The organism is Streptomyces sp. G5(2025) (genome assembly GCF_049542075.1).
GTDB lineage: Bacteria > Actinomycetota > Actinomycetes > Streptomycetales > Streptomycetaceae > Streptomyces.
In genome coordinates this window covers 3,252,030-3,365,408 of record NZ_JBMUZT010000006.1, presented here as the reverse complement: position 1 = coordinate 3,365,408, position 113,379 = coordinate 3,252,030, and the positions used below count along the sequence as shown (strand labels likewise).

General features: G+C 71.3%; 98 protein-coding genes, 1 tRNA gene and 3 pseudogenes (2 of these 102 running past the window's edge). 45 read left to right on the top strand and 57 right to left on the bottom strand.

What is annotated here, in order from left to right; all coding sequences use genetic code 11:
* Positions 1-176, bottom strand: the 5' portion of a protein-coding gene (locus ACOBQB_RS25990; protein WP_423594760.1) for a lipid-transfer protein. The gene continues 976 nt to the left of window position 1, outside the view; 176 of the gene's 1,152 nt are visible here — the first part of the coding sequence; its start codon is at positions 174-176; the stop codon falls past the left edge of the window.
* A gap of 124 nt (positions 177-300) precedes the next feature.
* Here ACOBQB_RS25990 and ACOBQB_RS25985 point away from each other — a divergent pair, with 124 nt between their 5' ends.
* Positions 301-1,899, top strand: a complete 1,599-nt coding sequence (locus ACOBQB_RS25985; RefSeq protein WP_423594758.1) for a FadD3 family acyl-CoA ligase — start codon at positions 301-303, stop codon at positions 1,897-1,899.
* 39 nt (positions 1,900-1,938) lie between these two features.
* Here the strand turns inward: ACOBQB_RS25985 and ACOBQB_RS25980 are convergent.
* The 6 genes and pseudogenes from ACOBQB_RS25980 to ACOBQB_RS25955 form a co-directional block, all read right to left on the bottom strand.
* Positions 1,939-2,316, bottom strand: a pseudogene (locus ACOBQB_RS25980) (VOC family protein); the annotation flags it as partial.
* Between the two features lie 60 nt (positions 2,317-2,376).
* Positions 2,377-2,574 carry a hypothetical protein gene (locus tag ACOBQB_RS25975; RefSeq protein ID WP_423594756.1) on the bottom strand — a complete coding sequence of 66 codons (198 nt, stop codon included), beginning with the start codon at positions 2,572-2,574 and terminating at the stop codon, positions 2,377-2,379.
* A gap of 7 nt (positions 2,575-2,581) precedes the next feature.
* Positions 2,582-2,797: a hypothetical protein gene (locus tag ACOBQB_RS25970; RefSeq protein WP_423594755.1), complete on the bottom strand. Its 216-nt coding sequence runs from the start codon at positions 2,795-2,797 to the stop codon at positions 2,582-2,584.
* Positions 2,798-2,903: 106 nt separating this feature from the next.
* Positions 2,904-3,110 (bottom strand): hypothetical protein, encoded by a 207-nt coding sequence (locus ACOBQB_RS25965; RefSeq protein ID WP_423594753.1) that lies wholly within the window; start codon positions 3,108-3,110, stop codon positions 2,904-2,906.
* 194 nt (positions 3,111-3,304) lie between these two features.
* Complete coding sequence (locus ACOBQB_RS25960) at positions 3,305-3,481, bottom strand: sigma-like protein (protein ID WP_423594751.1); 177 nt, start codon at positions 3,479-3,481, stop codon at positions 3,305-3,307.
* A 205-nt stretch (positions 3,482-3,686) separates the two neighbouring features.
* Positions 3,687-6,545, bottom strand: coding sequence for a BTAD domain-containing putative transcriptional regulator (locus tag ACOBQB_RS25955; RefSeq protein WP_423594749.1), 2,859 nt, complete (start codon positions 6,543-6,545; stop codon positions 3,687-3,689).
* Positions 6,546-6,963: 418 nt separating this feature from the next.
* Between ACOBQB_RS25955 and ACOBQB_RS25950 the strand changes: the two genes are divergently transcribed.
* Both ACOBQB_RS25950 and ACOBQB_RS25945 read left to right on the top strand, forming a co-directional pair.
* The gene (locus tag ACOBQB_RS25950; RefSeq protein WP_423594747.1) at positions 6,964-8,211 is read left to right on the top strand and encodes an amidohydrolase family protein; all 1,248 of its coding nucleotides are present in this window, start codon (positions 6,964-6,966) and stop codon (positions 8,209-8,211) included.
* A 100-nt stretch (positions 8,212-8,311) separates the two neighbouring features.
* Positions 8,312-9,514: a helix-turn-helix domain-containing protein gene (locus ACOBQB_RS25945; protein WP_423594745.1), complete on the top strand. Its 1,203-nt coding sequence runs from the start codon at positions 8,312-8,314 to the stop codon at positions 9,512-9,514.
* A 261-nt stretch (positions 9,515-9,775) separates the two neighbouring features.
* On the opposite strand, the gene ACOBQB_RS25940 is transcribed toward ACOBQB_RS25945, so the two are convergent.
* Positions 9,776-10,051 (bottom strand): hypothetical protein, encoded by a 276-nt coding sequence (locus tag ACOBQB_RS25940; RefSeq protein ID WP_423594743.1) that lies wholly within the window; start codon positions 10,049-10,051, stop codon positions 9,776-9,778.
* A 53-nt stretch (positions 10,052-10,104) separates the two neighbouring features.
* Here ACOBQB_RS25940 and ACOBQB_RS25935 point away from each other — a divergent pair, with 53 nt between their 5' ends.
* From ACOBQB_RS25935 to ACOBQB_RS25910, 6 genes and pseudogenes are all read left to right on the top strand, one after another.
* Positions 10,105-10,410 carry a hypothetical protein gene (locus ACOBQB_RS25935; RefSeq protein WP_423594741.1) on the top strand — a complete coding sequence of 102 codons (306 nt, stop codon included), beginning with the start codon at positions 10,105-10,107 and terminating at the stop codon, positions 10,408-10,410.
* A 142-nt stretch (positions 10,411-10,552) separates the two neighbouring features.
* Entirely contained in the window at positions 10,553-11,461 is a 909-nt protein-coding gene (locus ACOBQB_RS25930) for an LLM class F420-dependent oxidoreductase (RefSeq protein ID WP_423594739.1), read from the top strand.
* A gap of 30 nt (positions 11,462-11,491) precedes the next feature.
* Positions 11,492-12,289 (top strand): SDR family NAD(P)-dependent oxidoreductase, encoded by a 798-nt coding sequence (locus tag ACOBQB_RS25925; protein ID WP_423594737.1) that lies wholly within the window; start codon positions 11,492-11,494, stop codon positions 12,287-12,289.
* Between the two features lie 131 nt (positions 12,290-12,420).
* On the top strand, positions 12,421-13,548 hold the full coding sequence (locus ACOBQB_RS25920; RefSeq protein WP_423594735.1) for an LLM class flavin-dependent oxidoreductase: 1,128 nt from the start codon (positions 12,421-12,423) through the stop codon (positions 13,546-13,548).
* A 230-nt stretch (positions 13,549-13,778) separates the two neighbouring features.
* Positions 13,779-15,524 (top strand): N-acyl-D-amino-acid deacylase family protein, encoded by a 1,746-nt coding sequence (locus tag ACOBQB_RS25915; RefSeq protein WP_423594733.1) that lies wholly within the window; start codon positions 13,779-13,781, stop codon positions 15,522-15,524.
* Positions 15,521-17,009 (top strand): annotated as a pseudogene (locus ACOBQB_RS25910) (aldehyde dehydrogenase family protein). The gene ACOBQB_RS25915 and the pseudogene ACOBQB_RS25910 overlap by 4 nt, the downstream one beginning before the upstream one ends.
* A gap of 82 nt (positions 17,010-17,091) precedes the next feature.
* Here ACOBQB_RS25910 and ACOBQB_RS25905 read toward each other — a convergent pair.
* Positions 17,092-18,630, bottom strand: coding sequence for a CehA/McbA family metallohydrolase (locus ACOBQB_RS25905; RefSeq protein WP_423594731.1), 1,539 nt, complete (start codon positions 18,628-18,630; stop codon positions 17,092-17,094).
* A 201-nt stretch (positions 18,631-18,831) separates the two neighbouring features.
* Positions 18,832-19,248, bottom strand: a complete 417-nt coding sequence (locus tag ACOBQB_RS25900) for an ankyrin repeat domain-containing protein (protein ID WP_423594729.1) — start codon at positions 19,246-19,248, stop codon at positions 18,832-18,834.
* A 99-nt stretch (positions 19,249-19,347) separates the two neighbouring features.
* Here ACOBQB_RS25900 and ACOBQB_RS25895 point away from each other — a divergent pair, with 99 nt between their 5' ends.
* Positions 19,348-20,211: a TIGR03619 family F420-dependent LLM class oxidoreductase gene (locus ACOBQB_RS25895; protein WP_423594727.1), complete on the top strand. Its 864-nt coding sequence runs from the start codon at positions 19,348-19,350 to the stop codon at positions 20,209-20,211.
* A 73-nt stretch (positions 20,212-20,284) separates the two neighbouring features.
* Entirely contained in the window at positions 20,285-22,885 is a 2,601-nt protein-coding gene (locus tag ACOBQB_RS25890) for a bifunctional FO biosynthesis protein CofGH (protein ID WP_423594725.1), read from the top strand.
* Positions 22,886-22,893: 8 nt separating this feature from the next.
* Here the strand turns inward: ACOBQB_RS25890 and ACOBQB_RS25885 are convergent, their stop codons facing one another.
* The 8 genes from ACOBQB_RS25885 to ACOBQB_RS25850 all read right to left on the bottom strand — a co-directional run bounded on the left by ACOBQB_RS25885 (position 22,894) and on the right by ACOBQB_RS25850 (position 33,401).
* Entirely contained in the window at positions 22,894-23,943 is a 1,050-nt protein-coding gene (locus ACOBQB_RS25885) for a hypothetical protein (RefSeq protein ID WP_423594723.1), read from the bottom strand.
* A gap of 38 nt (positions 23,944-23,981) precedes the next feature.
* The gene (locus ACOBQB_RS25880; protein WP_423594721.1) at positions 23,982-24,968 is read right to left on the bottom strand and encodes a formylglycine-generating enzyme family protein; all 987 of its coding nucleotides are present in this window, start codon (positions 24,966-24,968) and stop codon (positions 23,982-23,984) included.
* 13 nt (positions 24,969-24,981) lie between these two features.
* A complete protein-coding gene (locus ACOBQB_RS25875) occupies positions 24,982-26,664 on the bottom strand; it encodes a WD40 repeat domain-containing protein (RefSeq protein WP_423594719.1) in 1,683 nt (560 codons plus the stop codon).
* Positions 26,661-27,419 (bottom strand): GTP cyclohydrolase II, encoded by a 759-nt coding sequence (locus ACOBQB_RS25870; protein WP_423594717.1) that lies wholly within the window; start codon positions 27,417-27,419, stop codon positions 26,661-26,663. The genes ACOBQB_RS25875 and ACOBQB_RS25870 overlap by 4 nt, the downstream gene beginning before the upstream one ends.
* Complete coding sequence (locus tag ACOBQB_RS25865) at positions 27,416-28,753, bottom strand: MFS transporter (protein ID WP_423594715.1); 1,338 nt, start codon at positions 28,751-28,753, stop codon at positions 27,416-27,418. The genes ACOBQB_RS25870 and ACOBQB_RS25865 overlap by 4 nt, the downstream gene beginning before the upstream one ends.
* Positions 28,750-30,672 (bottom strand): PQQ-binding-like beta-propeller repeat protein, encoded by a 1,923-nt coding sequence (locus tag ACOBQB_RS25860; RefSeq protein ID WP_423594713.1) that lies wholly within the window; start codon positions 30,670-30,672, stop codon positions 28,750-28,752. Before ACOBQB_RS25860 ends, ACOBQB_RS25865 begins: the two co-directional genes overlap by 4 nt.
* Positions 30,673-31,080: 408 nt before the next feature.
* A complete protein-coding gene (locus ACOBQB_RS25855) occupies positions 31,081-31,656 on the bottom strand; it encodes an NADPH-dependent FMN reductase (protein WP_423594711.1) in 576 nt (191 codons plus the stop codon).
* A gap of 329 nt (positions 31,657-31,985) precedes the next feature.
* Positions 31,986-33,401: an FG-GAP-like repeat-containing protein gene (locus ACOBQB_RS25850; protein ID WP_423594709.1), complete on the bottom strand. Its 1,416-nt coding sequence runs from the start codon at positions 33,399-33,401 to the stop codon at positions 31,986-31,988.
* Between the two features lie 182 nt (positions 33,402-33,583).
* Between ACOBQB_RS25850 and ACOBQB_RS25845 the strand changes: the two genes are divergently transcribed.
* Complete coding sequence (locus ACOBQB_RS25845) at positions 33,584-35,989, top strand: tetratricopeptide repeat protein (protein WP_423594707.1); 2,406 nt, start codon at positions 33,584-33,586, stop codon at positions 35,987-35,989.
* 184 nt (positions 35,990-36,173) lie between these two features.
* The gene (locus tag ACOBQB_RS25840) at positions 36,174-37,292 is read left to right on the top strand and encodes an ADP-ribosylglycohydrolase family protein (protein ID WP_423594705.1); all 1,119 of its coding nucleotides are present in this window, start codon (positions 36,174-36,176) and stop codon (positions 37,290-37,292) included.
* Here the strand turns inward: ACOBQB_RS25840 and ACOBQB_RS25835 are convergent.
* Positions 37,277-38,857, bottom strand: a complete 1,581-nt coding sequence (locus ACOBQB_RS25835; RefSeq protein WP_423594703.1) for a sodium:solute symporter family protein — start codon at positions 38,855-38,857, stop codon at positions 37,277-37,279. The two genes, ACOBQB_RS25840 and ACOBQB_RS25835, sit on opposite strands and share 16 nt — an antisense overlap.
* 217 nt (positions 38,858-39,074) lie before the next feature.
* Positions 39,075-39,884: an SDR family oxidoreductase gene (locus ACOBQB_RS25830; RefSeq protein ID WP_423594701.1), complete on the bottom strand. Its 810-nt coding sequence runs from the start codon at positions 39,882-39,884 to the stop codon at positions 39,075-39,077.
* Positions 39,885-39,973: 89 nt separating this feature from the next.
* Between ACOBQB_RS25830 and ACOBQB_RS25825 the strand changes: the two genes are divergently transcribed.
* Positions 39,974-40,888: a hypothetical protein gene (locus ACOBQB_RS25825; RefSeq protein ID WP_423594699.1), complete on the top strand. Its 915-nt coding sequence runs from the start codon at positions 39,974-39,976 to the stop codon at positions 40,886-40,888.
* Positions 40,889-41,015: 127 nt separating this feature from the next.
* Here ACOBQB_RS25825 and ACOBQB_RS25820 read toward each other — a convergent pair whose 3' ends face one another.
* From ACOBQB_RS25820 to ACOBQB_RS25810, 3 genes are all read right to left on the bottom strand, one after another.
* Positions 41,016-41,225, bottom strand: a complete 210-nt coding sequence (locus ACOBQB_RS25820) for a DUF397 domain-containing protein (RefSeq protein ID WP_423594697.1) — start codon at positions 41,223-41,225, stop codon at positions 41,016-41,018.
* A gap of 236 nt (positions 41,226-41,461) precedes the next feature.
* Positions 41,462-42,319: a helix-turn-helix domain-containing protein gene (locus ACOBQB_RS25815; RefSeq protein WP_423594695.1), complete on the bottom strand. Its 858-nt coding sequence runs from the start codon at positions 42,317-42,319 to the stop codon at positions 41,462-41,464.
* A gap of 416 nt (positions 42,320-42,735) precedes the next feature.
* A complete protein-coding gene (locus ACOBQB_RS25810) occupies positions 42,736-43,497 on the bottom strand; it encodes a GOLPH3/VPS74 family protein (RefSeq protein WP_423594693.1) in 762 nt (253 codons plus the stop codon).
* A 218-nt stretch (positions 43,498-43,715) separates the two neighbouring features.
* Between ACOBQB_RS25810 and ACOBQB_RS25805 the strand changes: the two genes are divergently transcribed.
* Both ACOBQB_RS25805 and ACOBQB_RS25800 read left to right on the top strand, forming a co-directional pair.
* Positions 43,716-46,451, top strand: a complete 2,736-nt coding sequence (locus ACOBQB_RS25805; protein WP_423594691.1) for a D-alanyl-D-alanine carboxypeptidase — start codon at positions 43,716-43,718, stop codon at positions 46,449-46,451.
* 216 nt (positions 46,452-46,667) lie between these two features.
* Positions 46,668-48,530 carry an MFS transporter gene (locus tag ACOBQB_RS25800; protein WP_423594689.1) on the top strand — a complete coding sequence of 621 codons (1,863 nt, stop codon included), beginning with the start codon at positions 46,668-46,670 and terminating at the stop codon, positions 48,528-48,530.
* A 38-nt stretch (positions 48,531-48,568) separates the two neighbouring features.
* Here the strand turns inward: ACOBQB_RS25800 and ACOBQB_RS25795 are convergent, their stop codons facing one another.
* The 8 genes from ACOBQB_RS25795 to snpA all read right to left on the bottom strand — a co-directional run bounded on the left by ACOBQB_RS25795 (position 48,569) and on the right by snpA (position 60,911).
* Positions 48,569-49,894 carry an extracellular solute-binding protein gene (locus ACOBQB_RS25795; protein ID WP_423594687.1) on the bottom strand — a complete coding sequence of 442 codons (1,326 nt, stop codon included), beginning with the start codon at positions 49,892-49,894 and terminating at the stop codon, positions 48,569-48,571.
* The gene (locus ACOBQB_RS25790; RefSeq protein WP_423594685.1) at positions 49,891-51,057 is read right to left on the bottom strand and encodes a hypothetical protein; all 1,167 of its coding nucleotides are present in this window, start codon (positions 51,055-51,057) and stop codon (positions 49,891-49,893) included. The genes ACOBQB_RS25795 and ACOBQB_RS25790 overlap by 4 nt, the downstream gene beginning before the upstream one ends.
* A 300-nt stretch (positions 51,058-51,357) precedes the next feature.
* On the bottom strand, positions 51,358-52,818 hold the full coding sequence (locus ACOBQB_RS25785; protein WP_423594683.1) for a hypothetical protein: 1,461 nt from the start codon (positions 52,816-52,818) through the stop codon (positions 51,358-51,360).
* On the bottom strand, positions 52,815-55,280 hold the full coding sequence (locus tag ACOBQB_RS25780; protein WP_423594681.1) for a tetratricopeptide repeat protein: 2,466 nt from the start codon (positions 55,278-55,280) through the stop codon (positions 52,815-52,817). The genes ACOBQB_RS25785 and ACOBQB_RS25780 overlap by 4 nt, the downstream gene beginning before the upstream one ends.
* The gene (locus ACOBQB_RS25775; protein ID WP_423594679.1) at positions 55,277-57,082 is read right to left on the bottom strand and encodes a trypsin-like serine peptidase; all 1,806 of its coding nucleotides are present in this window, start codon (positions 57,080-57,082) and stop codon (positions 55,277-55,279) included. Before ACOBQB_RS25775 ends, ACOBQB_RS25780 begins: the two co-directional genes overlap by 4 nt.
* An 84-nt stretch (positions 57,083-57,166) precedes the next feature.
* Positions 57,167-58,033 carry a MerR family transcriptional regulator gene (locus tag ACOBQB_RS25770; RefSeq protein WP_423594677.1) on the bottom strand — a complete coding sequence of 289 codons (867 nt, stop codon included), beginning with the start codon at positions 58,031-58,033 and terminating at the stop codon, positions 57,167-57,169.
* A 108-nt stretch (positions 58,034-58,141) separates the two neighbouring features.
* The gene (locus tag ACOBQB_RS25765; RefSeq protein ID WP_423594675.1) at positions 58,142-60,067 is read right to left on the bottom strand and encodes a transglycosylase domain-containing protein; all 1,926 of its coding nucleotides are present in this window, start codon (positions 60,065-60,067) and stop codon (positions 58,142-58,144) included.
* A 118-nt stretch (positions 60,068-60,185) separates the two neighbouring features.
* On the bottom strand, positions 60,186-60,911 hold the full coding sequence (snpA, locus tag ACOBQB_RS25760) for a snapalysin (RefSeq protein ID WP_423594673.1): 726 nt from the start codon (positions 60,909-60,911) through the stop codon (positions 60,186-60,188).
* Between the two features lie 268 nt (positions 60,912-61,179).
* Between snpA and ACOBQB_RS25755 the strand changes: the two genes are divergently transcribed.
* Positions 61,180-61,533, top strand: coding sequence for an ANTAR domain-containing protein (locus ACOBQB_RS25755; protein WP_423594671.1), 354 nt, complete (start codon positions 61,180-61,182; stop codon positions 61,531-61,533).
* A gap of 154 nt (positions 61,534-61,687) precedes the next feature.
* Here the strand turns inward: ACOBQB_RS25755 and ACOBQB_RS25750 are convergent, their stop codons facing one another.
* The 3 genes from ACOBQB_RS25750 to ACOBQB_RS25740 all read right to left on the bottom strand — a co-directional run bounded on the left by ACOBQB_RS25750 (position 61,688) and on the right by ACOBQB_RS25740 (position 63,919).
* Positions 61,688-61,897 carry a DUF4287 domain-containing protein gene (locus tag ACOBQB_RS25750; protein ID WP_423594669.1) on the bottom strand — a complete coding sequence of 70 codons (210 nt, stop codon included), beginning with the start codon at positions 61,895-61,897 and terminating at the stop codon, positions 61,688-61,690.
* A 137-nt stretch (positions 61,898-62,034) separates the two neighbouring features.
* A complete protein-coding gene (locus ACOBQB_RS25745) occupies positions 62,035-63,363 on the bottom strand; it encodes a cytochrome P450 (protein WP_423594667.1) in 1,329 nt (442 codons plus the stop codon).
* Positions 63,341-63,919: an alpha/beta hydrolase fold domain-containing protein gene (locus tag ACOBQB_RS25740; protein WP_423594665.1), complete on the bottom strand. Its 579-nt coding sequence runs from the start codon at positions 63,917-63,919 to the stop codon at positions 63,341-63,343. Before ACOBQB_RS25740 ends, ACOBQB_RS25745 begins: the two co-directional genes overlap by 23 nt.
* A 9-nt stretch (positions 63,920-63,928) precedes the next feature.
* Between ACOBQB_RS25740 and ACOBQB_RS25735 the strand changes: the two genes are divergently transcribed.
* Positions 63,929-64,183, top strand: coding sequence for a hypothetical protein (locus ACOBQB_RS25735; RefSeq protein WP_423594663.1), 255 nt, complete (start codon positions 63,929-63,931; stop codon positions 64,181-64,183).
* A 99-nt stretch (positions 64,184-64,282) separates the two neighbouring features.
* On the opposite strand, the gene ACOBQB_RS25730 is transcribed toward ACOBQB_RS25735, so the two are convergent.
* Both ACOBQB_RS25730 and sigJ read right to left on the bottom strand, forming a co-directional pair.
* Entirely contained in the window at positions 64,283-64,741 is a 459-nt protein-coding gene (locus ACOBQB_RS25730) for a carboxymuconolactone decarboxylase family protein (RefSeq protein WP_423594661.1), read from the bottom strand.
* Positions 64,742-64,811: 70 nt separating this feature from the next.
* A complete protein-coding gene (sigJ, locus tag ACOBQB_RS25725) occupies positions 64,812-65,702 on the bottom strand; it encodes an RNA polymerase sigma factor SigJ (protein ID WP_423598762.1) in 891 nt (296 codons plus the stop codon).
* 570 nt (positions 65,703-66,272) lie between these two features.
* On the opposite strand from sigJ, the gene ACOBQB_RS25720 reads away from it, so the two are divergent.
* The 4 genes from ACOBQB_RS25720 (at position 66,273) to ACOBQB_RS25705 (ending at position 68,530) form a co-directional block, all read left to right on the top strand.
* Positions 66,273-67,523, top strand: a complete 1,251-nt coding sequence (locus tag ACOBQB_RS25720; protein ID WP_423598760.1) for a helix-turn-helix transcriptional regulator — start codon at positions 66,273-66,275, stop codon at positions 67,521-67,523.
* Positions 67,524-67,675: 152 nt separating this feature from the next.
* Positions 67,676-68,011: a hypothetical protein gene (locus ACOBQB_RS25715; protein WP_423594659.1), complete on the top strand. Its 336-nt coding sequence runs from the start codon at positions 67,676-67,678 to the stop codon at positions 68,009-68,011.
* Entirely contained in the window at positions 68,008-68,175 is a 168-nt protein-coding gene (locus ACOBQB_RS25710) for a hypothetical protein (RefSeq protein ID WP_423594657.1), read from the top strand. Before ACOBQB_RS25715 ends, ACOBQB_RS25710 begins: the two co-directional genes overlap by 4 nt.
* A 109-nt stretch (positions 68,176-68,284) precedes the next feature.
* Complete coding sequence (locus tag ACOBQB_RS25705; protein ID WP_423594655.1) at positions 68,285-68,530, top strand: hypothetical protein; 246 nt, start codon at positions 68,285-68,287, stop codon at positions 68,528-68,530.
* Positions 68,531-68,542: 12 nt separating this feature from the next.
* On the opposite strand, the gene ACOBQB_RS25700 is transcribed toward ACOBQB_RS25705, so the two are convergent.
* Positions 68,543-68,767: an XRE family transcriptional regulator gene (locus tag ACOBQB_RS25700; RefSeq protein ID WP_423594653.1), complete on the bottom strand. Its 225-nt coding sequence runs from the start codon at positions 68,765-68,767 to the stop codon at positions 68,543-68,545.
* Positions 68,768-69,751: 984 nt separating this feature from the next.
* Here ACOBQB_RS25700 and ACOBQB_RS25695 point away from each other — a divergent pair.
* Genes ACOBQB_RS25695 through ACOBQB_RS25685 form a run of 3 tightly spaced genes read left to right on the top strand, consistent with a single transcriptional unit; the run spans position 69,752 to position 73,520 of the window.
* The gene (locus tag ACOBQB_RS25695; RefSeq protein ID WP_423594651.1) at positions 69,752-71,152 is read left to right on the top strand and encodes a 3'-5' exonuclease; all 1,401 of its coding nucleotides are present in this window, start codon (positions 69,752-69,754) and stop codon (positions 71,150-71,152) included.
* Positions 71,149-71,832: a DarT ssDNA thymidine ADP-ribosyltransferase family protein gene (locus ACOBQB_RS25690; protein ID WP_423594649.1), complete on the top strand. Its 684-nt coding sequence runs from the start codon at positions 71,149-71,151 to the stop codon at positions 71,830-71,832. The genes ACOBQB_RS25695 and ACOBQB_RS25690 overlap by 4 nt, the downstream gene beginning before the upstream one ends.
* A 17-nt stretch (positions 71,833-71,849) precedes the next feature.
* Positions 71,850-73,520 (top strand): ADP-ribosylglycohydrolase family protein, encoded by a 1,671-nt coding sequence (locus ACOBQB_RS25685; protein WP_423598758.1) that lies wholly within the window; start codon positions 71,850-71,852, stop codon positions 73,518-73,520.
* A 74-nt stretch (positions 73,521-73,594) separates the two neighbouring features.
* Here ACOBQB_RS25685 and ACOBQB_RS25680 read toward each other — a convergent pair whose 3' ends face one another.
* On the bottom strand, positions 73,595-74,149 hold the full coding sequence (locus ACOBQB_RS25680) for a peptide deformylase (RefSeq protein ID WP_423594647.1): 555 nt from the start codon (positions 74,147-74,149) through the stop codon (positions 73,595-73,597).
* A gap of 5 nt (positions 74,150-74,154) precedes the next feature.
* Positions 74,155-75,129: a helix-turn-helix domain-containing protein gene (locus tag ACOBQB_RS25675; RefSeq protein ID WP_423594645.1), complete on the bottom strand. Its 975-nt coding sequence runs from the start codon at positions 75,127-75,129 to the stop codon at positions 74,155-74,157.
* 146 nt (positions 75,130-75,275) lie between these two features.
* Here ACOBQB_RS25675 and ACOBQB_RS25670 point away from each other — a divergent pair, with 146 nt between their 5' ends.
* The 5 genes from ACOBQB_RS25670 to ACOBQB_RS25650 are packed head-to-tail and all read left to right on the top strand — an operon-like array spanning position 75,276 to position 79,804.
* Positions 75,276-76,436, top strand: a complete 1,161-nt coding sequence (locus ACOBQB_RS25670; protein WP_423594643.1) for a glycosyltransferase family 1 protein — start codon at positions 75,276-75,278, stop codon at positions 76,434-76,436.
* Positions 76,433-77,137, top strand: coding sequence for a hypothetical protein (locus ACOBQB_RS25665; protein WP_423594641.1), 705 nt, complete (start codon positions 76,433-76,435; stop codon positions 77,135-77,137). The genes ACOBQB_RS25670 and ACOBQB_RS25665 overlap by 4 nt, the downstream gene beginning before the upstream one ends.
* Positions 77,134-78,372: a hypothetical protein gene (locus tag ACOBQB_RS25660; protein WP_423594639.1), complete on the top strand. Its 1,239-nt coding sequence runs from the start codon at positions 77,134-77,136 to the stop codon at positions 78,370-78,372. The genes ACOBQB_RS25665 and ACOBQB_RS25660 overlap by 4 nt, the downstream gene beginning before the upstream one ends.
* Positions 78,366-79,241 carry a glycosyltransferase family 2 protein gene (locus tag ACOBQB_RS25655; protein ID WP_423594637.1) on the top strand — a complete coding sequence of 292 codons (876 nt, stop codon included), beginning with the start codon at positions 78,366-78,368 and terminating at the stop codon, positions 79,239-79,241. Before ACOBQB_RS25660 ends, ACOBQB_RS25655 begins: the two co-directional genes overlap by 7 nt.
* A gap of 38 nt (positions 79,242-79,279) precedes the next feature.
* Positions 79,280-79,804 (top strand): AAA family ATPase, encoded by a 525-nt coding sequence (locus tag ACOBQB_RS25650; RefSeq protein WP_423594635.1) that lies wholly within the window; start codon positions 79,280-79,282, stop codon positions 79,802-79,804.
* Positions 79,805-79,823: 19 nt separating this feature from the next.
* On the opposite strand, the pseudogene ACOBQB_RS25645 reads toward ACOBQB_RS25650, so the two are convergent.
* The 4 genes and pseudogenes from ACOBQB_RS25645 to ACOBQB_RS25630 all read right to left on the bottom strand — a co-directional run bounded on the left by ACOBQB_RS25645 (position 79,824) and on the right by ACOBQB_RS25630 (position 84,510).
* Positions 79,824-81,499, bottom strand: a pseudogene (locus ACOBQB_RS25645) (relaxase/mobilization nuclease domain-containing protein).
* Positions 81,489-82,046 (bottom strand): hypothetical protein, encoded by a 558-nt coding sequence (locus ACOBQB_RS25640; protein WP_423594633.1) that lies wholly within the window; start codon positions 82,044-82,046, stop codon positions 81,489-81,491. Before ACOBQB_RS25640 ends, ACOBQB_RS25645 begins: the two are co-directional and overlap by 11 nt.
* A 369-nt stretch (positions 82,047-82,415) precedes the next feature.
* Positions 82,416-83,732: a DUF3631 domain-containing protein gene (locus tag ACOBQB_RS25635; RefSeq protein WP_423598756.1), complete on the bottom strand. Its 1,317-nt coding sequence runs from the start codon at positions 83,730-83,732 to the stop codon at positions 82,416-82,418.
* 556 nt (positions 83,733-84,288) lie between these two features.
* Positions 84,289-84,510 carry a helix-turn-helix transcriptional regulator gene (locus tag ACOBQB_RS25630; protein ID WP_384840514.1) on the bottom strand — a complete coding sequence of 74 codons (222 nt, stop codon included), beginning with the start codon at positions 84,508-84,510 and terminating at the stop codon, positions 84,289-84,291.
* A 433-nt stretch (positions 84,511-84,943) separates the two neighbouring features.
* Between ACOBQB_RS25630 and ACOBQB_RS25625 the strand changes: the two genes are divergently transcribed.
* Genes ACOBQB_RS25625 through ACOBQB_RS25615 form a run of 3 tightly spaced genes read left to right on the top strand, consistent with a single transcriptional unit; the run spans position 84,944 to position 86,482 of the window.
* Positions 84,944-85,243 carry a helix-turn-helix domain-containing protein gene (locus tag ACOBQB_RS25625; protein WP_423594631.1) on the top strand — a complete coding sequence of 100 codons (300 nt, stop codon included), beginning with the start codon at positions 84,944-84,946 and terminating at the stop codon, positions 85,241-85,243.
* The gene (locus ACOBQB_RS25620; RefSeq protein WP_423594629.1) at positions 85,243-85,365 is read left to right on the top strand and encodes a hypothetical protein; all 123 of its coding nucleotides are present in this window, start codon (positions 85,243-85,245) and stop codon (positions 85,363-85,365) included. The genes ACOBQB_RS25625 and ACOBQB_RS25620 overlap by 1 nt, the downstream gene beginning before the upstream one ends.
* 13 nt (positions 85,366-85,378) lie before the next feature.
* Positions 85,379-86,482: a tyrosine-type recombinase/integrase gene (locus tag ACOBQB_RS25615; RefSeq protein ID WP_423594627.1), complete on the top strand. Its 1,104-nt coding sequence runs from the start codon at positions 85,379-85,381 to the stop codon at positions 86,480-86,482.
* Between the two features lie 153 nt (positions 86,483-86,635).
* Here ACOBQB_RS25615 and ACOBQB_RS25610 read toward each other — a convergent pair whose 3' ends face one another.
* The 4 genes from ACOBQB_RS25610 to ACOBQB_RS25595 all read right to left on the bottom strand — a co-directional run bounded on the left by ACOBQB_RS25610 (position 86,636) and on the right by ACOBQB_RS25595 (position 89,199).
* On the bottom strand, positions 86,636-87,457 hold the full coding sequence (locus ACOBQB_RS25610) for a helix-turn-helix transcriptional regulator (protein ID WP_423594625.1): 822 nt from the start codon (positions 87,455-87,457) through the stop codon (positions 86,636-86,638).
* Between the two features lie 692 nt (positions 87,458-88,149).
* A complete protein-coding gene (locus tag ACOBQB_RS25605; RefSeq protein ID WP_423594623.1) occupies positions 88,150-88,494 on the bottom strand; it encodes a hypothetical protein in 345 nt (114 codons plus the stop codon).
* Positions 88,495-88,616: 122 nt separating this feature from the next.
* Positions 88,617-88,689 (bottom strand) — tRNA-Arg (locus ACOBQB_RS25600).
* 96 nt (positions 88,690-88,785) lie between these two features.
* On the bottom strand, positions 88,786-89,199 hold the full coding sequence (locus ACOBQB_RS25595; RefSeq protein ID WP_423594621.1) for an organic hydroperoxide resistance protein: 414 nt from the start codon (positions 89,197-89,199) through the stop codon (positions 88,786-88,788).
* Positions 89,200-89,356: 157 nt separating this feature from the next.
* On the opposite strand from ACOBQB_RS25595, the gene ACOBQB_RS25590 reads away from it, so the two are divergent.
* Positions 89,357-89,881, top strand: a complete 525-nt coding sequence (locus ACOBQB_RS25590) for a MarR family winged helix-turn-helix transcriptional regulator (protein WP_423594619.1) — start codon at positions 89,357-89,359, stop codon at positions 89,879-89,881.
* Between the two features lie 343 nt (positions 89,882-90,224).
* Positions 90,225-91,397 carry a transcription termination factor Rho gene (rho, locus tag ACOBQB_RS25585; RefSeq protein WP_423594617.1) on the top strand — a complete coding sequence of 391 codons (1,173 nt, stop codon included), beginning with the start codon at positions 90,225-90,227 and terminating at the stop codon, positions 91,395-91,397.
* On the opposite strand, the gene ACOBQB_RS25580 is transcribed toward rho, so the two are convergent.
* The gene (locus ACOBQB_RS25580; protein ID WP_423594615.1) at positions 91,384-92,676 is read right to left on the bottom strand and encodes a M6 family metalloprotease domain-containing protein; all 1,293 of its coding nucleotides are present in this window, start codon (positions 92,674-92,676) and stop codon (positions 91,384-91,386) included. The two genes, rho and ACOBQB_RS25580, sit on opposite strands and share 14 nt — an antisense overlap.
* 338 nt (positions 92,677-93,014) lie before the next feature.
* On the opposite strand from ACOBQB_RS25580, the gene ACOBQB_RS25575 reads away from it, so the two are divergent.
* Entirely contained in the window at positions 93,015-93,680 is a 666-nt protein-coding gene (locus ACOBQB_RS25575) for a TetR/AcrR family transcriptional regulator (RefSeq protein WP_423594613.1), read from the top strand.
* Positions 93,681-93,831: 151 nt separating this feature from the next.
* Complete coding sequence (locus ACOBQB_RS25570; RefSeq protein WP_423594611.1) at positions 93,832-95,331, top strand: MFS transporter; 1,500 nt, start codon at positions 93,832-93,834, stop codon at positions 95,329-95,331.
* 174 nt (positions 95,332-95,505) lie between these two features.
* On the opposite strand, the gene ACOBQB_RS25565 is transcribed toward ACOBQB_RS25570, so the two are convergent.
* Complete coding sequence (locus ACOBQB_RS25565) at positions 95,506-96,021, bottom strand: MarR family winged helix-turn-helix transcriptional regulator (protein ID WP_423594609.1); 516 nt, start codon at positions 96,019-96,021, stop codon at positions 95,506-95,508.
* 140 nt (positions 96,022-96,161) lie between these two features.
* On the opposite strand from ACOBQB_RS25565, the gene ACOBQB_RS25560 reads away from it, so the two are divergent.
* Complete coding sequence (locus tag ACOBQB_RS25560; RefSeq protein WP_423598754.1) at positions 96,162-96,923, top strand: dioxygenase; 762 nt, start codon at positions 96,162-96,164, stop codon at positions 96,921-96,923.
* A gap of 21 nt (positions 96,924-96,944) precedes the next feature.
* On the opposite strand, the gene ACOBQB_RS25555 is transcribed toward ACOBQB_RS25560, so the two are convergent.
* Positions 96,945-98,030: a questin oxidase family protein gene (locus tag ACOBQB_RS25555; RefSeq protein ID WP_423598752.1), complete on the bottom strand. Its 1,086-nt coding sequence runs from the start codon at positions 98,028-98,030 to the stop codon at positions 96,945-96,947.
* Between the two features lie 111 nt (positions 98,031-98,141).
* Entirely contained in the window at positions 98,142-98,684 is a 543-nt protein-coding gene (locus tag ACOBQB_RS25550; RefSeq protein ID WP_423594607.1) for a GNAT family N-acetyltransferase, read from the bottom strand.
* Between the two features lie 183 nt (positions 98,685-98,867).
* Between ACOBQB_RS25550 and ACOBQB_RS25545 the strand changes: the two genes are divergently transcribed.
* Positions 98,868-99,866 (top strand): sigma-70 family RNA polymerase sigma factor, encoded by a 999-nt coding sequence (locus ACOBQB_RS25545; RefSeq protein WP_423594605.1) that lies wholly within the window; start codon positions 98,868-98,870, stop codon positions 99,864-99,866.
* Positions 99,867-100,358: 492 nt separating this feature from the next.
* Here ACOBQB_RS25545 and ACOBQB_RS25540 read toward each other — a convergent pair whose 3' ends face one another.
* On the bottom strand, positions 100,359-101,360 hold the full coding sequence (locus tag ACOBQB_RS25540) for a helix-turn-helix transcriptional regulator (RefSeq protein WP_423594603.1): 1,002 nt from the start codon (positions 101,358-101,360) through the stop codon (positions 100,359-100,361).
* Between the two features lie 115 nt (positions 101,361-101,475).
* Here ACOBQB_RS25540 and ACOBQB_RS25535 point away from each other — a divergent pair, with 115 nt between their 5' ends.
* On the top strand, positions 101,476-103,002 hold the full coding sequence (locus ACOBQB_RS25535; RefSeq protein WP_423594601.1) for an MFS transporter: 1,527 nt from the start codon (positions 101,476-101,478) through the stop codon (positions 103,000-103,002).
* A 210-nt stretch (positions 103,003-103,212) separates the two neighbouring features.
* Here ACOBQB_RS25535 and ACOBQB_RS25530 read toward each other — a convergent pair whose 3' ends face one another.
* Positions 103,213-104,472 (bottom strand): extracellular solute-binding protein, encoded by a 1,260-nt coding sequence (locus ACOBQB_RS25530; protein WP_423594599.1) that lies wholly within the window; start codon positions 104,470-104,472, stop codon positions 103,213-103,215.
* A 122-nt stretch (positions 104,473-104,594) separates the two neighbouring features.
* Here ACOBQB_RS25530 and ACOBQB_RS25525 point away from each other — a divergent pair, with 122 nt between their 5' ends.
* From ACOBQB_RS25525 to ACOBQB_RS25505, 5 genes are all read left to right on the top strand, one after another.
* A complete protein-coding gene (locus ACOBQB_RS25525; protein WP_423594597.1) occupies positions 104,595-105,254 on the top strand; it encodes a TetR/AcrR family transcriptional regulator in 660 nt (219 codons plus the stop codon).
* Between the two features lie 225 nt (positions 105,255-105,479).
* Complete coding sequence (locus ACOBQB_RS25520; protein WP_423594595.1) at positions 105,480-106,241, top strand: DeoR/GlpR family DNA-binding transcription regulator; 762 nt, start codon at positions 105,480-105,482, stop codon at positions 106,239-106,241.
* Between the two features lie 77 nt (positions 106,242-106,318).
* Positions 106,319-107,266 carry a 1-phosphofructokinase gene (gene pfkB / locus ACOBQB_RS25515; protein ID WP_423598750.1) on the top strand — a complete coding sequence of 316 codons (948 nt, stop codon included), beginning with the start codon at positions 106,319-106,321 and terminating at the stop codon, positions 107,264-107,266.
* A 70-nt stretch (positions 107,267-107,336) separates the two neighbouring features.
* Positions 107,337-109,349 (top strand): PTS fructose transporter subunit IIABC, encoded by a 2,013-nt coding sequence (locus ACOBQB_RS25510; protein WP_423594593.1) that lies wholly within the window; start codon positions 107,337-107,339, stop codon positions 109,347-109,349.
* Positions 109,350-109,498: 149 nt separating this feature from the next.
* The gene (locus tag ACOBQB_RS25505; RefSeq protein ID WP_423594591.1) at positions 109,499-109,753 is read left to right on the top strand and encodes a hypothetical protein; all 255 of its coding nucleotides are present in this window, start codon (positions 109,499-109,501) and stop codon (positions 109,751-109,753) included.
* Here ACOBQB_RS25505 and ACOBQB_RS25500 read toward each other — a convergent pair.
* From ACOBQB_RS25500 to ACOBQB_RS25485, 4 genes are all read right to left on the bottom strand, one after another.
* Positions 109,750-110,547, bottom strand: a complete 798-nt coding sequence (locus ACOBQB_RS25500; RefSeq protein WP_423594589.1) for a DUF6227 family protein — start codon at positions 110,545-110,547, stop codon at positions 109,750-109,752. The genes ACOBQB_RS25505 and ACOBQB_RS25500 overlap by 4 nt on opposite strands.
* Positions 110,548-110,703: 156 nt before the next feature.
* Positions 110,704-111,921, bottom strand: a complete 1,218-nt coding sequence (locus ACOBQB_RS25495) for a L,D-transpeptidase (RefSeq protein WP_423594587.1) — start codon at positions 111,919-111,921, stop codon at positions 110,704-110,706.
* Positions 111,922-112,074: 153 nt separating this feature from the next.
* The gene (locus ACOBQB_RS25490; RefSeq protein ID WP_423594585.1) at positions 112,075-113,181 is read right to left on the bottom strand and encodes a P1 family peptidase; all 1,107 of its coding nucleotides are present in this window, start codon (positions 113,179-113,181) and stop codon (positions 112,075-112,077) included.
* A gap of 26 nt (positions 113,182-113,207) precedes the next feature.
* Positions 113,208-113,379: the final stretch of a low temperature requirement protein A gene (locus ACOBQB_RS25485; RefSeq protein WP_423594583.1), read on the bottom strand. It continues 1,079 nt past the right edge of the window; 172 of the gene's 1,251 nt are visible here — the last part of the coding sequence; the start codon falls outside the window, past its right edge — the gene reads right to left on this strand; the stop codon is at positions 113,208-113,210.

Sequence of the window (113,379 nt, the reverse complement as noted above, 5' to 3'; positions counted from 1 at the left end):
GTCTCCTCCATCGTGTACGAGGCGAAGGCGTCCACCTCGGACGGCGCGATGCCCGCGTCGTCGAGCGCGGCGAGGATCGCCCGGCACGCCAACGTCTTCTCACTGTCGGGGAGTTGTTTGGCAAAGAGGGTCTGGCCTATCCCGACGATCGCTGTAGCGTCCTTGAACGAGGGCATGGGAAACGGCACCTCCGGGAGACGGGGAACTGACCGGTGCCCGCCGGCGTCCGGGCGGCTGACAGCACGTCAGGCTACCGGTAATCTGACGGGTAGTCAGCTACTGCGGTGGGAGGGGCTTGCGATGCGCGGCGACCTGCGGTGGGGCAGTATCCCGGGGCTGGTACGGGCGGCCGCCGAGCGGTACGGCGACCGGGAAGCGGTAGTGGAGGGCCGCACCCGCCTCTCGTACGGACAGCTAGGACGGCGCGTGGAGCACGCGGCGGCCGCCTGCGTCGCGAACGGCGTCGAGCCGGGCGACCGCGTCGCCGTCTGGGCGCCCAACACCCTCGACTGGATCGTCTCCGCACTCGGCGCGGTCTCGGCGGGCGCCGTCCTCGTCCCGCTGAACACCCGCTTCAAGGGCGCGGAGGCCGCCTACGTCCTGGCCCGCAGCCGCGCGAAGCTCCTCTTCATCACCGGCACCTTCCTCGGTACCTCATACGTCGCCTCCCTGCGCCGCGCGGCGGCCGACGGCACGGGAAGCGGGCCGCTGCCCGGCCTGCCGCACCTGGAGCAGGTGGTCGTCCTCTCCGACGACGCGCCGACGGGCTTTCGCACCTGGAAGGAGTTCCTGGCGAGCGGCGACGGCGTGGACGCGGCGGCGGTCCGCGCGCGGGCGGAGTCGGTGGACGGGTCCGCCCCCTCGGACATCATCTTCACCTCCGGCACCACCGGCCGCCCCAAGGGCGCCGTGATCACCCACGCGCAGACCCTGCGCTGCTACGACGTGTGGAGCGAGCTGGCGGGGCTGCGCGAGGGCGACCGCTATCTGATCGTGAACCCCTTCTTCCACACCTTCGGCTACAAGGCGGGGATCATCGCCTGCCTGACGCGGGGCGCCACGATGGTCCCGCAGCCGGTCTTCAGCGTCGACACCGTCCTCGCCAACGTCGCCGCCGAACGCATCTCCGTCCTGCCCGGCCCGCCCACCCTGCACCAGGCGATCCTCGACCACCCCACGCGCGGCCGGCACGACCTGTCGGCGCTGCGGCTCGTGGTGACGGGCGCGGCGGTCGTCCCCCTCCGGCTGGTGGAACGGCTGCGCTGCGAGCTGCGGGTGGGCACGGTCCTGACCGCGTACGGCCTCTCGGAGGCGAGCGGCGTCGTCACGATGTGCCGGCGCGGCGACCCGCCCGAGGTCATCGCCTCGACGTCGGGCCGCGCCCTACCGGACACGGAGGTACGGGTGGTCTCCCCGGCGGGGCGGACGCTGGCGCCGGGCCATCCCGGCGAGGTCCTCGTCCGCGGCCACCACGTCATGCGGGGCTACTTCGAGGACCCGGCCGGGACGGCCCGCGTGCTCACGCCGGACGGCTGGCTGCGCACCGGGGACGTAGGTGTCCTCGACGAGGACGGCAACCTCCGCATCACCGACCGCATCAAGGACATGTTCATCGTCGGCGGCTTCAACGCCTACCCGGCCGAGATAGAGCAGCTTCTCGGCCTCCACCCCGATGTCGCGGACGTCGCGGTGATCGGCGTCCCCGACGCGCGGCTCGGCGAGGTGGGCAAGGCGTACGTGGTGCGGCGGCCCGGTTCGGTGGTGACGGCGGACGACCTCATCGCCTGGTCCCGGCGGGAGATGGCGAACTACAAGGTGCCGCGGGGCGTCGAGTTCGTGGCGGAGCTGCCGAGGAACGCGAGCGGCAAGGTGGTCAAGGGGGAGCTGCGGGGCGCGTGAGCCAGTCGTAGAACAACAGGGTCAGCCGGCCGCCTCGGCCGTGAGGGCGGCCCGCTCGGCGGCACCGCACTCCACGCAGAACTCATTGCCCTCGGGATCGGAGAGCACGGCCCAGCCGCGGCCGTTGGGCTTCCGCTGGTCGTCGACGAGCCGCGCGCCGAGGGCGATGATCCGCTCGACCTCCTCGTCGCGGGTGCGGTCCTGCGGCTGGAGGTCGATGTGCAGCCGGTTCTTGACGGTCTTGGCGTCGGGCACGGTGACGAAGAGCAGCGTGACGCCGCCGCCCTCCACCAGGGCCTCGGGGTCACCGGGGAAGTCGTCGTCGGCGAGCTTGCCGCCGAGCACCTCGGCCCAGAAGGTGCCCTGGCGGTAGGGGTCGTGGGAGTCGAACGTGAGGTGGCGCACGAGAGAGGTCATGGCGGCACTATTGGTGGTGACGGCGGGCCGTGTCCACGGCTTTACTCGCTCACCGGGCGCTCAGTGGCCCGTAGGGGGTTCGACGCAACCGGTCTCCATGAAGCGGCCGTTCGTCCTGACGCCGTAGTCGGTCTTCTGGACGAATGCGGTGACGCAGGCGCTGTCCCCGACGTAGAGCCCGATCATGGCGCCCTCGGGCGTGACGTTCCGCTCGTCCTCGTTCCGCCCGTCCTCGTTCCGCCCGTACGGCTCCCGCACGTCCGGCTCACCGGCGAGGGAGCTTGCCCTTACGGGTCGTCTTACGGGCCTCGTACCCGAGCTCGCGGGTGAGCGCGGCGCGCACGCTGTCCGGGTCCCACGTCCCGCCCTTCCACAGCCGCTTCAGGACGGGCTCCATCCGGCCGGCCTCGGCCCGCGCGGCCTCTTCGTCGGCGGCGGACATCTCGCCGGGGCGGCGGTGGGCGTTGTTCTCGTTGAGCATGACTGTGCCATTCCCCGGGCCCCGGCCCGAGGCTTCGGCGTAGGCGCAGGCGCGTGCGCGGGAACGGGGCCGAGCGCCGGCTCGGCCCCGTGGGGTGGCGCGGCGGTCAGTCTCTCGGGGACGTCGGTGTGTGGCCGTCCCCCAGGGGCGCCGCGGGCCCGTGGCTGTCCTGTGCGGTGATCGGCGCGTGGGCACCGTAGGGGGAAGCCGGGGTGTGGCCGTCGGCGAAGGCCGGGGGCGCGGCGGCGGCCCCGGCGGCTCCGGTGGCGACCACCGCGGCGCAGGCGACGAGCAACTTCTTGGCGCGACTCATTCGAACTCCTCTGTCGATCAGGCGGACTTCCGACGTCGTGGACCCTACTGACCGGGACGACTGAACGTTCGATTCCGTCCCCGGCCGGGCGTGGCATCGTGCCCGCCCCCCTCCACCCGGACATGCGTCGGCCGCGACGGCTCCCCCTCCGCGCCGCCGCGGCCGATCGATCCCCCGTCGGGATATGAAGCGGTTCAGTCCTTGGGCGGGGCGGGCGTGTGGCCCTCGCCCAGCGTCGTGACGGTGCCGTCCTTGGGCGGAGCGGGCGTGTGGCCCTCGCCCTGCGTCGTGACGGTGCCGTCCTTGGGCGGGGCCGGCGTGTGGCCCTCGCCCATGGTGGTGATGCCGAGGTTCTTGTCGATCTCGCTCATATGTGACAACTCCTTGGGTCAGACCGGGGGTCCGGTAGTGGCTACGCCCGCTCGGCGACTCCCCCGAGGACCGCCGAACGGGCGTACTGGGCCGCTCACCTTAACCACAGGGCCCTCGCGACCCGTCTGCCCCCCGACGCGACGGATCGACTCCATGAGAGTGGCAGCCGCTCATAAACGTTCGATGAACGTCGCCCGGGCGCCGTCAGGTGACGGTGGTGGGATCGAGGAGATTCCTGACCCGAGCGGCTTCCGGCGCGCGCGCTTCCTCAAGGATGGCCAGGGCCTCGCGCCAGCAGGCCTTCGCGCGGTCCAGCTGCGCCAGGTCCGCCAGCGACCGTCCCAGCAGCGTCAGGACGTTGGCCCGCATCCACTCGCCGCCGACGCAGCCGATGGCGAGCGCCTGCTCGGCGTGCTGGGCGGCGCGGGCCGCACGGCCGTCGGCGAGTTCCACCTGGGCGATGCGGTAGTGCGTCGTGCCCTCCCACAGGCGCTGACGGTTCTCCACGAAGATCTGCAGGGCGTCGGTCAGCTGGCCCAGGGCGTCCGCGTGCCGGTTCGCGTCGCTGAGCGCGAGGCCGAGGGTGTACTTGGCGTTGGCCAGGCGGAAGGTGACGCCGAGGTCGGTGTAGATGGTGATGGCCTGCCGGGCGAGGTCGATCGACTTGTGGACGCGGCCCATCGCGAGCAGCGCCCGGGACAGGTTGCACAGGGCGCTGGCCTCGCTGTGGCGGTTGCCGTCGGCACGGAAGGCGTCGATCGCCTCGCGCAGATGCGTCTCGCTGACCGCCGGCCGGTCGATGCAGTTGTTGACGATGCCTTGTTCGTTCAGGGCGTTGCCGGTGGTCCACGGGTCGCGGGAACCGGTGGCGAGCGCGGCGGCGAGCTTCAGCTCGGCGGAGGCGTCGCAGAAACGGCCGACCTTGTTGAGCACTTGGGCAAGGCTCACCCGCGCCCGCCCCTCGGCGAGCGCGTCACCGGCCGCGGTGGCGGCCGCGCAGGCAGCGCGCGTCGCTGTCTCGTACCGGTGCGAGATGGCTCCCGACTCCGCCAGGTCCTTCGCGGCGAGGAGCAGGTCGACCGCCCGCCGCAGCTCCGTACGGCCCAGCGACTGCTGGACGCACGCCAGGATGCAGGAGGCCTCCGCGTGCAGCCAGTCGAAGGCCTTGGTGCCGTCCTCGAAGTCGAGGCCGGCCCGTTCCGTGACCTCCAGGTGGTCCACCGTGCGGTCCCCGGGGCGTTCTATCGCGTAGACCCGGGCCGCCGACGCCAGGTAGAAGTCCAGGAGCCTGGACATCGCCGCGTCCCGTTCACCCGGGGGCTGTTCGTCGCGTTCGGCGCATGCACGCGCGTAGAGGCGTACGAGGTCGTGGTAGCGGTAGCGGCCCGGTGCCGCCGATTCCACCAGGGACGTGTCGACCAGGGACTCCAGCAGGTCTTCCGTGTCCTCCAGGGAGAGGTCGAGGACCGCCGCGGCCGCCGCCAGGGACAGGTCGGGGCCGTCCGCGAGGCCGAGGAGGCGGAAGGCCCTGGCCTGGGGCGGCTCCAGCTGGCCGTAGCCGAGTTCGAAGGTCGCCTTGACCGCGAGGTCGCCCGCCTGGAGCTCGTCCAGGCGGCGCCGCTCGTCCGCCAGCTTCGCGGCCAGCGTCGAGACCGTCCACGTGCGGCGCGCCGCCAGGCGGGACGCGGCGATCCGGATGGCGAGCGGCAGGAAGCCGCACGCCGCCACCACGTCGAGGGCGGCCTCCCGCTCGGAGGTGACCCGCTCCTCGCCGACGATGCGGGTGAACAGGAGCAGCGCCTCCTCGGGGGACATCACGTCCAGGTCGACCAGGTGCGCGCCCGCCAGGTCGACCATGCGCACCCGGCTGGTGACCAGGGCCGCGCAACCCTCCATGCCGGGGAGTAGCGGCCTGACCTGGGCCGCGTCGCGCGCGTTGTCCAACAGGACCAGCACCCTGCGGCCGTCCAGGATCGAGCGGTACAGCGCCGCCCGCTCCTCCAGGGAGTCCGGGATCGCCGAGTCGGCCGTGCCGAGGGCCCGCAGGAACGCGCCGAGGACCGTCTCCGGCTCCGCCGCTCTCGACCCGGCCCCCTGGAGGTCCACGTACAGCTGGCCGTCGGGGAAGTGGGTGCGCGCCACGTGGGCGACGTGGACGGCCAGCGTCGTCTTGCCGACGCCGCCGATGCCCGCCAGCGCCGAGACCGCCATCACGCGGCCCTCGGCGGCGGAGAGGATGTCGCTCAGCTCGTCCACGAACGCCGCCCGGCCCGTGAAGTCGGGGACCGTCGCCGGGAGTTGGGCGGGGCGGACGAGCTTCGCCGTGGGCTCGGGGGAAGGCGCCGAGGGCTCGGCGAGCGCGGGGTCCGCCTGGAGGATGCGCTGCTGGAGTTCCTTGAGGCCGGGGCGCGGGTCGACGCCGAGTTCGTCGGCCAGCAGGCGGTGCGTGTCCGCGTAGACCGCGAGGGCCTCGGCCTGGCGGCCGCTGCGGTAGAGCGCGAGCATGAGCAGTTCGCGCAGGCGTTCGCGCAGGGGGTGGGCGGCGGTCAGGGCGGTCAGCTCGGAGACGGCCTCCGCGTGACAGCCGACCTCCAGGTCCATGTCGAGGCGTGACTCGATCAGTTGCAGTCGCCATTCGTCGAGGCGGGCGCGCTGCGTCTCGGCGTAGGGACCGGGGACACCGGCCAGGGGCTCGCCGTCCCACAGGTCGAGGGCCTGGTTCATCAGCGTGCGCGCCTGGCCGGGGTCGCCCACGCCGCGGGCCTTCTCGGCCGCCGCCCAGAGGTCCTCCGCCCGGGCGAGGTCGAGGGCGCCGTCCGCGACCTGGATCGAATAACCGCCGGATTCGCTGACGAGAACACCGGAAGGCAGCACCTTCCGGAGCCGGGACGCGTACGTGCGTACCGCGGCCAGTGCCTGCGAGGGCGGCTCCTCGCCCCAGAGGGCGTCGATCAGCTCCGAGGCAGTGGCCGTGCGGCCGTCCCGCAGCAGGAGGGCCGCCAGCAAGGCCCGCTGCTGGGGCGAACCGGTCGGGAGCTGAGCCGTGCCGTGCCACGCGCGCACCGGGCCGAGCACGCTGAAGCGTGACGCCCGGACCTCGGGGGGTGCCCCTCGGTCCGTCCCCCGGGGGTGTTCCCCGAGGCCGGACGCCACTGCTCCGGTACTCGCGGTACATCGACCATCGCTCCCCCTGCCGCCCTGCCGTTCCCAAGTCCTGCCGGTCGCGGGCCTGCCCTGCCCGCGTCGTGCCTTCTTCGGTCATGCCTCGGACGGGCCGCGGCCCCGCTTCGGGCGGCCTCGGCCGTGCCTCGGTTCGTGCACCCCGCCAGTTTGCCTTGTCCACGCCGGATGCGTCAGCCGTGGGAGACGGCTCTCACAGGGTCCTCGCACGCCGTTCCGCGTGCCGCCGCGCTCCCGTACACCTCATGAGCCGGCGTACGCCTTGCTGACGGTCCGTCAGATCGGCGCTACCGTGCCTCATATGGAGACCATGGAGAGCGCGAAGACCACGGAGAGCTTCCCGGAGATCATCTCGGTGGACGACCACACCGTCGAACCTCCTCACGTCTGGCGGGACCGGCTTCCGTCCAAGTACCGGGACAGCGGACCCCGCGTCGTCCGCGCCCCGCTGAAGGAGATGACTTTTCTGGGCGGGAAGTTCACTCCGGTGATGGGGCGAAAGGGGGACGACGGGCCCATCGGCGACTGGTGGGTGTACGAGGACCTGCACCGGCCCCTGACCCGCCTCGACACGGCGGTGGGCTACGACCGGGACGAGATCAAGCTGGAGGTCATCACCTACGAGCAGATGCGCCCCGGCTCCTTCAGCGTGCCCGACCGCCTCGCCGACATGGACGTCAACCACGTCCAGTCGGCCCTCTGCTTCCCCACCTTCCCGCGCTTCTGCGGTCAGACCTTCACCGAGGCGAAGGACCGTGAGCTGGGGCTGCTCGGCGTACGCGCGTACAACGACTGGATGGTCGAGGAGTGGTGCGGCCCCGAGGCGCACGGCCGCCTCATCCCGCTCGCCCTCATCCCGCTGTGGGACCCCGAGCTGGCCGCCGCCGAGGTGCGGCGCAACGCCGCGCGCGGGGTGCGGGCGGTGGCCTTCTCCGAGATCCCGCCGCATCTGGGGCTGCCGTCCATCCACACCGACGCGTGGGACCCCTTCCTCGCGGCGTGCGACGAGACGGGGACGGTCGTGGCCATGCACATCGGCTCCTCCAGCAAGATGCCGTCGACCTCGGCGGACGCGCCGCCGGCGGTCGGCTCCACGATCACCTTCGCCAACTGCTGCTTCTCGATGGTGGACTGGCTGATGAGCGGCAAGTTCGAACGCTTCCCGAACCTGAGGATCATGTACGCGGAGGGGCAGATCGGCTGGATCCCGTACATCCTGGAGCGCGCGGACGTGGTGTGGGAGGAGAACCGGGGCTGGGGCGGGGTCGCGGAGAAGGTGCACCGGCCGCCGTCGGAGCTCTTCGCCGAGCACGTCTTCGGTTGCTTCTTCGACGACGCGTTCGGCCTGCGGAACCTCGACGCCATCGGGGTCGGGAACGTGCTCTACGAGACGGACTACCCGCACTCGGACTCCACTTGGCCGAAGTCGCGGGAGGTGGGGGAGGCGCAGATGGGGCATCTGGAGGCGGGGGTCGTGGAGCGGATCGTACGGGGCAACGCGATCGGGTTGCTGGGCCTGACGGAGGCGGGGCTCTGGCCGGGGGCGTGACCCCTTGGGAGGTGGTTGTACGGGCCGTTCGCCCCGGGCGGTGACTGCTCTGCGCCTACCATCGGAGCAGGGCAACCGGAGCGAACGCACTGGGGTGATCGTGAGCAGCTGGGCGGATCTGACGAACGGCAAGCGCATCAAGCATCTGCGGGGCGGCGATCTCACCCAGCAGGGGCTTGCCGAGGCGGCGGGGCTCTCGCTGGCCCTGGTGCAGAAGGCGGAGCAGGACCGGGGGGAGCTGTCGATCGGCTCGTTGCTGAAGCTGGCGCACGCGTTGAACACGGACGTGTCGGTGATTCTGGGGCAGCAGGCGCCGCGGCGGGGCATGAGTCAGGGCACGCGAGCCGCGCTGCGACGGCTCTCCGAGGCAGTGCATGACAGCGCCCTCGGCGACTGGGACGGCCTCGGCGACCCGAGCACGCTGTCCGAGCTGTCGAGCGTGCAGGAGCGGGTGAGTGCCGCCTATTGGCGGGGCGACTTCGTGGAGGTGAGTGAACTCCTCGCCAGGGTCCTGCTCGAAGGGACCGCCCGGTTCGGGCAGGCGACGGGGTATGAACGTGAACAGCTGGCTGCGGTTCTCACCAGCGCCTACCAGTTCGCCTCTTCGAGCGCGATGCTGCTCGGCCAGCGGGACCTCGCGTTCAGCGCGCTCACCTCCGCGCGGCACATCGAGGCGAGCGCGGGAGACGCCGTACTGGCCGCGATCACACAGTCCACCCTGTCCTGGCTCCACCTTCGGAGCGCCAAGGCTCCCCAAGCCGTTGCCGTCGCGGAGCGTGCCGCACTGCGCATCGAGCCGTCGTTCAGCAGGTCTCCGCGACCCCAACTCCTGGCGTACGGACGTCTGATGATCAGCGCGGCGGTGGCCGCGTCCCGACGAGGTGACGGCGTATTGGCAGACGACTTCCTGTCGCAGGCGCACGCGGCTGCGGCTCGACTCGGTCGGGACGAGACCGTGTACGGCACGCATTTCGGCCCGACCACCGCGAACACCGAGGCGGTCGGCATCGCCGTCGCGCTGGGGAACTACGGAAAGGCCCTCCAGCTGGCGGGGCGCACCGAGTTGCCACGTTTCATGCCGAAACTCGCCCGCAATCGCTACAAACTCGACGTCGCTCTCGCGCAGTGCGCGGCCGGTCTCCACGACCGGGCGGCGGAGACGCTGATCGAGGTGGGCCTCGACGCCCCGGAGTGGGTCAAGCACCAGGCACTGCCGGGCGTCATCGGCAAGCGCCTCGCCAAGGTGTCCACGGCGCGCGTGCGGCACATCAGCGAACTCATCGGCGTACCGCTGATCGCTTAGGTCCGACGGAGCGTACGAGCGGGGGCCGGGGGACCTCGGCCGCCCCTATAGACCATCTCTTCACTGTAGGTGCTCGGTTGGGCACGATGTGTGCATGGTCAGTACCGAAGACGAGCCGCGGCGGAGCGGTAACCGCACAGGGCGAACCGGCGGCGAGCTGAAACGGCGACGGGCGCTGGCGGACGCGGCGGCGGGAATGGTGCCGGACGCGTCCCATATGCCGGAGGAGCCCGGGCGGATCGGACGGTTCCGCTGCGTGATCTACGTGTGCGGCGCCCCGCAGGCGGACATCACGGGGCCCCGCACCGAATGCACGGAGTACGCCGAGGCGTTCGGGTGGGAGATCGCCGAGGTGATCGAGGAACGCGCGGGGCTGCTGCCGCCGCAGGGGAGGGACGGGCTGGGGCGCGCCCTGCGGCGGGTGCGCCGCGGGGAGGCGGGGGCGGTGCTCACGGCGTGCCGCTCGATGATCTCCTCCGTCCGGCAGGAGTACGAAGAGCTGGCGGGTGAGATCGAGAAGGCCGGGGGTTCCTCCACGTCGCGGGCGGGCCGCGCGCCGAGCGGCCGACGACGTGATCTTCGTCCCGGCCATGGCGCGTCAGTGGCGCGACGCGTGGCCGCTCGTCGCGCGGACCGACGACGGGAATGGGTGGCTGACCGGTTCCTGCTGGCTGTACTGCCGACGCCGGGACGTGCGAGTGCTGTGGATCGGCTCGGTGACCACGCCGGGCGCGACGGGCGACCTGTACGGCTGCGGCCCGTGCGTCGCGGAACTCGCCCACATGACCCGCACCCAGGCTCACGACCGGGACCGGGATCGGGGCCGACCCCCGGACTACCCCGCACGGCCCGCCATGCGTACCCGTGCGCGGCGGGCCCCTCGGGGAGGCGGGTGACGAGGCCCTTGTCTGACGGGCCGTCAGGCGACACCATGGCCAGCGGCATGCTTGTGACGTGTCGTCAGGTCCGTCGCCCCCAAGGCAGGAGTGGCCACCCATGTCCCCGCCCCCGCAACGGCATTCGTCCCTCGTGTACGGGATGCAGCTTCCCATCCAGTCCCAGAGCTCCCTCTACGCCGAGCCCTGGGAAGTCGAAGCGACCCCCGACGACCTCGTCGAGATAGCCCGCACAGCCGACCGCGCGGGCTTCGCCTACCTCGCGTGCTGCGATCACGTCGCCATCCCCCGCCGCCTCGCCGCCGCCATGGGCACCACCTGGTACGACCCCGTGGCGACCCTCGCCCACCTCGCCGCCGTCACCGAGCACGTCCGCCTGATGAGCCACGTGGCCATCGTGGGGCTGCGTCACCCGCTCCTCACCGCTAAGCAGTACGCCACCCTCGACCATCTCAGTGGCGGCCGCCTCATCCTCGGGGTCGGCGCGGGGCACGTGCCGGAGGAGTTCGAGGTGCTCGGCGTCGACTTCGCGCGGCGCGGGCCGGTCCTCGACGAGACGATCGACGCGCTGCGGGCCGCGCTCGGTCCGGACGAATACCCCGAGCACCACGGCAAGTGCCACGACTTCAGCGGCCTCGGCCAACGTCCCCGCCCCGCCCAGCGCCGCGTACCCCTCTGGGTCGGCGGCTCCTCGCCCGCCGCCGTCCGCCGCGCGGCGACCCGGGGCGACGGCTGGCTGCCGCAGGGCGACCCCCGCGACAAGCTGCCCGCGCGGATCGCGCGGCTCAGGCGGCTGCGGGAGGAGGCGGGGATCGAGGAGCCGATCGTCGTCGGCGCGATCACCGAGGCCCTGTACATCGGCGAGCCGAGCTGGCCCGTCGGCCGCCGGACGCTCCACGGCGGGCCGGACGCCATCGCCGAGTCGCTGCGCGCGTACCACGCGATCGGCGTCGACCAGATCCAGGTCCGCTTCCGCAGCCGCGGCCGGGCCGAACTCAGCGACCAGATGCAGGCGTTCGCCGCCGAGGTGGCCCCCCACCTCAACCCGTGACCATCACCCCGTCGACCGAGGAGCACCCCCATGGGCAAGCTGGACGACCGCGTAGTCATCGTGACCGGCGCGGCGCGCGGGCAGGGTGAGCAGGAGGCGCGGCTGTTCGCCGCCGAGGGCGCCAAGGTCGTCGTCGCGGACGTGCTCGACGCGCGGGGCGAGGCCCTCGTCAAGGAGATCGGCGAGGAGCGGGGGCGGGGCGTGGCGGCCTACGTCCACCTGGACGTGGGCCGGGAGGAGGACTGGCAGGTGGCCGTGGCCACCGCCAAGGACACCTTCGGCAAGGTCGACGGGCTCGTCAACAACGCCGGGATCCTCCGCTTCAACGAGCTGGTCAGCACCCCTCTGGAAGAGTTCCAGCAGATCATCCAGGTCAACCAGATCGGCTGCTTCCTCGGTATCCGCACCGTCGCCCCCGAGATAGCGGCGGCCGGCGGGGGCACCATCGTGAACACCGCCTCCTACACGGCCCTCACCGGCATGGCGTACGTCGGCGCGTACGCCGCGACCAAGCACGCCATCCTCGGCCTCACGCGCGTCGCCGCGCTGGAGCTGGCCGGGAGGAACATCCGCGTCAACGCCGTGTGCCCGGGAGCGGTCGACACCCCCATGACCAACCCCGCGCAGCTGGACCCGGCGGCCGACCCGGAGGCGGCCCGCGAGGCGGTGGCGGAGCTGTACAAGAACCTGGTGCCGTTGGGGCGGGTCGGCAGGCCCGAGGAGATCGCGGCCCTCGCGCTCTTCCTGACCGGGGACGACTCGTCGTACATCACCGGCCAGCCCTTCGTCATCGACGGCGGCTGGCTGGCCGGCGTCAGCGTTATCTGACGGCACGTCACCTATTGACGCCCCGCCCGCCCGATGGAACAGTCGACGCATCCCAAACTGACGGGCCGTCAGAAAGGACGCGCGGTGTACGAGTCCGGCCCGTCAGAACCTCACGAGGACGGTGAACCTCCTTGGAATTCGGTCTCTTTGTACAGGGATACGTGCCCGCCGCGCGGGCCCAGGTCGACCCCGAAGCGGAGCACAAGGCGCTCATCGAGGAGACCGAGTACGTCATCCAGGCGGACAAGTCCGGGTTCAAGTACGCCTGGGCCTCCGAACACCACTTCCTGGAGGAGTACTCCCACCTCTCCGCCAACGACGTCTACCTCGGCTACCTCGCCCACGCGACCGACCGCATCCACCTCGGCTCGGGCATCTTCAACCCCCTCGCGCCCGTCAACCACCCCGTGAAGGTCGCCGAGAAGGTCGCGATGCTCGACCACCTCTCCGAGGGCCGCTTCGAGTTCGGCACGGGCCGCGGCGCCGGTTCGCACGAGATCCTCGGGTTCATGCCGGGCATCACCGACATGAACCACACCAAGGAGATCTGGGAAGAGACCATCGCCGAGTTCCCCAAGATGTGGCTCCAGGAGGAGTACGCCGGTTTCCAGGGCAAGCACTGGTCCCTGCCGCCGCGCAAGATCCTGCCCAAGCCGTACGGGAAGTCGCACCCGGCCATGTGGTACGCCGCCGGGTCCCCCTCCTCGTACGCGATGGCCGGGAAGAAGGGGCTCGGGGTGCTCGGGTTCAGCGTGCAGAAGGTGTCCGACATGGAGTGGGTCGTCGAGTCGTACAAGTCGGCCGTCAAGGAGGCCGCGGCGATCGGCGACTTCGTGAACGACAACGTCATGGTGACGTCCACGGCCATCTGCGCCGAGACGCACGCCGAGGCCGTCGAGATCGCCGTCGGCGGCGGCCTCAACTACCTCCAGTCGCTGCTCTTCCGCTACCACGACACCTTCCCGCGCCCCGAGGGCATCCCCGAGTGGCCCGAGCTGCTCCCCGCGTACAGCGAGGAGATCATCGAGCTGCTCATCGCCGAGGAGCTGATGATCTGCGGCGACCCGGACGAGGTCTTCCGGCAGTGCAAGCGGTGGGAGCAGGCCGGTGCCGACCAGCTCAGCTTCGGGCTGCCGATCGGCATCACGCCCGAGGACACGATGAACACGATCAAGCTGATCGGCGAGCACGTGATCCCGAAGATCGACACGGACCCCGTCCACCGCACCACGCGCTTCCGGCAGGCCGCCGGAGCGTGACCCTGAAGCCACCCCGGCCTCCCCTCCCGGACGGAGGCCGGGGTTCCAGCACGCCCGCAAGCAGTCGGCCTCTCCGCCACAGGACCGCGCAGGCTTCTCCGCCACAGGACCGCGCAGGCCCCGCGGTCACCGCACCGCGCAGGCCCCGCGGTCACCGCACCGCACAGGCCCCGCAGCCGCAGGACCGCGCAGGCCCCGCAGCCACAGCCCGCACAGGAAGGGACCCCGCCATGCTCGACCACCTCATCCGCTCGGCGACCGTCGTGGACGGCACCGGCGCCCCCGCCCGCGTCGCCGACGTCGGCATACGGGACGGACGCATCGCCGTCCTCGCCGCACCGGGAGCCGGAGCCGTGTCCGAGGAGGCCCGGACCAGCGAGGACGCCCACGGCCTGGTGCTCGCCCCCGGGTTCGTCGACCCGCACACGCACTATGACGCGCAGCTGTTCTGGGACCCGTACGCCACTCCGTCCCTCAACCACGGCGTGACGACCGTCGCGGGCGGCAACTGCGGGTTCACGCTCGCGCCGCTGCACCCGGGCCGCCCCGAGGACGCCGACTACACGCGGCGGATGATGTCGAAGGTCGAGGGCATGTCCCTGGTGTCGCTGGAGGAGGGCGCGCCCTGGACGTGGAGTTCGTTCGGGGAGTACCTCGACGCCCTGGAGGGGCGGATCGCCGTCAACGCGGGTTTCATGGTGGGCCACTGCGCCCTGCGGCGGTACGTCATGGGCGCGGACGCCGTCGGCGGGCAGCCGACCCCCGCCCAGCTGGAGGAGATGCTGCGCCTCTTCCACGACGCGATGGACGCGGGCGCCTGGGGCCTGTCCACCACGCAGTCCTCCACCCACTCCGACGGCGACGGACAGCCGGTCGCCTCCCGCCACGCCCGCCCCGACGAACTGCTCGCCCTCTCCCGAGCCGTCGCCGAGCACGAGGGCACGCAGCTCGAAGCGATCGTCGCGGGCTGCCTCGACCAGTTCAGCGACGCCGAGATCGACCTGTTCGTCGAGATGAGCGCGGCCGCCGGGCGGCCCCTCAACTGGAACGTCCTCACCATCGACGCCGCCGTCCCCGAACGCGTCCCGCGCCAGCTCGTGCCGAGTGAACGCGCCCGCAAGGCCGGCGGCCGCGTCGTCGCCCTCACCATGCCGATCCTCACCCCGATGAACATGTCACTCGGTACCTTCTGCGCCCTCAACCTCATCCCCGGCTGGGGCGACATCCTCGGCCTGCCCGTGCCCGAGCGGATCGCGCAGCTGCGCGATCCCGCCGTGCGTGCCGAGATGCTGCGGCGCGCGGACAGCAAGGAGGCGGGCGTCTTCCGCCGCCTGGCCCGCTTCGACCGGTACGTCATCGGCGACACGTACTCCACGGCGAACGAGGGCCTCACCGGCCGCGTCGTCGCCGACATCGCCGCCGAACGCGGGCAGGACCCCTTCACCTGCCTCGTCGAGATCTGCGCCGCCGACGGGCTGCGCACCGTCCTGTGGCCGATGCCGACCGACAACGACCCCGACTCCTGGGCCCTGCGCGCCGAGACCTGGCGGCACGAGGACGTCCTGCTGGGCGGCTCCGACGCGGGCGCGCATCTGGACCGCATGTGCGGAGCGCCGTACACGACCCGTTTTCTCGGCGACTGCCTGCGCGGCCGCAAGCTGGTCGGCCTTGAGCAGGCCGTGAAGATGCTCACCGACGACCCCGCCCAGCTCTTCGGGCTGCGCGAGCGCGGCCGGATCACCGAGGGCCACCACGCCGACCTCGTCCTCTTCGACCCCGAGCGGATCGACGCGGGCAAAGCCACCCTCGTCCACGACCTCCCCGGCGACAGCCCGCGCCTGGACTCCAAGGCGATCGGCGTCAACGCGGTCTGGGTCAACGGGGTCGAGGTCATCCGCGAGGACGTCGTCACGGGTGCGGTGCCGGGCCGGGTGCTGCGCTCCGGCCGCGACACGAGGACGGTGAGCACCAAGTGACCGGGGCGCGGCGGCTGTTCATCGGCGGCGAGTGGGTCGAGCCCGACGGCGGGCACCACGAAGTGATCGACCCGGCGACCGAGGAGGTTGTCGGCCTCGCGCCCGAGGCGAGCCGCGAGCAGGTGTACGCGGCGGCCTCCGCGGCCCGCGACGCCTTCCCGGCCTGGTCCCGCACGTCCCCCGAGGAGCGGGCCGCGCTCTTGGACCGCGCGGCGGGCATCCTGCACCGCGACATCGCCGCGCACACCGAGCTCGCGCGTGCCGAGACCGGCGCGACGACCGCCACGGCGCGCGGTATGCAGGTCGCCGTGGCCGTGTCCCGCTTCCAGCGGTACGCGAAGGGCGCGCTGGAGCCGGTCGAGTCCGCCCTGCCGCCGCAGATCGCCGAGGCGGGGCCGATGGGACCGGCGGCGGTGACGGGTGCGGTAGCCGTGCGCCGGCCCGTCGGCGTCGTCACCTGCATCACCTCGTACAACAACCCGTGGGCGAACCCGGCGGGCAAGGTGGCGCCCGCCCTCGCCATGGGCAACACCGTCGTCGTGAAACCGGCGCCGCAGGACCCCTTGTCCGTGTACGCGATGGCCGCCGCGCTGGAAGAGGCGGGCGTGCCGCCCGGCGTCGTCAACGTCGCCTCCGGCACGGACACCGCCGTGGGCGAGGCCGCCGTGGACTCGCCGGACGTCGACATGGTGAGCTTCACCGGTTCGACGGCGGTCGGGCAGCGCATCGGCGAGGTCTGCGGCCGCGCCATGAAGCGGCAGCTGATGGAGCTGGGCGGCAAGGGCGCGGCGATCGTCTTCGACGACGTGGGCGAAGAAGGGGCTCGACGCGGCGGTGGCCGGCATCGGCACGACGTTCTCTTTCTACAGCGGCCAGATCTGCACGGCCCCGACCCGCGTGATTGTCCAACGGGGTGCGTACACACGCCTGGTGGAGAAGCTGGCGGAATACGCCGGGTATCTGAAGGTCGGCGATCCGGCCGAGCCGGGCACGGTGGTCGGCCCGGTGATCTCGGCGGCACACCGCGACCGCGTCGAGGCGTACGTCGAGGTCGCGCGCAAGGAGGGAGCACGCGTCGTCACGGGCGGCGAGCGCCCGGCGCTCCCGACCGGCTTCTACGTCGCCCCGACACTCCTGGCCGACTGCACCCCCGACATGCGGGTCGTCCGGGAGGAGATCTTCGGCCCGGTGGTCTCCGTCGTCCCCTTCGACGCCGCGACACCGGAGGAGGCGGAGGAAACGGCGATCACCCTCGCCAACGACAGCGACTACGGCCTCATCGACTACGTCTGGTCCGCCGACATCGCCCGCGCCTTCCGCGTGGCCCGCCGCCTCCGCACCGGCGGCGTGGGCGTGAACACGATCGGCCGCAACATGGAGGCCCCGTTCGGAGGCTTCAAGAAGAGCGGCGTGGGCCGTGACGTCGGCTCGTACGCCCTGCACGCGTACAGCGAACTCCAGTCGATCGTGTGGCCGGGCGGCTGAGCGTCCTGGTGGGGGCGCCCACCCGCCCCCACCGAGCTTGGCCTGCCGTCGCCGGCCGGCCGACGCGAGCACCCCGCCGAGGTCAGCGCCCCAGGAAAATCGGGTTCGTGAACCCCCTCAAGGCCCCCGGCAGCGCGGGCGTCGTCGTTGGGTGGCGGATTTCCGCGCGGACGTAGGCCGCGTACGACGGTGTCGTGCGCCACTCCACCGTGCCCGTGCCGGAGGCCGGGAGGGCGGGGGCCGTGTGCAGGACGCCCTGGTCGGTGACGATGCGGGCCGTGCAGCCGGGGGCGCCCTTGACGTCCAGGCGGACCGTGACCGGGGTGTCGCGGTCCACGGACAGGCGTTCGCCGATGCCCGCGTGGTGGCCCCGGCCGCCCGCCGCGGAGAAGGACAACTCCACCGACGCGGACTCGGCGATGTAGGAGCGGCCGCGCCGCAGGCCCTCCAGGATGGCGTCGCGGGTCAGGTCGTCGGCGAGGACCACCGTCTGCGGGCCGCCGATCCGGTCGGGGTCGCGGTGCGCGTCGCTGTTGCCCATCGCCGGGATCCACGGCTTCCCGCCGCGTACGGAGGCCACGAGCATGCTGTCCCAGTCGGCGAGGGACACCTCGTCGTCCGGCGTGTACGGGCCGTTCCACACCTCGACGGCGTCCGCCTCGCCGAAGCCGAACTTCCAGTTGCAGCCGACGCAGGTGGCGTGCGGGTGGGCGGGGACGACGAGGCCGCCCGCGTCGCGGATCGTGCGCGCGTATCTGCCGAAGCGGTTGTCGCGGGCGCGGTAGCGCCAGTCGACGAACGTGCCCGGGTCCGTGCCGAGCGCCACCACGTGGCCGTTACGCGTGGTGACCTCCTCGCCCAGCATGATCAGCAGGTCGTCGCCCGCGTGTTCGGCCCAGTGGGCGTGCGCGGAGTGCGTGTTGTGCTCGGAGCTGTTGATGAAGTCGAGGCCCGCGGCGCGGGCGAGCGCGGCGATCTCGGCGAGGGTGCGGCGGCCGTCGGAATAGATGGAGTGCAGGTGGCAGTCGCCGCGGTACCAGGCGCGGCCGCGGCCCTTCGCGCGCTCCGGCGGATAGGTGGGCCTCGGGGCGCTGCCGGGGGCCCCGTAGGTGAGGGTGATCGTCACCTCGTAGGGCAGGCCCTCGGGGGCGACCGTGTAGGGGCCGAGCGCGATGTGCCAGGTGCCAGGACGGACGCGGCCCGGGATGTAGCCGGGCGTCGCGTCGTCGGCGCGGAGGAAGAACTCGGTGCGGGCGCCGCCGGACCAGCCGCGGAAGCCCTTGCCGCCGAGGTCCGTGCCGCGCTCGTCGAAGATGCCGATGTCCAGGGCGTTGCCCTGCGTCCCCGCGGGCACGGGCGGCTTCTGGTAGGTGTACGCGACGCGCAGCTCGCTGACGCCCGCCGGGATCTCCAGCGGCAGGTAGACGAAGTCGGGGGCGCCCGGCGGCAGGGTCCCGTGGACGGTCCTGGTCTCCCGGGTGCCCTGCCGCGCCTGGGCCGGGACGCGCCCTTCGGCGCCGCTCGCGAAGCTCACGCCGTTCAACGTGAGGGCGGCGGCGGTTCCCGCCACGAACAGTCCGCGCCGGTTCATTCCGCCGTGCTGCGGGTGGTCCTCACACATGCTGCGGCTCCCAGGGTGTCGGTGGTGACGTGGGCGGTGCGTGCAACCCTGGTATTGAGCCGTGAACCGGGCGCCAAGGGAAGAAGATTGACGGGCTTACACCCGATGGACGGCGGCTTCTTCCCCGCCCCGGGTCAGGCGGCGGCCGATCGCCGCCCAGGTCATCGGCCGAGAGGCCCGCCGGGCTCCTGGCGCAGGGCCCTAGGCGGTGGCCCCCGCCGCCAGCAGCGCCGCCTCCGTCTCCGGATGCGGGCCGCCCCGGGCCCAGCGCAGCGGGGTCCAGCCCGTGCCGTGGTCCTCCGGGAGGGTGGGGTCCGCGCCGTGGGCGAGCAGTGCGCGCACCGCGTCGACGTGGCCCCAGCACGCCGCGCCGCACAGCGGTGTGCCCTCGGAGCCGTGGCCGCTCTCGGCGTCCGGCGGTGCGCCGGCCCGCAGCAGGAGCCGGACCGCCTCGGCGTCGCCGTGCACGGAGGCGGCGTACAGGGGAGTCGTGCCCTCGCCGTCCGGCAGGCGCGGGTCGGCCCCGGCGCGCAGCAGGGAGGCGACGGCCGCCGTCTCGCCGAGCCGCGCGGCGAACACCAGGCGGCCGGTCAGCTTCTTCTGCCGTCGTCTGTTCACCGGCGTCAGCGTAGTAATGCCCTGGCCATGGACCAACCGACTTTCCGCGGATAGGAAAGGGGCGATGGGGGCGACCGAACGCCGAGACTCGGAGGCACCGTGCGCATCTCCGCGACGCTGTACATGACCGACGGCACCATCGGGCCGATACCGCTGGCCCGAGAGTTGGAGGGCCGGGGGTTCGACGGGCTCTACCTCCCCGAGCACACCCACATCCCCGTGCCCCGCCAGACCCCCTACCCCGGCGGCGAGCTGCCGCCCGAGTGCGCCCGTATGCTCAGCCCCTTCATGGCGCTCGCCCAGGCCGCCGCCGTCACCGAGCGGATCACCCTCGGCACGAACATCGCGCTGGTCGCCCAGCACGACCCCATCGACCTCGCCAAGCAGGTCGCGACCCTCGACCACCTCTCCGGCGGCCGCGTCACCCTCGGCATCGGCTACGGCTGGAACCGCGAGGAGGCCGAGGACCACGGCGTCCCGTGGCCCCACCGGCGGGCCGTCGTACGGGACCGCATGGCGCTCATGCGGGCCCTGTGGGCCGAACAACCGACTGAGTACGAAGGGGAATTCGGGTCGGTGCGGGCCAGCGAGGTCCATCCGAAGCCCCGGCGGGCGCCCCGCAAGCGGCCCGGGAAAGGGCCGCTCCACGGGCCCCGCACCCTCATCGGCGGCGCCGCCGGGCCGGGGCTCTTCGCGCACATCGCGGAGTACGCCGACGGCTGGATGCCCGTCGGCGGCAGCGGACTGCGCGAGGCGCTGCCCGCGCTGCGCACGGCGTGGGCCGATGCGGGGCGCGAGAGGGCCGACCTGTATGTGGCGCTGACGGCCGTGGCCCCCGAGGCGGGCAAGCTCGCGCACTACGCGGAGCTGGGCGTCGACGAGGTCATCGTGCAGCTGCCGGCCGCGGGGGAGGAACGGGTGTGCGCGGCGCTCGACGCGGCGCGGCGGCAGCTGGGGTCGTGACCCCGGGGCCCGTGAACGTACGGGGCGGAAGTATCCGCCCAGGTCACGTGTTGTCGCTCGTATGCTCGGAGACATGACCAACAGCGCGCAGCCCGACGAGGCCGGACGACCCACCGCGAACGCCATGCGGCGCGCGCTCAGGCGGGCCAGGGACGGTGTCGCGCTCGACGTGAGCGAGGCCGCCGTCCTGCTCCAGGCGCGCGGCGCGGACCTCGACGACCTCGCGGCGTCCGCCGCCCGGGTGCGCGACGCGGGCCTGGAGGCGGCGGGCCGCCCCGGCGTCATCACGTACTCCAAGAGCGTCTTCATCCCGCTCACCCGGCTCTGCCGCGACAAGTGCCACTACTGCACCTTCGTGACCGTGCCCGGCAAGCTGCGCCGCGACGGCCACGGCATGTTCATGTCCCCCGACGAGGTGCTCGACATCGCCCGGCGCGGCGCCGAACTGGGCTGCAAGGAAGCCCTCATCACCCTCGGCGACAAGCCGGAGGAGCGGTGGCCGGAGGCCCGCGAGTGGCTGGAGGCCGAGGGGTACGGCGACACCATCGCGTACGTCCGTGCCATCTCCATCCGCATCCTGGAGGAGACCGGGCTGCTCCCGCACCTCAACCCGGGCGTCATGACCTGGACGGACTTCCAGCGGCTCAAGCCCGTCGCACCCAGCATGGGCATGATGCTGGAGACGACCGCCGAGCGGCTGTGGAGCGAGCCCGGGCAGCCGCACTACGGCTCGCCCGACAAGGAACCGGCCGTACGGCTGCGGGTCCTTGAGGACGCGGGGCGTTCGTCCGTCCCCTTCACCAGCGGGCTCCTGATCGGGATCGGCGAGACGTACGAGGAGCGGGCGGAGTCGCTGTTCGCGCTGCGCCGCGTGGCGCGCTCGTACCACGGCATCCAGGAACTGATCATCCAGAACTTCCGCGCCAAGCCGGACACGGCGATGCGCGGCATGCCCGACGCCGAGATCGACGACCTCGTCGCCACGATCGCCGTCGCCCGGCACATCATGGGCCCCGCGGGCAACATCCAGGCGCCGCCGAACCTCATCGCGGGGGAGTACGAGCGGCTGATCGGCGCCGGCATCGACGACTGGGGCGGCGTCTCGCCGGTCACGATCGACCACGTCAACCCGGAGAAGCCCTGGCCGAAGCTGGACGAGCTGGCCGCACGGTCCGCGGCTGCCGGCTTCACGCTCGCCGAACGGCTGTGCGTGTACCCCGAGTTCGTACGGCGCGGCGAGCCGTGGCTGGACCCGCGGCTCCTTCCGCACCTGCGGGCCCTCGCCGACCCGGAGACCGGCCTCGCCCGCCCCGACGCCCCCGTCGAGGGCCGCCCCTGGCAGGAGCCCGACGAGGGGTACGTCGCCACCAAGTCGTCAGGCCGCACCGACCTGCACCGCACCATCGACACGGACGGCCGCACCGCCGACCGGCGGGAGGACTTCGACGAGGTGTACGGCGACTGGGAGGCCCTGCGGGAGCAGGCCGCGCCCGGCATGATGCCGTCCCGCATCGACGGCGATGTGCGCGCCGCCCTCGCCACGGCCGCCGACGACCCGACGAAGCTCACGGACGACGAGGCGCTGGCCCTGCTGCACGCCGACGGGCCCGCGCTCGACGCGCTCTGCGGCATCGCCGACGACATCCGCAAGACGGTCAACGGCGACGACGTCACGTACATCGTCACCCGCAACATCAACTTCACCAACGTCTGTTACACCGGCTGCCGCTTCTGCGCCTTCGCGCAGAGGCGGACCGACGCGGACGCGTACACCCTCTCCCTCGACCAGGTCGCCGACCGGGCCGCGCAGGCCTGGGACGTGGGCGCCGTCGAGGTGTGCATGCAGGGCGGCATCCACCCCGACCTGCCGGGCACCGCCTACTTCGACATCGCGCGGGCCGTGAAGGAGCGCGTGCCGGGCATGCACGTGCACGCCTTCTCACCGATGGAGGTCGTCAACGGCGCGAGCAGGACCGGCCTTTCGATCCGCGAGTGGCTGACCGCCGCGAAGGAGGCGGGGCTCGACTCCATCCCGGGCACGGCCGCCGAGATCCTCGACGACGAGGTCCGCTGGATCCTCACCAAGGGCAAGCTGCCCGCGGCCACCTGGATCGAGGTCGTCAAGACCGCGCACGAGCTGGGCATCCGGTCGAGCTCCACGATGATGTACGGCCATGTGGACCAGCCCCGGCACTGGCTCGGCCACTTGCGCACGCTGGCCGCGATCCAGCAAGAGACCGGTGGTTTCACGGAGTTCGTGACGCTGCCCTTCATCCACACGAACGCGCCGGTCTATCTGGCGGGCATCGCCCGGCCGGGGCCCACCACCCGCGACAACCGCGCCGTCACGGCCATGGCGCGGGTCCTGCTGCACCCGCACATCCCCAACATCCAGACCAGCTGGGTGAAGCTGGGCCAGGAGGGCGCCGCCGAGATGCTGCGGTCCGGGGCGAACGACCTGGGCGGCACGCTGATGGAGGAGACCATCTCCCGTATGGCGGGCTCCAGTTATGGGTCCTACCGGTCCATCGAGGACCTGGTGGCCATCGCGGAGGCCGCGGGGCGGCCCGCGAAGCCGCGCACGACGCTGTACGGCGCGGTGCCCGAGGAGCGGCAGCGGGCCGCCGCGGCCTCGGACGGGCACCTGCCGGAGTTGCTGCCGCTGGCCGACTGACCGGCTGATCAGGCCTCGCCGAGAACCCGGTCCACCTGTGACAGCAGGCTCAAGGAGGGCAGCAGGGCGGCGGGGACGAAGTTCTGGGCGATCACCTCGTCGGGGTGGAACAGCTCGCCCTGGGCGTTCCTTCCCACCCGCTCCAGGTACCTCTCCCACAGGTCGCTGCCCGGTGTCATGACGTACGACAGCGGGCGGCCGTCGGGCCCTTCGTCGACCGTCCAGCCTGTCCTGTCCTGCTTCAGCGCGAAGAAGGACCAGGTGATGTACGAGAAGAAGCTCCCGCCCCGGTAGGGGCCGTTGGCCGTGAGCACGGGCAGCAGAGGACGCTCGGTCGGCTCGGCCCCCGCCCCGGTCTCCGGACCCGGCGGCACGGGCAGCGTGATGGAGACGTCCAGGTTCGGGCTGTCGGGATTGGTGACCTTGAGGTCCGGCAGGGTCGTGGGAGAGGCGGGGGAGGGCCAGGGCACGTCGGGGAGTGGGACAGCCGCGTCGAGTCGTGTGTAGCCGATCAGGCCGTACAGGGCCCCGCGCAGGCGCGGAGTGTTCTTGCTGATCACATGGAAGAGTTCGTGGAGCAGGATGTCGCGCAGGCCGGTGGTGGTGCTGCGGGGGAAGAGCGGGTCGCCGCCCGGCGCGGGGCCGAGGGCCGGGGTGATCTTGGCGGCGGGGAGCACGACGGTATCGGTGTGCCGGGTGTACGCCGCGCGGCTCTCCTCCTGCCCGGTGGTCTTCACCAGGTGGACGACCGGCGGCAGCAGGTCCGGCCACCGGCCGGTCAGCAGGGCGTCGACGTCCGCCGTCACCTTGGCCAGGACGTCGGTCTCCTCCCGTGTCCAGGGCATGACCTGCGCGGTGACGTAGTCGAGGTAGAGCGCCGTGTCGACGGTGGTGCCGGGGTCGGTCAGGCAGACGCGGGCGCGGCGGTCGAAGTCGCTGAGGGTGGCGACGAAGTCGTCGACGGAACCGAGCCGTTCGCGGCCCGTGGCCGGGGATGCGGCGATGACGCGGGTGCTTCCGATGGTGCCGAGGGTGAGGTCGGCGGGGGGTTCGGCCATGGTGTGCTCCTGTGGGGCGGCTCGGTCCTGGGGCGCGTTCACACCGGGCTTTCGGCGAGCCGGAACCCCATGGCGTACACCGCCTTCGGGTACCAGCCGTGCCGGCGGCGGCAGCGGGCGAGGTCGGCGTAGCGGGTGAAGCTGCCGCCCCGCGCCACGCGGTAGGGGCGGCCGCCCGCCGTCAGGTCGTCGGCGACCCGCTGTCCGCCGGGGTAGGGGCGGTAGTCGTCGCTGACGTACTCCTCGACGTTGCCGCCCATGTCGTCGGCGCCGAAGGGGCTGCGTCCCGCGGGATGGATGCCGACAGGGGTGGTGGTGAGCGGGCCGCTCTCCACGGTGTTGGCGGCGTCGGCGGCGAGGTGGTCCCCCCACGGGTACTCGCGGCCGTCGCCGCCGCCCGCCGCGTACTCCCACTCGGCTTCGGTGGGCAGCCGGAAGCGGCGCCCCGTCCGGCGGGACAGCCAGGCGGCGTAGGCGTCGGCGGCCTGCGGCGGGACCGTCCACACGGGATGGTTGGCCAGGTGGACGGGGTGGACGCCGAACTGCCAGGAGGTGGGCAGCCAGGGCGCTTTCGTCTCCAGCAGGAACGCGCGGTACTCGCTGTTGGTGACCGGATAGCGGGCGATACGGAACGCGGCGATGTCCACCGTGTACTCGGGTGTCTCCTTGGCGATCCACTCCCGCCGCACCCCGACGTGCCGCCAGGCCGCGATCACCGAGTCCACCCGCTGGCGCGACAGCCCGAGGAGCACTTTCCCGGCGGGGACGTCGAGCATGGCGGGTGAGTCGACGTCGATGCGGGGATCGCCGTGCAGGGCGAGCAGGGTGCCGGCCGCCAGGCGGGTCTCGGGGGCGACGGCGATGTCCTCGGCGACCTGCGCCAGCGCGGCGGGGTCGACACCGGTGAGGCGGCGGCACTGCCGGTGCATCCGGCGCGGGTCGAGACGGTCGCTGTAGGCCTTGCCCAGACCCATGGCCTGGCGGTCTTCGAGGGCGTTGATGTTGTCGTACGGGGGGTTGGGCATCGCACTCCTCCGTTCAGCGGGCCGGTTCGTGGACGCCACCGTCGTAGGAGGTGGCCAGGAAGCGGTCGGTGGCCGCGTCGTAGTGGAGGCTGGAGATCCCGGCGGTCGTGGGCCGGGTGACGTGCCAGGCGCCGGTCACCGTGTCGTGGACGGCGAGGGTGCCGAAGTAGGAACCGGTGGCGATGTGCCGGCCGTCCGCGGAGGCGGCCACGCATTTGATGGAGTGGTCGTGCGGGGTGGGGAGGGGCAGCGCCTCGGTGCCGTGCCACAGCCGCAGCTTGAGGTCGCGGCTGACGCTCGCGAAGCGGCCGCCGGGCAGCGCGGCACAGCCGTTGGCGATCCGCCCGTGCGCTCCTTCCAGCCGGGCGGTCTCGGTGAGCGTGTCGGTGCGGAACCAGGAGGCGGCCGTGTCCGCGCACACGGCGAAGAGGGTTCCGTCGCTGACCGCGACCCCTTTGACGGCGTTGGCGTGCAGCGGCAGCGTCGCGATGTGCCGCACCTCATCCTCGTCGACCCGCAGGACCAGACCCTCGCCGGTGTACGCGCCGACGACGACGTGCGGAGCCCCGTCCCGTTCGAAGGCCGCCGCGCAGTTCAGCGGCGAGCGGTGCTCCAGCAGGACCGCGCCCGTGCCGGCGTCGAACAGCCTGCCCAGCTGGCCGCCGGTCAGCACGCGTCCGCCGACGGCGACCAGGAAGTTGCACAGGCTTCCCGTCCGGGCAGCGGACTTGCCGTCGGTGTGGACGACACCGGAGTCCCCGACGGTGTACACACGGCCCCCGGCCACCGTGACCGCGTTCAGCGCCGACGTCGGCTCGACGCCCTCCAGGTCCCAGGCGTCGCGTGCGATGTCGTACACGGCGTACGAGGAGCCGAAGGTGCCGAACACCAGCGTCCCCTGGTCGAGGAACGCGCAGGAACGGGGCCAGACCTGTGCCGGCAGTACCGCCGTGCGGGCCAGGACGGGGCGGCCGTCGGCGGAGCCGGTCCGCCAGATCTTCAGGGTCCGGTCGTAGCTGAGACTGACCAGGGAAGCCGCTTCCTCGTTCCACACCAGCCGTTTGATGCCGGCCTCATGCGCCGGGAAGGCCTGCGTGCCGCCGTCGGCCAGGGCCACGACCTCGCCCTTGTCGTTGCCCGCGTACACCAGGCCGGAGGCGGTGATCGCGATGGTGTCGGTCTCGACGCCGTCGAGGTCGATGTCGGCGGTGAGGCCGCCGGTCGCCAGCGACCAGCGCTTCACCGTCCCGTCGTCGCTGGAGGAGACCAGTTCGTCGCTGCCGGTGAGCCACTCCACCGAGATGACGTCGGCGCGATGACCGGCGAAGCGGGCCACCGAGGTCCCGGCGTAGTCGTACACCCGGACGTGGTGGTCGCGGGAGGCCGTGGCGAGCAGTTTCCGGGACGGATGGAAGACGGACATCTCCACGTCGTCGTCGTGGTCGGACAGCACGGCTCGGAGCTTGAGATCCGGCACCGTCCACAGCCGGGCGGTGTAGTCACTGGACGAGCTGAGCAGATACCGGCCGTCCGGGCTGAACGTGACCTGGTTGGCGAGATGGTCGTGGACCGCGCGGGCCAGGGGCCGCCGGGTCTTGGCCTCCCACAGGATGATCTGGTTGTCGTAGCCGGCGGTGGCCACGTACCGGCCGCCCTGCGTCGCGATGCCGCTGATGGGGCCCTGGTGGCGGATCATGTCTGCGGTCCTTCCGTGGAAAGCGTGTGCGCGGTGATCGTGGCTTTGGCCTTCAGGTACGCGGAGTTGTGCGCCGTCATATGGACCCCGGTGGGCACCACGGAGCGGACCCGGACCCCATGCCGTTCCAACTGGAGCCGTTTGTCCGGGTTGTTGGTGAGCAGGTCGATTTCGTGATGCCCGAGGGCGGTGAGCATCTGCGCGGCCGCCGTGTAGTCCCGGGCGTCCTCCTCCAGCCCCAGCGCGCGGTTGGCGGCGTAGGTGTCCAGGCCGTGGCCCTGGAGGCGGTAGGCGTCGAGTTTGTTGTACAGGCCGATGCCCCGGCCCTCCTGCCGCAGGTAGAGCAGCACGCCTCCGGTCGCGGTGATCCGGCTCAGCGCCTCGTCCAGCTGGGCGCCGCGGTCGCACCGTTCGGAGGCGAACACGTCCCCGGTGAGGCATTCGGAATGCAGCCGGACCAAGGGGACGGAGGTGATGGCGGGGCCCAGCAGCACGGCGAGGTGCTCCCGGCCGTCCACGAGTTCGTGGAAGGTCGTCAGGGTGGCGGGGTGCACCCGGCCGTCGCAGCGGACCGGTACGGGGACGGAGGCGCGGATCCGCGCGGCCGTCTTGAGTTGTTCCGGGGGTGCGGGGGTGGCGGGTGCGGGAACGGGTACGGGGGTGGCGGGTTCGGCCGCGGCTCCTCCTGGCAGGCCGGTCGTCGTCGTGCGTACCGCTTCCGTCGTGGTGTCGGTGGTGCGTCCGATGAGCGTCATGTCCTCTCCCGGGGGGCGGCGTCCGCTGAAGCCATGCGGGAGCCGGCGGGTGAGGCCCGGTCCGCGGCGTCCCAGGCCCGCCAGGTGCGGTGCAGGTACACAAGGGTGCTCAGCGACAGGACGCCCAGGGCGCAGAACGCCCCGCGGACGCCGAGGGTGTGGCTGAGCGCGGGGGTGACGACCGGCGACAGCAGGGCCGCGCCGCCGGCCAGCAGGGACAGCAGCCCCGAGGAGCGCCCCAGTACTTCCTGCGGCAGGTACTTCACGCGCATCATCACCACCGTGCTCAGCACGGCGCCCTGGCCGAGCGCGCCCAGGGCCAGCGCACCGAAGAAGACGGGCCACAGCGGGGCCATGAGCAAGAAGAGCGTCAGGGCCCGCAGGCACGTGCCGAGCGTCAACGACAGGCGGGGCCGGAACGTGGCGCGCTGGGCCACCAGCAGATTGCCCAGCAGCATGCACGAGTTGGCTCCCAGGATCACCGCCGAGGCCGCCGAGCCGGACAGCTGCCAGGAGTCCCGCAGGTCGTAGACGACCAGGGCCTGTAGCCCGGCGCCGCAGACCAGCGACAGGGCGACGTGGACGACGGTCATGGTCAGCAGCCGCTGGTCGGAGCTGACGGCCCGCCATCCCTCGCGCAGCCCGCGCCCGGCGCGCGCCCGGCCCGCGGGCTTCACCGCCCTACGCGGGGGATGGACGCCGATCGCCCATACGGCGATGGGCGCCGCGAAGGTGACGATGTTCAGCCACAGCAGGCCCGCGTAACCGGTCCACGGCAACAGGGCGGCCGTGAGCAGCGGACCGGCCACGGTGGTGGCGAAGAAGACGCTGTTCAGCGTGCCGCGTGCGCGTACGGGGCACTGCGGGAACATGGCCGGTACGCCGGTGACCCAGCCGGTGAGGTAGGCGGAACCGCCCAGCGCCACCAGCAGCGCGCAGCCGAACAGCAGCCAGGTCGGTGAGTACCCGGCCACCATGCACAGGTTCATCACGATGGCGCCCGTCGCCTGCACCAGCAGTCCGGGCACCACCAGGACGCGCGGCCCCCACCGGTCGGCCGCGGAGCCGAGCCACGGCGCCGCGACCAGACTCACCGGGACGGCCGCGGCCAGCAGGGACATCGAGGCCAGGGAGCCGGTCAGGTCGTAGACCATCAGGGGCAGCACCGTGGCGTAGACGGACTCGCCCACGTTGTTCAGCGCGTTGCCCGTGGCGAAGACGCGGAAGCGACGGTCTGCGAACGGTGAGGGCTCCCGGTCCACGGGGGCGGTCGGGGCGCCGGCGGCGGCGGGGACGCCGCTGGGCCGATCCCCGGACCCGCCGGCCCGGTTCATCGGAAGTCCGCGCCGTCGGCCGCCGCTCGGACGTCGAAGGAGCCGGACGCCCGGGTCCGCGGCAGCCACAGCTCGCGCAGGGGGCGCAGGACCTGCTCCGGGTTGGCGCGGTCCAGGCGGTACAGCCGCAGGAAGCCGCCGCGGCCGCCGGCGACGATCACCGGCGCGCCGGTGGAGTCGTGGAACGAGGCGATGCTCTTGGTGAAGTCGGGCAAGTCCTCGACAAAGCCCACGAGTTCACCGGTGGCGTAGTCGAAGGCGCCGAGCTGCATGCCGTAGGAGACCGCGCACAGGGTGCCGTCGATCAGGGTGGCGGTCTCCACGGTGTTGTCGAAGAGCTCGACGAACTGCCGGTCCATCTTCTCGGCGTCGGCGAGGTACTCCTTCACCCCTCCCGAGCCCGTCACCCGGATGCGGTCGTCGCCGACCACGTCCAGGCGCTTGGGGTAGCCGCCCAGGTCGAGCTTCCACGTGACGGCGCCCTCCGCGTCGTACGCGCGCAGGAGGCCGTTGCGGGTGCCGAGCAGGCGTCGCCCGTCCGCGAGATAGCCGCTCACCCAGGCGGAGGCGGGCAGGTCGTCGATCCGGCCGGTCTCCTGTCCCGTCCGCGCGTCCAGCTCGATGCCGCCCGTGTTGCAGGCCGCCAGCAGGCGGGTGCCGTCGGGGGACACGGCGAGCGTGTGGACGATGTCCGGCAGCTCCACGGTCCAGGCGCGGGTGTCGCCCGTGACCCGGAAGACCTCGCGCGGCCAGGCGATGCCGAACCAGCCGTCCTCGGTCGGCAGGATGCGGCGGGTGAAACCGGAGCCGCTCGCGTCGTGGGCCGCCAGGTGGAGCGCCGGGTGCCCCGCGCACGGCTCCACCACGTCGACGAGGGCGGCCCCGTCGTCCGTCGCCACCGCGAACCGCCCGTCGTGGCCGGGTACGGGACGGATGTCCCAGGCACACTGGCGCTGGTAGCCGAGCCGGTTGAGGTAGTTGCCCTCGGGGTCGAACGTGGCGATCTCCCCGTCCTGCGTGAGGACGTGGACGGCGCCGTCGTCGTCGACGGCACAGTCGAAGATCTGGTGGCTGAAGCCGGTGACCCGCTTCTCGACGCGCAGCTCGGGCGCGGTGTTGTCGAAGATGAGCAGCTCGCCGTCGAAACCGCCGACGTACGCCTTGGAGAAGTCCGGCGAGAACGCCATCGCCTCCACGTCGTTGCGGGCGAAGAGGGAACGCTCCAGGACCTGCCCGTCGAGCCCGACGGTGGCCACGCCGTTGCGGATGCCCCGGTCGTCGCCGGTGCCGCCGTCGAGCGTGGCCCAGAACCGGTGGTGGCGGCGGTCGTACAGCAGCCGGTGGATGTTGGAGCTGTCGACCTGGCTCACGACGGGGAAGTCCAGCTCGCCGAGCGAGCCGATGTAGACCCGGCCGCTGCGGTCGGCGACCGCCTGCACCTCCGGGGCGTCGGTGCAGAACCACTCAAGGCGCGCGAACTTGGGGTCCCACGGCTGGACGCGTTCCACGGCGAAGGTCTCCAGGTCCAGGACCAGGAGCTGGAAGTAGCCGTTGCTGAGGTAGACCTTGCCGTTCCACACGCCGATGCCGCGGACCATGGTGGGCGACGGCTCCTCGCCGTCCATGAGCAGGGCCCGGTCGCAGGGGGCGGCGGCGTCGAGCCGGTCGAGCAGGTGCAGGGTCTCGGCGTCCCAGCGGGAGATGGTGCCGAGCTTGTCCCTGGTGATGATCCACCGGTCGGTGAGGGTCATCGCGAAGATGGGCGCGCCGGCCGGTGCCTGCGCGCTGGACGTGGCACCGGAGGAGGCCAGTAGTTTCAGGTCTTTGTCCAGCAGGTGGACGTTGCCGAGCGCGTCGGAGGCGACAAGGCCACGGCCCTGTTGATGGACGATACGGGTAATGCGTTCGGTGAGATCCATGGGCGACCGGTGTTTCCTTCCGGGCACGGGGCGGAGGCGATGCGGTAAGGCGGCCGCCGTGCCGAGGGGGAGAACCTCAAGGACTCCCCGAAGGACGGCGGCCGCCTCTTATCGGCGGGGCACACGCTGACCACGGGTCAGCGGCAGAAGCGCCCACGGGATCAGCTGATCCAGGGCCACGGGTCGCAGCGGACGGGCTTGCGCATGGAGCTCACCTCCCTGTCTGGGTCGGCGGTACGGGGTGCACCACCCGGTGGATGGCGCATCGGGCGCTCCCCGGAGGGCACGGGGAGCAGCTTTTGAAGAGCGGCGGCTCTTGAAGAGCGGCGGCTCTTGAAGGGGCGCGGCTCTTGAGGGGGCGGCGGCTCTTGAAGGGGCGGCGGCTCTTGAAGGGGCGGCCGGAACCGGTCAGGCGGACGGAGAGGGCACGCGGGCGGAGATCAACGTCTCCAGCAAGTCCGTCAGGTTGCCGGCCAACACCGAACGGTCATCGGAGAGTTCCGCGTCCCACAGCCAGTCGGCGCGAGGGACGGCGAGGGGTTCGCCGACGGGTTCGGCTCCTGAACGGCTCAGGATCTGCCGGAGCCGGTCCTGGGCGCAGCGCGCTCCTCCCGCACCGGGTGAGGCGCTGAGCGTGGCCACAGGTTTGCCGGTCAGCGGACTGTCGCCCCACGGACGCGACAGCCAGTCGAGGGCATTCTGCAGGACGCCCGACGGCGCTCCGTTGTACTCCGGCGTCGCGATGACGAGACCGTCGCAGGACGCCACCGTCCGCCTCGCCTCGATCACCTCGGCGGGCACGTTCTCCGTCTCTTTGTCGCCGTCGTAAAAAGGGAGCCGGCGAATATCGAGAAATTCGGCCCGAGCGATATCGGGACGGCTTGTAGAAATGCTTTCCAGTACTGACAGCAATCGGCTGTTCAATGATTTCCGGCGAATGCTGCCGGAGATCAGGACAATCTGATGCGTCCTTACCATCGCCATTCCCGCTTCCCTTTCGGGGCCCCTTATTGCGACATGAGTAAGGCTGGCAGAAGCCGGGTCGCACCGTCTATAGGGGCAAGGGGAATTTCGTGGCGCACGGATGCCGGGCCCGGCGGCGGTGCAGGTCAGCGTGGAGCGCTGCTGATTAACTCACCCTTTTGGGTGGAATCGGCGTCGACGGGCTCAAGGGGCGGGCAATGCTGACGCGAAAAGGCTGAACGATTTTCCAGGCCAATAAGGTGACGTACTGTTCATGGCCTGGCCATCGATTTTATGGGACACCGAGGGGCCTGCCGGGCGGGCCCGCCAGGGAGTCCGCCCGGAAACGACTACCGGGCCAGTACGTCGCCGAACCGCACGCTCTTGTCCGGGGCGCCGAGCGCGGCCGGGCCGAAGGACGTGATGCCCGTGACCGTCAGGCCTCTCGCGGAGCCGCGCAGGTGCCAGGCGGCGCCGGAGTCGGCGTAGGTGCCGTCCTCCAGCGGGGCGGTCGCCGTCAGGTCGGCCTCGCCGTCCTTGTTCGTGTCGGACAGCAGGACCTGGCCGCCGAACGTGTCGTCCTTCTCGGAGACGCCGGGGACCCCGGCCGTGGATTGCTGGAAGGCCTGCGCGCCCGTGCCGGTCAGGCCGGCGCGGGAGCCCTTGAGCAGCACGGTGCTCCCGGCGTCCCTGACGGACTCGATGTCCTCGCCGGGGATGCCTACGGCGACGTCCGCGTAGCCGTCGCCGTTGACGTCGCCCGCGCTGATCGAGGAGCCGAACTCGTCGCCCTCCTCGCCGACGCCGGGCACGCCCGCCGTCTCCTGGGTGAGCTTCGCCGTGCGGGTCGTCGAAGGCCCGGACGCCGAACCGTACTTGATGAGAATCGTGCCCTTCTGGTACGGCATGTCCTCGTAGTTGTCGCCGATGTCGCGGACGATCAGGTCGCCGTAGCCGTCCTTGTCGACGTCCGCGACCGCCCCGCCGAGGGAGGCCGCGAGCGGCTGCGACGTGGTGCTCACGCCGTCCTTGCCGCCCTTCCAGAACCGGCTGGCGTGCGCCTTCTCCTCGAAGCCGTGGCTGGAGACGATGTCGTCGGCGCCGTCGCCCGTGACGTCGCCGACCACGAACGCGGCCGGGCCGAAGGTCCTGCTCGTCGGCACCTGCTGCTTGCTGGCCGCCTTGCCGTCGCGCGTGAACGGGCCGTACGAGAGGGACATCCCCTGGATGTCCTCCCCCGGGTCGGCCTCACCCTCGAAGTCGACGGTGACCAGGTCGCGGTTGCCGTCGCCGTTGAAGTCGCCCGCGGTGACGTGCCCGCCCCGCCAGGGCAGCCGGGCGCTGCCCTCGCCGGACAGACCCGACGCGGAGCCCCACAGGACGACCGCGCCGCCGTCGGAACCGGCGACGACGAGGTCGGTGTACTGGTCGCCGTCGAGGTCGGCGGCGGCCGTCTCCTGCCCGAACCGCCCGCCGTCCTGCGGGTCGCCGGGGACACCGGGCGTGGCGCGGCCGAAGGTCTTGGAACGCGCGGTGTCGGGCCCCGCGGCCGAGCCGTACACGACCGTGACCCGGCCGGGCGTCGTGCCCTCGTAGCCGCCGACCGCGGAGATCGCGAGGTCGGCGTACCCGTCGTGGTTGAAGTCGGTCATCGGCGTGCGGGGCGGCACGGGCGCGGCCGACGCGGAACCGGAGGTGGCGCAGAGCGCGAGGGGGGTCGTCAGCGCGGCGACCGCGATGGCGGTGATGAGGGTGCGGCGGGGCACGGTGCCTCCTGTGGGGAACGTCTGTGGCGTCACGGGAGACGGGTCGTTTCGAGTGAAGGTTGTATACCGCAGGAACTCCGTTACGAGATGCGGACGTTCATCGGAGGACAGCCGTCGTTCACCCTTCTCCCCGCATCTGTGCGTGAGACTGGTCGAGGACCACTGGGCAGGGGAGGTGCGGGATGGCGCGCGCGAGGGTCTCGATGCAGGAGCTCATCCGGCGCAGACGGCAGGCGGGCTTCGTCGGACGCCGGGCGGAACTGCGCCTGTTCCGGGCCAACTTCGAGCTGCCGCCGGACGACGACCGGCACCGCTTCCTCTTCCATGTGCACGGCCACGCGGGCGTCGGCAAGACGTCGCTGGTACGCGAGATGGCGCAGCTGGCCCGCGACCGGGGCGCCCTCGTCGCGTACGTGGACGAGGGCGCGATCGGCATCCCCGAGGTGTTCGCCGAGGTGGCCGCCCAATTCTCCCAGCAGGGCCGGACGCTGAAGCGGCTGGAGCGGGCCCTCGCCACCTACCGGCAGCGCAGTCACGAGGCCGTCGCGGCCGCCGTGCGCGAGCCGGGGCCCGAGGCGCTGTCCACGGGCAGCGCCGTGGCGGCCCGCGCCGGGGTCGTCGGCCTCGGCATGGTCCCCGTCGTGGGCGCCCTCGCCGGTGTCGTCGACGCCGACCGCCTCGCGCTGGGCGCCGACCGGCTGCGGGCCCGTTTCCGCAGCCAGGAGGACGCCCGCCTCGTCCTGGAACCGGAGCGCGCGCTCACCCCCGTGCTCCTGGAGGAGCTGGCCGAGGCCGCCGACACCGCGCCGTGGCTCGTCCTCTTCTTCGACACGTACGAGCGGACGGCGCCGTTCCTCGACCGCTGGCTGCCCGACGTGATGACGACCGACCGGTACGGCGAACTCCCCGCCCACACCGTCGTGGTCACCGCCGGGCAGCGGTCCCTCGACCCTGTCCGCTGGCAGGGCGCCGCCGACTTCGCCGCCGACCTGCCCCTGCGGCCCTTCACGGAGACCGAGGCGCGCGAGCTGCTCACCGCCAAGGGGGTCACCGAGGAACCGGTGGTCGCCGAGGTGCTGCGTCTCACGGGCCGCCTGCCCGTGCTCGTCTCCACGCTCGCCGAGAGCGGCCCCGCGGCCCCCGACGACGTGGGCGACCCGAGCGCCACGGCCGTGGAGCGCTTCTTGAAGTGGGAGCAGGACCCGGCCCGCCGCGCGGCCGCACTGGCCTGCGCGCTGCCCCGCCGCCTGGACGAGGAGGTCGTCCGGGCCGCCACCGGCGAGGGCGGCGGCGTAGACCCGGCGGAGCTGTACGCGTGGCTGCGCACCATGCCGTTCGTGCGGTCCGACCGCAAAGGAGTGGCGCGCTACCACGGCGTCGTCCGCGCCCCGATGCTGCGCCTGCGCCGCCACGCCGCGCCCGCGCTGTGGAGCGCGGTCCACACCCGCCTCGCGGGGCTGTACGAGCGGCGGCGCCGCGCGCTGGAGGACGAGATCCGGGGCGAGCCGGGACGCCCCTGGATGCGCGCCGAGTGGCGTGCGGTGTGCGTCGAGGAGCTGTACCACCTGCTGTGCGCCGCGCCGCGTGCCGCGCTGCCCGGCGTCCTGCGCGAGGGGGTCGACGCCTGCCACGCGGACACGGCGGTGGCCCGCGCCTGGGCGGGGGTGGTGGCGGACGCCGCCGAGGACACGGGCGCGGAGCACCTGCGGGCCTGGTCCGACGCCTGCCGGACCGCGCTCACCGACGAACGGACCGGCGCCCTCGCGGTGCTGGAGCTCCTCCTCTCCCGCCCCGGTCTGGACGACGCGGGCCGCGTCGCCGCGTACAACGCGCACGGGCTGCGGCTCTTCCACCTGGGCCGGCTGCGCGAGGCGCTGGGCTCCCACGAGCGGGCCGTCGCCCTGGACCCCGCCGACCCGTGGGGCCACCACGGCCTCGCCATCACCCACCGCGCCCTCGGCGAGTACGAGACGGCGCTGCGCCACCTGGACGCGGCCGAGGAGGCCGCTCCGGGCGCGGAGTGGGTGCTGCGGGACCGCGGCGAGACCTACCGTCGCATGGGCCGCCCGGACGAGGCGCTGCCCTGGCTGGACCGCGCGCACGCCCTGCACCCGCGGGAGCCGCTGACCCTGGGCAGCCGGGGGCAGGCCAAGTTCACGCTCGGCCGCGCCCGCGAGGCCCTGGCCGACCTGGACCGCGCGATCGCCCTGTGGCCGGACTACGCCTGGGCGCTGACCCGCAGGGCCCGCGTGCGGCAGTCCCTCGGCGACACCGCCGGCGCCCTCGCCGACCTCGACCGCGCCGAGGAACTCGCCCCGGACGCGGCGGGCACCCGGGGCGAGCGGGGCGACGTGCTGCGCTTCACGGGCCGCCACGAGGAGGCCGTCGCCGAGTACGAGCGCGCCCTCGCCCTGGATCCGGGGTACGCGTGGGCGTGGGGCAGCAGGGCCCTGTCCCTGGAAGCCCTCGGCCGCACGGACGAGGCGCTCGCGTCACTGGACGAGGCGCTGCGGACCGACCCGGCGTACACGTGGGCGCGGGAGCAGCGGGAGCGCATCCTGGGCCCCCCGGAATCAAGCGTTCCGTAGCCCTTCGGCAGTCCACCCGCAGCCCTTTCGTAGCACTTGCGAAGCTCCGGTGAACGTCGTTCAAAAGCGACCTCGGGGACCTCAGGGGCGTCTTACCGCATACCCCTTGCCGCCGGAATCGATCGCTCCCGTTCGATTACAGTGCTGCGCAGTCGCAACGGGTCGAGGCACGGAGGGAGGTCCGGTGGGCACAGCAGCAGCCACCGGTGTCTGGGGCCGCGCCGAGCAGCAGGACTTCCGCAGCCGGGTGCGCGGCACGCTCCTCGGGGCCGCCGTCGGCGACGCCTTCGGGGCGCCCCTCGACGGACTCTCCCTCGACGCGATACGCACGGCGCACGGCACCGAAGGCCTCACCGAGCCCGCGCCCGCGTACGGCAGACGGGGCGCCGTCACCGCCGCCACCCAGCTCGCCCTGTTCACCGTGGACGGACTCATACGCGCCCAGGTGCGCCGCGACACCGGCGCCTGGCACCCGCCGACCGACCTGCACCGCGCCTACCGCCGCTGGGCCGCCACCCAGAGCGACTGGGGGCCGGACGAGCGGCGCGAGGAGGACGGCTGGCTCGCCCGCGAGGAGTGGCTCTACTCCCGCCGCGACCCGTCCCGCGCCTGCCTCCTCGGGCTCGGCAACGCCGTCATGGGCACCCTGGAGAGACCCAAGAACCCCGAGGAGCGCGGTCCCGAGGCCGCCGCCAGGTCCGCGCCGTTCGGCCTCCTCGTCGGCTGGGAGCCGCAGCTCGTGCTCCAGCTCGCCGTCGAGGGCGCCGTCCAGACCCACGGCCACCCCACCGCCTACCTCGCGGCCGGCGCGCACGCCGTCATCGTCCACGGCCTCGCCCGCGGGGAGTCCCTCGACGGCGCGATCCAGCGGACCCTGGCCCTGCTCGCCGCCCACCCCGGCCACCCGCCCGTCGCGGACGCCCTGCGGCACGCGCTGGGCGCCGTACGCCAGGGCATGCCCACGGCGGCGCGCGCCGAGGAGCTGCTGGGGGACGGCACGGCCGAGGGGGCGCTTGCCGTCGCCGTGTACTGCGCCCTGGTCGGCGAGGACATCCGGCACGGGCTGCGCCTGGCCGTCAACCACGGCGGGCCGTCGTCCGCCACGGGGGCGCTGTGCGGGGCGCTGCTCGGCGCGCTGCACGGGGAGACGGCGCTGCCGCCGGGCTGGCTCACGGAGCTTGAGGGCAGGCCCACGGTCCTGGAGCTCGCGGACGACTTCGCCATGGAGATGACCCAGGGCCCGGCGCTGCACGGCCCCGCCGTGTCCGCGCCGGGCTGGCTGGCCCGCTATCCGCGCGGCTGAGGCGAGGGGGCCGGGGCCGGGGCGGGCACGGCCGCCGCGCCCGCGGAACCCGCCGAGCCGGCCGGGCCGTCGTCATCCGTGTTGATCCGCTCGATGAGCGCGTCCCGCTCCGGGGTGTCCTCCGGCTTCACGTACCCGATGACGATGTAGAGGACCAGCGAGACCGCCAGCGGGATCGACACCTGGTACTGGAGGGCCACGCCGCCCGCGACGGCGTCGTCGATCGGGTAGTTGACCAGGTAGAAGGCGAAGAGACCGGCGCCCCAGCTGGTCAGCGCGGCGGTCGGGCCGGACTTGCGGAAGGTGCGCAGCAGACCCAGCATCATCGGGATCGCGATCGGCCCCATCAGACCGGCGACCCACTTGATGACGACCGTGATGATGTCCTTGAACGTGGGGGAGTTGACCTGCGTCGCCACCGCCATGGACAGCCCCAGGAAGATCACCGTGGTGAGGCGGGCGGCGAGCAGGCCCGTCCGCTCCGACCAGACCTTCGCCCTGGCGGAGAGGACGGGTGCCACGTCCCGGGTGAAGACGGCGGCGATCGCGTTGGCGTCGGAGGAGCACATCGCCATGGTGTGCGAGAAGAAGCCGACGATGACGAGCCCCAACAGGCCGTGCGGCAACAGCTGCTCGGTCATCAGGGCGTACGCGTCCGAGCCGTCGGGCTTCTTGGCGTCGACCAGGAGCGGCGACATCCACATGGGGAAGAAGAGGACGAGCGGCCAGACGAGCCACAGGACGGCGGAGAGCCTCGCGGACCGGGCGGCCTCCTTGGCGTTGGCGGTCGCCATGTAGCGCTGCGCCTGGTTGAGCATGCCGCCGTTGTACTCGAAGAGCTTGATGAAGAGGAACGCGAGCAGGAAGACCGTGCCGTACGGCCCGACCAGCGGCTTCGCGTGGCCCGCCAGCTCGGGTTCGTCCCAGACGCCGAAGAACCCGCCGTGCGGTCCGAGCTCGGCCACGACCGCCACGAACATCGCGATGCCCGCGAAGAGCTGGATGATGAACTGCCCCAGCTCGGTGAGCGCGTCCGCCCACAGGCCGCCGATGGTGCAGTAGATCGCGGTGATGACTCCGGTGATGAGGATGCCCTGGTTCAGCGACACTCCCGTGAAGACGGCGAGCAGCGTCGCGATGGCGGCCCACTTGGCGCCCACGTCGACGATCTTCAGTAGCATCCCGGACCAGGCGAGCGCCTGCTGCGTCTTCAGGTTGTAGCGGTTCTTGAGGTATTCGAGCGGTGAGGCCACGTGCAGCCGTGAGCGCAGCCGGTTGATGCGGGGCGCGAAGAGCCGCGCGCCGATGGCGATGCCGAGCGCGATGGGGAAGGACCAGGTGACGAAGGACGTCACGCCGTAGGTGTACGCGATCCCGGCGTACCCGGTGAACATCACCGCGCTGTAGCCCGACATGTGGTGCGAGATGCCCGACAGCCACCAGGGCATCTTGCCGCCGGCGGTGAAGAAGTCGCTGACGTTGTCGACCCGCTTGTGGGACCACACGCCGATCGCGACCATCACGCCGAAGTAGCCGATGAGCACGGCCCAGTCGAGACTGTTCATATGGCCCTCCAGGGGTCGGCCTGGTGAACTGCGCATAATGGCTCGCACTTCGCCCGTACCGGCCGTGGAAGACGTGAACGACCCGGAAGTGCGTGCTCATCGTGGGTTCGGGCATACGTCGGCGACAACTGGGGGTAGGGTCAAGAGCAGGCAAAATCGTTCTTTTTTCTGATTCACGTTCACATGGGTGAACCACTCGGAGCGCACGGAGACTCGGTCACCGCATCACCTCCCCCGCGTTGACCAGAAGAGACTGCCCAGTGATGGAGCGCGCCCGCTCCGACGCCAGAAACACCACCGCGTCCGCCACATCCCCGTCCGTGGCCAGGTCCGGCAGAGCCATTCGCGCCGTGAGGCGGTCCCGCACCTCCGCCTCCGGAGCCCCCTCGGACCCCGCGGTGAACCGGACGTACGCCTCGACCGGCGGCCCCCACATCCATCCCGGCAGCACCGTGTTGACGCGGATGCGATGCGGTCCGAGCTCCCGCGCGAGGGAGTACATCGCGGAGGTCAGCGCCCCCTTCGACGCCGCGTACGCCGCCTGACGCACCTCCGAGGGCGCCGCCACCGCCGACTGCGTGCCGACGAAGACCACCGACCCGCCCCGCTCCTTCAGTGCCGGCAGGCACGCCCGCGTCATCCGCAGCGTGCCGAGCAGATTGACGTCGACCACACCGCGCCAGGTCTCGAAGTCCGCGTCCTCCAGGCCCCCGAAGTGGCTGTCCCAGGCGGCGACATGGACGACGGCGTCGATCCCGCCGAAGCGGTCGTGCGCCAGCGCGGCCAGCGCCTCGCACTGCCGCTCGTCGGTGATGTCCGTGGCCCGGTACGCGGTGCGCGCGCCCCCGGGGTCGATACTTGCGGCGGACTTGGCGAGATTCGCCTCCGTGCGCGCACCGAGCACGGCGTTGCCCCCGTCCCGCACCACGGCCGCCGCCACCTGGTGGCCGAGTCCGGCCCCGACCCCCGATACGACGACGGTCTTTCCTCCGAGGAGCGGCGACGGTGACGACAGCGACGGCGGCATGGAGCCCTCCCGGCTCTGGCAGTTTTCCTGACGGGCCGTCAGAGTATGGGCGGCCACAGGAGGACGGAAGAGAGAGGCAGGGGAGAGGCATGGGAGAGGCCACCCGCAGTGAAGACAGCCGGAGTGGGGACACCCGCAGTGCAGGTACCCGCAGTGAAGCCACCCGCAGTGAAGCCACCCGCAGTGACGTGTACGCCGAACTGGCCGCCGTCGGGCCCTACGGCGTGCGCCCGGGACACGCCCTCATCACCATGGTCGAGCCGCACCCCGGACACGAGTTCGCGTACAACCGCTGGTACGAGGACGACCACTACTACGCCGGCGCGATGGCCATGCCCTGGATGTACGCGGGGCGCCGCTGGGTCGCCACGCGGGACCTGCAACTCCTGCGCTACCCCGAGAAGTCAGCGATCGCCGAGCCGGTCACCGCGGGGTGCTATCTGTCCACGTACTGGGTGACGGAGGGCCGCTACGACGACCACATGAAGTGGACCGTCGGCATCAACAAGCGGCTGAACCGCGACGGCCGAGTCCACCAGGAGCGCACCCACGTCTTCACCGCCTTCCAGGACCACGAGGCGACCGTCTACCGGGACGGCGCGGCGGGCCCGCGTGACTTCCACGCGCTCGACCATCCGTACAAGGGGCTGGTGCTGGAGGTCATCGACGCCGAAGGGCCGCGGCGCAGACCGGAGTTGCTGGAGTGGCTGCGGTCCCGGCATCTGCCGCGCGTGCTCGCCGGCGCGCCCGCCGCGATGGTGACGGTCTTCCGGCCGACACCGCTGCCGGGCGACCGGATGACGTACGTGAAGCAGGTGGAGGGCGTGGGCACCCGGCTGACGCTGCTGTGGTTCCTCCAGGAGGACCCGCGGGAGTGCTGGGAGGCGCACTTCACCGGGCGGGACGCGGCCGTGGCCCGGTCCGGGCTCGGGCGGGTCGAGTTGGTCGCGCCCTTCATCCCGACGGTGCCGGGCACGGACCTGTACGTCGACCGGCTGCGCTGAGCGCAAGGCCGAGCCCCCTCGGCCGGGACGGCGGGCCAGTCGAGAGGGCTCATACGGTGCTGCTTATCCGGTTGTGGCGCTGCGGTTGTTCTGTTGCGTACCGGTATCACCGGCCCGTGCTGCCGGTTCACGCGAGATCGGCAGCCCCCCGGCTCACCTCGGTGACGAACGCGTTCCACGAGTCGGCGGGGAAGGCGAGGACCGGACCCTCGACGACCTTGGAGTCACGCACCGAGATGCCGGTCGCCCGCGGTGACTTGACCTCGACGCACGCACCGTTTCCGGTGGAGTAGGAGGACTTGACCCAGGCATGCGAGACACCCTGCTGAATTGCCATTTTCTCTCCGGTTTGCAAGTTGGTGAGTTGCTCCCACCGCATGACCGCGGTGTGCGCCAGCGCTCTTGCTCGATGGCGTGAATGACGCTACTCGCCAACCTCGGTGCGTGAAGGGGCCGTTCACTCGACCGGATGGCATATACCAGGTGGGCCTTCCGCCCCGCCCCGGCAAAGGTGTACCGTGCGGCGCCCTCACGCGAGGGGGCGGGTCCGCCGCCTCGGCAGCGGCCCGTGGCTCAGCGGGCGTAGTCCTTCGCGATCCCCGCGATGAGCTGGCGTGATTGCTCCACGTTGAGCGCCTGCGCCCGCAGGTGCTCGTACATCACGCTGTACTGCTGGACGTCGTGCGCCTTCTCCAGGTACAGATCGCTCGTGACGCCCTCGATGTAGACCACGCTGGAGTCCGCCGCGTCGGGGAACTCCAGGATCGCGTACTGCCCGTTCAGGCCGGGGTGGGCGCCGAGCTCGAAGGGGATCACCTGGACCGTCACGTGGGGCAGCCGCGACTGCTCCAGGAGATGCTCCAACTGCTCGCGCATCAGCTGCCGTGAGCCGACCACGCGGCGCAGCGCGGACTCGTCCAGAACGGTCCACAGACGCAGCGGGTTGTCCGGCGCGGCGATGCGTTCCTGGCGGCGCATGCGCACCTGGACGCGTTTTTCGATGTCGGTCGTCGTGGTCTCCGGTAGCGCGCCGGTGATCAGCGCCTCGGCGTAGCCACGGGTCTGGAGCAGGCCGGGGACGACCTGCGGGTCGTACACGCGCAAGGACGCGGCGTCCGTCTCCAGACCGATGTACACGCTGTACGGGATGTCGCCGAAGGAGTGCCACCAGCCCTGCTGGCGCGAGTCCTTGGCCATCTGCATCAAGGAGTCGACGATGCGGTGATCCTCGACCTCGTAGACACCGCACAGGTCACGGACGTCGCGCTGGCTGATCGAGCGGCGGCCGTTCTCCAGTCTGCTGATCTTCGACTGCGACACGAGCAGCCGCTCGGCGACCTCCTCGGCCGTCATGCCCTTGAGCTCACGGAGCCGGCGCAGCTCCTGACCCAAGCGACGTCGCCTGACGGTGGGATTGACATTGGACGCCACGGGACGTGCACCTCCGGCTTGCCTGCCTTGGTTTTGCGTATCTACTGCTCAGCAGAGTGCCACCAAGGTGTGTGGCACCGCTGGGAAACAGCCGATGTGCGAACGTGCGGGCGGCGTATAGAGGTGCGGATGTGCGGACGTGCGGCCGCGCGGGGTGGCGGCACCGGGATGTCGTCGTCCGGACGGTCCGGTGCCGCGCCCCGCGCGGCCCAGCGGCTCCCGTACCGGGTCTGGGGGACTGCGGTGCGGCGCTGGTTCGGTGGGTGCGGTGGTGCGGGTGCGGGTGCGTTTACGCGGCGGTGCGGTGGTGCGGTGGTGCTGTGATGCGGTGGTGTGTGCGCTGACGCGCCGTGCGGTCATGCCATGCGGTCACGCCGTGCGGTGCGCGGCCGCGAGGCGGGGTCCGCTCGCCGTACTCAGTGGGCCACGGCGCGGGCCATGGAACCGCGGCGCGGCTGCATCGGGATCCGGTCCGGTTCCGCCGCCGCCCTGGCCGGTTGCCGGCCGCCGGGACCCGCGGGGCCCGCCGGTGCGGCGCTGCGGCGTGGCTGAGCCGCCACACCGTTCTGGACGTCCATCACGGCGTGTGCCACGAGACCGCCCATCGGGTCGTGCCTGATGAGGTCCCGGAGACGGGAGCGGGATGAACGCCCTTCGTTCCCGGGATACAGATGCTTGCCGAGACCGACCGCGTGGGCCAGAGCGGCGAGCGCGGCGGTCCGCGGGTCCGGCGGTACGCCGGTGCGGATCGCCGCATCGAGCCGGGACCTGATCTCCCGGCTGATGGCTGTATCCGTCGCTTGATAGCGAGTCGTCGGCAGCACTCCGCACATCTGACCCGCCACGGCATGAACCATGCCGCACCGCTCCAGGTGCGAGAGATACGTCTGGCGCAGCCCCAGTCGGGGCCCGCCGATCCAGTGGACGGCCCGAACCGGGCTGCCGCGCCTGCGCAGCAGTTCCAGTGCGGAGTCCAGAGTCGGATCTCCGGTCGGCCGTGGCATCACCACGGCGATACGATCCCCGTCTGGGGCTATCCGTCCGGCCAGCGCCAGCTCCACTAGCTGTGCTCCGGCCAGACCGAGGTCGAGCGACTGCGGCTGCGCCGTGGTACCCGTGGCCGGGTCCAAAGCGAGCAGCAGAAGCTCCTCCGGAATTGTTCTGCGGCTCCTGCCCATCCATGCCTCCCCGCGTGGATGAATGACAGGGTGACCCCTCTCACATTGGTCTGTCGAGAGCGCGTGGGCGGGATGTACTGGAACCAGTAGGTATGTCGTTCTCGTCTACCACGGGGGTTAAGCCCTCACACAGGACACTGGTACACGGTTCGGACAGTGGGGTCCGGACCGGTTTTGGCGCACGGCCGGGCTCGGCCGCGTCAGCATCGGCATACGGCATGGCGTACGAGGAGGCATCGGTGGCGGGCGAGACCCCCGACAGGTCGAAGCAGCGGAAGTCGTCGGGGAACCCGACTGCGGCAGATCCTTCTGTGCCCGCACCGGAGGAACGGGACCCGCGCCTGGCGGTGGCCCGTGAGGTCCCCGCGGCGCGCAAGGACCAGGCGACGGCGGTCTTCTCCACGAAGGGTGTCTCCGACGGGCGGGGCGGTGAGTCCTCCGGCGGCGAGGGAGCCGGCGACGGGCGGCTGCGGGACGCCGTGGCGGCGTGGGTGGCCGGCTCGGACGACGAGAACGTGGAGGCGGATCGGGACGGCTCCCGGGTGCCCGGTGCTTCGGGGGAGGACGACGGCCCCAAGTCCCGCAGTGACGGTCCTGCTGAGGCTGGGGGCGGTGCTTCCGGTGGCAAGGCCGGCGGGGGTGACACCGCCTCCGGGGGCGCTGGAACCGCCGGGGGCGACGCTTCCGCGAAGGCGGAATCCACCGGGCGTGACGTTGCGAAGCCTGCCGGGGATGCGGAGGTTGGCGCCGACGCGAAGTCCGAGGGGGCTGCGGAGCCCGCCGGTGGCACGAAGCCGAGCGGCGAGGCCAAGCTGAGCGGTGACCCCAAGCCTGGTGCTGACGCGAAGCCGAGCGGTGACCCCAAGCCTGGTGCTGACGCGAAGCCGAGCGGTGCCCCCAAGCGTGGCGCCGATGTGAAGTGGGACGAGGCCACGAAGTCCGGCGGCGACGCGAAGCCCCTGGCCGACGCGAAGCCCGCCAAGCCCGGCGCCGACGCGAAGCCCGGCGCCGACGCGAAGCCCGCCGCTGAGGCCAAGTCCGGTGCCGACGCCAAGCCCGAGGCCGACGCCCCCAAGCCCGACGCCCCCAAGCCCGACGCCCCCAAGCCCGACGCCCCCAAGCCCGAGGCCGACGCCCCCAAGCCCGAGGCCGACGCCCCCAAGCCCGAGGCCGACGCCCCCAAGCCCGGTGACGCCAAGCCCAAGGCCACCGACCCCAAGGCCACGGACCCCAAGGCCACGGACCCCACGTCCGACGACCCCACGTCCGACGACCCCAAGCCCACCGACCCCAAGACCACCGGTGTCGATCAAGCCACCGCCGTCTTCAAGGCGCCGTCGCGCAAGCCGGACGTGGATCAGCCGACCACCATGCTCAAGCTCGGTGGCGAGGCACCCGCAAAGGGGGACGCAAAGGGGGATGCAAAGGCAGAGCGGGACTCCGAGCGGACCAGCAAGTTCGTCGCCCTGAAGCCGCTCGACGAGCCGTCCGGCAAGACCGCTCCCAAGACCGCCGCGCCCAAGACCGCCGCCCCTAAGGCCGCACCCGGCGCGCAGCCCGAGGTCGAGCCCGAGGCCGGGGCCAAGGCCGGCGGGGCCAAGGCCGCCGCGCAGCCCTCCGCTCCCGTCGAGCCCACCACCCAGCAGCCGCTGCCGCCGAAGCCCCCGCTGGATCTGCTCGCCGAGCTGACCAACACCCCGCCGCCGCCCGAGACCCCGGTCCGCACCGCCGTGCGCAGGGTCAAGATCTGGACGCCGATCGTCTTGCTCCTGGTGGTCGTCTTTGCGGTCGTACAGGTTGTGCGCCCGCTGCCCACCCCCACCCTGAAGCTCACCGCGGAGCAGTCCGTGTCCTTCGGGGGCGACAAGCCGTCCATGCCGTGGCCGTCCCAGGGCCAGGCCGCGATGGACGTCAACGGCATCGGCTCGTTCGGCACGTCCGGCGACCAGAAGCCCGTACCGATCGCCTCCATCGCGAAGGTCATGACGGTCTACGTGATCCTTCGGGACCATCCGCTGGAGAAGGGCAAGGAGGGCCCGAAGATCCCCGTGGACGCCGCCGCGGAGAAGCACTACGAGACGGGCAAGGCCGAGCAGGAGTCCGTCGTCAGGGTCGCCGAGGGCCAGAAGATCACCCAGTACGAGGCGCTCCAGGCGGTCATGCTGCCGTCCGCCAACAACATCGCCAAGCTGCTCGCCCGCTGGGACTCCAAGAGCGGCTCCGAGGACGCGTTCGTCGCGAAGATGAACAAGACCGCCAAGGAGCTGGGGATGAAGAACACCCACTACACGGACCCCAGCGGTCTGGACAAGACGACCGTCTCCACCGCCGAGGACCTCGTGAAGCTCGGCCGGGCCGCGATGAAGAACCCCGTCTTCAACGAGATCTCCCGCCAGCCCAGCTACAAGGACCTCAACAACGAGAAGCAGAACAACTTCTTCGGCCTCGTCCCGACCGTCGCCATCGGCATCAAGACCGGCACCACCACGGCCGCGGGCGGCAACATCCTCTTCGCCGCGGAGAAGAAGGTCGGCGGCGAGACGCAGACGATCATCGGCGCCGCCCTCGGCCAGTTCGGCAAGAACGGCGTCGCCAACATCGACGAGGTCACCGGCGTCACCCGCAAGCTCATCGAGGCCGGCCAGGACGCGCTGACCGCCAAGACCATCGTGAAGAAGGGCGACGTCGTCGGCCATGTGGACGACGGCCTCGGCGGCACCACCCCGGTGGTCGCCACCAAGGACGTCTCCGCGGTGGGCTGGCCCGGCCTGACGGTGAAACTGCACATGACGGAGCCGAAGGGCAAGCCGGTGCCGCACACCGCGAAGGCCGGCACCGAGGTCGGCGTGCTCAGCGTCGGCGACGGCAAGGGTGACGCCGTCGAGGTGCCCGTCGCCCTCCAGAAGGATCTCGCGGAACCCGGCCTCGGCGCGAAGCTCAAGCGCGTCGGCTGACACGTCGGCGGGCGCGCCCGCCGATCAATGGCGCGAACACGCCGAACCCTCGCGGGGGAAGGCCCCACCCCGGGCTTTCCCCCGCGTCTGCGTGCTAGCGTCACAAGCTCGGGGGGCAGTACGCCGGGGCCGAGGACGGGGTGTCCGGGACGGACCCTCGCCGGCTCGAACCCGGGTACTCCGGAACACGGACGACACGGGGAGAGAGAGCCTCCAGTGGCAACAGCGGAGCCGACGCGCGCCGACGCAGGGACCGAGCCGGACGGCAGCGAGGGCGCGGGCCGCGGCACCGGCCCGCGAATACCACTGTCGTCCGCACAGACCACCGGTGCCGACCGGCCGCACACCCCCTGGGCCACCTGGAAGCAGCATCTCCTGCGCCGCCCGGTCCTCACCGTGACGGTGTTCGCCGGCGTGCTGCACATCGTCTGGTTCTTCGTGTTCGCCAACAGCGGTGGCGACCTCGCGGCGCAGGACGCCTGGGCGGAGTTCGTCGGCCGGCACCCCGCCTCGGCGTACAACCTCGCCTGGTACGGCGGCATGCACCCGGTGTCGTACAGCGTCATCTCGCCGTACCTGATGTCGGTACTCGGCGTGCGGACCACGATGATGATCGCGGGGACGATCTCCGCCGCGCTGCTCACCATGATCCTGGTGCGCAGCCGCGCGGTGAAGGAACCGATGTGGCCCGCCCTCGCGGGTGTCTTCGCGCTGCTGTGCAACGCCATATCGGGCCGCGTGACGTTCGGCCTCGGTCAGATGTTCGCGCTCATGGCGGTCGCCGCCGTCTTCTGCTGGCCGCACCGCTGGCGCTACAAGCGGTGGGCGAAGGCCCTGGTCGCCGCGCCGTTCGCCGCGCTCGCGACGATGGGCAGCCCGGTGGCGGGGCTCTTCGTGGGGCTCGTCGCCGTCGCGCTCTTCCTCAGCAAGCGCTACCCGGGCGCGTACGCGCTGGGGCTCGCGCCCGCCGTCGTGGTGGGCGTCTCCGCGTGGCTCTTCCCGTTCTCCGGGACGCAGCCGATGTCCTTCTGGTCGGCGTCGCTGCCGCTGCTGTTCGCGGTAGCCGTCTACTTCGTCGTACCGAAGCAGTGGACGACGGTGCGGATCACGACGGCCGTGTACGCGGCGTTCGTCCTCGGCGTGTGGATCATCAGCTCGCAGATCGGCTCCAACATCACCCGCCTCGCGATGTCCTTCACGGGCGTCGCGCTGATCGCCGCCCTGCCGTACACCGTCCGCAAGTCCCGCAAGTGGTACGCGACAGTGCTCGCCTTCGCCGTCTTCACCGGGTGGGTGGGGTACAAGACCGTCGACGACATCATCCACACCACGCCGGCCGCCTCCTGGTCGCGTGAGCTGGCGCCGCTGCTCAACGAATTGCAGGAGGTCGGCGCGGAGAAGGGCCGTGTCGAGGTGGTGCCCGCCCGCAGCCACCGCGAGGCCTCCGCGCTGCCCCAGAACGTCCAGCTGGCCCGCGGCTGGAACCGGCAGGCCGACATGGAGCGCAACCCCCTCTTCTACGACGACACCCTCAACTCCGCGAACTACCACGAGTGGCTGAAGCGCTGGTCCGTGCATTACGTCGTGCTGCCCTACGGCGAGCCCGACGGCGACGGCGGCAAGCGGGAGGCGCAGCTCATCGACAACGGCCTGCCCTACCTGAAGAAGGTGTGGGCCGACGACAACTGGCAGCTGTACGAGGTCACCGACCCGACGCCGCTCGCCGAGCCGCACGCCGTGGTGGAGCGGGCCGAGCAGGGCCAGATGACGCTCCGCGTGGAGAAGCCGGGCCGCATCCTGATCCGCATCCCGTACTCGCCGTGGCTGAGCGTCGTCGACGCCGACGGCAAGGGCGTGGCGCGGCCCCAGGAGACCGAGGAGTCCCAGCGGCGCCGCGCGGGCGACGAGGACCTGCCCAAGGAGTACGCCAACGTCAACGGCTGTCTGCTGGAGTCCGCGGAGGACCGGGCGGGCGACAAGTGGACCGAGCTGATCGCCCCGAAGGCGGGTGTCTACCGGCTCGGCTCGCCCTACCAGATCCCGCGCGGCACGCCCTGCCCGCCGGAGCTGCTCCGCTGACCTGACGCTCGTGGCCCGGCGCTCGTGGCCCGGCGGGTTCAGCCGCCGGGCGGTGCGCAGACGCCGGACGCGGGCAGCGTGCCGGTGCCCGTGCCCGTGTCCGGCGCGGTGTCCTCGCGTACCGCGTCCAGCTGCGCCAGGAGCTCGTCGAGCCGGGCGTCCCGCGGGTCCCTGAAGTACCGCAGGACGGCGCGGTGGAAGGCGTCCCGCAGCCCCGGCGGCATCACGTCCGAGGCGTCAAAGCAGAGCGTGTCCGCCTCGCGGGTGAGGATCTCGGCGATGCGGCGTCCTGTGGGGTCGGTGGGCTGGGGGTCGGCCGCGTCCGGGAAGAGCGGCCGCAGCTCCTTCTTCGCCTCGGAGCGCCACAGCGTGCGGGCCGTGCCGCCCGACAGGCGCTCGACGAGGGTGCGGGCCGCCGGGTCGTCGCTGAAGACGGCGGCCATGTCGCCCGCCACCTCGTAGGCGCCGTCGTGGGCGGGGCGGCCGCGCAGGAAGCCCGCCGCCGGGTCGACGCGGACCCGGTCGCCCGCGTAGACGTACCGGATGAAGGCGCTCTGGTGCTCGTGCGTGCAGCGCGGCGTCATGGAGCCGAGCAGGCCGCGCGGGGCCCCGCCGCTCTTCGCCGCCGGGTCGGGAGTGCCCACGTACGTCATGGTCAGGGACTGGTCGACGGAGGCCTTGGAGCGCTTCCCGAGGAGTGCGGCCCAGGTCGTCCACGCGTCGCGGACGCGGGGGTCGCGCCAGCTGAGGCGGCCGGTGGCCCACTCGGTGTAGGCCCCGGGGCCCGCCCGGTGGAGCAGGATGTCCTCGACCCAGTCGGTGCCCGGCCAGCCGGAGGTGGCCTGCGAGGCGAGGGCGACGCACCACTTCGGGGCGGCGGCGGAGCGGGCCCCCTTGTCGGCCTTGCTCCACACCAGGCTCTTCAGGTCGACCTTCAGCGGCACCCAGTAGGTGCGGCGCGTGCCGTCGACGGACAGGGGCGGCGCCCACGGCGGGTAGGCGCGGGCGGCGGCCGTGGTGGTGAGCGGCTTGAGCCGGCCGGTGCGGGCGTACTCGGTGAGCTCACCGACGCTGTTGAGGATCGCCACGTCCGGTGGGGCGTCCGCCTCCAGTTGCGCGACGAGCGTCTCGCGCAGGGAACGGGTCCCTTGGTAGGTGTACGTCTGTCCCGTGCCGTCGTCGAGTCTGTTCAGCATCGCTTCGAAGGCCTCGCCCTCCTCGCCCGTCCAGGGGCCGAGGACGACGAGCGTCGCGGGCTGCTCGTCCGTGCAGGCGCCGGCGGTGACGGCGAGCAGGCAGGCGGCGAGGAAGCCGCGGAACGCGGCGCGGGCGTGGGTCCGGGTGTGGGTCCGGGTGTGGTTCACAGGGCGGCCCCCGAGCGGGAGATGAGGACGTACTCACGGCGGTAGGAGTGCAGCGTGACGTAGCTGAGGGCCGCGCTGAGCAAACCCACGGGCGCCACCCACGGCGCGGCCCCGCCGAGTCCGGACAGGCGGCCCCCGGCCAGGTCGCGGTCGGCCCGGGCGTCCAGGGAGGCGATCAGGCGCGGGTGCGGCGTTCCGAAGGGCCGTTCCTCGACGGTGGCCTCGATCGCGGGTGACGTCGCGCGGGACAGCTGGTGCGCAGTGGTGACGACGCGCTGCTGCGCGCGGTGGGCGAGCACCGCGTCGGCCGTCAGGAACGGCACGGCGAGCAACGGCAGCGAGGCCACGAGCAGCGGCACGCTGACCCGCAGGTGGAAGCGGTGACGCAGGAAGACCTGCGTGCGCCACAGCCCGAGGCCGAGGAGGGCGAGGGAGGTCGCGGCGACCCCGGCCGCGGCGAGCACGCCGCCGCCGAGGGCGGCCCGCTCCGCCAGCCTGCCGCGCAGGCTCTCCTCCAGCGCGGAGATGCGGTCCACCACGGCGGTCGCGGCGGAGCCGCTGCCGGGCTCGCACGGCGGATAGCCGCCGGGGCCCGTCGTCTTCGGGGGCGCGGGGGGCGTGCACAGCATGCTGCGGGCGTAGCTGAGGCCGGCGGCGCGCAGGGGTGGGTCGCCGACGTTGTCCTGCGCGAAGTCGATCCACGTGCCGTAGTCGACGACGAGACCGGAGACCACGTCGAGCTCCTGGCGCTCGGCGGTGGTCAGGGCGCCGCTGCGGGCCACTTGGTTGAGGCTCTGCGTGGCGCGTGTGGTGCGGGTCAGGTAGCGCTTGCCGATGCCGCTGAGCCGCACCGACTCCCCGGCGGCCAGGCTCCGCTCGGCCTCCCGGTCGGCGATGCGCAGGGACATCTCCGCGTCGGCCAGGTCGCCGAGGGCGGGCGTGTAGCTGTCGCGCAGCGCCGTCGTGTCGGAACGGATCTCGGCGTACGCCCAGCCGAAGGCGACGGCAGCGACGACGGTGAGCAGCGGCAGGGCGACGAGCCGCTCGCGCAAGTAGGCGCGGTTGCGGGTGCGTTCGGCGAGCGGGGCGGCCCACAGGTGACGCAGCAGCCGGCGCGCCGCGTCGGCGGCGACGAGGCGGACGGCGCGCCAGGCGGCTCTCATCGGGCGCCGCCGAGGGGGTGCGGGTGGTTGTTGTGCGGTGCGGTTGGGGTGGGGCGGTTCGTGGTGAGGCGCGCCGACCCGGTGGTTGGCCGTTCCGCCGTGGTGGTGGCGGTGGTGATGAGGCGGGTGGTGTGCCGGGGAGTTGTCATCGGGCGCCGCCGAGGGTGCGGGTGGTTGTTGTGCGGTGCGGTTGGGGTGGGGCGGTTCGTGGTGAGAGGCGCGCCGACCCGGTGGTTGGCCGTTCCGCCGTGGTGGTGGCGGTGGCCGTGGCGGTGAGGCAGGGCCGGTGCCGGGAGGGGGTCATCGGCGGCCACCCGGAGGGCGGGCACCGGGGAGGCGGGCGCCGGGGAGGACCGTCATGCTCGACTGGATGCGGGCCGCCTCGACGTCGAAGCGGGCGATGTGGTCCAGGAGCCGTACCGTGCCGCGCCCGGTGTCCTCGACGCGGACGAGGCGCCGCAGGTGGTCCCGCATCGCCGTGTCGCCCGTCTCTCCCGCGAGCCGCCAGGCCGTGCCGAGGAGTGCCTCGGCGGACTCCCGCGCGCCCCGCTTCAGCTCGGCGCAGGCCCGCTCAAAGGTGCGGTGCAGCTCCTCCTCGTGCTGGTAGTGGGCGACCTGGGGGTCCAGGCGACTGTAGAGGTCGGCGTCGTCGGTCCAGCGCATCAGGACGGGCTGCGGGGCGGGCAGTTCGAGGTGCCGCGCCTGCTCCCCGGCGTCGATCTCGACCTCCGTGAGCAGGAGTTCCTTGCCGAGCTGCGTGGGATCGTAGGGCGCGGCGACGCAGAGGAGGTAGGCACGGGTCTCCTCGCCGCACGGGCCCAGCTCGTACTCCTCGACGGGCCCGCCCGCGCCGGTGCTGACGCCGGTCACGTCGACGTGCGCCGGGGTGAGACCGGTGCGCGTGGGGTGCACCTGCTCGAAGGAGACGGGCCGCACCCCGGCCCGGTGGTAGAGGCGCAGCCGCAGGCCGGTCACGTCGCGTTCGACGGCGCGGCCGGTGAGCGCGGCCAGCTCGCCGGGCAGCCGGGTGAGGTCCTCCACGGCGCGGATCCGGCCGCCCAGCGCACCCGCGATCAGCAGCAGTTCCTCGGTCTCCCAGGCGTCGCCGATGCCCACGACGTCGCAGTCGAAGACCCGCGCGCACCGCTCGACGCGCGCACGCAGGTCGTCGGGCGATTCGTAGCCCGGCTCGTTCTTGCCGTCGGTGAGGAGCAGGGCGTGGCGTACATAGTCGGCGGAGCCGGACCCGGCGGCGGGCAGTTCGCGGAAGAGGAGCCTGGCCCGCTCCAGCCAGGTGCCCATCGCGGTGCCGCCGCCCGGTGTGCAGTCGTACAGGGCGGCCTCGGCGGCGGCCCGTGACTCGGCGTGCGCGACGGCGAGGCCGGGCCGCCTGGGGTAGATCATGGCGGCCTTGTCGCCCCCGGCGACCAGGGCGAACAGCGCGCCGTCCGGCAGCTTGGCCAGCGCGCTGACGGCGGCGGCGCGCGCGGCGGCCAGACGGCTCGGCGGGATCACCATCGAGGAGGAGTGGTCGATGAGCAGCACCTCCGCGAGGCGGGGGCGACGCACCCCCGCCGCCGGGCCCCGCTCGTTCGCGCCGAGGGCGTCGGGCGGTGCGGCGCCGGGTCTGCGGACCGTCACCGTGAGGACCGCGTACATCCGCGCCGGTTCCGCGCTGCCGGGCAGGCGGGGGCGGGGCAGCTCGACGACCTGGCTCACCTCCAGGCCGACGCGGGCGCGGGGGCCACTGCCCGTACTCAACCGCCCGGCTGCGCGGGGATGTTGTGCCTGATCCAGTCCTTGATCTTCTTGCCCGGCCATGGGGTGTCCCTGTGGTGTCGTAAGGCGAAGGGGCGTACCGCGTAGGCGCGGTCCAGGAGGAGTTCGGCGAGCGGCGTCTCGGTGGCGCGCGGCGGGGCGTCGCGGGCGGCCTGGAGGGCCAGGCCCCGGTAGAAGCGGGAGAGGTCCTTGCGCAGCGCGCGTTCGTCGGCGGGGAATTCCAGCAGCGGGTCGGCCCGTTCGGCGACGGCGCGCAGTTCGGCGCCGGTCATCCGCGGGGCACCGTCGGGCGGGGCGAGCAGGCGCTGGGCGACGCCCCACACCTCCGCCTTCATCCGTACGCGGGCCTGCTCGTCGGTCAGGCCGTGCGCGGAGAACAGCCCGGCCAGGGCGCGCACCGTCGTGCCGAGGCCTGCGGCGTCCCGCGCGTGGTCGGCGCGGATGCGCACGGCCGCGGTCCGGGCGGCCGTGCGGTGCCGGGAGTGCTGGGGCACCGCGTCCAGCGCGGCGATCGCATGGGCGAGGGCGTCGGGGCCGCCGAGGGCGAGCCGGGCGCGGGCGGCGCCGAACGCCGCGCTGCCCAGCGAGGGGTTGCGCAGCCGCACCGCCTCGTAGAACGTCAGCGCCTCGTGCGGTCGCCGCAGGTGTTCGGCGCAGTGGCCGAGGGCCAGTTTGGGCGCGTACTCCCCGGGGATCGCGGCGTAGACCCGGTCGAAGTGGCCGCGCGCCTCCGCCACCCGGGAGCGGGCGAGCGCGAGCAGCCCGCGGTGCCAGTCGAGCCGCCAGTCGTGGGGCGCCCGCGCCGGGCCTATGGCGTCCTCGGCGAGGGCGAGCGCGGTCTCGGCGGCGGGCAGGGCGCCGGGGTCGCCGTGCGGTTCCACGCGAAGCCGCAGCCGGCAGCGCAGCAGATGCACCTCGGGGGAGTCCCGCCAGTCGCCGGTGTGCTGGAGCAGCGCCTCGGGGTCGTCGTCGCTGAGCCTGCTCAGTTCGCCGTGGTGGTCGTCGTCGGGGTCGGGGCGCGGCACGGGCAGCCGCCGGGCCACCTCGGGCGGGCCGGGGGCCGGATAACGGGGCGCGGACGCCGCGACGTCGGGGGAGTCGGGGGCGTCGGGGGTGGCCCAGCGCGACACCTCGGGGGCGGCGCCGAGCCCGCCGTCCAGCGCGTACGCCGATTGCAAGAAGAGCGGCGACGGCTCGAAGGTCTCCACGCCCGTCCGCAGGGAGCGCAACTCCCGGAACACGCCCCGCAGTTGCTCCTCCATCTCCTTGGCGGTGGCGAAGCGGTCGGCGCGCCGGGTGCGGGTGGCGCGGCGCAGGGCACGGGCGAGGGAGACCAGGCCGAGCCCGCGGTGCCCGGCGGCCGGGTCGTCCAGCGGGCCGAGCGCGGCCAGCTCCGCCAGGTCGTGGCGGGTGGCGCCGAGACCGCACAGGCTGCGCAGCGTCTCGCCGAGGCTGAACAGGTCGTCCTGCGGCAGCGACTCGCCGTGGTCGCCGACGCTGGGCGCACGGTAGACGGAGGTGGTGAGGCCGGGCGCGCCCGCGCGGCGCACGCTTCCCACGTCGATGAGTTTGGTGGTGGAGCCGTCGTGCATGACGTTGGGCGGCTTCAGGTCGCCGTACACCTTGCCGCGCTCGGGGGCGTGCAGATGGGCGAGCCCGGCAAGGATCCGCACGCCGTACGCGAGGGCGAACTCCAGGAACCGCTCGTTGCCGAACTCCTCGGGGTGCTCACGGGCGCGGGCGCGCACCTCTTCGAGGTTGAGCCCGTCCACGTACTGGAGGACCAGGAAGTCGCCGATCCCTTCGTGGTGCCCGTAGTTGAACACCCGGATGAACCCGTCGTGGTTGAGGTCGACCAGTTCCTTGCGCTCGCCCTTGAGCAGGCGGTACGAGTCCGTGGCGAGGTCCGCGTGCAGCATCTTGATGGCGACGGCACGGTCGTCGACCTTCGTGTCGCGGGCGAGGAAGACCTCGCCCATGCCGCCGTAGCCGAGCGGCCGCACCAGGCGGTACTGGCCCGCGAGCAGCGTGCCGGACGGCAGCGGCAGCGAGCCGGGCGCGGCGAGGTGGGCCGCGTCGCCGCTCTCGCTGTCGGCGCGGTCCAGCAAGGTGATCTCGGGCAGGACCGTCGGGTCGGGGTGCTCCGGCGGGAGCGCGACGGCGGCGGGGCGCGCCGGGGGAGCGGCGACGGGCCCCGGGCCGACGATCCAGTGCTGGGAGGAGCCTTCCTGATCGCCGGAGGAGGACGCGGAGGAGGACGCGGAGGAGTACGAGGGCGGCGGCTCGGAGGGGTCCGGAGCGCTGCCGGGGCCGGGGCGGCCGGGCACGGGCGCCGAGTGCCGCCCCGTCTGCGGGTCCACGCGCTCACCGCTGGCGAGGCAGTACCCGGTGGGCGTGACGGTGCCCGAACAGCCGGGGTGCGGGCAGGTCTTGACCGGGCTCACGCGTCACCGTCCGCCTCGGCCAGGCGCCGCACCACCCGCGCGAACGCCTCCACGGCCCGCTCCGCGTCGGCGAGCGGGCACGGCCCCGCCATCAGGAGCCGCTGTGCCTCGCGGTAAGGGCCGATCGCGTCGGGGTGCTCGGCGAGGCCCCGCCGGGCGAGGCGCGCCAGATGGTCGCGGAGCAGCCCGCGCAGCCGCAGATGCCCGTCGAGCACCTCCCGCAGCTCGTCCTCGGCGGCCCGGGCCCGTAAGAGGTAGGTGTCCACGGCCTGTTCGGCGTACGAGAGCTTCTCCAGGAAGCGCGGCCCGCCCCGCCCGGTGAGCGGCCGCAGCTCGTCGCTGAGCTGCACGGTCCACAGCGTGGCCCGCGCCGCGTACCCGGTGGCGACCGGCGGGTCCACGACGTGCGGCTCCACGCGGTGGAAGAGGCGCCGCGCACGCCGCTCGGTGTCGGCGAGCTCGTCGACGCGGGCGCCGATCCGCTGGAGCCACCGCGCGGCCCGATCGGCGGGCAGCAGCCGCTCGGCCATGACGTAGGGGAAGCCGTGCGTGCTGTCGCGCATGACGAGCAGCAACCGCGCCCCGGCGTCGGCGAGTTCCCGCAGAATCCGCACCGCCGTGGCGGGCTCGGTCGGGGACCGGTCGCCGTACAGCACGGCGACGGCTGGGCGGCGGCGCGGGGCCGTGTGCCGCCGCGCGGCGTGCCGCAGCTCGTGCCGCAGCACGGCCAGGGCCTCGCGCAGCTCCGGCCGGTCGGGGTCGTCGAGGGCGGCGCCCTCCAGGTCGAGGACGAGGCCGATGCTGCCGACGCGGGGCGCGATGCCGGCGCGGGACAGGAGCGGGGCGCCGGGCTCGGCGGGGTCGCGGGCTCCGGGGTCCGGCTCCGCGGCGTCCAGGGGGCTCACGGCCAGGTGCGGCGCCTGTTCCCGGTCGGCCATGTTCAGGACGACGTACAGCGCCTGGCGGGCCCGCTCGTCGTCCTCGGCGATGAAGAGGACTTCGGTGTCCCAGGCGTCGTCGTCGCCGTTCAGCCAGCGGGTGACGGTGCGCTGGAGGCCGTGCGGGCGGGCCGCGCGGGCCGCAGCGGCCGACACGACCCGGTGACCGGGCACGGCGTGCGGCCCCGTCACGTACCGCTCGGCGAAATTGCGGAAGTACTTGGCGACCGTGGCCGCCGGGATCATGTACCCGTGCTCGCCGCTCTCGTCGGCCTGCGCGACGATGCCGAGCAGCCGGTCGCCGCCCTCCTCGCGCACCCCGGAGCCGCTGAACCCGCCGCGCAGCCTGCCCGCCCCCGTCAGGTCGATCTGCACCCGCTCGTCGCCCTCGCCGCCCGGGCCCATGCAGGCACCGGTCAGCCACTCGCCGCCCGACTGGTACTCGGGGAAGCCGTCGATGAGGACCGGCGCGCCCCGGTAGTCGAGCGTGCGGTGCAGTGTGACCAGTGACGGCACGGGCGCGGGCTCGTCCAGGACGAGCAGCGCGAGGTCGCCCTGCGCCTTGCCGAAGGAGGGCACCCAGTGCCCGGCCGCCACCGCCGCGGTGCGGCGCAGGGTGCGCGTCAGCCCTTGGAGCATCGGGAACTCGACCTGGACGCGCGCGGGGCGCAGGCCCGTCACCGGGTCGCGGATCACATGGGCGCAGGTGAGCACGTGATCGCTGCCGAACAGCACCCCGGCGCCGAGGACGTCACCGCTCCCCGACGCGGCCCACCGCCGCAGCCGCACCCGCCAACCGCCGTGATCGGCAAGGGCGTTCACGCCGTCGCCGAGATGTCCCTGCCCTTTGTCCCCGTCCCCCATGCTTCCTCAGGATAGGCGCGCGGGAGGGCAATGACGCCTGGGCTGCATGGGGAGGCAGGGAGGGAATCCGCGCGGCGTCGCCGCCTACGCCCCCGACACCGGGAACGCCACGTCGCACACCTCGTCCTCGGGCCCGCTGCGGTCCCAGTCGGCGAAGTACACCTCACGGCACGGACCCGACACCGTCAGCCCCCGTTCGGCCGCCCAGGCCTCCACCGCGTCGAAGGCCGCGATGATCTGCGGATAGGCGACCTGCGCCTTGGTGATCCGCGTGTAGGCGAGGCGGTGCGCGGGCTCCACCCGCACCTTGAAGTCCCCCTTGCGTCCCTGCGCCGCGACCCACGCGCGGGCCGCCTCCGGGTCCACGACCGGCACGCACGACTCGGCGGGCCCGTCGCTCTCCTCGGTCACGTCCGCGTGGTAGGCGACGAAGTGCGGGGCGGCGATGCCCCCGCACTCCTCCTCGGCGGCCCGCTCAAGACGCTCCGCCGAGGCGGGAATCCAGGCGGGCAGCTCCCCGGCGCTCACATGGCGCGTCTCACTCAGGACGTACGTCTGCGGCACGTCCACCGTCTTCACCTCGAATGTCGCGTACAACTCGGCGTTCCTTCCCGACAGTCGTCCACGGAGGTAGCGTGCGAGGGTCCGCTGCTCGGCGAAGCGCTCCTCGACCCCGGCCCAGTAGGCGTCGAGCGTGCGCGCCGCCCGCTCTCCGTCGAGTCCCGTCATCTCGGCGATGCCGGCCAGCGGCATGTCGAGACGGCGCAGCAGCGCCACCGTGCGGGCCTGTTCGATCTGGGCGACCCGGTAGTAGCGGTAGCCGCTGGCCTCGTCGACGTGCGCGGGCGTCAGGAGCCCGAGCCGGTCGTACAGCCGCAGCGCCTTCGGCGACAGGCGGGCACGGGCGGCGAACACGCCGATGGAGAGCAGTTCTTCAGGGTGCGCGGTCACGGTCGCCATCCTCCGTCACCGGGCCGTTCGGCCCGGTGACGGAGACTCTGTGGTCTGCCCCAGGGGCAAGGTCAACGCCCGCCGCCGACCCTCACCTCTCCCCGGCCGTCACCTCTTCCCGGCCTTCCCGGCGTACGCGGCCCAGATCCGCGGCGGCAGCACGTTCCCGCGCCGCGAGTCCTTCCCGGCGACGCCCGACATCGGCAGCAGCCGCGGCTCGCCCGGCTTGACGCGGAAGACGGTCACCGCGGTCGACAGGTCCTTGGTGAACCCCGTGACCCAGGCCGTCCGCAGTCGGTCCTGGTCGCCCGTGCGGCCCGCCGCGACCCCCGGGCCGAGGTCCTTGCCGCCCGCGCGCAGGGCGTCGGCCACCTCGCCCGCCGCCCCCTCGTCCAGCGCGCGCCCCGGAGCGGGCCGCTCCAGGCCGGGCAGGGCCGCGCCGTCCTTGACGACCTTGGTCACCGAGTAGGGGTCGTGCCGCAGCCCGCCGCCCGCGAAGGTGCCGTACGCCGCCGCCATCCGGATCGCGCTGGGCGTCGACGTGCCGACGGAGAAGGACGGCTCCAGCGGCGCCATGCTCTGCGGCAGCAGCCCCGCGTCGACGGCCGTGCGGCGGACCTGCTCCCGGCCGACGTCCCCGCCGAGGCGTACGTAGGTCGCGTTGCCGCCGGGGAACAGGGCCGCGCGGAGGGTGGGGTGGTCGGGGTCGGGCTCGCCCGTGGCGCGGCGCAGGGTGCCGTCGGCGGCGTAGAAACTCTCGGCCTGGACGCTCATGCGCACCCGGCCGACGCTCCTCGCCGGGCCGTCCGCGTCGGACGGCTCCGCGCGTACGGAGGCGCCGTGCTGGAGCGCGGCGGCGAGCACGAACGGCTTGAACGCCGAGCCCACCGGGACACCGGACGTGTCCGCGTTGTTGCTGAAGTGCTCGGTGGCGTCGCGGCCTCCGTAGAGCGCCACGACCGCCCCGTCGGACGGGCGCACGGACGCGGCACCGACCTGCACGTGCCGGTCGGCCGCGCGGCTCTTCGGCGCGAGGTCACGGTTGAGCACCCGGCGCACCGCACGCTCCAGGTCGGCCACCTTCTCCTTGTCGAAGGTGGTGTGGATCTCGTACCCGCCGCGTGCCAGCTCCTCGTCGGTGAGGCCGGTGTGCTGCCTGAGGTACTTGTTGGCGACGTCGACGAGGTAGCCGGTCTGGCCGCCGAGGCTGGTGGAGCGCGACTGCCTGCGCGGCTCGGGGAACGTGCGGTACTTCGCCCGTTCCTTCTCCGACATCAGGCCCACGTCGACCTGCCGGTCCAGGATCCACGCCCAGCGCCCGCGCGCCCGCTCGCGGTTGGCCTTGCCGCCCGCCGGGTCGTACAGCTCGGCGCCCTTCAGCATGGCGGCGAGGAACGCGCCCTGGCTGGGGTCCAGCTTCTTGGCGGGGATGCCGTAGTACGCGTGGGCGGCCGCCTCGATGCCGTTGGCGCCGCGCCCGAACCAGCTGGTGTTGAGGTAGCCCTCCAGGATCTCGTCCTTGCTCTTCTTGCGGTCCACCTTCAGCGCGATGACGAACTCCTTGGCCTTCCGCGTGACGGTCTGGTCCTGCGAGAGGTAGGTGTTCTTCACGTACTGCTGGGTGATGGTGGAACCGCCCTGTGTCTCCTGCCCGCGGACCATGTTGACGGCCGCCCGGGCCAGGCCCTTCGGGGAGACGCCGGAGTCGTCGTAGAACGTCTCGTTCTCGGCGGCGATCACGGCGTTCACGGCGGCGGGGGCGATCCGGTCCAACTCCACGTTCTGCCGGTTGACCTCGCCGGTGCTCACCATCTGGGTGCCGTCGGACCAGTAGTAGACGTTGGCCTCGCGGTGGATGCCGGCGTTCTCGTCGGGGATGTCCACGCTGACGTAGACACCGACCAGGAGCGCGGTGACGGTGAGCGCGAAGAACCCCGCCGAGCCGAGCAGCTGCCGCCACGAGGGCAGCCAGCGGCGCAGGCCCGCGCGGCCGGCGCGCGGGTAGTCCACGAGACGCCGGACGCGGCGGTGCACCCTCTTCCCACGAGCATGAATCCCCATGTCGTGGGAGAGGGCGCCGTGTGCGGCCGGGTTGGCCCGGAAGGTGTTTGCGGTACGTAACAACCGCCGGGCCAGGGGTGGCAGGCCCCGGTCAGCGGATCTTCGTCAGCTCGCCCTCGTCCTTGAGGACGGCGACGCCACGGGACCAGATGCTGTCGACCCGCTGCCGTTCCTGCGCGTTGGGCCGCGCGTTGGTGCAGGACGGGCCGGGGCCGCCGCCCGACATCAGCTCGCTGCACGGGCCCGAGTAGTGGTCGGGCAGACCGAGCACGTGACCCGTCTCGTGGGCCGTCACGCGCAGGGAGTTGTACTGCTGGTTCTGCCGGTAGTCCAGGAAGATGTAGCCGTGCCCGCGCCCGTCCGTGTAGGCGTACGAGCCGCGCGAGTCATTCCCCTCGCGGTACTCGAAGTCGGTCCCGCTGCTCGCCTCCTGGAGCTTGACGTTGCTCACCGAGGAGTTCCATATCTGCGTGCTCTGCGCTATCTGGCTGCGGAAGCTGGGCGCCCGGCTCGTGCTGTAGGTGACGGTGACGGCCTGGATGCCGGGCTTCGCCGCCTGCTTCTTCAGCGCCGACTTCATGACGGCTTCGAAGAACTGCCGGTTGGCGGCCTGGCTCTCGCCGGTGTACGACGACGAGGAGTACGCGGAGGAGGTGCCGTGCGGCGAGGTTCCGTACGCCGATGTGCTGTACGCCGAGGTGGTCTTCTCGGAGGTGGGGGCCGGGGCGGGGGCCGCGAACGCCGTGGGGGCGGTCAGGGCGGCCACGAGCGCGGCGGTGCCGAGGGCGGCGATGACTCCGGTTCTGGTGCTGTTCATGGGGGTGTGTCCCTTCCGGGATGGAGGCCTGCGGGTGCGGCCTCCGGTCGGGACGAGTATCGGGAGCGCGGGCGTGCGTGAGCCCGATGCCATTAGGTGATAACGCAACGACATCGGCCCCGGCGCCGGTCCGCGCCCCGCCGGGTTCCGCCGGTGGCGACAGCGTGCGGCGCCGAAGTCCGGGCAGGGACAGACGTGAAGGAATCGTGGTGCACGCCGAATACGCCGTGGCATTCTGGCGCCTGCCCCTTAGCCCCCCGGAGGCGATGTGACGTCATCAGACGTGGACGGAACGGCAGCTCAGGACAGACAGTCCGAGCAGGGCGAGAAAGTCGTGGAGTTGCAGCGCAAGGTCGTCCAGCTGGAGAAGGCGGTGGAATCCCACGCCACGGTGGACCAGGCGATCGGGATCGTCGTGGCGGTGGGGAAGCTGACCCCCGCCGAGGGCTGGACCGTGCTCCGGGAGACCTCCCAGCACACCAACATGAAGCTGAGCCGCATCGCGGACATGGTCGTCGCCTGGGGGTGCGCGGGCGAACTGCCGGAGGACGTACGCCTGGCCCTGGACGCCAGCCTCGCCCGCGCGCGGGCGACGTCCGAGTGCACGGGGCCGAAGGCGTAGCGAGGGCAGCTCTCCACGCTGCGTTTCCAACGAGGAGAGCCTGTCGCAGGAAGCTCCCGGGCGCCACCTGCGATTGCGGCCCCGGGTACCCGGGGCCGCACCTTCGAACCGTCCGTCACAGGAGAAGCCCCGCACGCGGCAGCGGGCGCCCCCGCTAGGCCGCGGTTTCGGCCAGGGTGTGGGCGACGATCGCGTTGGCGTGGCCGTGACCGATGCCGTGTTCGCTCTTGAGCCAGGCGACGAGCTCCATGTGCCGGGTCAGCGGCGAGTCGCGGACGAGCTGCTTCCACTCCTCGACCGGGCGGCCGTACTTCTTCTCGATGGAGGGGAAGTAACTGGCGGGGCCCTTGACTGCGTTGCTCATGGCGCTCGGTTCCTCACGGTCGTATCCGGATGCCGTGCCGTACACGGCGGCGTGTAGTGGATCACCTATAGGACGCCGGGAAAGCGCTCCACTCATCGCCGGGACACGGAAACCATGTGTGCCGTGCGTCACGCCGTTCACCGCGCTGTGCGGTGAAGGGTTCGTTCACGTGGTTCCACGATCACGCGGATGTCGTCGGCGGCCCAGAGCACGAACCGTTCGACCGGCGTCACCTGGTGCCCCGGCGCGGGCCGGAACCGGAAGCGCTTGAGCAGCACGGCCAGCACGAGTTCGGCCTCCACCATGGCCAGAGAGGCGCCCTCACAGCCGCGCGGCCCGAGCCCGAAGGGCACGTACGCGAACTTCGGCCGCCCGGCCGCCTCCTCGGGGGTGAACCGCTCGGGGCGAAACGTCCGGGGCTCGGGCCAGTACGCGGGGTTCATGTGGACGGCCCAGAACGGATAGAAGACCGTCGTGCCCGCCGGCAGCTCGTACCCGCCGAGGACGAGCGGCTCCGTCGTCTCCCGGGCACCGTACGGGCCGGGCGGGTAGAGCCGCATCGACTCCTTGAGGACCAGCTCCAGATACGTCAGGCGCCGCAGCCCGGCGAAGTCGGGCGCCGCCCGGTCGCCGACCACGCGGTCGAGCTCACCGGCGACGCGGTCGGCGACCGCCGGGTGCAGGCCCAGCAGATGCAGCGTCCAGGAGACGGCGACCCCGGTGGTGTGGTGGGCGGCCAGCAGCGTCACCATGACGGTGTCGCGGATCCGCTCGGGCCGCTCCCCGGCCTCGACGAGCGCGCCGATGAGGTCGCTGCGGTCCGTGCGCCCGGCATCCCGGTGCGCGGCGATCACGTCGTCGACGGCGCCCCGCAGATAGGCGAGCGCCTCCGCGGCCCGCGCCGGTGACTCCGGGGCCCCTTGGGCCCGCCCCGGATACTCGCTCAACACGACCTCGAACGCGGCGGTGACCCGCTCCGGATCCGCGAGCCCGGCGGCGCCCCCGAGCGCGTACTCGCAGATCATCCGCAGCGACAGCGCGGTGAGGTCCTTCTGCAAGGCGACGGGCCCGCGCCCGGCCTGCCGCGCCCAGCGGTCCGCGAGCTCCGTCGCCAACGCGGTGAAGCGCGCGAAGTGCCGCTCGTGGGACGGCCGCCCGGCGAACACCGAGAGCAGCAGCCGCCGCCAGGGGCCGTGCTCGTCGGCGTCGAGGACCTGCAAGTTCTCCGCCTCGCACAGCGGCGCCAGGAACTCGAAGAGCCGCGCCGGCCGCTTGTCGACGTGCGCGGTGGCCTCCAGCAGCACGGGGTCGGCGACGGACACGGCCGTCCCCGCGCCGGGCAGCTGGAACCGTACGACGGGCCCGTACTCGGCGTGCAACCGCAACTGATAGAGGTGCAGACCCCCCGCCGCGGCGACGGCCCCCACACCTCCGTCGGCCCGCTCATCGGGCCCAGGAATCCCCATGCCCACGCCTCCTCACCCCGCCCGGCCCGGCCGGCCGCCCGACGGAGCCACCACCTTGCCAGCCGGACGGGACGCGGGCCACCGTCACACGGGGGGGCCGGCCACTCCCTCGGCCAGTCACTCGGCCACGCCGAGATCCCGCCGCATGACCCGGCGGAGCTTCGTAGGCGGGCGGCAGACCGGACAGATCGGTGGCACGGGCCGGGGTGGCGTAGGGCGTGGCGGGCGCGCCGCCCAGGTAATGGCCCCATATCGCGGCGATCTTGTCGCGATTCATCCACGGCGTGTCGGTGAAGTTCCGTACCGACCACGTCTCCTGCCGGTCGTCCAGACCGGGCTGGCTGAGCAGTTGGAAACGGACCGGCGGGCCCTGCTCGTCGCCCGCCCGCAACGCCACCGCGGCCGCGAGCCCCGCGTCGGCACTGTGCCCTCCGACCGCGATCCGCTCCGGGTCGACGCCGAGGTCGTCCGCGTGCTCGGCCGCCCAGGTCAGGACGGCGTAGGCATCGTTCAGGGCGGCCGGGAACCGGTTCTCGGGGGCCAGGCGGCAGCCCACCGAGAGCGCGTGACCGTGAGAGTGCTGCAGCTGTTCGGCGCCCAGGCGGAGATCGTCGCCGATGTGCCGCCGCAGGAGCGGTCCGAGCCGGTCCGGTATCCGACGGCGGAGATCGCGGAGGCCGTCGGCCTGGAGCCCGAGAAACTGCCCGGCCGGAAGCTCACCGCGGCTGTGGGTGTGGACGACCGCCTGTCGGACTGGCAGTTGGCCGGACCGGATCAGCCGGCATCAACGGCGCGATCCGGTCCCACATCGCATCAGTGATCACTCACCGGACGGACACATCCGATCGACTGGCGTACCGACCAAGAGACACGCGCCAGGCCCCGTGACGCGTTCTCGTCGCCGGTGTCACTGCCGAGGTCAGTTCTCGACCGGGTACCGGCTGGTGATCGCGACGCGGTTGAACGCGTTCATCAGGGTTGCGAGCCAGGAGACGGCCGAGACCTGGTCTGCGGTGAGTACGGCCGCGGCAGCGTTGTAGTCCTCGTCGCTGACGTGTCCGTCCGACACGCGTGTCACCGCCTCGGTCAGGCGGAGGGCGGCGCGGTCTGTCTCGGAGAAGTAGCCGGTCTCCTCCCATCCGGGCAGTACGGCGATCCGGTCGGGGTTCTCGCCCTTCTTCAGGGCGTCGCGGGCGTGCATGCGCAAGCAGAACGCGCAGCCGTTGATCTGGGAGACGCGGATCTTCAGCAGCTCGACCAGGAGCGGGTCGAGGCCCGCTGCGGCAGCGGCCTCTTCCACCTGGGACGACAGGGCGATGAGGGCCTTGTAGGCGGCCGGGTGCTGCTTGCCGATGTTGACGCGCTGGGGGTCGTTCATTGTTCCTTCGATTCGTCGCTCGTCCGCTGTTTCATCAGGGAGACGAGATAGCCCCTGCGGGTGTGACAGCTCAGAGGCGCACGAGTTTGTCGGGATTGACGACCCGGCGGTACGCGGTGATCAGACCGTCCGTGATCTGGACCGTGTCCACGGAGTGGACGCGGCCTTCGCGGTGGAACACCAGGGCGAGCTCGCCGCCGACCTCAGCGAAGTCGATACGGTCCGGATGCCACTGGCGCCCCACGCGCACCATGACCTCGCCGATGCGCTCACCGCCGTGGATGAGCTTGCGTGCCGCGGACACGTTGCCGCCGCCGTCGGTGACGAAGACGGCATCCGGGTGCAGGAGCCTGACCAAGCCGGCCATGTCCCCGGCCTCGTACGCGGCGCGGAAGACCTCAAGGACGTGCTCGCGCTCCGCCTTCGACGCCTGCGGCATGGACTGCTTCGCCCCGGCCACCCGCCGTCGCGCCCGCGAAGCGTGCTGCCGGGCGCCCGGCACGGAGACGTCCAGCACTTCGGCGATCTTTCCGAAATCAAGACCGAAGACATCGTGCAGGACGAAAGCCACCCGCTCCGGTGGGCTCAGCTCCTCCATGATCAGCAGCATCGCCGAGCTGACGGACTCATCGACGAGCACCGGCTGCGACGCGTCCGGACCCGTCAGCAGCGGCTCCGGCAACCACGGCCCGACGTAGCTCTCCCGACGGACACGGGCACTCCTGAGAATGTCGTACGACCGCCGCGCGGCCACCGTCACCAGCCAGGCCCGCAGATCACCGACGTCCCGCAGATCCGCTCCGGCCGCCCGCAACCACACATCCTGGGTCACGTCCTCGGCATCGGCCACACTCCCCAGCAGCCGGTACGCCACACCGAAGACCGCGGGCCGGTGACTCTCCCATCCGGCCCCGAGCGAGTCCTCCTGCTCAGACCCCGCGGACCCATGCCCGTCACCCATCCCGTCACCCATGTGAATCGCAACCTCCTCCAGCCCGCCGATCCAGCGTAAGCATCCGATCCCGGCCCCTCGCCTCTCCGCGCTTTCGCCGCGCGAGCCACGCGTGCCGCGGCCCGGACCACGACGGAGGCGTCCCGCACGCAGGCGCAGGCGCAGGCCGCACCGCCGAACCGGCTCAGCGGGCAGCCGACCCGACGGCCTTCAAAGAGACCGGGACGAGCTGAAGGTGAAGATCGAGAGGAGGGGGAACGCATCGACCGACTGGTCAGCCTGGTTCTCGCCTACTCGTGGACGCACTCGTGGACGTACTCGTGGACGTACTCGTGGACCACCGACCGGCTCATTCACCGGATGCGGGAGGGAGGCGTCACGCCCGAGCCCGGAGATATCCACGAGCGGGTCCGCGAACATATGCACACACGATCGTGGCAGGGCCCCTCCGCCTTCGGGCGCATTCCAGGGACCCTTTCGTCATGTCCAGGCGCCGTGGTTGCTGGCCGATGCCCGCACACGAAAATGGTCCCGCCCCATACCCTGACAGTGACGAGCTGTTCAGAGAGGGGCGAGACCGTGCCATCTGATGTTACCCCGGACCCGTACGCCGACCCGCTGCGCTTCGGCCAACGGGTACAAATCCTTCGTGAGCGGCGCGGTATGACGCGCGGCCAGCTCGCCGATCTCATCGGCGTCTCACCGCACACCCTGCGGAAAATCGAGAACGGCCAACAACACGCGCCGGGCCTTGAAATGGTGATGCGCATCGCCGAGGCACTCCGAGCCAGAGACCTCTCAGACCTGACAGGGCACCCCGACATGCACGTCGACCTCTTCATCGGCCCAGGCCACCCGCGGCTGGCGTCCGTAAAAGCCGCGGTCGACTCGTTCACCTTGGCTTCGAATGTCGAACCACCGCCCACCGCTCACCTGGAGGCCCGCCTTCACGCCGCCTGGAAGGCACGCCACCAGGCCCCCAACCACCGCGAAGTCGTGGGGCGTCTCCTTCCCGGGCTCATCCGTGACGGGCAAGCCCTCGTCCGCCACGCAGACCGCGCTGCCGACCGGCGAGCCGCACAGGCCCTGCTCGCCGAGACGTACTCGTTGGCCCAGTTCTTCGTCGCCTACCAGCCCGATAGCAGTCTCCTGTGGCGCGTCGCGGAGCGCGGCATGACCGCAGCGCAGGAATCGGAGGATTCGCACACAATCGGCGTCGCCGCGTGGCTGCTCGCGCAGGCCCACCGCGACTCCGGGCCCCGGCACTACGACGCAGCGGACGCCGTCAACTTGGAAGCGTTGCGCTTCCTCGAACCGCTGCTGCCGGACGCCTCGGACGATGTACGCGCCATCGCCGGAGCCCTTCAGTTCGAACTCGGCTACACCGCGGCCCGACGGCGGGACACCGGGACCGCCTGGCGGCACTGGGATGAGGCCCGCAAGGTGGCCAAGAAGCTGCCGGCGGACTACTACCATCCGGTGACCAGCTTCAGCCGCGCCATCATGGGCGCCCACGCCGTCACCGTCGCGGTTGAACTACACCAAGGCGGCGAGTCAGTCCGGCAGGCGGCGAAGGCCGACGAGGCTGTCATCAAGTCGCGGCCCAGACGGGCTCGGCACCGCATCGAGGAGGCGCGCGGATTTCAGCTTGATGGGCAGCCGGACGTCGCGATCGCCACGTTGGAAAAGGCACACCGGTCGGCGCCCGAGACGGTCGCCTACAACGGGTACGCCAGGAGGATCATCCTCGAAGAGGTCGAATCGAAGGAGGCGCCGCGGCGTCGCCGCGCCTCCCAGCTCGCCGTCGATGTGGGGCTCCTGTCTGCCTGAACGGTGTGACCGTATTCCGGTCATCGGTACGCCCGCACCGCTCCTACCGTCGTCATCAGACCTGATCAATCTGATGACAGGAGCCTCCGATGGACACCAGTGCGGCTGCGGACGGTGTCGCACGCTCTCAGTGGGCGCCTAAGCATGTGCGCATGTCCCCCCTCATCGGCACGGAGACACCGTTCCCCTCGATCGACCTGCCTGATCCGGCCGGGCTCGCCGAGGAGCAGCTGTGTGGCCGACGCTGCCTCTGGTGTACGGCGAGCCTCAACAACACCATCGCCGTCGACCTCGGGGAGCGCCGGGAGGTGAGCGCTCAGGGCAGCGTCAGCCGTTGGTTCCCGCGCTGTTGCCGTCCGTGCGGCTTCGAGCACATCTATGGGGCGCTCCTCGACCACACTCAGTCCTGCGAGCAGTGCGCCGACGATCTCACCCGCTGCCGCGTCGGCACGGGCCTGCGCATGGCCATGCGGACGGTACGGCGATGAGCAGCGAGGGCGGCCGGTTGTGCTGCCGCTGCGACAAGCCGATCACCATGGAGAACCCTGGTACGTCCATGGTGAAGATCTCCATTTCGGGGGGCGGCGCCGTCCTCTGGGTCCACGACAAATGCCCGAAACGGGCGACCTTCGTGAGCCGCATCCCCCGATAGACCCCCGTCTGCGGCCCTGGGGAGGGTCGCGGACGGGACGAGGGCGGCCCGCCCGACGGTGAGCTCAGGGGGCGGGCCGCCCATCACTCCAAGAAGCGAAGGAGGCCACATGTCCCGCATCCGAGACAGCGAGCTGTTGACGCCGGTGCCCTGCCCGCCCTGTCTCGTCGCGCTGCTGACCGGGGACGGCGACGCGCCGCACTCTTGCGAGCTGACGACCACCCTCGCTGTGGACGGCGACCGCATCGTCATCGTCGCCCACGAGATGGACTGCCTGTGCCACTGCCCGCTGCCCGAGGAGAGTCCGGCGCTGAAGGCAGCTCGGGCGCGGGCCCGCGGCGAGGGCGCCGAGTGACGCGTCATTCCATCAAGGTCGCCAGCGGGACTCCCATCGCCCAGGCCACGCGGATAGGGTGGAGAGCAGGACTTCGTCACCGGTCTCCAGCCGCCACAGAGTGACCCGGTCGATGCGGGCCGCGAGGATGACCTTCTCCTGGGTCAAGTTCAGCCGGTGCCGCTCTTCGCGGACGCGGGCGCCGATGGCTCGCCGTTGGTCGTGGACGAGCGTGTCGTCGTCGGGCAGGTCCCGCACCCGACAACGCTGAAGTGATCATGAAGGAAAGTCTGCGGAACGCATTCAGCACTTTGTGATCACAGTGCCGCGTGCGCACGCTGCCCATGAGATGGAACCCCTCCTTCCATTGCCGGCCTGCCTTTGGCATATGCCAACAGGTCGGGTGTACCGCGCGGGAATCGAACGCCTGTTCATCCAAAAGGGTGATGCCCCCGATCGGAGCCGCCTGTTACACATACCCCCCTCCACGAACGTGCCGAGACCGTCTCACTTGGTACCCCCCTCGTGACGGCCCGGCACAGAGGACCGCCCCCGTGCGCCGAAGCGTGCGGGGGCGGTCTGCGTATACGACCTCTGCGGCCCCCGGTCGTCACCTGCGGAAACGCAAAGATCATTTGGGCGATATTTGGACGATGATCTTCGGTAGTGAGGGTGTAGTGAGCCTGCCTGAACGTGTAGCCAGAGTGCGCACAACTAAGGCCCAGGACCGGAGACTTGCTCCCTGACCTGGGCCTTAGCCGTTCTGACCTGGTGCCCCCGGCAGGATTCGAACCTGCGACACCCGCTTTAGGAGTTTTCCCCGATCAAGGCTTTGGCCTGCGTAAACGTCGGCCGCGGGGTGTCTGGCCTGGGGAAACTCCCCTCCGTAGTTCTCACGTGTTCGCGGGGTTTCCCAGTCTCATGTGTGCTGAATCCGTTCTGTCTGTCGCCTGTCTGACGTGGCATGTGCTGCTGCAGGACGGTCCCTCGCCGTGACGACTGTGCTGGGGCACAAACTGCGCTTGGTAGTTCGGCTGGCAGCGGAGCATTCCCTTGGCCTGCGCTCTGGAGCGCCCCGCCGAGAACGAGCCTGGGGCTCGGAGGCGTAGAGATGCCCAAGTCGCCGGCAACCATGCCAAGACACGGCCCCAGTCGTTTTGTGGCCGAGCCCTAACGCTGTGAGCTAGTCCTACTAGCATGGCGTCACCTTTGTGGGTGAACGCTGGGGAGGGGCTCCACAAGATGAAGGTACTGAGGCCGACGAAGCCGACGAGTGAGCAGCTCACGGTGATCAACAACACCAAACCAGGGGTTTTTGTCGTCAGGGGTGCTGCGGGGAGCGGCAAGACCACTACGGCCTTGTACAGGCTGAAGTTCACTGTCGGCTTCTGGCAGCGCCGACACCGTGACGGTTTCATCGTCGGGCCCGTTCGAGTCTTGGTTCTGACCTACAACAGGACTCTCCGCGGCTACATCGAGGCGTTAACCGAGCAGCAGGTCACCGGCAACGACGTCCAGTTGCTCACCTCAACTTTTGCCAAGTGGGCCTCGGACCACGTCGCGCACGACCAGATCCTTCAGCCGGGCGAACGCAATGGGAAACTGGCCGCGCTGGCGGCACCTCTGCCGCTGTCTGACGAGTTCGTGCGTGCTGAGGTCGACTATGTGCTGGGGCGGTTCCTGTCAGATCAGTTGGACGAGTACATCGAGTGCGACCGACAAGGGCGGGGCCGCTCGCCCAGGATGTCCACAGCTATGCGCCGTCGGCTTCTGAACGAGGTGATCCTTCCGTTCCAGGAGTGGAAGAAGGAGCAGCAGGTCTGGGACTGGTCCGACCTGGCAACCGCGATGGCGGCCCGGCGGGCGGAAGATCCTTACCACGTCGTGGTTGTCGACGAAGCCCAGGACTTCTCCGCGAATCAAGTCAGGGCCATCCTCAACCATGTCACCGATGAGCACACCCTCACCTTCGTCCTTGATGCTGCCCAGCGCATCTATCCCCAGCGGTTCACCTGGAGCGAAGTGGGGCTGGGCGTCGGGCCGCACAACAGCAAGCTTCTATCGAAGAACTTCCGCAACACGAAACAGATCGCCGCTTTCGCTGCCCCGCTACTTCGTGATGTCGAGACGACGGACGACGCTGCCATCCCTGACCTGTCCTCTTGCGAGGCGGATGGCGACAAGCCTGTGCTGGTGCAGGGCTCCTTCAGCCAGCAGATGGACTACGTCGTGCAGTTTCTCAACAACCTCGGACCGGACAACGACGAGTCCGTGGCCATCCTGCACGCCAAGGGAGGCGGTTGGTTCAGCGAGGTCAGAGCACGGCTGAACTGGGCCGGGCTGGCATGGGTGGAGATCGCTCGCACCGGCGACTGGCCCACGGGGCCAGTGAACGTGGCCCTATCAACTATGCATTCAGCCAAGGGCTTGGAGTTCGATCATGTGATCATTGTTGGTCTCAACAGTGAGGTCATGCCGCACGCCACTGAGCCCGGAGACAGCGAGCGCGACGCCCACTTGCGTCTCCTGGCGATGTCCGCCGGGCGAGCCCGTAAGACCTTGACCATCACCTACAAGCCCTCCGAAGCCAGCGATCTCATAGCCTGCATGGATCCGGACACCTACGAGGTGACGTCTGCATGACCGCGACAACTCCGCCGCCTGCCATACCCAACAGGCCAGGTCCAGCGGCCAGCATCGAGGCGCTGATTCAAGAGCGCAAGATCACCGAAGTAGTGCACTTCACCACCAACCTCGGCCTCCTTGGCATCCTCGTGGAGCAGCTTTGCAAGGCGCGCGCCCTGCTGGCCAAGGATAAATACCTCGAAAGCATCTACCACCAGAACACCAAGTTCCGCCGGGAGGAACCCAAGTACTGGTCGTACGTCAACCTCAGCATCAGCGAACCGAACCATGGCTTCCTGCGGATCAGCAGTGAGAGATGGTGGGCCGACGAAGATCTGTTCTGGGCCGTCCTCAGCTTCGCCCCGGCCATCATGACCCACCCCGGAGTGCTGTTCGCCCCGAGCAACATGGGGTACGACGGCGTCATGCCCGTGGAGGGAGGGCACGGAGCCGAGGCGCTTTTCGCTGATCGTGTTCCCTACGGCTACAACAAAACGGTGGAGCGCTGTGGCAAGGAGCCGCACCTGCCCACCAACCCGCAGGCTGAGGTGCTCTACCCTCGGGCCGTCTCGACGCGATACCTGCAGCGCATCTACGTCGTCACCGAGGAGGACGCAGCCAAGGCCCACGGCATTGTCAGTGCCAGCGGACATGATGAAGTCGACATCATTGTCGACCCAGCCACGTTCGGCAGGTAAGGACTACGGTGAACGGCATGCAATGGGAGGCAGTACGCGCCTCGGCTCAGTGGGCCGCGTACGGGGACGCGCTGGGTTTTATCACTGAACTCACCGATGCTGCTGGTGTGCGACGGCGCATCGGACGTGACGAGGTCACCACAACCGTTCCCTGGAAGCGGCGGGTCGGAGGGCGCTATGGACAGGAGATGCCCCTTCCCGCCGGCGCATACTCCGACGACACCCAGCTGCGTCTCGCGACGTCGCGCGCCATCCGAGGCGATGGCGAGTTCGACGTCGAGGCGTTCGCGAAGATCGAAATCGTCGCATGGCAAGCGTACGCGCTGGGTGCTGGCCGTGGCACAAAGGCCGCAGCCACCGGCCTGATGCGGGTGGACGCCAAGTGGTCGCAGAACGTCTTCGCCACTAAGGCGGCCCGCTACGTCGACGTCGGTGGCAATGGCGCAGCCATGCGTATTCAGCCCCATGTCTGGGCGGCTCGCGATCTCAGCGACTGGGAGTACATCACACGGGATGTAGTGCGGAACGCCGTCAGTACGCATGGCCACCCGCGCGGGATCCTCGGCGCCGTCTTGCACGCGATCCTGCTGGCATATGCGCTCGATACAGGTGACATGCCTGGCCCTAAGCAGTGGCGCCCCGCGATTGATTGGCTCGAGCATGTACCCGACGTCATCTCGAAGGACGAGGAACTCGCCTACCTATGGTTGCCCTCTTGGACAGATGCGTCAGGTGCCGACTTCCGTTCTGCCGTAGCCGTTGTGGCCGACGAGTGCCGTACATCCGTCGAAGCGTTTGACAGCAGCTCACGCCTCACTGCGGCGACCTACGCTGCGTTGGTCGAGCGTTTGGGAGGCTTCGATGGCAAGACCCGCGGATCCGGCACTGTCACTACATTGCTTGCCGCGATGCTGGCCTATAGCCACTCCGGATCGCCGGAGGATGCGCTTCTCCTCGCGGCTAACACCCTTGGCTCGGATACGGACACTATCGCCACGATGGCAGGAGCATTGCTGGGTGCCATCGCTGCAGGGCCTCCGCCTGGCCCGGTTCAGGACGCAGGCGTCATTGATGTCGAAGCAAGGCGACTGTGGGACATCTCCCAGGGGCGCGAGGCTTCAACGTTTGCCTACCCTGACCTGCTGCGTTGGAGCCCTCCCAAGGCCACTCTCGACCTTGTGGGGCTAGCTGACTCAGGCCCGGCCCTAGCTGGCCTGGGTTCTCTGGCGGCATCTGGCCCCCCGACAGCAGGCAATCAAGCGACGTATGTATGGAGCACGCTCCCGTTCAATCAGGCAATCTTGGTTCGGGCCAGGGCCGAACTCAGGCCCCTTGGCGAACACCTGCTGCCCCGAGATTCGCGTCAGCAACGCAGCCGACAAGCTGGAGAGGTCATGAGAGAGCAACCAGCGCTCTTCGATACCTCAGAGCACCCCGCTGCTTCAGTTAGCCACGAAAGGCAGCCAACTTCTCAGCGAATCCCGGCTGAAGACGTGGTCGAGCGCCCGAGTAGGCAAGGTCCACCGACTATCGAAGAGATGGTCCAGGACCTGGCTCGCCGCGGATTCGCCCCAGAGGAAGTGGGGCGTGTACTGCTTAACTTGATCAATAGCGGTCGATATAGCGCGGAACGGGCTGCAGCCTTTGCCGGATTGTTGGCGCGCGCCCACCACCGAAGTGAGCAATAGGGGTGCCCTGGTCTCGCTGACTTTGTCGCTGTTGCTATGGGCTCTGCCTCTCGCCTCTGCGCGCTCATAATGGCCTACTTGTAGACCCAAGCACGGTCGGTTTGCCGGTACTCCTCCACGGGGATCGGATCGACCTCGGTCCGCATGCGGGCGGTGTAGAGGAGCCCGTCGAGGTGGTCGATCTCGTGGTGGATTAGGCGGGCGACGCCTTCTTCGTAGACGGTGGTCACGGTCTCGCCGGTCAGGGTCGTGGTCTCTACCGTGATCTTCAGAGGGCGGGGTACGAGGCCGCGTACGTCGAAGAAGCTGAGGCAGCCTTCGTACTGCTCGTCCATTTCGCCGGAGCGGTCGGTGATCCGCGGGTTGAGCAGGATGATGGCGGGTGCGTCTCCGGGTGGCTGGACGACGGCCACGGTGCGGCCGATGCCGATCTGTGGCGCGGCGATACCCATGCCCTTGGCGAAGGGGTGGACCTGGCCGATTCGCTCCATGGCGGCGAACAGTTCGTCGGTGATGCGCTCAGCCTCGTCGCGCTCGGCGGGCAGGTCGAAGGGACGGGCCGATTCGGTGAGGATGTCGGCGCCGTGCTGGACGACGCCGAGGTCGCGCATTCGCTGGCTGGGCCGCACGTCAATCACCTGAACTCCCCTTGATCTGCGTCGCGTTCGGGACGGGCCCGGAACCGCCACTCCAGACGGTACCGAGCGTGTAGGGCGGGCGTGGTCGTGATCCAGGTGAATTGCCGTAGCTCGCCGTCGTCGCTGCGGACGGGAGGGGTGCGTAGCGGGGAGGCTTCGGCAGTCATAGAGGTCTCGGTGCCCCACACGACGGGATCGAGGGCGGCGGGGAAGGCGAGCTGGACTTCAAGGCGCTCGGTCGGCAGGCGTACGGCTCGCTGGAACCAGTGGCCCCATTTGTTGTCGCCGACGGTGTAGGTGTACTCGATCCACACGGACTCGCCGGGGTAGAGCGGGAAGCGGCCCTGTTCGTTGTCGAACAGCAACCAGACCTCTTTGAAGGCGTCGCGGTCGTGCTTGGCTTTCCACCGCATCGTCTCGCCCCGGCAGGCGGCCGTCAGAGCGAGTTCGTCCCAGGTCAACGGGTGTGCTCTGTAATGGACGTTGGACCGCTCGGGGGCACTAGGGTAGCGATCGACGGAGATGCGGATCAGATAGCGGGTCACCGGTTCGTCGCCGGTGTTCCGCAGGCGCCGGCGCATGGTGAGCCGGTAGTTGCTGCCGTCGTACTGGAGCCGTGCTGCGTCGTGCTCGACGACGAGGGTGGAGCCGGTCGCGTACGGCTGCTCGGGGCGGCGTTGGGCGGGCGGTGACGCCGCTGGCCGCCGGGTACGGGCCTTGGCCTGCTCGTAGTCGCACCATCTCCGCCAGATCGATTTCCCAGCGTTCAGTGCCTCGTCGGCGAGCCGTGAAAACTCCTCGGTGGGCTTGTGGCGGCCAGACTCCACATGGCTGACGTAGGACGGGTCGAACCCCATGGCCAGCGCTAACGCTCGCTTGGACATGCCGCGTACTTCCCGCCAGCGGGCCACCTCGGCCGCGTAGTCCTCGGCCGCCTGCTCGACGGTGATGTCCTCGCTGTGCGCGTCCATCGAAGCCCCGTCCCGCGTCCTCGTTGGTGAGCATGAATGAACCGTGAGTGATCCAAGTTCATCATCCCGTCACGGCCCACGTCGCCGTTTTCCTTCCCTCACCGGCCCGGATCGACCCTCCGGGCATATGAGGGAGGCGAAGCGCGATGCGCGTGCTGTATCTGCTGAACATCTCCAACCCCGACCGGCTGTCTGCGGATTCGGGGTGGATCTTCGCGGACTTGTTGGCCCCGGCTCTGGCGGACGCCGAGGCAGAGGTGACCATCGCCGCCCCGGCAGCGGCTGGAGATGCCCGCTGCGGCTTCCGCCAGACGAAGGTGCCGGGGACGAAATACCGGGCCCGGTTCTCTGCAGACATCGACGAGTTGGTGGCACTGATCCGGGCCGAAAAGCCGGATGCAGTGGTGGCCAACCAGATCGAGGAGGCCCCAGCGGTCCGCACCGCCCTGCTGGAGGCTGGATCGGACGCGCTGTTGGCCGGTTACTGCCACTACCTGCCGTTCTCCTTCGCCGACGACGGCCAGCTCCTGGTCGATCCGTCCTTGAACGACGTGGGCCTTGGCCGACCGGTGCTGCTGGCCTTCGCCGCCGGCCTGGCCGCCTGCGACCGGGTGATGGCGCATTCCTACACGGCCGCCTCCTGGATCACGGCCGCAGCCGCTCGCATGACCGTGGACCTTGGAGCGAAGCTGCGGGTGGTGCCCGCTCCGCGTGATGAGCGCTTGGTCCGAGACCCGGCGGTCGCCCGGCAGTCCTCCGGCACGGGCGGGGCGATCGGCGTCTACAACCACCGGCTGTACGCGCACTACGGCACCGGCCAGTTCGTGGACCTAGCCCGCGAGCTGGTGGCCTCCGGCACGGTGCGGCTGCGGGTCATGGACCTGTTCGGCCAGCGCCGGGTCGAACGGCGGGGACTGGACGGCAGTCCCGAGGAGATGCGCGACCAGCTCGCCGCCCTGCCGCTCGTTCAGATCGTCTCCGACCGCGGCGACCGCGTGCGCTACAAGAACCTGTTCGCCGGCGCCCGATTTGGCATCGCCCCGTTCCGGCCCGGCTGCCCCTGGTCGATGAGCGTCATCGACTGCCAGGGCATGGGCCTGCCGGTGATCTCGCCGAAGCTGGGCTGGCTTGCCGAGCACATCGACCCCGAACTGTGCTTCACCACCGCTGCCGAGGCCGTCGCGTTGGCCGAACGACTGGCCGCCGACGGCGAGTTCCATGCCCTGCATGCCAAGCGAGCCCACGCCAGCACCGCCGACTTCGCCCCCGCCCTGGTCGCCGTCCGCTACCTGGAGGCGATCTCGTGACCGAGTTCGACGCGGTGTTCCTCTCCTACGACGAGCCGATGGCCAACTCCCTCCACGCCCGCCTGCAGCGGACCCTCGGCGGCACGGTCAAGCGCCTGCACGGGGTGCACGGGATGCGTCGGGCCTACCGGCTGTGCGCCGAGGTCGTCGACCGCGAGCAGTTCTTCCTCGCTGATGGCGACTTCGCCATCGACCCCGACTTCGACCCCGCGGTCGTGGAACCGCTGGAGGAGGGCGTATCCATGCGGGTGTGGCGTGCGCTCAACCCGGTCAACGGCCTCTCCTACGGCTATGGCGGGCTGAAGCTGATCCGCCGCAGTGCCCTGCGTGAGATGGGCGAGGCTGTGGACGTGCTCGCCGCACTCCCAGGCCGCATCGAGTTCGCTGCGGAGGCCGCCGGGATCACGCGGTTCAACCAGAGCCCCTTCCACGCCTGGAAGGCGGGTTTCCGCGAGTGCGCGATGCTCGGCCGCGGCAGCGAGTACGGCATGGCCGATGGTGATGCCCACCAGCGGGTGGAGGCGTGGACGACGAGCCACAGCGGTGAGTTCGCTGCCTACGCCGCCGCCGGAGCCCGTGAGGGCGTCGCCTTCGCTCGCGAGGCCGCCCGCGATGCGAAGCGGTTCGACCATCTCAACGACCCCGCATGGCTGCGGGAGAAGTTCACCGCCGCCCACGGGGACCAGGCGGTGTCCGGATGACCGGCTGCCCGCTCGTGCTCATCGAGCCGTACGCGCACCGTTCGGGCGGGCACCACCAGCGCACGCTCGTGGCCCTCGCCCAGGCTCGGCCCGGCAGCCTGGTCGTCGCCCCGCATGGGATCACCGGCGAGGCGATCACAGCCCTGCGCAAAGCCGGTGCCCGGCTGGTGACCGCGCCGGCCGGGCGTCATGCGGGCGTATTGCTGGTTGTCTCCCGGCTGGCGGCCTGGCTGTCTGCGACCGGGTGGCGTCTGTTCCGTTCGCGCCGCTGGCCCCGCCGCCTGCGGCGCCTACCGCACCAGGTCACCCTTATCGCCCGCTGTCTGGCTGAGGCAGCCGCGCTGCGGTGTGCCCGCCGTCTGGAGCCCGCCGCCGAGGCGGTGGTGATCCTGACTGCGAGCGAGGCCCTGCACGGGGCCGCCGCCCTTCTCGGTGGCCAGCCGCACCTTCGGTTTGTCCACGAAGCAGTCACCGCCGAGGACGCCGCAGTGCGACTGCTCGGCCGACTCGCCCGCCGTGGCGAGAGGCGGGTGATCGCCCTCTACCCGACCCAGGCTGTGGGCGATCAGTTCGCCGTCGCTTTCCCTGACCTGCCTGCGGTGGTGCGGGCCTTCGCGGTCGACGACGGCCGCCGACTCACCGAGACCGAACGCGATGGCGGTCGGGCCGCCTTCGGCATTCCCGCAGCCGAAGCCGTGGTGTGCTTGGTGGGCGGCTGGTGGCCGTACAAGGACATCGCCACCATCGACGCCGCCCTGTCCCGGCTGAAGGAGCCGCTGCACCTTGTGGTCGCGGGCGCCCCGCTCGATGACTCTGTGCTGGAGCGGTGGCGATCCTTGCCCGATCTCCAACTGCACACGGTGCCCGGCTCCGTCGCGGAGAGCGTGCTGCGGCTGGTGTACGGCGCCTCAGACGCCGCCCTGGTGGCCAGGCATCCCGGTGTAGGCAAGGAATCCGGGCTCGTGATGGACGCCATACGCCTCGGCGTTCCCCTCGCCGTCTCTGACCACGATCCCGAGCTGACCGCCGGCCTGTACGGCCTGCCCTGGGCACTGACCTTCCCTGCCAGCGACCCGGACGGCCTCGCCGACGCCCTGCACACCGTGGTCCGACAGCCGCCGGAGTACCCCGGCCCGGAGGCACCCGGCCTACTAGGGATGCCATCGGCCGCCGAGCAGGCCGACTTCCTCACCCGCACCTTCGCCTGCCTGCGTACGAAGGACCCACGATGCTGAGCACACCCCCAGCCCTGATCGCTGTCATCGGGCCCGTCGAACCTCCGCTGCTGGCCGCCTGGGTCCGCCACTACCGACGGCTGGGCATCGAGCGATTCCTGATCGCCTTCCACTTCCCCGAGCACGTCCCCGACCAGCAGCGGCACAAACTCCAGGCCGCCAGCCGCGAGCTGGGCATCACCCTCACTGGTACCAGCACTGGCCCGTGGCACGAGCACACCAACACCCAGCTCAGAGAAGCCCTGCGGCACCGGGCAGGGCCCGGCTGGCACTTGCTCGCGGACGCCGACGAGTTCCAGCAGTACCCCGCCCCGCTGGACGAGGTGATTGCCCAGGCTGACAAGTCCAGGCATCGCGTGGTCGGCGGGCTGATGCTCGACCGCGTCACCGCGAGCGGGCGTCTGACCGGCTGGCAGCCCCAAAGCGGACTGGACCTTGCCTATCCCCTCGGCGGCTACCTCACCCACCGGCTCCTGCACGGCGACCCCCGGAAGATCGTCCTCGCTCGCCACGACGTCACCGTGGCCTCCGGCAATCACCGGGCGCCCGGCCACAAGCCAGATGCGGACCGTCTCTGCGCGGTGCACCACTTCAAGTGGCGCTCGGGCGTCCTCGATGACCTCCGCCGCCGCATCCAGCACTTCTCCTCCGGTACCTGGCAGGAACAGACCTCGGCCGTGCGCGAGGAGGCCAGCCGCCTCCTGACGCACGTCGGCCAGCACGGCGGCGTACTCAACATCACCGACCCACGGTTCGCCTTCCGCCGGGTGAGCCTGGACCGGATGCCCCTCGGCTGGCCCGCCGAGGCGCGTGGCGTCTTCACCACATGGCGCCCGCACATGCCGACCGGCCAGAATCGGAGACAATGACCGCGCTCGCGCACGCCCGTCGCGGAAGGGATGACCACGTGCCACTCGCCGTTCTCCTGGCCGGCCTGACTGGCTCCGGCAAGACCACCGTCGCCCAGGCCCTGGCCGACCACGGTTTCACCCGGCTGTCCGTCGACGAGGAGGTCCACCGCCTCCACGGCCGCTACGGCGTGGACTACCCCGAACGCACCTACTTCGAGCGCGAACGGCCCGTCGTCGAGGCGATCCGGAGGCGGTTCATCAAGGAGATCGAGGCCGGGAACGACGTCGTCCTGGACCACGGGCTGTGGCGCCGCCACGAGCGCGATGCCTGGCGACAGGCCGCCCGCGAAGCGGGCGGCCATCCCGTGGTCGTCTACCTCCCAGCTGACCGCGACGAGCTGCTGCGACGCCTGGTCGAGCGCAACCAGCGCGAGGACGCCAACGCCCTCACCGTCACCCTCGAAGCCCTCGACGACTTCTTCGCCCGCTTCGATGCCCCGACCGAGGACGAAGAGGTGATCGTCTACACCGGAGACCCGAGCCAGCTCTTGACGGCGCTCGCCTCGGCCAGGTGGAGCTGAAGAAGCAGGCTCGTGACTGCTATCGGCGTCGGCGGCGATCCGCAGGTTGTTCGTTCACTGCTGCTGTTGCGGGATGTGGTGCCCACGCGGGCGGCGTCGTGTGGCGGGTGCTGCTGGTCCGTGCTGCCTGTGCGCGCCTGTTCGGCTGTGCGGCGATGCGCCAGTTGAGAACGTCGGCGGGGCGTTCGGCAGTGTCGAGTTCTCGGCTGGCAGCCACTTCGGCCAGGAGGCGGCGAGGGCTGTGGCCGGCGGTCTCGGCGCGGGCGAGGGTGGTGGTCAGGGCGGGCCAGGATGGATCGGCGAGGATGCGGTCGGCCTGGTCGGGGATGGCTGCCCGCACGTCAGCCTCGAATCGCTGGACTGTGGCAAGGCGGGGTGCGCGGCGGGTGAGGTCCGCCAGGGCGGGCTCGGCAGTTTGGCGGTAGCTGACTTGGAGGTGGCGGAAGGCTTCCTCGGCCGCTGCCGCTTGCTGTTCGTGGCCGCGCTGTTGATGCCAGTGGGCAGCGGCGCGGGCCAGGTGCAGGGCGGTGAAGATGAGGGCGATGGCGAGTCCGCCCGGAATGCTGGCGGCGTGGGTGAGCTCCCTGGCGGCCTGGCGCAGTTCGTCGGCGGCTTGGTGGTCGGCGGAGATCGCCGAGCGGCGGACGCGGTTGAACGCCCTTGCTGCTGCTTGCAGTTCCGCTTGGTGCGGGCCGGGGGTGGCGCGGGCCAGGTTGTGCAGAGTGTCGGCGAAGGCGTCCAGGTGGCCTTGGGCGACGGCGTCGTCGCCCGAGTCGAGGACAGCGCGGGCCGTGCGCACGGCGGACTCGGTACGGCGCCACGGCTCGGCCAGATCCGCCGTCGGGTCAGGCCGGTCGGGCACGTCCTGGGTGGGGAGGCGTTCGAGCAGGCGGTTGTAGGACAGGTCAGGGGCGAGCTTGGAACCGCCGAAGAAGATGGTGTCGCCGGGGGTGGCCAGGCTGTAGCCGTCCACCTCGCCGGTCTTGGCGCTGATACGCGGCTTGACCTGGATGCCGAGCGAGCTGAGCACGGTGAAGTAGTCGTCGATGTTGCGCACGGCGGCGGCGACCGCGTACGCGCGCTCACGCAGCCACTCCCGAGCGGGCACCTCCTGGCCCAGGCGCTTGGCCTTGGCCCGCTCCGCCCCGCTGGGCGTCTTGGGAGCGGTCAGGTCGCCGGACTTGAGCTGACGCAGCCCGAACTCAACCTCGATCTTGCGGCATTCCTTCTGCGCCCGCCAGCCATCCCGGTTCGTGCGCGGGCGGCGGCCGTCGGCGCGCACGGTGGTGGCCAGGATGTGGATGTGGTCATCCGCGTGCCGCACCGCGATCCACCGGCACGCCTGGTCGTCGCCCTCGGGCGCAATGCCGGTGGCGGCGACGATGCGGCGGGCGACCTCGGCCCACTCCGCGTCGGTCAGGTAGCGGTCACCGGGCGCGGTGCGTACCGGGCAGTGCCACACGTGCTTCGGCGGCTTCTTCCCGCCCAGCTCGCGGGTGCGCAGGTCGACGTGGTGGTCGAGGCGCTTGGCGAGCTGGGTGTAGGTGGCGTCGGGGGTGCGGCCGGGGTCGGGGCGCCGGCTATGTCCCAGGCGGCCACGATGTGCGGGTCGGTGTGTTCGTCCCGGCGGCCCGGTCCGAAGAGGCAGTTGATCAGGCCGCGGGTGTCGGAGCCAGTGGAGACGTCAGGCACCATGGGCGGCCCCTTCCTCTATGAGCTGGTCCATCAGGACGTAACTGGCCTTGGCGGCCTGCTCGATGAGGTCGAGGACGGCCTCGCTGCGCTCGGGTATCGCACCGGAGTGGATGGCGCCCATGATCTGGTTGAGGTTGGCGCCAATGCGGTTCAGCGCCTTGGTGTGCGCCTCTACGGCCTCCACCAGCGGGCGGATCGGATCGTCCTCCGGACTGCCCGCCATGTTCGCCTTGCCGAGCGCGACCGCCAGGGCAGCGTCGCCGACGAACCCGGCGAACGTCAGACGGCGCCGCCTGGCTGCCTCGTCGATGAGGCGGACCGCGGTCGGGGTAAAGCGGATCTTCTTCTCTTGGTCACGGTTCTCGGTGGTGCGCTTGCGGTTCATCCGCACGGGCAGGGCCGGGGCGTCGGGCTCACGCCACGAGGGCTGCTCAACGGGCAACGGAGTCTGGGCAGGTGACTCGGGCTGCGGAGCAGCGGCGTCAGCGGGCGGCTCGTCGTACGTGGCAGAGGCGTTGGCGACGGACGCGGCGCTGGGCTCGGCCACCCCCTCTTCTGGCTCGGGTGCCCGCTGGCGCCCGGCCTCCTCCTCCGCCTCCCCAGGGGGGTAAGCGCGGACGAAGCCCCGTTAGGGGCTCGAACGCTCCAGCTTGCTGCTGTTCGTCGGCCCAGGCCGAACCATCCCCGGCGGCGGGAGGAGGCGGTGTTGCTGTCGTTGTCAGTGTCCATCGTGGTGCTCCGGTGGCAATGGGGCGGGGCGGTGTTGCGGGCGTCGCATGCGTTGCATGGCTGGTCAGCACAGGTACGGACATCCGGGCAGGTACGGAGAAGTGCGTCCCGGCGAGAGGGTCCGTCCCGCGCTGACCTGCGCGGGGACGGACGCGACGCAGTGCTACGGGCTACGCCCCTGGTGGGGTCAGAGAGTGCGCTTGGCCCCGGCGGGGCCGCCGGGCGGGCCGACGGGTAGCGATCCCGCCGGGGCGGCGGGTGGTTTGCCCAGGGACGGGCGGGCAGCCGCGTTGCCAGGAGTGGGCTCGGGTGTTGCCTCGATGAGGTCGGGGCAGTTGCGTGCCCAGGCGTCCAGGAACCGGTTGCGCATGTACGCCTTGGCCTGCCTGCCCTTCTCGAACCGGTAGTTGGCCGAGCCGATGTTGAAGTCCCGCAGCAGGTTGCCCAGGTGGTAGGCGTTCAGTCCCTTGGTGCCGTACTCCGCCCACGGGGCATCGGCATCCTGGATCAGGGCGGCGACCAGGTCCTGGGTGGACAGGGCCTCGGGGTTCTGGTTCTGAGCGAAGATGCGGTGGATGTCGCGCAGCAGCCGTGTCTTCAGGCTGCTCTGCTCGTCCTGGACTGCCTCGTGGCGGGTCATGGCCACACACGCGGCGCGGGCGCGATCGGGCCAGTGGCCGCCGGCCAGGTCGGCGATGATCACCAGCGGCTCCCAGGTGTCTGCCGCCCGGTCCTCTACCGGCATGTCCGGAATCATGCGGGCAGCCTTGCTACGCAGCGGGCCCAGCCAGGCGGCCAGCTTGTCGCGCAGCGCATTGAGTTCCGGCACTGAATCCCGCAGCCGGAACGAGGCGACCTTCTCTCCCGCCTTGCGCTTCTGCATCCGCAGCACGACCGTCCGGTCCATGATCGTGTCCGGCAGGTCGCCGATCCCCGCGAGCGCGGCCATGGCGAAGGTCGGGTACGGGGTCGGTTTGTGCTCGGGGCCGGAGATGCGCCAGGCGGGCCGGCTGCGCTGGTGCCCGGCGTTGAGCAGACCGCGTAGGTCCTCCTTGTCTCCTGCCTTGGGGCCGAAGATGGTGTCGGCCTCGTCCACCAGCAAGGTGGGCGGATTCTTGCCGATGACGCGGTAGACGACCGCCGTGGAGATGTTCACGGTCATCATCGGCTTGTGCACGGTCTCGTGGAGCACGTCCAGGACGCGGGACTTGCCGCAGCCCTTGGTCGGGCTCACTATCGTCAGACGCGGCGCGTGCTGCAGAGCGGTCTGGATGTGCGTGGCCGCCACCCACAGGGTGACCGCAGTCAGCGCCTCCTCGCTTGGCAGCACCACGTACTTGCCGACCGCTGACCGCAACTCGTCAAGCAGCGCGGCTCCGTCACCGGAAGTCGGCTCGGCGTGGTCCGCCGGTCCGGACGGCTCTCCCGGTCCGGTCCGCGCGCCTTGGTCCGGTCCGTCGGTGTGGTCCGGTGAGGGGACGTTGGTCCGCTCAGCGGCGGGGATACCGACCCGGTTTCGGTCGTGCGGACCAGCATCCGGCACTTGGTCCGCACCGTCGCGGACCACCGGACCAGCAGGAGCGGACCGCTTCACCCCGTGCGGACCACCCTGGTCCGCAGCGCCCGGTCCGGTCCGCGCGCCGCTGACCTGCACCTCTTCCACAGGTGTGGATTTCCGGTCCGGCGACGGCATTGCGGTCGGCATGACGTCGGCGGACCGGTCCGCGACTGCCGCACGCTGCGGACCAGAGCCATCCGGCGTGTGTGGTCCGGCGGACCGGCCGTCGTCGTGGTCCGCATCACGCGGACCAATGCCTCGACCGGGCACCGCCACCGGCGGCCAGATCACCTTGGGCTCGGTCCCCTCGGCGGAGGAGGCGGGGGATGCACTCGAAATAGGCGAGGACGTAGAGTCCTCCATAGACGTTCCTCTCCGGTGAGAGGCAGGACGGGCAAGGTCCCGCCTCTCACCAGCTCGTTCGTTCAGGGATGGGCAATCAGTTGGGGAATCTGGGGCCCTCGGCGTTGGCGCGCCGGGGGCTTCGTCATGAGTCCGCCGGTCAGGCGGTGAGGTCGTACGAGGTCTGGGCGTCCAGCCACGCGTCCACCTCCTGCCAGCGGTAGCGCAGGTGGCGGCCGACCTTGTGGACGTTGGGGCCGGTGCCCCGGTACTTCCATTGGTAGAGCGTCTTCACGGGCACGCCGAGGTAGCTCGCGACGTCGGCGGGAGTGGCGAGCCGACCGCGCTCCGCGGCAGCACGGTGCGGGGTGTGGTTGGGCAAGGAGACCTCCTGGTTGAGTTCCGAGATGCGGCGTGGGCAACATAGCCACGCCTTTGGCGATCCATCCCGCGGCATTCTGGGGAATTTCCGCGGTCGCCCCAAACCGTCAGGGGTGGGGATGGGTCCCAGAACAATAGGGCACGATCCCCGGTTGCCGAAATCAAGTCGGAATTCAAGGTGAATCTGTCCGATTTTCCCCGGATCATCTCGACCTCATGTGGCGCACCATCTGAGGTCACGGTGCGAGGTCAGCGCCCGAATAGGGGCGTGTGTCCCAAGTCCCCCGGGCGCAGCGGCGCGGCACCGTAGCACGGAAATCCGGCTTCGCCGAACCGTCTGCGCAACACTCTCGATAGGCGGCGCCAACAACTTTTCTCAACCTCTTGAGTAAACCCTTGCCGCGGCCGTGCATTTCGAGTTACAGCTATCTGTCATGGCAACCCGCCCCGTAGAAATAGGCCCCGCTGGAATCCAAACTGCGCGCAATATCGAGCGCCTGCGCCTGCTGCGCGGACTTTCCCAGCGCCGCCTCGCCGAGCGCTGCACCGCTCTCGGCCGCCCCTTGTCCAACATCGCCCTCAGCCGCACCGAACGCGCCCGCCGCCGCTGCGACGTCGACGACCTCGTTGCCATCGCCACCGCCCTCGGCGTCTCACCGATCGCTGTGCTCCAGCCGCTCTCCCCACCGGTTCCCGCGCACGTGCGGCCCAGCTCCGTTCGGCAGGAGGGCTGATGGCACGAGTCTGGATCGAGGACCGCAACGGGCACGCGGCGTACACGCGGGCGGTGGCAGCGGCCAAGAAGGCTGGCCGCACCCCGCCCGGCCGCTATCGCGTGCGCTGGTACGGCCCCTGACGGCAAGCCGAAGATGAAGACCCTGGCTCGCAAAATCGACGCGGAGGCTGAGCGGACGAGGGTGGAGTCCCGCCTGTCCGACGGCACGTACCGTGATCCGGCGGCCTCGCGCGTGAAGTTCGCGGAGGTGGCGGAGTCCTGGCTGGCTGCCCAGGTCCACCTCAAGCGCTCAACTCGCAACCGCTACCGAGGCGTTCTCGACGTCCATGTGATCCCCAAGTGGGGTACTACCTCGCTGGACCGCGTCCACTACGAGGATGTCGCCGAGTGGCTGGCGGACATGCTGTCCGGCGAGACAGCGGGCGGTAGGAAGCTCAGCGCGCGCTCGGTGCGCAAGGCGTACGTCGTGCTCAGCCGCGTGCTCGGCTTCGCGGTCAAGTCCCGGCGGCTGGCCTTCAACCCGGCCGCCGGCGTCCCGCTGCCGAAGGCGGTACCGGCTGACCATGTCTACCTGGACGACATGCAGACCGAGGCGCTCGCCGAGGTGGCGGGCGCGTACCGCGTCTTTATCCTGCTGCTGGCATACACCGGGCTGCGCTGGGGCGAGGCGTCAGCGCTGAAGGTGGGGCGAGTCGACCTCGATGCCTGCCGTGCGCACATCGTCGAGGCGTACGTCGAGGACAACGGCAAGCTCTACCTCGACAGCCCCAAGAACCATGAGCGCCGGTCGGTACCGATCACGCGCTTCCTCGCCGAGGAGCTGCAGCCGCATGTCGAGGAGCGGGGCGAGGACGAGCTGCTGTTCACGGCACCGCAGGGCGGGCCGCTGCGCGCCCGGAACTTCCGGCAGCGGTTCTTCGCCCCGGCGGTCACCAAGGCGGGCCTCGGCCACCTCAAGCTCACCCCGCACAAACTGCGCCACACGGCGGCCTCGCTCGCCATCGCCAGCGGCGCGGACGTCAACGTCGTCCAGACGATGCTCGGCCACAAGTCCGCGACCCTGACGCTGGACACCTACGGCCACCTCTTCCCCGACCGTCTCGACGAGGTCTCCAAGAAGATGCACAAGCGCCGCGCCAAGCAACTGGCCAAGGCGAAAGCCAAGCTGGAAAAGGCGGAGAAGGAGGCACGCGCGGCTGCCGAGGCAGTGGCCGCCCTGGAGGACATCGCGGCGTGATGTGTGCCTGATATGTGCCAGGGGGAGCCCTGTAGCCGACGAGTGCAGGATGTACGAGAACGGGGCGATGCTCGGCCTCGAGATCTGCCACGAAATGATCTTGTAGTGGGTCTGTGCCGGTCCTGGCTCGGCACAGACCCTGCGCCTGGGAAGTTAGGCGCCCACCGGCTCGTACTGCGACAGCCAGTTGTCGTAAGCGGCCTCTTGCTGCTGTTCCCGCCAGTCAGCGACCACCCAAACCGCGATCTCCTCCAGCTCCGATGCGGACAGGCCGTTGCGGTGGTGCCGGTCGAGCAGATCGCGGATGCCTCGAGACATGGAACTGGCCGTGGCGTCGCGGTTCGTCAATACGTCCTCGGGGTCTGTGATGTGCCAGGAGCGGTATCGGTGGTGCTGATGATCGCGCTCGGCACGCTGCCACGCAGCCATCCACAGGTCGACGCGGACGTGGCGGCGCTGAGTGGCACAGGCGCGCACGAACGCCAGCGTCAGCGACTCCGATGGGATGGCGCGGCCGTTGAGGACTGCGCTCACAGTGCTGCGGGGCAGATGGTTGCCCTGTGCTGCCGCGATCTCCTCCAGTTCCCGAAGGGTCAACTGGCCACTCTCGCGCCGGAGCGCGATCAGACCCAGCTGAAGTCCGCGGAAGTCCTTCAAATATTCCGGGCGCAGACGCTGTGCCCTGCCACTGCTCCACTGGGCTGGCTCGTGCTGCTCGGCGCGTGCCCGACGCCACAGTCGCTGTGCCTGAGCGATGTCAGCGCCGCATCCGCGTGCATACGCCTCGACTGTGGTCCACGTCGAGACGACGTTGCCGGAAGCGGCGCGGGCAAGAACCCCCGGATGTACGTACACCCTCTGTCCCAGATCGCGGTAGGTAAGCCCGGCGCGAGCCCGTTGATCGCGCAGCCACCAGGCGAGCTTTGCCCGGTGGGGCAGACCGCTATTGGGTACCAGTTCCTCACGACGCCCCATGGCGGCCCTCCTTCAAACGCGGAGGGCCGCAGGTGGGTGGGCTGCCACGGCGTACACAGTTGCCACCGCGCTCAGCAGAGCAGCGACCTCGGCCACGGGCAGCCCCATGATCGCTAAGGCAGGGACCAGCACCGTCACTACAACCACTACGACGACTACCCCGCGGGTCCCGCGCGGTACCCGCCCCCAGGCTTCACACAGCGCGCCGGGCGGATCAATCTTGTTGAACATGAACATTGCCTCTCCTGGTTCGACAGCGGCGTATCTCCACACCACGGGCCGTGCAGGAAGCCGGAGTTGGGCACCTCCAGCCTCTGACCCGCGACCATGCTGATGTGGAACCTGACGCGGAGTCCAGCCGAACCGGAAGGCAAGGAGCCTTTGATGCATCCCTGTCCCGTTGTAGCGCAAGGTAGCCAAGCGGATTCGGGTACTGACCAGGGCATCCCAGGGATTGTCGCTCGGCTGTCCACCAACTATTGAGGCCAAGCTGCTGCCTGGGGATAATGCGTCCGCGTCTCGCCTCCCGACCGTCAGCCTCGGCGACAGCCCGAATCTGCGCAGGTCGGACGCCCCGGGCAGCCGTATCTCCACACCATGTTGGGGCCTCCGGAGTTCTGCATGGGCATGCGGAACTCCCTGACGGCGGCCGCGGGATCCCGCGGCCGCCGCCACCCTGCGGAGGCAGAAGATCAGTCGCGCGCTCGGCGAGCTTCCTGCCGGGCGCGGTCGATAGCCGCAGCGGCATCGTCCGTAGCGAGCTGGTCGACCTCGTCAGGCGCCTCCCGCTCATCGAGGACAAAGAGCCGCCCACCAACGAGCCTGGTCATCGGCTTCCAGCCGAGACGGTGGCCGGCCTCGCGGGCAGCGCGGCGCACGTCCTTGAGTTCACCCATCTCCGAGAGGTCGTCACCGCTCAGGATCAGCTGTTCGTAGTACCCCTTGTACTGGGGCTTGAGGGCGGCCCTCATCATCGACTCCAGGCGGTCGACAAGGTTCTCGTACCGCCGCCGGGCCAGCTCGTCCTTCGCGGGCATCGTCTGCCGCACCCCACCCTCTGCACCCTCTACGCGCACGCCATGTGTGCCATATATGTGCTGCAAGATCGAAGCCCTGCCGCCCGTTCGGACGGCAGGGCTTCTGACCTGCTACTTCTCTGTGCCCCCGGCAGGATTCGAACCTGCGACACCCGCTTTAGGAGAGCGGTGCTCTATCCCCTGAGCTACGAAGGCGAGGCATGGTGGCGCGGCTCGGGTGGAGTGCGTCACCGTCGTCAGTGTAGCGGGTGGTCATTTCGCGGCCGGGGGGTTGTTCCGGGGCGCTGCGGGTTACTCGATGACGAGTTCCACGGGGATGTTGCCGCGCGTGGCCTTGGAGTAGGGGCAGAAGGCGTGGGTCTTCTTCAGGAGGTCCTCGCCGGCGGGGCCCTGGAGGTGGTCGGGGAGTTCGGCGCGCATGACCACCGCGAGGCCGAAGCCGCCGTCGGTGTCCTTGCCGATGCTGACCTCGGCGGTCACCGAGACGTCGGATACGTCGATCTTCTCCTGGCGCGCGATGTTACCCATCGCGCTGGCGAAGCAGGCCGCGTACCCCGCGGCGAACAACTGCTCGGGGTTGGTGCCCTTGCCGTTGCCGCCGAGGGCGGTGGGGAAGCCGAGTGGGAGGTCGATCTGGCCGTCGGAGCTGACGGCGCGGCCCTCGCGGCCGTTGGCGGTGGCTACAGCGGTGTACAGCGCGTCCATGGTGCGGTCCCTCTTCCTCGGCGGGGTGAGCTGCTTCTGCGGTGCAGCCGCTCTGCGGTGACGCCGCTTTGCGTGAGGCTGCCTCGCGGCATCAGTAGAGCACGCTATTTAGTTGTGTGCAACTTAATTGGACGGCATGTTGTTGTACGCTGTGGGTATGGAGAACGCATCCGTCGGCGACGCCACTGACGACCTGACCGCCGGCCAGGACTTCCTTCGGCTCGATCACCAGGTGTGCTTCTCGTTGCACGCCGCCGCCCGCGCCTTCAACGGCGTCTACCGCACCGCCCTCAAAGACCTCGGGATCACCTACCCCCAGTACCTCGTGATGCTCGTGCTCTGGGAGGACGGCGAGCTGCCCGTAAAGAAGATCGGCGAGCGGCTCCGGCTCGACTCCGGCACCCTCTCGCCGCTGCTGAAGCGGCTGGAGGCGGCCGGGCACGTCGAGCGGCGGCGCAGTGTCGCGGACGAGCGGTCCGTCTCCGTACGGCTGACCCCGCAGGGCGCCGGCCTGCGCGAGAAGGCCCTCGCCGTGCCGCGTGCCATCGCCGAGTCCACCGGGCTCTCGCTCGACGAGGTGCGTGACCTGCGCTCCCGGCTCAACAAGCTCACCGCCGCGCTCGACGGCGGGGAGGCCGGGGGCGCCCAAGAGGCCTCTGGTGAAGGCGCGCGGTGCGCGTGAGCGCTGGGCGTGGGGGGAGGGTGGCGGACGCCGCCCTCTGACGGCATCGGCGGCCGCTCCTTGCCCCTCCCGGGCCGCCCATCCGTGTGTTACCTTGCGGGGAGCACGTTCGTACGTCCCATCGGGGCGCCCGTGCCACGTTTTCTCTCTCCCGGTTCCGGGATCTTGTTCCGAACAGACCCTGCCGGTTCCCGGATTTCAGGTCCGGTCCGGTCTGTTTCGTCTTTCCTCGCTGTTCGCTCGTCACGCGGCAGTTCACCTCACCCGCCGTACGGAGCGTGTCGCTTCCGCCCCGTACCCGCCGGGCTGTCTCCCGCGCATGTCCGCGAAAGGACCCACACCCATGAGCCTCACCACCGCCCCCACCGCTGCCCCTACCGCCTCAACTCCCCTCACCTGTGGCGGCGTTCTCGACATCGCCCGCGACGGGCGCGGATTCCTCCGCGGTGCCGGATGCCTGCCCGCCTCCGACGACGTCCAAGTGCCCGCCCCGCTCGTCCGCCAACTCGGGCTCAGGAGCGGCGACTTCGTCGAGGGGGAGTGCGCGGGGCGGGCCCGTACGCTCACCGGCGCGCACCGCGTCAACGGACGTGTGCCCGAAGCCCTGCGCGGGCGGCGCCGGTTCGGGGAGCTGACGCCGCTGCACCCCCGCGAACGACTGACCCTGGAGTCCGAGGGCGGCGCCCTCGCCGGGCGGCTGATCGACCTCGTCGCGCCGGTCGGCAAGGGGCAGCGCGGCCTGATCGTCGCGCCGCCGAAGACCGGCAAGACCGTACTGCTCCAGCAGATCGCCGCGGCCGTCGCACGTAACCACCCCGAGTGCCATCTGATGGTCGTCCTCCTCGACGAACGTCCCGAGGAAATCACCGACATGCGGCGCTCGGTCCGCGGCGAGGTGCTCTCCTCGACCTTCGACCGGCCCGCCAAACAGCACATCGCCCTCGCCGAACTCGCCGTGGAGCGGGCCAAGCGCATGGTCGAGGACGGCCGCGACGTCGTCATGCTCTTCGACTCGCTGACGCGCCTGTGCCGCGCCTACAACAACGCGGCCGCGAGTGGCGGCCGTACCCTCAGCGGCGGCGTCGACGCGGCCGCCATCCAGGGCCCCAAGCGGCTCTTCGGGGCCGCGCGCCTCGCCGAGGAGGGCGGCTCCCTCACGATGCTCGCGACCGTCCTCGCGGAGACCGGATCACGCGCCGACGACTACTACTTCGAGGAGCTGAAGGGCACCGGCAACATGGAGCTGCGGCTCGACCGCGCCCTCGCCGACCGGCGCCTCTTCCCCGCCGTCGACATCACGCCCTCCGGCACGAGGAGGGAGGAACTGCTCCTGTCGGGCGACGAGTTGACCGCCGTACGCGGGTTGCGGCGTGCCCTTCAGGGGCGGGATGGCGCGAGCTCCCTTGAGACGCTGCTCGACCGGCTCAAGAAGACTCCGGGCAACGCCGCGTTCCTGCGGCAGGTGCAGCAGACCGTGCCGGGGGCCGGCTCGGCGAACGGTGCTACGGGCGCGTGACGTGCACCCGGTAGTCGCCCTCGTCGTTCACTCCCGCCACCGTCACCCGCACCCCTGACGCGCGGTCGGTGAAGGTCTCGCCGGGGCCGTAGGGCGCGTCGGAGAGTTCGGCGTGGACGTTCGGCCTGCGGGTGCAACCCCCGCTGTCGGCGGTCGAGTCGGTGACTGTGATCGGGCCGTGGCCCGTGTCCACGTTCGCGTCCACGCGGTAGACGAGGACGCCCGGCTTGCAGACCGCCTCGTCGTTGCCGCCGCGGGTGCGGACCTCGACCGCGTATCCCGTCTTCTCGTCCAGTGGGACGAAGGCGAGCTTGGTGCCGCCGGAGCGGGCCAGCGGGGTCAGGAGGTGCTCGGTGGTGCCGGCCTTCGCGGCGCAGCTGACCTGGTCGTCGTCGAGCCAGCCGAGCTTCCACTTGTGCCAGGCGAGCAGGTCGTTGTTGGCGCCCCAGTCCTCGCTCATGATGTCCCAGTGGCCGACCGCGCCGCCGCCGTCGTGCGTGTAGAGGTCGGGCAGGCCGAAGACGTGGCCGTTCTCGTGGGGCAGGACGCGGTAGCCCGTCTCGTGGTAGCTGCCCGAGCCGTCGTCCTGGCGGCTGTAGACGAACGACGCGTTGGCGACGGGCACGCCGTCCGCGACCGGTGCCTCGTGGTTGCCCGCGAAGGTCACGGACAGGACCGTGTCGAGAGCCGAGGGCCCCGCGTTCGGGGTGACCAGGACGTTCACGAGGTCGTAGGCACGGAAGTCCACGTCCGGGTCGGCGGCCTCCACGATGTCCTCGACGAGTTCGCGGTAGCCGGGGTCGAAGGGGGCGCCGCGCTCTATCCCGTACTTCGCGAAGGGCTTGGGCATGCGCAGCCAGTCGGGCACGGGGGATTCGGGGCGGTAGTCGAGGCGCCCGTAGGAACTGGTGCGGAACCACTTCGAGGTCTGCGGGAAGAACTCCGCGAGACGGTCCGTCGCGCTGCCCTGGCCGGGCGCGTCGGAGAAGTCGACCATGAGGTTCAGGGCCCGGACGGTGCCGGTGGAGCGGGAGTAGCCGGGCTGCGTCGGCATGCCCTCCGACATCTGTACGCCCATCGTGCCGCTGATCATGCACGGGGCGAGCGTGGTGCCGCGGGCCATCGCGACCGATCCCGCCGCGCTGGGGGATTCCTCCATCAGGCGTCCGGTGCTCGCCGAGGTCGTGACCGCGAGGGCGAGTGCCGTGACCGACGCGAGGGCCACACCGCGGCGGGTGGTGCGTATCCGTCGCGACAGGGTCCGGATCGGCTGCTGCATACGTGGGCCTTCCGCTCCGCGGCAGCCGCAGGTCCTGGCTGCACCCTGTTCGATCACCCTGTGACGGGGGGTGCGGCGGCGCTCGCTGGGTGCGACCGATCGTGGGTTTTTCGGAGCAAGAGGTGTGATGCGGGTCACACCAAAGGAGGGCGCTGCGCGGAAATATCCGGGGAGTGGTTCCCCGTTTAGACCTGTGTTCGCGCGAAACGGGGAACTACTCCCCGCATCGGGGTCCGCCGGGGGGCGGGGGACCGCTCCCCGCGAGACTCGGAGACTTCAAGCGATCAGCACAGACTTCAAGCGATCAGCAGAGACTTCCAACGATCAGAGGAGGGCCCGTGGCCGACGTCGCCGCAGCCGCCGCCCCGCAGCGCCGGACGCCCCGCCCGCGGGCCGACGCCCTGCGCAACCGGGAGCGGATCGTCGCCGCCGCGCGCGAGATGTTCGTGGAGTACGGGCCCGACGTACCCCTCGACGAGATCGCGCGCCGGGCGGGCGTCGGCAACGCCACGGTCTACCGCCACTTCGCCGACCGTGCCGAACTGGTGCGCCAGGTCGTCCTGTCGGTGACCGACTGCGTCACCGTCCACGCCGAGCGGGGCATCGCCGCGGCGGACGCCGACGGGAGCGCGGCCTTCGAGGCGCTGCGCACCTTCGTGCACGCGGCGGCCGACGAACGCATCGGCGCCCTGTGCCCGATGGTGTCGGCCGCCTTCGACCCCGACCACCCGGATCTGCTCGACGGGCGGGAACGCCTGGAGCGGGCCATCGAAGGCCTCATGGAGCGGGCCCGCGCGGCCGGGCAGCTGCGCACCGACATCGCCGTCGGGGACCTGATGATCGCCCTCTCCCAGCTCGGACGGCCGCTGCCCGGCACGGCCTGCCCGAACATGGACCGCTTCGTCCACCGCCATCTCCAGCTGTTCCTGGACGGCCTGATGGCGCCCGCGCGCTCGGAGCTGCCGGGGGAGGCGGCGACCCTGGAAGACCTCCGACGGCACTGACCTCCCCCCAGCGCTGCCGTTCCGGGCGGCGCCGGCGCTCCCCGTGCGCGGTGGCCCCGAGCTCAGAGCCGGAACCCTGTCTCGCCTTGCCCCTTCGCCGCCCTTTTCTTCGTATTTATTCACCATTTCGTACCGCTAGGTGGCCACATCCATGTCTGAAACAGATCCGAGGCGCTGGAAAGCCCTCGTCTTCATCGCCATCGCGCAGCTGATGGTCGTCCTCGACGCGACCATCGTGAACATCGCGCTGCCCTCCGCCCAGGAGGACCTCGGCATATCCGACGGCAACCGCCAATGGGTCATCACGGCCTACGCGCTCGCCTTCGGCGGCCTGCTCCTCTTCGGCGGCCGCATCGCCGACCTGTGGGGCCGCAAGCGCACCTTCGTGACCGGTCTCGTCGGCTTCGCCGCGGCCTCCGCGCTCGGCGGCGCCGCGACCGGCGAGGCCACGATGCTCGGCGCCCGCGCCCTCCAGGGTGTGTTCGGCGCGCTGCTCGCGCCCGCCGCCCTCTCGCTGCTCGCGGTGATGTTCACCGACGCCAAGGAGCGCGCGAAGGCCTTCGGCATCTACGGCGCGATCGCCGGTGGCGGCGGCGCCGTCGGCCTCGTCCTCGGCGGTTTCCTCACCGAGTACCTGAACTGGCGCTGGACCTTCTTCGTCAACATCCCGTTCGCGGCGGTCGCCGCTCTGGGCGCGTACTTCGTCATCCGTGAGCCGGCCGGCGGCCGCAACCGCTCGCCGCTCGACATCCCGGGCGTGGTCCTGTCCACCCTCGGCCTGGTCGCGCTCGTCTACGGCTTCACCCGCGCCGAGTCCGAGGGTTGGTCGGACTCCGTGACGGTCGCGATGTTCGTCGCGTCGGTCGTGCTGCTCGCCGCGTTCGTCCTCACCGAGGCCAAGGTCAAGTCGCCGCTGCTCCCGCTGCGCGTCCTGACCGAGCGCAACCGCGGTGGCGTCTACCTCTCGCTCGGCCTCGCCGTCATCGCGATGTTCGGCCTGTTCCTGTTCCTCACGTACTACCTGCAGATCGTCGAGGGCTACTCCCCGGTCAAGACCGGCTTCGCCTTCCTGCCGATGATGGCGGGCATGATCGTGGGCTCCACCCAGATCGGCGCCCGCCTGATGACGCGCGTCCCGCCGCGACTGCTGATCGGCCCGGGCTTCCTGCTCGCCGCCGTCGGCATGCTGCTCCTGACGCAGCTTGAGGTCGGCTCCTCGTACGCCGGTCTGATCATGCCGGCGCAGCTGATGCTGGGCCTCGGCATGGGTACGGCGTTCATGCCCGCGATGTCGCTCGCCACGCACGGCGTCGAGGCCCGTGACGCCGGTGTCGCCTCCGCGATGGTGAACACCTCGCAGCAGGTCGGCGGCGCCATCGGTACGGCCCTGCTGAACACCATCGCCGCCTCCGCCACCTCCGCGTACATCGACGCCCACGCGGCCGGCGCCGCCAACCCGAAGCTCGTCCAGGCACAGGCCATGGTCGAGGGCTACACCAGCGCCATCTGGTGGGCGGTCGGCATCCTGGTGGTCTCCGCGGCGATCGCGGCGACGTTCATCACCACCGGCCACCAGGGCGGTCCCGCGGCCTCCGGCGGCTCGGTGGAAGGCGCCGAGGGCGAGGTGAAGATCCCGGTGATGGCCCACTGACGCGATGGTGATGGCCCACTGACGTGATGGCCACTGAGCTGACGGCCCATTGACGTGATGGCCACTGAGGTGACGGCCCACTGACGTGATGGCCACTGAGGTGACGGCCCATTGACGTGATGGCCACTGACGTGACGGCCCACTGATCCGGGCCGTCCGGCAGCACGCATGGTCCTAGCGGAGCCAGGGGAGGTCCGCCCCGGCCTCCTTCGGCTGAAGTCCCTCGGCGACGATCGTCATGATCTCGCCGAGGGACTTCCGCTGTTCCGGGGTGAGCCGGTCGAAGAGGGCCTGGCGGACGGCCGTGACATGGCCGGGGGCGGTCCTGCCGAGCACCTCGAAGCCCTCGTCGGTGAGGATCGCGAGCTGGCCGCGCTTGTCGGACGGGCAGTCCTCGCGGCGTACCCAGCCGCTCTTCTCCAGGCGCGCGATCGCGTGCGAGAGGCGCGAACGGGTGATCTTCATGGTCTTGGCCAGTTCGGTCATCCGCAGCCGTCGCCTCGGGGCGTCGGACAACTGGACCAGGAGGCCGTAATACATGTGCGGCATGCCCGCGTCGCGCTGCAACTGGCGGTCGAGGAAGTCGTCGAGAAGGGTCGTCGCCTGAAGGTAGACCCGCCAGACGCGCTGCTCGTCGCCGTCCAGCCAGCGCGGCTCGCCGTCCGGGGGAGGAGTGGGTGCCATATCCATGTACTCCACTGTACGAGGCCCTTCCTTGAAGTTTGAACAAATCGCGCGTACGGTCGAACCGTAAAGCTTGAGAGTTCAAGTAACCAGGAACGATGCCGACGATGCCGAGTGCCACTCGCCGGAGGTGCGCGATGACCCGTATGCCCGCCCTGTACCTCAGTCACGGCGCGCCGCCGCTCGCCGACGACTCGCTGTGGCCCGCCGAGCTCGCCGCCTGGTCGGCCGAGCTGCCGCGCCCCCGCACGATCCTCATGGTCTCCGCCCACTGGGAAGAGGCCCCGCTGGCTCTCGGCGCCACCGAGACGCTGCCGCTCGTGTACGACTTCTGGGGCTTCCCCGAGCACTACTACCAGGTGTCGTACGCCGCGCCGGGCGCCCCCGGACTCGCCGCATCCGTACGGAAGTTGCTGCGCGCGCCCGGCATACCCGTCCAGGACGTGCCGGACCGGGGGCTCGACCACGGCGCGTACGTCCCGCTGGTCGAGATGTATCCCGATGCCGACATCCCCGTTCTGCAGATCTCGCTGCCCACGCTGGACCCGCGCCGCCTCATGGACATCGGCCGCAGGCTCGCGCCGCTGCGGGACGAGGGCGTGCTGGTCGTCGGCAGCGGTTTCTTCACGCACAACCTGGCCGCGCTGCGGCAGGGCGGCATCCCCGCCTGGTCGGCCGAGTTCGACGCCTGGGGGCGCGAGGCCCTGGACGCGGGCGACGTGGACGCGCTGCTCGACTTCGGGCACAAGTCCCCGGCCGGGCGGCTGGCCCACCCGCGCACCGAGCACTTCGCCCCGCTCTTCGTGACGCTGGGCGCCGCCGACGCCATGGGGGACCTCGGCGGGCAGCGCAGCGTCATCGACGGGTTCTGGATGGGGCTGGCGAAGAGGTCGGTGCAGTTCGGCTGACCGCCGAGTGGGTCAGAGGGGTCAGGGAGTGAGCGGATCGGTCAGTTCGACCGCACGCAGGGCCGCTGCCAGGGCTCGTTCGTCGCCTACGTCCAGAGCGGTGTCCGTCAGCTTGATGACGTGCTCGTCGCCGTGTGCGAGGGCCCGTTCGAAGACCTCCTGCGCGGTGAACGTGCCGGGCGGGTCGTACGCCACGGAATTGTCCGGCGCGTACATGGCGGTGACCGCCGCCGACGCCGTCCACGCCGCGTGCAGGCTCGGCACCCACAGGGCGCGGGGAAGCGCGGGCAGAGCGCGCAGCACGGCGTTGGGCGCCGTCGCCGCGTGCACCAGCATGATCTCGTCGCCGTGGCCATGGGTGGCGTACCGATGCGTGGCCGCCCGCACCAGCTCCGTCAGCCTGCGCCGCGCCTCCTCGGGGCCGTCCACCGAGGCGGCCCACACCGGCAGCCCCCGGACCCGGCCGAGGCGCGCGGGGAAGCCGCCGTGCGTCCGGTCCGCGAGGGCCGGGACCGCGTCCAGGGCGTCGGCCGCGTCCAGGGCGTCGGCCGTGCTCCCGGCGCCCGGCAGCGGGGCGATGCCGGTGACCGGGTGGTGCCGGGCGGCCCAGTAGCCGAGGCCGTGCGCGAGTTCGGTGAGGCGGGGCGCGGTGGCCTCGCCGCCCGCCTCCAGGGTGCGCACGGCGTGCCCCACGCGGATCACCGGGTGCGTCGAACCCCCGTACATCCCGGGCAGCAGCCGTGGCCACCACTGGGCGAGCACCTCGCGCCACGGGCGCTCACCGAGCTCCCGGTGGAAGTACGCGATCCAGTCCGCCGCGCGGCGCGGGTCGCCGAGTGCCGTGCGCCAGTCCGCGGCGGTGACCGGTTCGACCCGGGCGGGAAACTCCTCCAGCTTCGGGGCGTAAAGATCGAGCCACCTGTGGACCGCCCCGGGCCGGCCGCGCGCGGCGAGCGCCTCGACGGCCATCGGGGCGTGGTTGGTCAGCCGCCCCAGCCGCTCGGGCCCACAGGCATGCAGCCGCTCAAGGGCCTCGTCGAGGATGCCCGTGGTGTCGAGGATGCCCGCGCTGTCGGTGTCGGTGGGGGCGTCCCTGGGGGCGTCCATATGGGCCTCCGTATGGGCGTCCGTGGGGGTGCTCGCGCCGGTGACGGTGTCCGTGTCGGTCATGCGGGGACGGTAGGCCGCCCTGCGGCCGTCCGGTAACCGGCGGGCGACCTAGGTCCGCGGGCCGAGAGGACGCTCGTACCAGGCGACGTCCCAGTACCGCCCGAACTTCCTGCCCACCTCTTCGTACGTCCCCACGTGCCGGAACCCGAAGTGTTCGTGGAGGCGGACCGAGGCCTCGTTCGGCTGTGCGATCCCGGCGTAGGCGCGGTGCACGTCCTCGCCCTCCAGGGCCTCCAGGAGCGCCTTGTAGAGCAGCGTGCCGATGCCCCGCCCGGCGGCGTCCGGCGCGCAGTAGACACTGACTTCCACGGATGTGGCATAAGCCGGGCGAGGCCGGAAAGGGCTACTGGTGGCGTACCCGAGCAGCCGGCCCGGGCGGCCCCCGGAACCCCGCTCCTGAGCAACCAAGAGGCGGTGGGGGCCGTCTTTGGGGTGGGAGAGCAGCCAAGGGCGGCGCTCTTCAGGCAGGAACGCGACGGTGTCGAAGGTGATGGCCGTCTCACGTACGTAGTGGTTGTAGAGCTCGGTGAGGGCGGCCAGGTCGCTCTCGACTCCCGGCCTGACCTGCACCTCTGTACGTCCGGACAGCATCCTGCCTCCCCTTGTGGCGCGACAGGGTACTGCACCGTCAGGAAAAAAGATGCGCGGCTTGGGAATTCTGTCCGGATTCCAGTCGTTGTTTCCATCGGATGCAGGGCACCCGAGGGTGTGCCATCCGCCACAGAGGCCTCAAAGGCAGGGCCGACCAGGACCACCACACGCAAGGGAGCACGCATGGCAACCCGTGCCGTCGCCCGTCGTAAGTCCGCCTCCGGCGAGACCGACGCGGCACGCAGTGTTCGCGCCGTAGGCGGGGAGATCGCCGACCGCGACCTGGTCGGCATGTACCTCGACGAGATCGCGCGTACGCCGCTGCTCGACGCCGCCAAGGAAGTGGAGCTGTCCCAGATCATCGAGGCGGGTGTGTACGCCCGCAAGATCCTGGACGGCGAGGTCGAGGACAGCAAGGTCACCGTGGACCGCGAGGAGCTCGAAGCCCTTGTCGCCGACGGTGAGCGGGCCAAGGACGTCTTCATCCGCTCGAACCTCCGCCTCGTCGTCGCGGTCGCGCGCCGCTATCCGCGCAGCGGTCTGCCCCTCCTCGACCTGATCCAGGAGGGGAACGCGGGCTTGGTGCGCGCCGTCGAGAAGTTCGACTACGCCAAGGGCTTCAAGTTCTCCACGTACGCCACGTGGTGGATCCGCCAGGCCATCACCCGCTCGATAGCCGACCAGTCCCGCACCATCCGCCTCCCCGTCCACCTCGTGGAGGAGCTGGGCCGCATCCGCCGCGTCCAGCGCGAGTTCAACCGCGAGCACGGCCGGGAGCCGGAGCCCGCGGAGATCGCCGCCGAGCTGTCCTCGACGCCCGAGCGCGTCATCGACGTCCTGGACTGGGCCCGTGACCCCGTCTCGCTGAACATGGGCGTGGACGATCAGGGCGACACCCAGTTCGGTGACCTCCTGGAGGACACCTCGGCCGTCTCGCCCGAGCAGTCCGTCCTCTCACTGCTGCGCAGCGAGGAGCTGGACGGCCTGATCGGCCGCCTCGACCAGCGCACGGCCTCCATCATCAAGATGCGGTACGGCATCGACGACGGCCGCGAGCGGACGCTGACCGAGGTCGGCAAGGAGCACGGGCTGACGCGCGAGCGGATCCGGCAGATAGAGAAGCACGCGCTGCTGGAACTGAAGAAGCTGGCGCGGGACACGGGGTTCGACGCGGCGGCCTAGACCACCGCCCTCCCTGTTCCCCGCGGGCCCGCCGTACAGCGGGCCCGCCGTACAGCGGGCCGGGCGGCCGGCCCGACGTCCGCCACTGCCCGCCGCTCGGCGGTTCGGTGGCCGGCCCTACGTTCTCGGCTGCCCGGCGGCTTGGGCGGTTGGCGCCGGGTTCTCTGCTGGTCGGCGGCTTGGGAGGCTGGCTCCGCGTTTACTGCCCGTCCGGCGGCTTGGGCGGCCGGCCTTGCGTTCGCCGCTGCCCGGCGGCTTGGGCGGCCGTCCTCGCGTTTGCCCGCTGCCCGGCGGCCCAGGGCGGCCGGCCCCACCTTCCCCGCTGTCCGCCGCCCGGCGGCCTGAGTGGCCAGGCCTGCGTCCCCCGCCGCCTGCCGCGCAGCGGCTAGGTGGCCGTGTCCCCGCCGCCTGCCGCGCAGCGGCTAGGTGGCCGTGCCCCCGAGTTCCCCGCTGCCCCGCGGCTAGGTGGCCGTGCCTCCGAGTTCCCCGCGGCTAGGTGGCCGTGCCCGCGTCCCCCGTCGCGCGGGTCAGGCGGTTGCCGAGTTCTCTGAGGGAGTCGACCAGTTCCGGTGGCTCGTGGGCCGTGAAGTCGCAGTCCGTCATCGCCAGGCGGACCGTGAGCCACTCCAGGGAGTCCGTCACCGTGCCGCGCAGCCGGCAGTGGTGCGCGTCGGGCTCGGGGAGGGGCTCCACCGTGCCGAGCGCCGAGGGCAGCCGGGCCACGACGAACTCCGCGGGCGCGGCGAAGGTCACGTCGATCTCGTACGACTGCTGCCCGCGCCAGACCGACTGGCGGATGAACTCCGCGGCGTCCCCCTTCGGCAGTTCCCGCGGCACGAACCGCGCCCCCGTGGCGAACGGCTCGGCCACCCGGTCCACGCGGAAGGTCCGCCAGTCCTCGCGGTCGATGTCGTACGCCACGAGATACCAGCGCCGCCCCGTCGAGACCAGGCGGTACGGCTCGGTCAGGCGGCGGGACTCCGTGCCGTCCCCGGCGCGGTAGGAGAACCGCAGGCGTTCGTGGCCCGCCGCGGCCGACGCCATCACCGTCAGCGTCTCCGGCGCGATGCTCGCCCCGTCTCCGCTGGTCAGCGGCATCGTCGCGATCTGAAGCGCGGAGACCCGGTGGCGCAGGCGCGCGGGCAGGACCTGCTCCAGCTTGGCGAGCGCCCGCACAGAAGCCTCCTCCACGCCCTCCACCGCGTGCCCCGCCCCCGCCCGCAGGCCCACCGCGATCGCCACGGCCTCCTCGTCGTCGAGGACCAGCGGCGGCATGGCCTTGCCCGCGACCAGCCGGTAGCCGCCGAGGGCGCCCTGTGTCGCCTGCACCGGATAGCCGAGGTCCCGCAGCCGGTCCACGTCGCGCCGCACCGTGCGCCGGCTCACCCCGAGCCGCTCGGAGAGTTCGCTGCCGGGCCACTCGCGGGGCGTCTGGAGGAGCGAGAGCAGTTGCAGCAGACGGATGGGGGTCTGGGCGCCCGTCGCCCCGGTCACGCGCGCGCCCGAAGAGTCGTCGTCGGGGCCAAGGTGTTCCCGGTCATCTTCATGGGTCCCAGGATGCCCCGTAAATAGGAACTGTTATGACCTATATGACTTCTAGTCTTCCGGCATGAGTTCTTCCACCACCAGCACCGTGCCCGAAGCCCCGCCGCAGGCAGACCGGCGACGTTGGTTCGCCCTGGCCATCGTGATGACCGCCGCCTTCATGGACCTCGTCGACGTCACGATCGTCAACATCGCGATCCCGTCGATCAAGCGGGAGTCCGGCGCCACGTACAGCCAGATCCAGTGGATCACCGCGGGTTACGCGCTCGCCTTCGCCGCCGGGCTCATCACGGGCGGGCGGCTCGGTGACATCCACGGCCGCAAGCGGCTCTTCCTGATAGGGATCACCGGGTTCACCGTCGCCTCCGCGCTCTGCGGCTTCGCCGCCAACCCGGAGATGCTGGTCGCCTCCCGCATCCTCCAGGGCGGCATGGCCGCGCTAATGGTGCCGCAGGTGCTGTCCATCGTGCACGCGACCTTCCCCGCCCACGAGCGCGGCAAGGTCTTCGGGCTCTTCGGCATGGTCGTCGGGCTCGGCGCGGTCTCCGGGCCGCTGCTGGGCGCGCTGCTCACCGAGTGGAACATCTTCGGCCTGGAGTGGCGGCCGATCTTCCTCATCAACCTCCCGGTCGGCATCGCCGGGGTCGTCCTCGGCCGGAAGTTCATCACCGAGTCCAAGGCACCGAAGGCCCTCAAACTCGACCTCGTCGGCGTCGTCCTCGTCACGCTCGGCATGCTGATGCTGGTCTACCCCCTCACCCGCGGCCGTGAGCTGGACTGGCCGGCCTGGGGCTTCGTCATGATGGGCGGCTCCGTTGTCGTCTTCGGCGCCCTCGTCACATACGAGAAGTGGAAGACCGCCAAGGACGGCTCGCCGCTCGTGGAGCTGTCGCTGTTCAAGGTGAAGAGCTTCGCCGCGGGCATAGCCGTGCAGACCGTCTTCGGTGTCGTGATGGGCGTCTTCTTCCTCGTCTGGATGATGTACATGCAGATGGGTCTCGGCTGGAGCGAGCTGCGCGCCGGCCTCACCGCGGTGCCGTTCTCGATCGCCGTCTCGGTCGCCGCGGGCCTGTCCGTGCAGAAGCTGGTGCCCCGCTTCGGTCGCAAGGTCCTCCAGGCCGGGGCCCTGACCATGGCCGCGGGCCTGCTGGTCTACATCTGGGAAGCGGGCCGGTACGGCGCGGACATCGCGCCCTGGCAGATGGCGCTGCCGCTCGTGGTGATGGGCCTGGGCATGGGCCTGATCGTGGCGCCGCTGACGGACGCGGTGCTCTCGGAGGTGCCGCGGGAGCACGCCGGTTCGGCGTCCGGGCTCATCAACACCGTGCAGCAGATGGGTACCGCGCTCGGCCTCGGCCTGGTGTCGGTGGTCTTCTTCGGGGTCATCGACGAGCGGGTGGCGCCGAGCCGCCTGCCGGCGGAGTTCACGGAGGGGTTCCAGAACGCGCTGTGGTGGGTGACGGGCGTGCTCGTGGTCATCTTCCTGCTGATGTTCGCGCTCCCGGCGAAGCCGAAGCAGCATGTCGAGGGCGGGGACGAGACGCTGCCCGCGGACGACCTCCCGCAGAAGGAACCGGCGCTGACTCCCTGACAGAAACCCCCGCGCCCTGTAAGGGGCGCGGGGAAACTGCGCGAGCAATCCCGTGCGGCCCGGCAGCCGGGAGGGAGCCGGCGCTGGGATTCGCGCCCCGTAAGGGGCGCGGGGAACTGCGCGAGCAACCCCCTGCGGCCCGCAGAGAAAAGACCCCGCAGCCGAGAAGACCGCCGCCCAGCCCAGGACCTCCGCGGCTGAACGGACCGCCTAGCCCAGCGGAGCGGCCTGCGCCGCCGTCGCGTCCAGGGACTCCAGGACGGCCTTCGGGCTGCCGCCCTTGGCCACGGCCTCCCCGATGCGCTTGCGCACGGCGGCCCTCACCTCGGGCCACGAGCCGAGGTTCGTCGGCTGGAAGCGGGCCTGCGGCAGCTGGTCGATGAAGTCCCACATGGGCCGCTGCCCGGGGTCCTTGCGCAGCGCGTCGGACGCGGAACCGGTCACCGGCAGCGCGGACTGCCCGCCGCCGTACGCCACCGCGGACTTGCTGCCGTACAGGTAGGTCAGGAACGTGCCGCACTGCTCGCGCCGCCCGTTCCGCTTGAACGCCATCAGCCAGTCGTTGAGCCCCACCGGCGGCGCGGCGCCGCCGAGCTTCTTGGGGAACGGGGCGTGGGCGTAGGGGAACTTGGCCCTGTCGGCGGCGCCCATGAGGACCGGGTGCGCGATCAGCATGCCGATCGTGCCGCGCAGGAACTGGGCGTAGGCGTCCGTCCTGGTGAGCTTCGCCGGGTCGGGGCCCGCGAGGCCCTGGGCGACGAGGTTGTCCCGCAGCCAGGTCAGGGTGTCGATGTTGCCGGGGTTCGCGAAGTCGTAGCCGGTCAGGCCGGAGTAGCCGCCGCCGTCCGCGAGCAGCCAGGCGAGTGCCTCGTCCTCGGCGGCCTCCGGGCCGAGCTGGAGACCGTAGGGGATCGGCACGCCGAGCGCCTTCAACGCCTTGGCCGCGTCGTGCAGTTCGGCCCAGGAGCGGGGCGCCTTGAGGCGGGCCTGCTTGAAGAGGGCCTTGTTGTAGAAGAGCCGCGGGGTACTGGCCAGGAAGGGCAGCCCGTACTGGACGCGGTCGACCATGCCCGCCTCCGCGTAGGAGCGGATGAAGTCGCCTTCCGTACGGACGTCGAAGAGGTCGTCGGCGCCGTAGAGCCGGTCCTCCTCGGCGTAGGGGGCGAAGAAGTTGGACTGCGCGATGTCGGGGGCGTCGCCGTCCTTCACGCGCCGGGCCAGGGTCTGGTCCAGCTCGGCGAACGGGACGCGCTCCAGGGTGACGTGGGTGTCCGGGTGGGCCTTCTCGAAGGCGGCGACGACCTTGTCCCACTGGTCGCCGATCGAGGAGCCGACGCTGTCTTCATAGCTCGCGACGAGGAGCTTGAGGGGCGTGTCGGTCTCCGCCGAACAGGCGGAGAGGCCGGCGGTGCCGAGCGCGGTGGCGCCGGTGAGACCGGCCGTGTGGAGAAGGAACTGCCGACGACGCACCGCTGTTGCCACCTCTTGCCTCTACGGGTCCCGGCAGGGACGTGCTCAGTGGCAGATTCTGCCATAGGGGCAGTGCGTGACTATGGGCGCCCTGGAGAGGGCACTGGCATAACCTGCCTGTCATGCCCGCCCGTTCGCAGCCGCCCCCACAGTCGCCCCCGCAGCCGTCCTCCCGGCCATCCCTCACGGAGCGGCGTAAGACCGAGACCCGCCTCGACATCGCCCGCACGGCGGCCTCGCTCTTCGACACCGACGGACTCCGGGCCACCCGCGCCGAGGACATCGCCCGGGCCGCGGGCGTCGCACCGCGCACCTTCTACCGCTACTTCGCGACCAAGGAAGAAGCGGTCGCCCCGCTCTTCACGACGGGCGCCCAGCAGTGGGCGGAGGCGGTGCGGCAGGCGCCGGACGGTCTCGCCGTGCCGGACGCGCTGCGCCACGCGGTGGCCCTCGCGCTCGCCCCCGGGGACACGGAGGCGGCGGCCTCCCTGGAGTGGGTGCGCTCGCTGCTGCGGATGTCGGCGCAGAGCCCGGCGCTGCGCGCGGTGTGGGCGGACACCTGCCACGCCTCCGAGCAGACGCTGCTCGCGGTCCTCGTGGAGCGTACGGGCGGCGGTGACCCGTCGCTGGAGCTGAGCCTGGCTGCGGCCGTCGCGAGCGCGGCGGTACGGGTCGCCGTCGAGACCTGGGCCGCGGGCGACGCCCCCGCCGACGGTCCCGGAGGCCCGGCGGCACTCGCGGCCCGTGGCCTCGGGGCGCTGGAGACGTTCCCCTGGCCGTAGAGGGCCCGCACCGCTGAGCCGACCCTTGCGGAACCGGAACCGGAAACGGAACCGGAACCGGAACCGGAAACGCACCGGAACCGGAAACGGCACCGGAACCGGCGTCGGCGCCCACGGAAGTCCGTTCATGCCCACTCAATGCCCGGGAGTGTTTACTTCGGCGAAATCCAGCCGTACTCTCCGGGTGAAACCACAAGTTCGGGCATTCGGTGGAGGCGAACGGACATGTACGCACCGGAGCGGCAGCAGGAGATCCTGCGGCTCGCGCGGGACGGCGGGCGGGTCGACGTACTGTCGCTGGCCGAGGAGTTCAAGGTCACCGCGGAGACCATCCGCCGTGACCTGAAGGCACTGGACCGCGCCGGGCTCGTGCGCCGCGTGCACGGCGGGGCCATCCCGGCCGGACGCCTCGACTTCGAGCCGGACCTCGCCGAGCGCGAGGGCACCGCCGCCGACGAGAAGGACCGCATCGCCCGCGCTGCCCTCGCCGAGCTGCCGGCCGAGGGCAGCGTCGTCCTCGACGCCGGGTCGACCGTCGCGCGGCTCGCGGCGGCCCTCCCGCTGGAGTCCACGCTCACCGTCGTCACGCACAGCCTGCCGACCGCCGCCCGCCTCGCCGACCACCCGGGCATCCAGCTCCACCTCATCGGTGGCCGGGTCCGGCGGCGTACACGCGCGGCCGTCGACGCCTGGGCCCTGCGCGCGTACGGGGAGATCCGCGCCGACGTCCTCCTCCTCGCCGCCAACGGCTTCTCCGCCGAGGCCGGGCTCACCACCCCCGACCTCGCCGAGGCCGCCGTCAAGCGCGCCGCCGTCGCCGCCGCCCGCCGGGTCGTCCTGCTCGCGGACTCCGCCAAGCACGGCCAAGAGCACTTCGCCCGCTTCGGCGACCTCACCGACGTGGACCTGCTGATCACGGACACAGGCCTCGCCCCCGACGACGCCGCCGCCATCGAACGCGCCGGCACGGAAGTAGTCCGCGCATGAGTCCGGAAGCAGTCGGTACGCGCATGAGTCCGGAAGCAGTCGGTACGCGCATGAGTCCGGAAGCAGTCGGTACGCGCATGATCCTCACCGTCACCCCGAATCCCTCCCTCGACCGCACCTACGAGGTCCCCTCCCTCGACCGCGGCGAGGTCGTCCGCGCCACCGGCGACCGCATGGACCCGGGCGGCAAGGGCGTCAACGTCTCGCGGGCCGTGGCCGCTGCGGGCGTCCGCACGGTCGCCGTGCTGCCGCTCGGCGGTGCCCCCGGCGCGCTGGTCGCGACGCTCCTCGACGAGCAGGGCATCGAGGCCGCCCCGGTGCCGGTGGCCGGGCAGACCCGTTCCAACATCGCGGTCGCGGAGCCGGACGGCACGCTGACGAAGATCAACGCTCCCGGGCCCGAACTCTCCGAGGCCGAGCGGGAGGCGCTGCTCGCCACCGTCGGCGAGAAGTCCGTCGGCACCGACTGGATCGCCTGCTGCGGCAGCCTCCCGCGCGGTCTCGCGCCCTCCTGGTACGCCGAGCTGGTGGCCCGCGCCCACGCCGCGGGCGCCCGTATCGCCCTGGACACCTCGGGCCCGGCGCTGCTTGCCGCGCTCGCCGAGCGCCCCGACGTCGTCAAGCCCAACGCCGAGGAGCTCGCCGAAGCCGTCGGCCGCCCCCTCACCACCGTCGGCGACGCGGTGAAGGCGGCGGAAGAGCTGCGGTCGGCGGGCGCCCGCGCCGTCCTCGCCAGCCTCGGCGCGGACGGCCAGCTCCTCGTCGACGCCTCGGGCGCGTACTTCGCGAGCGCCCCCGTCGACGTCGTACGCAGCAACGTCGGCGCCGGTGACTCCTCCCTGGCCGGTTTCCTGATCGCCGGCGGCGCGGGTGCGCGGGCCCTCGCCTCGGCCGTGGCGCACGGCGCGGCGGCCGTGCAGCTGCCGGGCAGCGTGATGCCGACGCCCGCGGACCTGCGGCCCGACGCGGTCACCGTGACGGCCGAGGTCCCGCTGGACCGCGTATTGACGGAGCCCGCCTCATGAACCGCCTCCGCCTCCACCCCCGCCTCCACCCTCGCCCCCGGGTCACAGAAGCCAAGCCAAGGAGACCGCGATGACCGACATGATCACCGCGGATCTGGTCGACCTCGAACTCGACCTGTCCGCCGAAACCAAGGAAGCCGCGGCCCGCTCCCTCGCCGAGCGCATGGTGGCCCTCGGGCGCGTGAGCGACCTGGACGGGTTCCTCGCCGATGTCGCGATCCGCGAGGCGCAGATGCCGACCGGCCTGGACGGCGGCATCGGCATCCCGCACTGCCGCAGCGCGCACGTCATCGAGCCGACCCTCGCTTTCGGCCGCTCGGCACGCGGCATCGACTTCGGGGCGCCGGACGGCCCGGCGGACCTGATCTTCCTGATCGCGGCCCCGGCGGGCGCGGACGACGCCCACCTGACGATCCTGTCGTCGCTGGCCCGGCAGCTGATGGACGCGGAGTTCACCGCCGCCTTGCGCGCCGCGTCCGACCCGGCTTCGGCGGCGGCGCTGATCCGTGGGGACGAGGCGGTCACGGCTGTGGACAGCGGTTCCGTTGGGCCGGAAGGGGCGGAAGGGGCGGGCACAGAGACTGCCTTCAGGATCGTCGCCGTCACCTCATGCCCCACCGGCATCGCCCACACCTACATGGCCGCGGAGGCACTGGAAAACGCGGCCCGCGAGGCAGGCGTCGAACTGGTCGTGGAGACGCAGGGATCCGCCGGGTTCACCCGCCTCGACCCGGCGGTCGTCGCCGCCGCGGACGCGGTCGTCTTCGCCCACGACGTCCCCGTACGCGACAAGGAACGCTTCGCCGGGCGGCCCACCGTCGACGTAGGAGTGAAGGCGGGCATCAACCGTCCCGCCGAACTCATCGCCGAGGCCCGCGAGAAGGCCGCCCGCGGCGAGGTCACCGCGGACGCCAGGACCCCGAGCCCGGTCGACGAGGCAGGGGAGGGCGGCGACGGCTACGGCACCAAGCTCCGCACGTGGCTGATGTCCGGCGTCAGTCACATGGTGCCCTTCGTCGCCGCGGGCGGCCTCCTGATCGCCCTCGGCTTCGCCATCGGCGGCTGGAAGATCGACAAGGCGCCGTCCGTCGCCGAGCACTTCGTCTGGACGGACCACACCAGCTGGGCCGCGCTGCTCTTCCAGATCGGCGGGCTCGCCTTCGCCTTCCTGGTCCCGGTCCTCGCCGGCTACATCGCGTACGGCATGGCCGACCGGCCGGGCCTGGTCCCCGGCTTCGTCGGCGGCTCGGTCGCCGTCACCATCAACGCGGGCTTCCTCGGCGGTCTCGCCGCGGGCCTGATCGCCGGTGCCGTCGTCCTCGCCGTCCAGCGGGTCCGCATTCCCGCCGTGCTGCGCGGCATCATGCCGGTGGTGGTGATCCCGCTGATCTCCTCGGCGGTGGTCGGCTTCCTGATGTTCCTCGTGGTCGGCAAGCCCATCGCGTCCCTCCAGAACGCGCTGACCGACTGGCTGGAGGGCCTCTCCGGCGCCAACGCGATCATCCTCGGCGTCATCCTCGGCCTGATGATGTGCTTCGACCTCGGCGGCCCGCTGAACAAGGTCGCGTACGCCTTCGCGGTCGGCGGCCTCGCCCATCCGACCGACGGCAGCCTGAAGGTCATGGCCGCGGCGATGGCGGCCGGCATGGTCCCGCCGCTCGCCATGGCCCTCGCGACCACCGTCCGCGGCCGCCTCTTCACCAAGACCGAGCGGGACAACGGCAAGGCGGCCTGGTTCCTCGGCGCCTCCTTCATCACCGAGGGCGCCATTCCGTTCGCCGCCGCCGACCCGCTGCGCGTCATCCCGGCCTCGATGGCGGGCGGCGCGGTCACCGGCGCCCTGTCGATGGCCTTCGGCTGCACGCTGCGCGCCCCGCACGGCGGTGCCTTCGTGGTCCCGCTGATCGGGCAGCCGCTGCTCTACCTCGTCGCGATCGCCGCCGGGGTCTGCGTCTCCACGGCCGTGGTGATCGTGCTCAAGGGCACCCGGAGGACGGCGCTGACGGCGCTGACGGCGCCTTCGGGCGGCGGCACCGATGCGGGGGCGATGGCCGAGGCGAAGCGCCTGCCGACGACCGCCTGACAACCGCTGCTCGACTGCTGCTTCCCGACCGCTGTTGCCTGGCTGCTGCCGGCTGAGACAGGGGGAGGTGTGCGACTTGCGTCACTTCGGGACCTAAGCCCCATAACCCCCCTGTCGTAAGTCCTGTCCGCTGTTGTCTACTGGGCCGCATGCTCCAGGATGTCTCGATCGTTCAGCAGGCAGGCGTGGCCGTGCTCGCCATGGCGACCGCGGTCTGGGCCGTCGGCCTGGTACGGGTGATGCGCAGGGAGCGCCCCGACGTGGCGGCGCGGCGTCAGGTCCCGGGCCTGCGGGCCCTGCCCGGCCAGCAGGGCCCGCCGCGCGCGGAGACCGTGGAACTCACCGCGGACGAACGCGCCGCCTTCGCCGGTCTCGTCCGGCAGTTCGGGAAACGGCGCTTCTAGTCGGCCCGCGTGTTCCCGACCCCGCCGCGCCGCTGACCCGCCGCCGCGTTCCTGGCCCTGCGCTCCATCGCGGCGCGGGCCGCCTCCTCGGTGGCGTACACCTCGCACATGTGGCGCCTGTCGGGGGTGAGGGTGTGCTCGACTTCCCACAGGCTGATCTCGCCGCCGTCGAAGAGCAGGAACGCGTGCTCGTAGAGCGAGAAGCTCAGCCGCGCCTCGCCGCTCAGGTCGGGGCGGCCGAACGCCTGCGTTATCTGGTGGGCGAACGCCGCGCGCAGCAGTCGGGCGATGTCCTCGCCGGGAACGTCGCCGTCCGGGTTCTCCGCGCGGCGCAGCAGCCGCCGCGCGTGGTCCGCGGAGTCGTCCGGGACGTACAGGTGGCGGGGGCCGGGGTCGGCGGACATGTGGAGCATGACGGGCCGCTCGCAGGCGGGCGGGTCCGGCGGCAGCGGAAGCCGCGACGTGGCGACGCCCGCCTCCTCCTCGTCGGCGTAGACCTCGTACGTCGGGGCGCTGCCCGGCGCGGTGTTGTGGACGAGCTCCCAGAGCGTGAGCACGGACGCGTCGGCCAGCAGCCAGGTGTGTCTGTACGTCTCGCGGTGCAGGCCCGCGCTGTGGTGCGCGGAGTGCAGGGAACTGTCGTGGGCCAAGGCGGAGTCGAGGCGGCGTATCACCTCGTCCGGCAGGTCGAAAGAGTTCAGGGCACGGCCGAGGAGTCGCTCGAGATGCTCCTCCGGAGAGTGTGGCTCGGGCGACTCGGGTGGCTCGTACGCCGTTTCGTACGGAACGCTCAAGGCTTCTCCCGGCGTTGCTGCATGTCACCTGGTGAGTGCATACCGTAGCCCCTGGGTCGGACATCCTGCCCGGGAACGGGAAAACGCGCGAGCCACGCGGGGAAGTTCCCGCGTGGCTCGCTCAGTTGAGGGGCGACAGGGCCGCCCGGAGGCGCGTCAGACCGCGCTGCCGGCCGTCCACTCGCTCCACGGCATGTTCCAGCCGTTGAGGCCGTTGTCCGGGGCGATCGTCTTGTCGGGAGAGCCCTTGACCGTCACGATGTCGCCGATCAGGGAGTTGTTGAAGAACCAGGCGCCCATCGTGTTCGGGTCACCCGCACCGCGCGCGTCCTGGAGGCCGACGCAGCCGTGACTGGTGTTGGCGCTGCCGAAGACGGACGGCGAGCCCCAGTAGTTGCCGTGGATGAAGGTGCCCGACGTGGACAGGCGCATGGCGTGCGGCACGTCCTTGATGTCGTACTCACCGCCGAAGCCGACCGTGTCGCCGTTCATCCGGGTCTGGGTGAACTTCTCGGAGATCACCATCTTGCCGTTGTACGTGGGGTTCGACGGGCTGCCCGCGGAGATCGGGACGGTCTTGATGACCTTGCCGTCCCGCTCGACCGTCATCTTCTTGGTGTTGACGTCGACGGTGGAGACCTGCGCGCGGCCGACGGTGAAGGTGACCGTCTTCTTCTGCACGCCGGTGATGCCGTTCGCGCCCTTCACGCCGTCCAGGTCGATCTTCATGGTGACCTTGGAGCCGGCCTTCCAGTACTCCTCGGGCCGGAAGTCCAGGCGCTGGTTGCCGAACCAGTGGCCGACCACCTCCTGGCCGCTGCTGGACGTCACCGTGATGTGCGACTGGACGTCCTTCTTCTCCGTGATCGGCTTGTCGAAGTTGAAGGAGACCGGCATGCCGACGCCGACCGTGGTGCCGCCGTCGGGGGTGTAGCTGCCGATGAAGCTGTTAGCGGTGGAGACGGTGGTGAACGTCGCGTTCTCCGTCGCGGCGTTCCCCTTCGGGTCCTTGGCGTTGGCGGTGACCTTGTACTTCGTGCCCCGCTCCAGCTGGGCCTTCGGCTTCCAGGAGGTGCCGTCCCCGGAGATGGTGCCCTCGACCGCCGTGCCGGAGGTCACCGACGTCATCTTCACGCTGGTCAGCTTGCCGTTCTTGACCTTGACGCCGGTGTGGTTGATCGAGGCGTCGGTGGCACCGTCCTTGGAGGAGATGGTGATGTCGGCGCCCTTGGCGGCAGAGTTCGCACCCTTCTTGTCGCCCTTGGCGTCCGCGTCGCCCCCGCACGCCGTGAGGGTCAGCGCGCCCGCGGCGGCGAGCGCGGTGGCGGCCAGCAGGGCACGGCGCCGGGGGTTGACTATGACCGACCTTGTCACGGGCTGCTCCAACGTACGTGTTCTGATCCAGTACGAGTAAAGAGCGCCCGGATGCGCGGAGGAGTTCCCTCCAGAGGGTGTGAGCGCGAGCACACTTCGCGCCCAAGATGCCTGCGCGGGCAGCCATTTGCCCCTTTCTCGCGCTCTTTATGGCTATTGCTGCCGGCCCCCGTTCTGATGGAGGCCGAGGCCGAGGCCGTGGCGGTCGAGGTCGTGGCGGTCGAGGCCGTAGAGGTCGCGATACGCGGGGAACGTGCCGCCCGGCGTCCGGACCGACTCCGCCGCCAGCATCGCCCGTACGATCGCCGCGGTCACCATGTCCGCCCCGGCGGCGAGGATCTCGTTGAGGGCGAGCGGGCTGTCCGCGGCCAGGCGGCGCTCCCCCGTGGCGAGGGCGAACACCGTGTCCCCGTCGTTGAGGAGGTGGACGGGCCGCACGGCGCGCGCCATGCCGTCGTGCGAGGTACCGGCGAGCTTCTGCGCTTGCGCCTTGGTCAGTTCGGCGTCGGTGGCGACGACGGCGAGGGTGGTGTTGAGCGGCGGCGGCCCGTTCTCCGCCGCGGCTTCGGCGAGGCGCCGCGTGGCCTCCTCGTGCACCTCGGTCGCCGGGGGGGCGACCCGCCGCCCTGCGAAGTGCTGCCCGTACAGCGCGCCCGTCCCGGGGTCGACCCCCGAGCCCGCGGCGTTCGCCACGACCAGCGCCGCGACCGTGATGCCGGAGTCGAGCCGGATGCTCGCGCTGCCGACGCCGCCCTTGACGGCGCCGACCACCGCGCCGGTCCCCGCCCCGACATTGCCCTCCACGACGGGTGTGAACGGCTCCGTGCGCGCGGCCGCCTCCACCGCCGCCCGCCCGGTCGCCGCGCCGGGACGGGCCGTGAAGTCGCCGCCCCGGCCGAGGTCGAAGACGCAGGCGGCCGGGACGACGGGCACGACATGGGAGGGCTCGGACCCGACCCGCACCCCGCGCCCGCGCTCCTCCAGCCACGCCATCACCCCGGACGCGGCGTCAAGTCCGTACGCGCTGCCTCCAGTGAGGACGACGGCCTCGACGCGCTGCACGAGGTTGCGCGGGTCGAGGGCGTCCGTCTCGCGGGTGCCGGGCCCGCCGCCCCGTACGTCCACGGCGGCGACAGCGCCACCCTCGGGCGCCAACACCACTGTGGTACCGGTCAGTTGCCCGTCGCCGTCCAACGTGGCGTGCCCGACGCGCAGACCCGCGACATCGGTCAGGGAGCCAGTGGTCACGTCAGTAGTCATACGGCGATGCGTATCACGGACGCGTATCACGCGCGGCGGGCCGTGCGGGCCGTGCGCGCCGTGAGCGTGACCCCTGTCGCGACCGTCGCCATCGCCACGAGACCTGCCACCAGCACGGCCCAGCGCCCCGCGAACGTACTCGCCAGCGTCGCCAGCGCACTCGTCGGCAACACCAGCTGCTGGGCCAGGCCCACCTTG

Coding starts and splice junctions, on each gene's coding strand:
- ACOBQB_RS25985 (WP_423594758.1), top strand. CDS start 301: ATGCGCGGCGACCTGCGGTGGGGCAGTATCCCGGGGCTGGTACGGGCG.
- ACOBQB_RS25970 (WP_423594755.1), bottom strand. CDS start 2,797: ATGCTCAACGAGAACAACGCCCACCGCCGCCCCGGCGAGATGTCCGCC.
- ACOBQB_RS25965 (WP_423594753.1), bottom strand. CDS start 3,110: ATGAGTCGCGCCAAGAAGTTGCTCGTCGCCTGCGCCGCGGTGGTCGCC.
- ACOBQB_RS25960 (WP_423594751.1), bottom strand. CDS start 3,481: ATGAGCGAGATCGACAAGAACCTCGGCATCACCACCATGGGCGAGGGC.
- ACOBQB_RS25950 (WP_423594747.1), top strand. CDS start 6,964: ATGGAGACCATGGAGAGCGCGAAGACCACGGAGAGCTTCCCGGAGATC.
- ACOBQB_RS25935 (WP_423594741.1), top strand. CDS start 10,105: ATGGCGCGTCAGTGGCGCGACGCGTGGCCGCTCGTCGCGCGGACCGAC.
- ACOBQB_RS25930 (WP_423594739.1), top strand. CDS start 10,553: ATGCAGCTTCCCATCCAGTCCCAGAGCTCCCTCTACGCCGAGCCCTGG.
- ACOBQB_RS25925 (WP_423594737.1), top strand. CDS start 11,492: ATGGGCAAGCTGGACGACCGCGTAGTCATCGTGACCGGCGCGGCGCGC.
- ACOBQB_RS25915 (WP_423594733.1), top strand. CDS start 13,779: ATGCTCGACCACCTCATCCGCTCGGCGACCGTCGTGGACGGCACCGGC.
- ACOBQB_RS25905 (WP_423594731.1), bottom strand. CDS start 18,630: ATGTGTGAGGACCACCCGCAGCACGGCGGAATGAACCGGCGCGGACTG.
- ACOBQB_RS25890 (WP_423594725.1), top strand. CDS start 20,285: ATGACCAACAGCGCGCAGCCCGACGAGGCCGGACGACCCACCGCGAAC.
- ACOBQB_RS25885 (WP_423594723.1), bottom strand. CDS start 23,943: ATGGCCGAACCCCCCGCCGACCTCACCCTCGGCACCATCGGAAGCACC.
- ACOBQB_RS25880 (WP_423594721.1), bottom strand. CDS start 24,968: ATGCCCAACCCCCCGTACGACAACATCAACGCCCTCGAAGACCGCCAG.
- ACOBQB_RS25875 (WP_423594719.1), bottom strand. CDS start 26,664: ATGATCCGCCACCAGGGCCCCATCAGCGGCATCGCGACGCAGGGCGGC.
- ACOBQB_RS25870 (WP_423594717.1), bottom strand. CDS start 27,419: ATGACGCTCATCGGACGCACCACCGACACCACGACGGAAGCGGTACGC.
- ACOBQB_RS25865 (WP_423594715.1), bottom strand. CDS start 28,753: ATGAACCGGGCCGGCGGGTCCGGGGATCGGCCCAGCGGCGTCCCCGCC.
- ACOBQB_RS25860 (WP_423594713.1), bottom strand. CDS start 30,672: ATGGATCTCACCGAACGCATTACCCGTATCGTCCATCAACAGGGCCGT.
- ACOBQB_RS25855 (WP_423594711.1), bottom strand. CDS start 31,656: ATGGCGATGGTAAGGACGCATCAGATTGTCCTGATCTCCGGCAGCATT.
- ACOBQB_RS25845 (WP_423594707.1), top strand. CDS start 33,584: ATGGCGCGCGCGAGGGTCTCGATGCAGGAGCTCATCCGGCGCAGACGG.
- ACOBQB_RS25835 (WP_423594703.1), bottom strand. CDS start 38,857: ATGAACAGTCTCGACTGGGCCGTGCTCATCGGCTACTTCGGCGTGATG.
- ACOBQB_RS25830 (WP_423594701.1), bottom strand. CDS start 39,884: ATGCCGCCGTCGCTGTCGTCACCGTCGCCGCTCCTCGGAGGAAAGACC.
- ACOBQB_RS25825 (WP_423594699.1), top strand. CDS start 39,974: ATGGGAGAGGCCACCCGCAGTGAAGACAGCCGGAGTGGGGACACCCGC.
- ACOBQB_RS25820 (WP_423594697.1), bottom strand. CDS start 41,225: ATGGCAATTCAGCAGGGTGTCTCGCATGCCTGGGTCAAGTCCTCCTAC.
- ACOBQB_RS25810 (WP_423594693.1), bottom strand. CDS start 43,497: ATGGGCAGGAGCCGCAGAACAATTCCGGAGGAGCTTCTGCTGCTCGCT.
- ACOBQB_RS25805 (WP_423594691.1), top strand. CDS start 43,716: ATGGCGTACGAGGAGGCATCGGTGGCGGGCGAGACCCCCGACAGGTCG.
- ACOBQB_RS25790 (WP_423594685.1), bottom strand. CDS start 51,057: ATGAGAGCCGCCTGGCGCGCCGTCCGCCTCGTCGCCGCCGACGCGGCG.
- ACOBQB_RS25775 (WP_423594679.1), bottom strand. CDS start 57,082: ATGGGGGACGGGGACAAAGGGCAGGGACATCTCGGCGACGGCGTGAAC.
- snpA (WP_423594673.1), bottom strand. CDS start 60,911: ATGAACAGCACCAGAACCGGAGTCATCGCCGCCCTCGGCACCGCCGCG.
- ACOBQB_RS25750 (WP_423594669.1), bottom strand. CDS start 61,897: ATGAGCAACGCAGTCAAGGGCCCCGCCAGTTACTTCCCCTCCATCGAG.
- ACOBQB_RS25745 (WP_423594667.1), bottom strand. CDS start 63,363: ATGGGGATTCCTGGGCCCGATGAGCGGGCCGACGGAGGTGTGGGGGCC.
- ACOBQB_RS25730 (WP_423594661.1), bottom strand. CDS start 64,741: ATGAACGACCCCCAGCGCGTCAACATCGGCAAGCAGCACCCGGCCGCC.
- sigJ (WP_423598762.1), bottom strand. CDS start 65,702: ATGGGTGACGGGCATGGGTCCGCGGGGTCTGAGCAGGAGGACTCGCTC.
- ACOBQB_RS25715 (WP_423594659.1), top strand. CDS start 67,676: ATGTCCCCCCTCATCGGCACGGAGACACCGTTCCCCTCGATCGACCTG.
- ACOBQB_RS25710 (WP_423594657.1), top strand. CDS start 68,008: ATGAGCAGCGAGGGCGGCCGGTTGTGCTGCCGCTGCGACAAGCCGATC.
- ACOBQB_RS25705 (WP_423594655.1), top strand. CDS start 68,285: ATGTCCCGCATCCGAGACAGCGAGCTGTTGACGCCGGTGCCCTGCCCG.
- ACOBQB_RS25695 (WP_423594651.1), top strand. CDS start 69,752: ATGAAGGTACTGAGGCCGACGAAGCCGACGAGTGAGCAGCTCACGGTG.
- ACOBQB_RS25690 (WP_423594649.1), top strand. CDS start 71,149: ATGACCGCGACAACTCCGCCGCCTGCCATACCCAACAGGCCAGGTCCA.
- ACOBQB_RS25685 (WP_423598758.1), top strand. CDS start 71,850: ATGCAATGGGAGGCAGTACGCGCCTCGGCTCAGTGGGCCGCGTACGGG.
- ACOBQB_RS25675 (WP_423594645.1), bottom strand. CDS start 75,129: ATGGACGCGCACAGCGAGGACATCACCGTCGAGCAGGCGGCCGAGGAC.
- ACOBQB_RS25670 (WP_423594643.1), top strand. CDS start 75,276: ATGCGCGTGCTGTATCTGCTGAACATCTCCAACCCCGACCGGCTGTCT.
- ACOBQB_RS25660 (WP_423594639.1), top strand. CDS start 77,134: ATGACCGGCTGCCCGCTCGTGCTCATCGAGCCGTACGCGCACCGTTCG.
- ACOBQB_RS25655 (WP_423594637.1), top strand. CDS start 78,366: ATGCTGAGCACACCCCCAGCCCTGATCGCTGTCATCGGGCCCGTCGAA.
- ACOBQB_RS25625 (WP_423594631.1), top strand. CDS start 84,944: ATGGCAACCCGCCCCGTAGAAATAGGCCCCGCTGGAATCCAAACTGCG.
- ACOBQB_RS25620 (WP_423594629.1), top strand. CDS start 85,243: ATGGCACGAGTCTGGATCGAGGACCGCAACGGGCACGCGGCGTACACG.
- ACOBQB_RS25615 (WP_423594627.1), top strand. CDS start 85,379: ATGAAGACCCTGGCTCGCAAAATCGACGCGGAGGCTGAGCGGACGAGG.
- ACOBQB_RS25610 (WP_423594625.1), bottom strand. CDS start 87,457: ATGGGGCGTCGTGAGGAACTGGTACCCAATAGCGGTCTGCCCCACCGG.
- ACOBQB_RS25605 (WP_423594623.1), bottom strand. CDS start 88,494: ATGCCCGCGAAGGACGAGCTGGCCCGGCGGCGGTACGAGAACCTTGTC.
- ACOBQB_RS25595 (WP_423594621.1), bottom strand. CDS start 89,199: ATGGACGCGCTGTACACCGCTGTAGCCACCGCCAACGGCCGCGAGGGC.
- ACOBQB_RS25590 (WP_423594619.1), top strand. CDS start 89,357: ATGGAGAACGCATCCGTCGGCGACGCCACTGACGACCTGACCGCCGGC.
- rho (WP_423594617.1), top strand. CDS start 90,225: ATGAGCCTCACCACCGCCCCCACCGCTGCCCCTACCGCCTCAACTCCC.
- ACOBQB_RS25580 (WP_423594615.1), bottom strand. CDS start 92,676: ATGCAGCAGCCGATCCGGACCCTGTCGCGACGGATACGCACCACCCGC.
- ACOBQB_RS25570 (WP_423594611.1), top strand. CDS start 93,832: ATGTCTGAAACAGATCCGAGGCGCTGGAAAGCCCTCGTCTTCATCGCC.
- ACOBQB_RS25565 (WP_423594609.1), bottom strand. CDS start 96,021: ATGGATATGGCACCCACTCCTCCCCCGGACGGCGAGCCGCGCTGGCTG.
- ACOBQB_RS25560 (WP_423598754.1), top strand. CDS start 96,162: ATGCCCGCCCTGTACCTCAGTCACGGCGCGCCGCCGCTCGCCGACGAC.
- ACOBQB_RS25555 (WP_423598752.1), bottom strand. CDS start 98,030: ATGGACGCCCCCAGGGACGCCCCCACCGACACCGACAGCGCGGGCATC.
- ACOBQB_RS25550 (WP_423594607.1), bottom strand. CDS start 98,684: ATGCTGTCCGGACGTACAGAGGTGCAGGTCAGGCCGGGAGTCGAGAGC.
- ACOBQB_RS25545 (WP_423594605.1), top strand. CDS start 98,868: ATGGCAACCCGTGCCGTCGCCCGTCGTAAGTCCGCCTCCGGCGAGACC.
- ACOBQB_RS25535 (WP_423594601.1), top strand. CDS start 101,476: ATGAGTTCTTCCACCACCAGCACCGTGCCCGAAGCCCCGCCGCAGGCA.
- ACOBQB_RS25525 (WP_423594597.1), top strand. CDS start 104,595: ATGCCCGCCCGTTCGCAGCCGCCCCCACAGTCGCCCCCGCAGCCGTCC.
- ACOBQB_RS25520 (WP_423594595.1), top strand. CDS start 105,480: ATGTACGCACCGGAGCGGCAGCAGGAGATCCTGCGGCTCGCGCGGGAC.
- pfkB (WP_423598750.1), top strand. CDS start 106,319: ATGATCCTCACCGTCACCCCGAATCCCTCCCTCGACCGCACCTACGAG.
- ACOBQB_RS25510 (WP_423594593.1), top strand. CDS start 107,337: ATGACCGACATGATCACCGCGGATCTGGTCGACCTCGAACTCGACCTG.
- ACOBQB_RS25505 (WP_423594591.1), top strand. CDS start 109,499: ATGCTCCAGGATGTCTCGATCGTTCAGCAGGCAGGCGTGGCCGTGCTC.
- ACOBQB_RS25490 (WP_423594585.1), bottom strand. CDS start 113,181: ATGACTACTGACGTGACCACTGGCTCCCTGACCGATGTCGCGGGTCTG.